At 73.1% G+C, this 104,732-nt stretch carries 83 protein-coding genes, 2 tRNA genes and 1 rRNA gene; 36 read left to right on the top strand and 50 right to left on the bottom strand.

The window, feature by feature from the left end; genetic code table 11:
* Window positions 1–85: ribosomal RNA gene (rrf, locus tag AB0J08_RS20835) — 5S ribosomal RNA — on the top strand; the annotation flags it as partial.
* An 86-nt stretch (window positions 86–171) separates the two neighbouring features.
* Here rrf and AB0J08_RS20830 read toward each other — a convergent pair.
* Both AB0J08_RS20830 and AB0J08_RS20825 read right to left on the bottom strand, forming a co-directional pair.
* A complete protein-coding gene (locus tag AB0J08_RS20830) occupies window positions 172–624 on the bottom strand; it encodes a GNAT family N-acetyltransferase (protein ID WP_360635995.1) in 453 nt (150 codons plus the stop codon).
* Window positions 625–781: 157 nt separating this feature from the next.
* Window positions 782–1,573, bottom strand: a complete 792-nt coding sequence (locus tag AB0J08_RS20825; RefSeq protein WP_360635992.1) for a VOC family protein — start codon at window positions 1,571–1,573, stop codon at window positions 782–784.
* A 153-nt stretch (window positions 1,574–1,726) separates the two neighbouring features.
* On the opposite strand from AB0J08_RS20825, the gene AB0J08_RS20820 reads away from it, so the two are divergent.
* From AB0J08_RS20820 to AB0J08_RS20810, 3 genes are all read left to right on the top strand, one after another.
* Complete coding sequence (locus AB0J08_RS20820) at window positions 1,727–3,964, top strand: ATP-dependent RecD-like DNA helicase (RefSeq protein WP_360635989.1); 2,238 nt, start codon at window positions 1,727–1,729, stop codon at window positions 3,962–3,964.
* A 224-nt stretch (window positions 3,965–4,188) separates the two neighbouring features.
* Complete coding sequence (locus AB0J08_RS20815; RefSeq protein WP_360635986.1) at window positions 4,189–5,478, top strand: citrate synthase; 1,290 nt, start codon at window positions 4,189–4,191, stop codon at window positions 5,476–5,478.
* A gap of 508 nt (window positions 5,479–5,986) precedes the next feature.
* Window positions 5,987–6,706: an SDR family oxidoreductase gene (locus AB0J08_RS20810; RefSeq protein WP_360635983.1), complete on the top strand. Its 720-nt coding sequence runs from the start codon at window positions 5,987–5,989 to the stop codon at window positions 6,704–6,706.
* 75 nt (window positions 6,707–6,781) lie between these two features.
* Here the strand turns inward: AB0J08_RS20810 and AB0J08_RS20805 are convergent, their stop codons facing one another.
* The 3 genes from AB0J08_RS20805 to AB0J08_RS20795 all read right to left on the bottom strand — a co-directional run bounded on the left by AB0J08_RS20805 (window position 6,782) and on the right by AB0J08_RS20795 (window position 10,649).
* Window positions 6,782–9,115, bottom strand: a complete 2,334-nt coding sequence (locus tag AB0J08_RS20805) for a heavy metal translocating P-type ATPase (RefSeq protein WP_360636001.1) — start codon at window positions 9,113–9,115, stop codon at window positions 6,782–6,784.
* Between the two features lie 61 nt (window positions 9,116–9,176).
* The gene (locus tag AB0J08_RS20800; RefSeq protein ID WP_329489908.1) at window positions 9,177–9,395 is read right to left on the bottom strand and encodes a cation transporter; all 219 of its coding nucleotides are present in this window, start codon (window positions 9,393–9,395) and stop codon (window positions 9,177–9,179) included.
* Window positions 9,396–9,707: 312 nt separating this feature from the next.
* On the bottom strand, window positions 9,708–10,649 hold the full coding sequence (locus AB0J08_RS20795) for a PrsW family glutamic-type intramembrane protease (protein WP_360635980.1): 942 nt from the start codon (window positions 10,647–10,649) through the stop codon (window positions 9,708–9,710).
* Between the two features lie 150 nt (window positions 10,650–10,799).
* On the opposite strand from AB0J08_RS20795, the gene AB0J08_RS20790 reads away from it, so the two are divergent.
* The gene (locus AB0J08_RS20790; RefSeq protein WP_360635977.1) at window positions 10,800–11,972 is read left to right on the top strand and encodes a PP2C family protein-serine/threonine phosphatase; all 1,173 of its coding nucleotides are present in this window, start codon (window positions 10,800–10,802) and stop codon (window positions 11,970–11,972) included.
* A gap of 34 nt (window positions 11,973–12,006) precedes the next feature.
* Here AB0J08_RS20790 and dhaL read toward each other — a convergent pair whose 3' ends face one another.
* Together dhaL and dhaK are read right to left on the bottom strand one after the other, a co-directional pair.
* Window positions 12,007–12,633 (bottom strand): dihydroxyacetone kinase subunit DhaL, encoded by a 627-nt coding sequence (dhaL, locus tag AB0J08_RS20785; RefSeq protein ID WP_360635974.1) that lies wholly within the window; start codon window positions 12,631–12,633, stop codon window positions 12,007–12,009.
* Window positions 12,634–12,649: 16 nt separating this feature from the next.
* A complete protein-coding gene (gene dhaK / locus AB0J08_RS20780) occupies window positions 12,650–13,645 on the bottom strand; it encodes a dihydroxyacetone kinase subunit DhaK (RefSeq protein WP_360635971.1) in 996 nt (331 codons plus the stop codon).
* A gap of 160 nt (window positions 13,646–13,805) precedes the next feature.
* Here dhaK and dhaM point away from each other — a divergent pair, with 160 nt between their 5' ends.
* Window positions 13,806–14,198: a dihydroxyacetone kinase phosphoryl donor subunit DhaM gene (gene dhaM, locus AB0J08_RS20775; protein ID WP_360635968.1), complete on the top strand. Its 393-nt coding sequence runs from the start codon at window positions 13,806–13,808 to the stop codon at window positions 14,196–14,198.
* 22 nt (window positions 14,199–14,220) lie between these two features.
* Here dhaM and AB0J08_RS20770 read toward each other — a convergent pair whose 3' ends face one another.
* Window positions 14,221–15,936, bottom strand: coding sequence for a bifunctional 3'-5' exonuclease/DNA polymerase (locus AB0J08_RS20770; protein WP_360635965.1), 1,716 nt, complete (start codon window positions 15,934–15,936; stop codon window positions 14,221–14,223).
* Window positions 15,937–16,106: 170 nt separating this feature from the next.
* On the opposite strand from AB0J08_RS20770, the gene AB0J08_RS20765 reads away from it, so the two are divergent.
* Window positions 16,107–18,131 (top strand): M3 family metallopeptidase, encoded by a 2,025-nt coding sequence (locus AB0J08_RS20765; protein WP_360635962.1) that lies wholly within the window; start codon window positions 16,107–16,109, stop codon window positions 18,129–18,131.
* Window positions 18,132–18,175: 44 nt separating this feature from the next.
* Here AB0J08_RS20765 and AB0J08_RS20760 read toward each other — a convergent pair whose 3' ends face one another.
* Together AB0J08_RS20760 and AB0J08_RS20755 are read right to left on the bottom strand one after the other, a co-directional pair.
* A complete protein-coding gene (locus AB0J08_RS20760) occupies window positions 18,176–19,714 on the bottom strand; it encodes a cellulase family glycosylhydrolase (protein ID WP_360635959.1) in 1,539 nt (512 codons plus the stop codon).
* A gap of 11 nt (window positions 19,715–19,725) precedes the next feature.
* The gene (locus AB0J08_RS20755) at window positions 19,726–20,358 is read right to left on the bottom strand and encodes a TetR family transcriptional regulator (RefSeq protein WP_360635956.1); all 633 of its coding nucleotides are present in this window, start codon (window positions 20,356–20,358) and stop codon (window positions 19,726–19,728) included.
* A gap of 261 nt (window positions 20,359–20,619) precedes the next feature.
* Between AB0J08_RS20755 and AB0J08_RS20750 the strand changes: the two genes are divergently transcribed.
* Window positions 20,620–21,843, top strand: a complete 1,224-nt coding sequence (locus AB0J08_RS20750) for an acyl-CoA dehydrogenase family protein (RefSeq protein WP_360635952.1) — start codon at window positions 20,620–20,622, stop codon at window positions 21,841–21,843.
* Between the two features lie 10 nt (window positions 21,844–21,853).
* Here AB0J08_RS20750 and AB0J08_RS20745 read toward each other — a convergent pair whose 3' ends face one another.
* Together AB0J08_RS20745 and AB0J08_RS20740 are read right to left on the bottom strand one after the other, a co-directional pair.
* Window positions 21,854–22,663 carry an enoyl-CoA hydratase/isomerase family protein gene (locus AB0J08_RS20745; protein ID WP_360635949.1) on the bottom strand — a complete coding sequence of 270 codons (810 nt, stop codon included), beginning with the start codon at window positions 22,661–22,663 and terminating at the stop codon, window positions 21,854–21,856.
* A 125-nt stretch (window positions 22,664–22,788) separates the two neighbouring features.
* Window positions 22,789–23,484 carry a TetR family transcriptional regulator gene (locus AB0J08_RS20740; RefSeq protein ID WP_360635946.1) on the bottom strand — a complete coding sequence of 232 codons (696 nt, stop codon included), beginning with the start codon at window positions 23,482–23,484 and terminating at the stop codon, window positions 22,789–22,791.
* A 222-nt stretch (window positions 23,485–23,706) separates the two neighbouring features.
* Between AB0J08_RS20740 and AB0J08_RS20735 the strand changes: the two genes are divergently transcribed.
* Window positions 23,707–25,179, top strand: a complete 1,473-nt coding sequence (locus AB0J08_RS20735) for an MFS transporter (RefSeq protein ID WP_360635943.1) — start codon at window positions 23,707–23,709, stop codon at window positions 25,177–25,179.
* Window positions 25,180–25,259: 80 nt separating this feature from the next.
* Here the strand turns inward: AB0J08_RS20735 and AB0J08_RS20730 are convergent, their stop codons facing one another.
* A complete protein-coding gene (locus tag AB0J08_RS20730; RefSeq protein WP_360635940.1) occupies window positions 25,260–25,808 on the bottom strand; it encodes a GNAT family protein in 549 nt (182 codons plus the stop codon).
* A gap of 132 nt (window positions 25,809–25,940) precedes the next feature.
* Between AB0J08_RS20730 and AB0J08_RS20725 the strand changes: the two genes are divergently transcribed.
* Window positions 25,941–26,576, top strand: a complete 636-nt coding sequence (locus tag AB0J08_RS20725) for a TetR/AcrR family transcriptional regulator (protein ID WP_360635937.1) — start codon at window positions 25,941–25,943, stop codon at window positions 26,574–26,576.
* 214 nt (window positions 26,577–26,790) lie between these two features.
* Here the strand turns inward: AB0J08_RS20725 and AB0J08_RS20720 are convergent.
* Window positions 26,791–26,863 (bottom strand) — tRNA-Arg (locus AB0J08_RS20720).
* A gap of 636 nt (window positions 26,864–27,499) precedes the next feature.
* On the opposite strand from AB0J08_RS20720, the gene ssb reads away from it, so the two are divergent.
* From ssb to AB0J08_RS20695, 5 genes are all read left to right on the top strand, one after another.
* Window positions 27,500–28,051 carry a single-stranded DNA-binding protein gene (gene ssb, locus AB0J08_RS20715; RefSeq protein WP_360635934.1) on the top strand — a complete coding sequence of 184 codons (552 nt, stop codon included), beginning with the start codon at window positions 27,500–27,502 and terminating at the stop codon, window positions 28,049–28,051.
* Window positions 28,052–28,397: 346 nt separating this feature from the next.
* Window positions 28,398–29,867: a Cys-Gln thioester bond-forming surface protein gene (locus AB0J08_RS20710; RefSeq protein ID WP_360635931.1), complete on the top strand. Its 1,470-nt coding sequence runs from the start codon at window positions 28,398–28,400 to the stop codon at window positions 29,865–29,867.
* Window positions 29,868–30,195: 328 nt separating this feature from the next.
* Window positions 30,196–31,860, top strand: coding sequence for an energy-dependent translational throttle protein EttA (gene ettA, locus AB0J08_RS20705; RefSeq protein WP_360635928.1), 1,665 nt, complete (start codon window positions 30,196–30,198; stop codon window positions 31,858–31,860).
* Between the two features lie 109 nt (window positions 31,861–31,969).
* Window positions 31,970–32,470, top strand: coding sequence for a thioesterase family protein (locus tag AB0J08_RS20700; protein ID WP_360635925.1), 501 nt, complete (start codon window positions 31,970–31,972; stop codon window positions 32,468–32,470).
* Window positions 32,471–32,523: 53 nt separating this feature from the next.
* Entirely contained in the window at window positions 32,524–33,219 is a 696-nt protein-coding gene (locus AB0J08_RS20695; RefSeq protein WP_360635922.1) for a hypothetical protein, read from the top strand.
* A gap of 101 nt (window positions 33,220–33,320) precedes the next feature.
* Here AB0J08_RS20695 and AB0J08_RS20690 read toward each other — a convergent pair whose 3' ends face one another.
* The 10 genes from AB0J08_RS20690 to AB0J08_RS20645 form a co-directional block, all read right to left on the bottom strand.
* Window positions 33,321–33,725 carry a globin gene (locus tag AB0J08_RS20690; RefSeq protein ID WP_360635919.1) on the bottom strand — a complete coding sequence of 135 codons (405 nt, stop codon included), beginning with the start codon at window positions 33,723–33,725 and terminating at the stop codon, window positions 33,321–33,323.
* Between the two features lie 92 nt (window positions 33,726–33,817).
* Entirely contained in the window at window positions 33,818–34,978 is a 1,161-nt protein-coding gene (locus AB0J08_RS20685) for an ABC transporter permease (RefSeq protein WP_360635916.1), read from the bottom strand.
* On the bottom strand, window positions 34,975–35,892 hold the full coding sequence (locus tag AB0J08_RS20680; RefSeq protein WP_360635913.1) for an ABC transporter ATP-binding protein: 918 nt from the start codon (window positions 35,890–35,892) through the stop codon (window positions 34,975–34,977). Before AB0J08_RS20680 ends, AB0J08_RS20685 begins: the two co-directional genes overlap by 4 nt.
* A 187-nt stretch (window positions 35,893–36,079) precedes the next feature.
* Entirely contained in the window at window positions 36,080–37,309 is a 1,230-nt protein-coding gene (locus tag AB0J08_RS20675) for an FHA domain-containing protein (RefSeq protein ID WP_360635910.1), read from the bottom strand.
* A gap of 73 nt (window positions 37,310–37,382) precedes the next feature.
* Window positions 37,383–38,738 carry a VWA domain-containing protein gene (locus AB0J08_RS20670; RefSeq protein ID WP_360635907.1) on the bottom strand — a complete coding sequence of 452 codons (1,356 nt, stop codon included), beginning with the start codon at window positions 38,736–38,738 and terminating at the stop codon, window positions 37,383–37,385.
* Window positions 38,739–38,798: 60 nt separating this feature from the next.
* Entirely contained in the window at window positions 38,799–40,154 is a 1,356-nt protein-coding gene (locus AB0J08_RS20665) for a PP2C family serine/threonine-protein phosphatase (protein ID WP_360635904.1), read from the bottom strand.
* 3 nt (window positions 40,155–40,157) lie between these two features.
* Window positions 40,158–42,800, bottom strand: coding sequence for a tetratricopeptide repeat protein (locus tag AB0J08_RS20660; protein WP_360635901.1), 2,643 nt, complete (start codon window positions 42,798–42,800; stop codon window positions 40,158–40,160).
* A gap of 4 nt (window positions 42,801–42,804) precedes the next feature.
* Window positions 42,805–44,160: a hypothetical protein gene (locus tag AB0J08_RS20655; protein WP_360635898.1), complete on the bottom strand. Its 1,356-nt coding sequence runs from the start codon at window positions 44,158–44,160 to the stop codon at window positions 42,805–42,807.
* A gap of 141 nt (window positions 44,161–44,301) precedes the next feature.
* Window positions 44,302–45,249 carry a glutamate ABC transporter substrate-binding protein gene (locus AB0J08_RS20650; protein WP_360635895.1) on the bottom strand — a complete coding sequence of 316 codons (948 nt, stop codon included), beginning with the start codon at window positions 45,247–45,249 and terminating at the stop codon, window positions 44,302–44,304.
* A gap of 16 nt (window positions 45,250–45,265) precedes the next feature.
* On the bottom strand, window positions 45,266–46,624 hold the full coding sequence (locus AB0J08_RS20645) for a hypothetical protein (RefSeq protein ID WP_360635892.1): 1,359 nt from the start codon (window positions 46,622–46,624) through the stop codon (window positions 45,266–45,268).
* Window positions 46,625–46,986: 362 nt separating this feature from the next.
* On the opposite strand from AB0J08_RS20645, the gene AB0J08_RS20640 reads away from it, so the two are divergent.
* The 3 genes from AB0J08_RS20640 (at window position 46,987) to AB0J08_RS20630 (ending at window position 49,668) form a co-directional block, all read left to right on the top strand.
* The gene (locus AB0J08_RS20640) at window positions 46,987–47,562 is read left to right on the top strand and encodes a nucleosidase (RefSeq protein ID WP_360635889.1); all 576 of its coding nucleotides are present in this window, start codon (window positions 46,987–46,989) and stop codon (window positions 47,560–47,562) included.
* A gap of 31 nt (window positions 47,563–47,593) precedes the next feature.
* Entirely contained in the window at window positions 47,594–48,112 is a 519-nt protein-coding gene (locus tag AB0J08_RS20635; protein ID WP_360635886.1) for a DinB family protein, read from the top strand.
* A gap of 107 nt (window positions 48,113–48,219) precedes the next feature.
* Window positions 48,220–49,668: a hypothetical protein gene (locus AB0J08_RS20630; RefSeq protein ID WP_360635883.1), complete on the top strand. Its 1,449-nt coding sequence runs from the start codon at window positions 48,220–48,222 to the stop codon at window positions 49,666–49,668.
* Window positions 49,669–49,815: 147 nt separating this feature from the next.
* Here AB0J08_RS20630 and sigJ read toward each other — a convergent pair whose 3' ends face one another.
* Window positions 49,816–50,703 carry an RNA polymerase sigma factor SigJ gene (gene sigJ / locus AB0J08_RS20625; protein WP_360635880.1) on the bottom strand — a complete coding sequence of 296 codons (888 nt, stop codon included), beginning with the start codon at window positions 50,701–50,703 and terminating at the stop codon, window positions 49,816–49,818.
* 104 nt (window positions 50,704–50,807) lie between these two features.
* Between sigJ and AB0J08_RS20620 the strand changes: the two genes are divergently transcribed.
* A complete protein-coding gene (locus tag AB0J08_RS20620; RefSeq protein ID WP_360635877.1) occupies window positions 50,808–51,572 on the top strand; it encodes an NAD(P)H-binding protein in 765 nt (254 codons plus the stop codon).
* An 87-nt stretch (window positions 51,573–51,659) separates the two neighbouring features.
* A complete protein-coding gene (locus AB0J08_RS20615; RefSeq protein ID WP_360635874.1) occupies window positions 51,660–52,184 on the top strand; it encodes a hypothetical protein in 525 nt (174 codons plus the stop codon).
* A gap of 50 nt (window positions 52,185–52,234) precedes the next feature.
* Here the strand turns inward: AB0J08_RS20615 and AB0J08_RS20610 are convergent, their stop codons facing one another.
* Both AB0J08_RS20610 and AB0J08_RS20605 read right to left on the bottom strand, forming a co-directional pair.
* Window positions 52,235–52,855 (bottom strand): cysteine hydrolase family protein, encoded by a 621-nt coding sequence (locus AB0J08_RS20610; RefSeq protein WP_360635871.1) that lies wholly within the window; start codon window positions 52,853–52,855, stop codon window positions 52,235–52,237.
* Between the two features lie 112 nt (window positions 52,856–52,967).
* Window positions 52,968–53,186, bottom strand: a complete 219-nt coding sequence (locus AB0J08_RS20605) for a hypothetical protein (RefSeq protein ID WP_360635868.1) — start codon at window positions 53,184–53,186, stop codon at window positions 52,968–52,970.
* Window positions 53,187–53,274: 88 nt separating this feature from the next.
* Here AB0J08_RS20605 and AB0J08_RS20600 point away from each other — a divergent pair, with 88 nt between their 5' ends.
* On the top strand, window positions 53,275–54,270 hold the full coding sequence (locus AB0J08_RS20600; RefSeq protein WP_360635865.1) for a helix-turn-helix domain-containing protein: 996 nt from the start codon (window positions 53,275–53,277) through the stop codon (window positions 54,268–54,270).
* Window positions 54,271–54,483: 213 nt separating this feature from the next.
* On the opposite strand, the gene AB0J08_RS20595 is transcribed toward AB0J08_RS20600, so the two are convergent.
* Window positions 54,484–55,170 (bottom strand): response regulator transcription factor, encoded by a 687-nt coding sequence (locus AB0J08_RS20595; RefSeq protein WP_360635862.1) that lies wholly within the window; start codon window positions 55,168–55,170, stop codon window positions 54,484–54,486.
* Window positions 55,167–56,420 carry a sensor histidine kinase gene (locus AB0J08_RS20590; RefSeq protein WP_360635859.1) on the bottom strand — a complete coding sequence of 418 codons (1,254 nt, stop codon included), beginning with the start codon at window positions 56,418–56,420 and terminating at the stop codon, window positions 55,167–55,169. The genes AB0J08_RS20595 and AB0J08_RS20590 overlap by 4 nt, the downstream gene beginning before the upstream one ends.
* A gap of 131 nt (window positions 56,421–56,551) precedes the next feature.
* Between AB0J08_RS20590 and AB0J08_RS20585 the strand changes: the two genes are divergently transcribed.
* The 3 genes from AB0J08_RS20585 (at window position 56,552) to AB0J08_RS20575 (ending at window position 58,975) form a co-directional block, all read left to right on the top strand.
* The gene (locus AB0J08_RS20585) at window positions 56,552–57,469 is read left to right on the top strand and encodes an ATP-binding cassette domain-containing protein (protein WP_360635856.1); all 918 of its coding nucleotides are present in this window, start codon (window positions 56,552–56,554) and stop codon (window positions 57,467–57,469) included.
* Entirely contained in the window at window positions 57,469–58,293 is an 825-nt protein-coding gene (locus AB0J08_RS20580) for an ABC transporter permease (RefSeq protein ID WP_360635853.1), read from the top strand. Before AB0J08_RS20585 ends, AB0J08_RS20580 begins: the two co-directional genes overlap by 1 nt.
* A gap of 187 nt (window positions 58,294–58,480) precedes the next feature.
* On the top strand, window positions 58,481–58,975 hold the full coding sequence (locus AB0J08_RS20575) for a cupin domain-containing protein (protein WP_360635850.1): 495 nt from the start codon (window positions 58,481–58,483) through the stop codon (window positions 58,973–58,975).
* Between the two features lie 183 nt (window positions 58,976–59,158).
* On the opposite strand, the gene AB0J08_RS20570 is transcribed toward AB0J08_RS20575, so the two are convergent.
* Entirely contained in the window at window positions 59,159–59,650 is a 492-nt protein-coding gene (locus tag AB0J08_RS20570; protein WP_360635847.1) for an ATP-binding protein, read from the bottom strand.
* A 221-nt stretch (window positions 59,651–59,871) separates the two neighbouring features.
* Between AB0J08_RS20570 and AB0J08_RS20565 the strand changes: the two genes are divergently transcribed.
* From AB0J08_RS20565 to AB0J08_RS20545, 5 genes are all read left to right on the top strand, one after another.
* A complete protein-coding gene (locus tag AB0J08_RS20565) occupies window positions 59,872–60,771 on the top strand; it encodes a helix-turn-helix transcriptional regulator (protein ID WP_360635844.1) in 900 nt (299 codons plus the stop codon).
* Entirely contained in the window at window positions 60,734–60,865 is a 132-nt protein-coding gene (locus AB0J08_RS20560; protein WP_360635841.1) for a DUF397 domain-containing protein, read from the top strand. The genes AB0J08_RS20565 and AB0J08_RS20560 overlap by 38 nt, the downstream gene beginning before the upstream one ends.
* Before the next feature lie 147 nt (window positions 60,866–61,012).
* Complete coding sequence (locus AB0J08_RS20555; RefSeq protein WP_360635838.1) at window positions 61,013–62,341, top strand: hypothetical protein; 1,329 nt, start codon at window positions 61,013–61,015, stop codon at window positions 62,339–62,341.
* Window positions 62,342–62,413: 72 nt separating this feature from the next.
* A tRNA-Leu gene (locus AB0J08_RS20550) sits at window positions 62,414–62,497 on the top strand.
* A gap of 263 nt (window positions 62,498–62,760) precedes the next feature.
* Window positions 62,761–63,168, top strand: a complete 408-nt coding sequence (locus tag AB0J08_RS20545; RefSeq protein WP_360635835.1) for a hypothetical protein — start codon at window positions 62,761–62,763, stop codon at window positions 63,166–63,168.
* A 110-nt stretch (window positions 63,169–63,278) separates the two neighbouring features.
* Here AB0J08_RS20545 and AB0J08_RS20540 read toward each other — a convergent pair whose 3' ends face one another.
* Together AB0J08_RS20540 and AB0J08_RS20535 are read right to left on the bottom strand one after the other, a co-directional pair.
* Window positions 63,279–63,605 (bottom strand): nuclear transport factor 2 family protein, encoded by a 327-nt coding sequence (locus AB0J08_RS20540; RefSeq protein WP_360635832.1) that lies wholly within the window; start codon window positions 63,603–63,605, stop codon window positions 63,279–63,281.
* Between the two features lie 32 nt (window positions 63,606–63,637).
* Complete coding sequence (locus tag AB0J08_RS20535; RefSeq protein WP_360635829.1) at window positions 63,638–64,822, bottom strand: M20 family metallopeptidase; 1,185 nt, start codon at window positions 64,820–64,822, stop codon at window positions 63,638–63,640.
* Between the two features lie 150 nt (window positions 64,823–64,972).
* Between AB0J08_RS20535 and AB0J08_RS20530 the strand changes: the two genes are divergently transcribed.
* Complete coding sequence (locus AB0J08_RS20530) at window positions 64,973–66,019, top strand: Lrp/AsnC family transcriptional regulator (protein ID WP_360635826.1); 1,047 nt, start codon at window positions 64,973–64,975, stop codon at window positions 66,017–66,019.
* A gap of 52 nt (window positions 66,020–66,071) precedes the next feature.
* On the opposite strand, the gene AB0J08_RS20525 is transcribed toward AB0J08_RS20530, so the two are convergent.
* From AB0J08_RS20525 to AB0J08_RS20505, 5 genes are all read right to left on the bottom strand, one after another.
* On the bottom strand, window positions 66,072–67,427 hold the full coding sequence (locus AB0J08_RS20525) for a bifunctional folylpolyglutamate synthase/dihydrofolate synthase (protein ID WP_360635823.1): 1,356 nt from the start codon (window positions 67,425–67,427) through the stop codon (window positions 66,072–66,074).
* Between the two features lie 64 nt (window positions 67,428–67,491).
* On the bottom strand, window positions 67,492–68,415 hold the full coding sequence (locus tag AB0J08_RS20520; RefSeq protein ID WP_360635820.1) for an RNA polymerase sigma-70 factor: 924 nt from the start codon (window positions 68,413–68,415) through the stop codon (window positions 67,492–67,494).
* Window positions 68,416–68,583: 168 nt separating this feature from the next.
* Window positions 68,584–69,057, bottom strand: coding sequence for a carboxymuconolactone decarboxylase family protein (locus AB0J08_RS20515; protein ID WP_360635817.1), 474 nt, complete (start codon window positions 69,055–69,057; stop codon window positions 68,584–68,586).
* Window positions 69,058–69,281: 224 nt separating this feature from the next.
* Window positions 69,282–69,689, bottom strand: coding sequence for a DUF3052 domain-containing protein (locus AB0J08_RS20510; protein WP_360635814.1), 408 nt, complete (start codon window positions 69,687–69,689; stop codon window positions 69,282–69,284).
* A gap of 149 nt (window positions 69,690–69,838) precedes the next feature.
* Window positions 69,839–72,253, bottom strand: coding sequence for a SpoIIE family protein phosphatase (locus AB0J08_RS20505; RefSeq protein WP_360635811.1), 2,415 nt, complete (start codon window positions 72,251–72,253; stop codon window positions 69,839–69,841).
* A gap of 456 nt (window positions 72,254–72,709) precedes the next feature.
* On the opposite strand from AB0J08_RS20505, the gene AB0J08_RS20500 reads away from it, so the two are divergent.
* Both AB0J08_RS20500 and AB0J08_RS20495 read left to right on the top strand, forming a co-directional pair.
* Window positions 72,710–73,627 carry a diiron oxygenase gene (locus AB0J08_RS20500; RefSeq protein ID WP_360635808.1) on the top strand — a complete coding sequence of 306 codons (918 nt, stop codon included), beginning with the start codon at window positions 72,710–72,712 and terminating at the stop codon, window positions 73,625–73,627.
* Window positions 73,628–73,751: 124 nt separating this feature from the next.
* Window positions 73,752–75,413, top strand: a complete 1,662-nt coding sequence (locus tag AB0J08_RS20495; protein WP_360635805.1) for an FAD-dependent oxidoreductase — start codon at window positions 73,752–73,754, stop codon at window positions 75,411–75,413.
* A 103-nt stretch (window positions 75,414–75,516) separates the two neighbouring features.
* On the opposite strand, the gene AB0J08_RS20490 is transcribed toward AB0J08_RS20495, so the two are convergent.
* The 4 genes from AB0J08_RS20490 to AB0J08_RS20475 form a co-directional block, all read right to left on the bottom strand.
* Window positions 75,517–76,119 carry a hypothetical protein gene (locus tag AB0J08_RS20490; RefSeq protein ID WP_360635803.1) on the bottom strand — a complete coding sequence of 201 codons (603 nt, stop codon included), beginning with the start codon at window positions 76,117–76,119 and terminating at the stop codon, window positions 75,517–75,519.
* 14 nt (window positions 76,120–76,133) lie between these two features.
* On the bottom strand, window positions 76,134–76,775 hold the full coding sequence (locus AB0J08_RS20485; protein WP_360635800.1) for a hypothetical protein: 642 nt from the start codon (window positions 76,773–76,775) through the stop codon (window positions 76,134–76,136).
* Between the two features lie 226 nt (window positions 76,776–77,001).
* Window positions 77,002–77,754 (bottom strand): SDR family oxidoreductase, encoded by a 753-nt coding sequence (locus AB0J08_RS20480; protein ID WP_360635797.1) that lies wholly within the window; start codon window positions 77,752–77,754, stop codon window positions 77,002–77,004.
* A gap of 111 nt (window positions 77,755–77,865) precedes the next feature.
* The gene (locus AB0J08_RS20475; RefSeq protein ID WP_360635794.1) at window positions 77,866–78,822 is read right to left on the bottom strand and encodes a GNAT family N-acetyltransferase; all 957 of its coding nucleotides are present in this window, start codon (window positions 78,820–78,822) and stop codon (window positions 77,866–77,868) included.
* Window positions 78,823–79,146: 324 nt separating this feature from the next.
* Here AB0J08_RS20475 and AB0J08_RS20470 point away from each other — a divergent pair, with 324 nt between their 5' ends.
* Both AB0J08_RS20470 and AB0J08_RS20465 read left to right on the top strand, forming a co-directional pair.
* A complete protein-coding gene (locus AB0J08_RS20470; RefSeq protein WP_360635791.1) occupies window positions 79,147–79,740 on the top strand; it encodes a hypothetical protein in 594 nt (197 codons plus the stop codon).
* Window positions 79,741–80,070: 330 nt separating this feature from the next.
* Window positions 80,071–82,146: an NB-ARC domain-containing protein gene (locus AB0J08_RS20465; protein ID WP_360635788.1), complete on the top strand. Its 2,076-nt coding sequence runs from the start codon at window positions 80,071–80,073 to the stop codon at window positions 82,144–82,146.
* 107 nt (window positions 82,147–82,253) lie between these two features.
* Here AB0J08_RS20465 and AB0J08_RS20460 read toward each other — a convergent pair whose 3' ends face one another.
* From AB0J08_RS20460 to AB0J08_RS20430, 7 genes are all read right to left on the bottom strand, one after another.
* Window positions 82,254–83,276, bottom strand: coding sequence for a BadF/BadG/BcrA/BcrD ATPase family protein (locus AB0J08_RS20460; protein WP_360635785.1), 1,023 nt, complete (start codon window positions 83,274–83,276; stop codon window positions 82,254–82,256).
* A gap of 135 nt (window positions 83,277–83,411) precedes the next feature.
* Window positions 83,412–84,701 carry a 6-phospho-beta-glucosidase gene (locus tag AB0J08_RS20455; protein WP_360635781.1) on the bottom strand — a complete coding sequence of 430 codons (1,290 nt, stop codon included), beginning with the start codon at window positions 84,699–84,701 and terminating at the stop codon, window positions 83,412–83,414.
* Complete coding sequence (locus AB0J08_RS20450) at window positions 84,701–85,621, bottom strand: carbohydrate ABC transporter permease (protein WP_360635778.1); 921 nt, start codon at window positions 85,619–85,621, stop codon at window positions 84,701–84,703. The genes AB0J08_RS20455 and AB0J08_RS20450 overlap by 1 nt, the downstream gene beginning before the upstream one ends.
* Window positions 85,622–85,642: 21 nt before the next feature.
* Window positions 85,643–86,641: a sugar ABC transporter permease gene (locus AB0J08_RS20445; RefSeq protein ID WP_360635775.1), complete on the bottom strand. Its 999-nt coding sequence runs from the start codon at window positions 86,639–86,641 to the stop codon at window positions 85,643–85,645.
* 22 nt (window positions 86,642–86,663) lie between these two features.
* Window positions 86,664–88,019: an ABC transporter substrate-binding protein gene (locus AB0J08_RS20440; protein WP_360635772.1), complete on the bottom strand. Its 1,356-nt coding sequence runs from the start codon at window positions 88,017–88,019 to the stop codon at window positions 86,664–86,666.
* A gap of 128 nt (window positions 88,020–88,147) precedes the next feature.
* A complete protein-coding gene (locus tag AB0J08_RS20435; RefSeq protein ID WP_360635998.1) occupies window positions 88,148–89,329 on the bottom strand; it encodes an ROK family transcriptional regulator in 1,182 nt (393 codons plus the stop codon).
* A 341-nt stretch (window positions 89,330–89,670) separates the two neighbouring features.
* A complete protein-coding gene (locus tag AB0J08_RS20430; protein WP_360635769.1) occupies window positions 89,671–90,891 on the bottom strand; it encodes a mechanosensitive ion channel family protein in 1,221 nt (406 codons plus the stop codon).
* A 525-nt stretch (window positions 90,892–91,416) separates the two neighbouring features.
* On the opposite strand from AB0J08_RS20430, the gene AB0J08_RS20425 reads away from it, so the two are divergent.
* Window positions 91,417–92,061, top strand: coding sequence for an HNH endonuclease (locus tag AB0J08_RS20425; RefSeq protein WP_360635766.1), 645 nt, complete (start codon window positions 91,417–91,419; stop codon window positions 92,059–92,061).
* A 376-nt stretch (window positions 92,062–92,437) separates the two neighbouring features.
* On the opposite strand, the gene AB0J08_RS20420 is transcribed toward AB0J08_RS20425, so the two are convergent.
* Window positions 92,438–96,379 carry a beta-N-acetylglucosaminidase domain-containing protein gene (locus AB0J08_RS20420; protein WP_360635762.1) on the bottom strand — a complete coding sequence of 1,314 codons (3,942 nt, stop codon included), beginning with the start codon at window positions 96,377–96,379 and terminating at the stop codon, window positions 92,438–92,440.
* 234 nt (window positions 96,380–96,613) lie between these two features.
* On the bottom strand, window positions 96,614–100,990 hold the full coding sequence (locus AB0J08_RS20415) for a ricin-type beta-trefoil lectin domain protein (RefSeq protein WP_360635759.1): 4,377 nt from the start codon (window positions 100,988–100,990) through the stop codon (window positions 96,614–96,616).
* A gap of 304 nt (window positions 100,991–101,294) precedes the next feature.
* Here AB0J08_RS20415 and AB0J08_RS20410 point away from each other — a divergent pair, with 304 nt between their 5' ends.
* On the top strand, window positions 101,295–104,717 hold the full coding sequence (locus AB0J08_RS20410) for a hypothetical protein (protein WP_360635756.1): 3,423 nt from the start codon (window positions 101,295–101,297) through the stop codon (window positions 104,715–104,717).
* Window positions 104,718–104,732 lie beyond the last annotated feature (15 nt).

Genomic DNA, 104,732 nt, shown 5'->3' with positions numbered 1-104,732 from the left:
TTACATTCCGAACCCGGAAGCTAAGCCTCACAGCGCCGATGGTACTGCAGGGGGGACCCTGTGGGAGAGTAGGACGCCGCCGAACAATCATTCACGAAGAACCCCCCGATCCATCCGGATCGGGGGGTTCTTTGCGTTCCGGGCTCGGTGCGGAACGCAAAGTCCTCGGAATTACAGCGCGAGCTTGAATCCCAGGTGCGAGGGGACGAAGCCGAGGCGCTCGTAGAAGCGGTGGGCGTCCGTCCGGGTCGCGTCGGAGGTGAGCTGGACGAGATCGGAGCCGAGTTCGCGGGAACGGTCGACGGCCCACCGGATCAGGTCGGTGCCGAGGCCGGTGCCGCGCTCGTCCGCGTGGATCCGGACCGCCTCGATGATGGTGCGGGTGGAGCCCTTGCGGGAGAGCCCGGGGACGACGGTCAGCTGGAGCGTTCCGATGGTCCGGCCGGCCCGTTCGGCGACGACCAGGTGCTGGTGCGGGTCGGCGTCGATCCGGGCGAAGGCGGTGCGGTACGGGGTGAGGTCGTCGGGGCTCTCGCGCGCGGCACCCAGGGGGTCGTCGGCGAGCATGGCCACTATCGCCGGCAGGTCGTCGGCGGTGGCACGGCGGATCGTCAGGTCGGTCATGATCACAGCCTAGGTGGCCCTGTGAGGCACCGAGGGGACCACCGGTCGCCTCTCAGCGCCGCCCCCGGGCTTCGGCAGGCCGTAGAGGGCCCGCGACGGCCTCCGCGACGGCCCTGGGCGTGGCCCCTGCGAGTCGGTCCGGCGAGGTGATCCGGCGTCACTCGCCGGGCAGCGCGCTGGTGATGACGGCGAAGACGGCGCCGTGCGGGTCGAGGAGCTGGGCGAGGCGGCCGACGCCGTACACGTCCGTCGCGGGGATCCGGACGGTCGCGCCCAGCTGCCCGGCCAGGGCGAGCGCGGCGTCCACGTTCGCGACCTCGAAGTAGGGGAGCCAGTGCGAGGTGGTGCCGGCGGCCGTCTGCTCGGGTCCGAGCTGCACGATGCCGCCGTGCGCGTCGTCGGTGCCGCCGCCGGCCGGGGTGAGGACGGTGTAGGTCGCGTCGCCGAGCGGGACGTCCTGTTCCTGCCAGTCGAAGACGGTGCGGTAGAAGGCCTTGGCCGCTTCGGCGTCGACGCTGTAGCACTCGGCCCAGCAGAACGTCCCCTGTTCGGTGACGGCCTCCAGGCCGCGGGTGTCGTGCGGCTGCCAGACGGCGAATTCGGCACCGGTGGGGTCGCGGTAGCCGGCCATTCGACCGCTGCTGAAGACGTCGAACGGGGTGAAGCGGACCGTGCCGCCGGCGGCCTCGACGAGCGCGGTGGTCCGGTCCGCGTCGTGGGTGCGGAAGTAGATCGTCCAGGCGGGGTGGGCGGTGTGGTCGGTGAGCGGTCCGAGAGCGGCGACCGTGCGGCCGTCCTGCTGGAAGAAGCCGTAGCCGCCGGCCCCGGGCCCGGCCGTGGCGAAGGTCCAGCCCAGGACGGTGCCGAAGAAGGCCGCGGATGCGGCGGTGTCCGGGCTGGCGAGGTCGAGCCAGTTGGGGGAGCCGGGGGTGAAGGCGGTGCTGAGCATGGTGGCGGTGCTCCTCGGGCGGGCCCGTCGCGGCGGGGCACGGGCAGGGACGGCGCCCCCGTTCGCGTCAAGCCTGGCACCAGGACGCCCGCTGTCGCACCCGGGCGGTACGGTGCGTAGCGAAACTGCACCCGCACTGGTAAAGGGGGCCCGGTGGCCAGGCAGACGCAGGCGGACCAGACGCCGCTGCCGCGCCAGCTCGCTCAGGTCGAGGGCGTGCTGGAACGGATCACGTATGCCAACGAGGAGACGGGCTACACGGTCGCCCGGGTGGACACCGGGCGCGGCGCGAACGACCTGCTGACGGTGGTGGGCGCCCTCCTGGGCGCCCAGCCGGGGGAGTCGCTGCGACTGCACGGGCGGTGGGGGTCGCACCCGCAGTACGGCAAGCAGTTCGTGGTCGAGAACTACACGACGGTGCTGCCCGCGACCGTCCAGGGCATCCAGCGCTACCTCGGTTCGGGCCTGATCAAGGGGATCGGGCCGCGGTTCGCGGAGCGGATCGTCGAGAGGTTCGGGGTGGACACCCTGGAGGTGATCGAGAACGAGCCGGGCCGGTTGATCGAGGTGCCGGGGCTGGGGCCGAAGCGGACCAAGAAGATCGCGGCGGCCTGGGAGGAGCAGAAGTCCATCAAGGAGGTCATGGTCTTCCTCCAGGGGGTCGGCGTGTCGACGTCGCTCGCGGTGCGGATCTACAAGCAGTACGGGGACGGCTCGATCGGGGTGGTGAAGAACGAGCCGTACCGGCTGGCGTCGGATGTCTGGGGCATCGGCTTCCTGACGGCGGACCGGATCGCGCAGGCGGTGGGCATTCCGCACGACAGCCCGGAGCGGGTGAAGGCGGGCCTGCAGTACGCGCTGTCGCAGAGCAGCGACCAGGGGCACTGCTACCTGCCGGAGGAGCGGTTGATCGCGGACGGCGTGAAGCTGCTCCAGGTGGACGTGGGGCTGGTGATCGACTGTCTGGCGGAGCTGGTCGCCACGGAGGGGGTGGTGCGCGAGTCGGTGCCGGGGGAGGGCGGCGAGCCGATCTCCGCGGTGTACCTGGTGCCCTTCCACCGGGCGGAGATCTCGCTGGCCAACCAACTGCTGCGACTGCTGCGTTCGGAGTCGGACCGGATGCCGTGGTTCGCGGACGTGGACTGGCCGGCGGCGCTGGCGTGGCTGGCGAAGCGGACGGGGGCGGAGCTGGCGCCGGAGCAGGAGCAGTCGGTGCGGTTGGCGTTGACGGAGAAGGTGGCGGTGCTGACGGGCGGTCCGGGCTGCGGCAAGTCGTTCACGGTGAAGTCGATCGTGACGCTGGCGCTGGCGAAGCGGGCGAAGGTCGTCCTGGCGGCCCCGACCGGCCGGGCGGCGAAGCGGCTGGCGGAGCTGACCGGGGTGGAGGCCTCGACGGTGCACCGGCTGCTGGAGCTGAGGCCGGGCGGGGACGCGGCCTATGACCGGGACCGCCCGCTGGACGCCGATCTGGTCGTGGTGGACGAGGCGTCGATGCTGGATCTGATCCTGGCGAACAAGCTGGTCAAGGCGGTGGCGCCGGGGGCGCACCTGCTGTTCGTGGGGGATGTGGACCAGCTGCCGTCGGTGGGCGCCGGCGAGGTGCTGCGGGATCTGCTGGCCGACGGGGGGCCGATCCCGTCGGTGCGGCTGACCAGGATCTTCCGGCAGGCGCAGCAGTCGGGCGTGGTGACCAACGCGCACCGGATCAACGAGGGGCAGCCGCCGTTGACGGAGGGCCTGCCGGACTTCTTCCTGTTCGTGGAGGACGACGCCGAGCAAGCGGCCGGGCTGACGGTGGACGTGGTGGCGCGGCGGATCCCGCAGCGGTTCGGGTTCGACGCCCGCCGGGACGTCCAGGTGCTGGCGCCGATGCACCGGGGGCCGGCGGGCGCGGGGAATCTGAACACGCTGTTGCAGGCGGCGGTGACGCCGGCCCGGGAGGGGGTGGCAGAGCGGCGGTTCGGCGGGCGGACGTTCCGGGTGGGGGACAAGGTCACGCAGATCCGCAACAACTACGACAAGGGGCGCAACGGGGTCTTCAACGGCACAGTGGGAGTGGTGGCCTCGCTGAGCGTGGACGACCAGCGGTTGACGGTGGTCACCGACGAGGACGAGGAGGTGCCGTACGACTTCGACGAGTTGGACGAGTTGGCGCATGCGTACGCGGTGACGATCCACCGGTCGCAAGGGAGTGAGTACCCCGTGGTGGTGATTCCGGTCACCACGTCGGCTTGGACGATGCTCCAGCGGAACCTGCTTTACACCGCTGTGACCAGGGCACGGAAACTGGTAGTGCTGGTGGGGTCACGGAAGGCGATCGGGCAGGCCGTTCGCACCGTCAGCGCAGGTAGGAGGCACGCCGCGCTGGATCACCGGCTGGCGACTGGATGATTCTCCAACGGATGGTTGCCTCTATTGTTCTCTTGACGTGAAGAGATTTACGGCAGAGCCTGGGGTGGTGCCGATCTTGTCCGGTTCGTACCGGCTGCGGCGGCAGGTTTTGTAGGGGCGGTCCCTTTCGGGCCACCCCGGGTGCGCGGCTGTCCGCCAGATGGGGGATGGTAGAGGCAGTCAGGGCACCTTGGAAGAGGATTCATTTCGTCGGTGAGGAAGACGTGAGCGACAACTCGGTAGTACTGCGGTACCAGGACGGCGAGTACGAGTACCCCGTCGTCGAGAGCACTGCGGGCAACGCCGGCTTCGACATCTCGAAGCTGCTGCCGCAGACCGGCCTGGTCACCCTGGACAACGGCTTCGGTAACACCGCCGCGTACAAGTCCGCGATCACCTTCGTGGACGGTGACAACGGCATCCTGCGGTACCGCGGCTACCCGATCGAGCAGCTCGCCGAGCAGGGCGGCTTCATCGAGACCGCGTACCTCCTGATCAACGGCGAGCTGCCGACGGCGGACCAGCTGGCGGAGTTCAACCGCGAGATCACCCAGCACACCCTGCTGCACGAGGACGTCAAGCGCTTCTACCAGGGCTTCCCGCGCGACGCCCACCCGATGGCGATGCTGTCCTCGGTGGTCGGTGCGCTGTCCACTTTCTACCAGGACAGCCACAACCCGTTCGACGCCGCCCAGCGCCACCTGTCGACGGTCCGCCTGCTGGCGAAGCTGCCGACCATCGCGGCCTACGCGTACAAGAAGTCGGTCGGCCAGCCGTTCGTCTACCCGCGCAACGACCTGAGCTACGTCGAGAACTTCCTGCGGATGACGTTCGCCGTCCCCGCCGAGGACTACGAGCTCAACCCGGTCGTCGTCAACGCGCTGGACAAGCTGCTGATCCTGCACGCGGACCACGAGCAGAACTGCTCGACCTCCACCGTCCGCCTGGTGGGCTCCAGCCACGCCAACCAGTTCGCCTCGATCTCGGCCGGCATCTCGGCGCTCTGGGGCCCGCTGCACGGTGGCGCCAACCAGGCCGTGCTGGAGATGCTGGAGAGCATCCAGAAGGACGGCGGCGACGTCGACGCGTTCATTCGCAAGGTGAAGAACCGCGAGGACGGCGTCAAGCTGATGGGCTTCGGCCACCGCGTGTACAAGGCGTTCGACCCGCGCGCCGCGCAGGTCAAGCTGCTGGCGCACGAGGTGCTCGGCCAGCTCGGCAAGTCCGACGAGCTGCTCGACATCGCGCTGAAGCTGGAGGAGCACGCGCTCCAGGACGACTTCTTCGTCTCGCGCAAGCTCTACCCGAACGTGGACTTCTACACCGGCCTGATCTACCGCGCGATGGGCTTCCCGACCAGCATGTTCACCGTGCTGTTCGCCCTCGGCCGGCTGCCGGGCTGGATCGCCCACTGGCACGAGATGATCAACGACCCGACCAGCCGGATCGGCCGTCCGCGCCAGATCTACACCGGCACCGCGATCCGCGACTACGTGGGCCTCGAGGCCCGCTGACGCAGGACCTCGCAAGGGCCCGGCCGCACTGCGCGGCCGGGCCTTTCGCCGTCCCGCGCGAGGGTGGCGGAAGTACAGCGCACGACTCCGGGGCGGCCGCAGCCGGGGACGGCCGCTCAAAGCGTCCCAGACCCGCCACACCCCGGCGCCGTGCGCGAAGGCCGCCAACAGTCGGCGACCGACCCGGGGCCCGCCGGAGCCCCGTCGGCGGCAGTGGTGGCCGTGCGGCGCCGTGATGCCGTTCGCCACGTCGCCGCCCACCGAAAAACTGCCGCACTACCAACCTAAGACGTATCAGGGTGCGAGAAGTTACGCCCGGCGGGTGTGACCTGCCTCTCGCCACGCTCCGTGTGCGGGCCGTGGCCCGCCTCTATCACACCTTCCGGCGGGCGCGACGTCACCCTCCCCGCAGTCACGGCAACCGAGCGTGATAGTAATCGTGGCATTCCGGTACGGACCGTCCCGCACTCTCGCAGCGTGGCGGCGGAACTGGGGAGGGAGTGCGCAGATGGCCAGGAACGTCGTTGTCACCGGTGGTGGCACGGGTATCGGGTACGAAGTGGCGCGGCGGTTCGCCGAGGCGGGCGAACGGGTCGTGATCGTCGGCCGCCGGCGGGCGGTGCTCGAACAGGCCGCGGCCGACCTCGGACCGAACGTCACCCCGCTGGTCCGCGACCTCGCCGATCCCGACGACGTCGAGGCGGCGCTCGGCGAACTGCCGGACCGGATCGACGTACTGGTGAACAACGCCGGCAGCCGGGAGACCGTGATCGGCGGCGGGCCGCACGCCCTGCTGGCCCGCTGGCGCGGCGACTTCGAGCGCAACGTGCTGACCGTGGTGCTGCTCACCGAGTCCATCCGCGACCGGCTCACCCCCGGCGCGGGCCGGGTGGTCACGGTCAGCTCGATCGCGGCGCTGAGCGGCGCGGGCTCGTACGGGGCCGCCAAGGCCTCGCTGCACGCCTGGAACCACTTCCTGGCCGCCCAGCTCGGCACCTCGGGCATCACGGCCAACATCGTCGCCCCGGGCACCGTGGCGGGCACCGAGTTCTTCGGCCCGCGGCTGGACGAGGCCGAGGTGTCCCGCCGGGCGGCCCGGACGTTGCTCGGCCGGATCGGTGAGGCGGGCGAGGTCGCCGCGGCGGTCTACTTCCTGGCCTCGCCCGACGCCGGGTTCATCACCGGCGAGATCCTGCACTGCAACGGCGGGGAGCTGCTCGGGCGCTGACCGCCCGGAAACAACGGCCGAGGGGCCGCCACCGCGAGCGCGGTGGCGGCCCCTCGGCCGTTCGGGGGCGGCGTCTCAGGGCCGGTCAGGGGTGGGCTGGAAGCGGCGCAGCCGGAGGCTGTTGGTGACCACGAAGACGGAGGAGAAGGCCATCGCCGCGCTGGCGATCACGGGGTTGAGGAGCCCTGCGGCGGCCAGTGGCAGGGCGGCGATGTTGTAGCCGAAGGCCCAGCACAGGTTGCCCTTGATGGTGGCGAGGGTCCGGCGGGAGAGGCGGATGGCGTCGGCGGCGGCGCGCAGGTCGCCGCGGACCAGGGTGAGGTCGGCGGCCTCGATGGCGGCGTCGGTGCCGGTGCCCATGGCCAGGCCGAGGTCGGCCCGGGCGAGGGCGGCGGCGTCGTTGACCCCGTCGCCGACCATCGCGACCACCCGGCCCTCGGCCTGGAGCCGCCGCACGGCGTCGACCTTGTCCTGCGGGAGGACCTCGGCGATCACGTCGTCGGTGGCGATGCCGACCTCGGCCGCCACCGCCTCGGCGACCAGCCGGTTGTCGCCGGTCAGCAGGACGGGGCGCACGCCCAGTGCGCGCAGTCGGGCGACGGCCTCGGCGCTGGTGGGCTTGACGGCGTCGGCGACCTCCAGCACCGCCCGCGCCTCGCCGTCCCAGCCGACCGCGATCACGGTCCGCCCGGCGGCCTCGGCCGCCGTCTTGACCCCGGCCAGTACCGGCGCGAGCTCCCACCCGGCCAGCAGCGCCTCACGGCCGGCGACGACCCGGTGGCCCTCGACGACGCCCCGCACCCCGAGGCCGGGGACGTTCTCGAAGCCCTCCACCGGCGGCAGCGCACCCACCCGCTGGGCGGCGGCCGCGGCGACGGCCGTACCGATGGGGTGCTCGGAGGCGTGTTCCAGGGCGCCGGCCAGGCGCAGCGCCTCGGTCTCGGTGACGCCTTCGGCGGTGTGGACGGCGAGCAGGGTCATCCGACCGGTGGTGACGGTGCCGGTCTTGTCCAGGACGACGGTGTCCACCCGCCGGGTCGACTCCAGCACCTCCGGCCCCTTGATCAGGATCCCCAGCTGCGCACCGCGACCGGTACCGACCATCAACGCGGTCGGGGTGGCCAGGCCCAGGGCACACGGGCAGGCGATGATCAGCACCGCGACAGCGGCGGTGAACGCCTCGGTGGGGCTGTCGGAGACCAGCAGCCAGCCGATCAGGGTGGCGAGCGCGATCAGGATGACGGCCGGGACGAAGACGGCGGAGATCCGGTCGGCCAGCCGCTGGACGGCGGCCTTGCCGTTCTGGGCCTCCTCGACCAGGCGGGCCATCCGGGCGAGCTGGGTGTCGGCACCGACCCGGGTGGCCTCGACGACCAGCCGACCGCCGGCGTTGACGGTGGCGCCGGTGACGGTGTCGCCGACCGCGACCTCGACCGGGACGGACTCGCCGGTGAGCATCGAGGCGTCCACCGCGGAGGACCCCTCGACGACGGTGCCGTCGGTGGCGATCTTCTCGCCCGGGCGGACCACGAACCGCGTGCCGGGGGTGAGCCGGTCCACCGGCAGCCGGACCTCGGAGCCGTTCCGCAGCACCGACACGTCCTTGGCCCCGAGCCCGAGCAGGGCGTGCAGGGCGGCGCCGGCACGGCGCTTGGAGCGCGCCTCCAGGTAGCGGCCGAGCAGGATCAGCACGGTGACGGCGGCGGCCGTCTCCAGGTACAGGGTGGAGGAGGCGTCGGCGTCGCCGATCGACAGCGAGAACGTGTGCCGCATCCCGGGCATCCCGGCGTGGCCCCAGAACAGCGCCCAGAACGACCAGCCGAAGGCGGCCAGCGTGCCGAGCGAGACCAGGGTGTCCATGGTCGCGGCGCCGTGCTTCAGATTGGTCCAGGCGGCGCGGTGGAACGGCAGCCCACCGTGGACGACGACCGGGCCGGTGAGGGCGAAGGCCAGCCACTGCCAGTTGGTGAACTGCAGGGACGGGATCATCGACAGCATGACCACCGGCACGCTGAGGACGGCGCTGATCAGCAGCCGGTCCAGCAGGGGGTCGGCCGCGGGCTGCTCCGGGGCGGGAGCGGGCCCGGTGGGGTCGGCCGGTTCGGCGACCGGCGGCGCGGGGACCTCGGCGGTGTAGCCGGTGTTCTCGACGGTGGTGATGAGGTCGGCCACGCTCACGCCCGGACCGAAGTCGATCCGGGCCTTCTCGGTGGCGTAGTTGACCGTGGCCTCGACGCCCTCCATCCGGTTGAGCTTCTTCTCGATCCGGGCCGCGCAGGAGGCGCAGGTCATCCCGCCGATCGACAGCTCGACGCGGTCGCGTACCGCGGCCCCGGCGTCCTGGTCACGCGGGCCGCCGTTCAGGTCCGCGGCGGTGGTGGCCGGGGTGGAGGTGCTCATGCTGATCAGCTCCTTGAGGAGGGCGCGCGGCGGGGGCCGGGGTGAGCGGCCCCCGCCGCACCACGGGGGCTCAGACGGACCGGCCGACCAGTTCGTAGCCGGCCTCGTCGACGGCGGCGCGGACCTGGTCGTCGTCGAGCGGGGCCGCCGAGGAGACCGTCACGGTGCCGGCCTTGGCGTCGGCCGCCACCTGGGTGACGCCGGCCAGGGCGGTGAGCTCCTTGCTGACCGAGCTCTCGCAGTGGCCGCAGCTCATGCCGGTCACGGTGTAGGTGATGGTGCTGGACATCGGGGCCTCCGGGAGGTCTGTACGGCCGCGGGCCTGCGCCCGGGCTCCCACTCTGATGAACACCATACCCCTGCGGGGTATTCCCCGAAGAGGGGGTGGTGGTGCGGATCGCATCGGGACGCGGTCCGACAGCAGAGCGTATGCGCCCGGACACGCCGCGCCCGAATCCGCGCCGGGCGGCGGGTGGATTCGGGTGCGGCGGGTGGCGCGGGACGGCCGGGGTCGGCACGGTCGACCCGGAACGGCCCGGGTGCGGCCGGGCCCGGCGGGGGCGGAGGCGGAGGCGAGGGCGGGGGTGGGGGTGGGGGGCGGTCAGGCGGGCGCCGACGGGTACTGGGCCGGGATCGGGGCGGCCCGCTCGCGGCGGACCAGCACTCGCAGCCAGAGCAGGCCGCCGAGTGAGACCACGATCAGCCCCAGTGTGTCGTAGAGCGTGTAGAGGTGGACCTGTTCGCCGGTCGGGTCCGGCATGTAGCCGAGGTCGAACAGGGCGCGCTGCCAGTCGCTGGTGGTGGTCCGGGCGACCAGCCAGACGGCGATGCCGCTCGTGCTGTCCCACAGCGCGTGCAGCAGTGCGACGCCCAGATAGGTGAGGACGACCGGGAGCGTGCAGTGGAAGTGGCCGCCGCGCCGCTCGCGGAAGAGCACCCCGCCGAGGATCGCCGTCCACAGGATGTGGCCGACCGGCGCCAGTACCCCGCGCAGGATCTCCGTCTCCACCAGGTTCCTGAGTGAGAGCCCCTGGATGCTGAGCACCGCGTTGAACGCGTACCCGGCGCTCTCGAAGGCGGCGAAGCCGGCGCCGACGGTGGCACCCAGGACCAGTCCGTACCGCAGCCCGCCGACCCGCAGCCGCCGGCTGACCGTGATCAGGGCGGCGAGCTTGACCGCCTCCTCGATCAGGCCGACGCCGACGTACATCCAGACCGAGGGCGAGAGCAGGTACGTCTCCAGGACCGAGGCGCCGAGGACGCCGATGATGCCGCCGATGCCGAAGCAGGCGAAGATCCGGTCCGCGCCCAGGTCGGCGGCGTAGCGCTCGTAGGCCCAGACCACCATCGTGGCCGGGACGAGGAAGCTGCCGAGCAGCACGATCGTCGGCACCAGGTTGCTGTTCCCGGTGAGGAGGGTGACGGCGACGGTGGCGATCCAGAGCAGTAGGCCGATCAGGAAGACCCTGAGCCATTGGTCGGGTCGTGCCGCCGTGCGCGCCGGCGGGTCGGAGATGCGGGGGGTGTTGCGGTATCCGGACACCGGTGATGGCCTCCCTTGTGTAGCCGCTTTGGTCGCACTGTATGACAAATCGGGTATTTCTGTACCGATTGGCCCAGTGCGGGAGGTGCCGGTCGGGCCGCCGCCCGGAGTGCGGGGGTGGGGGCGCTGATCATCCGTTATGTTCGATATGTGTTCCCGAACCGCCGAGCCCAGTCGCCCGCGGTCCCCACCGCCACGGGAGTGCCGCCGGAGCGGCGGCGCAGCGCGCTGCTGGCGGCCGACCTCCAGGACGTGCCGTTCTGGCGCCGGGCCAGTCCCGCGCTGGCCGCGACGCTGCTGGTCGGGCTGGCCGACCTGCTCTCCGGCAAGGACCGCTACCTCGCACCGCTGATGACGGTGGTGCCCACCATCGCCGCGCTCACCCTGCGGCCGCTCGAACTGCTGCTGGTCTGCCTGCTCGGCCTGTTCGCGGTGCTCGGCCTCAGCCACTACGACGAGGTCGACAACGTCAACGACGCGCGCTTCCTCTACGGGGCGATGATCAGCTACCTGCTGCTCACCGTGTTCTCCGCCTGGGTCGCCATGATCCGCATGCGCCGGGCCGCCGCCTTCGCGGCCGTCAGCTCCGTCGCCGAGGCCGCCCAGCGGGCGCTGCTGCGACTGCCCGGACCGGTGGTCGGACCGCTGCGCCTGGCGGTCCGGTACGTGTCCGCCGCCGATGCCTCCCGGATCGGCGGGGACCTCTACTCGGTGCTGGAGACCCCGCACGGCACCCGGGTGGCGGTCGGGGACGTCCGCGGCAAGGGGCTCGGCGCGGTGCAGACCGCCGCCGTCGTGCTCGGCTCCTTCCGCGAGGCCGCCTACGACGAGGCCGGGCTGCGCGGGGTCGCGGCCCGGATCGAGGCCAGCGTCGAGCGGCACGCGCCGGACGGGGAGTTCACCACCGCGCTGTTCGCGGAGTTCCGGACGCCGGGGGTGATGCAGCTGCTGCAGTACGGGCACGTCCCGCCGATCCGGGTGGACCACGACGGCGGGGCGCACGTGCTGCACGCGCCCGACCCGTGGGTGCCGCTCGGCCTGGGCCGGCTGGCCGTCGGCGAGCCGACCACCTGGGACCAGCCGTTCGGCCACGAGGACGTGCTGGTGCTCTGCACCGACGGCGTGATCGAGGCCCGGCACCGCGAGAGCGGCGACTTCTACCCGTTGGCGGAGCGGGTCGGCCCGTTGGTCCGGGACGCGGCCCGCTCCGCGACGGAGCTGGAAGCGGCGGTCGGCCGGGTCTACGCCGACCTGCTGGAGCACACCGGCGGGGAGCTGCGGGACGACGCACTGCTGCTCCTGATCACCCGGACGGACCAGTAGCGCGCCGGTGCGACAGGGCCACGGCGCCGGGGTGTCAGCCCGCGACGACCTCCGCGAGGGCACGGAAGAGCAGGGCCGTGGAGGTGGCGCCCGGGTCCTGGTGGCCGACGCTGCGCGGGCCGAGGTAGGAGGCGCGGCCCTTGCGGGCCTGGAGCGGCACGGTGGCCAGCGCGCCCTGCTCGGCCGCGTCCGCCGCGGCCCCGGCGGCCTGCGGCAGGTCGGCGCCCGCCGCCACCGCCTCGCGGTACGCGGCCAGGGCCGGGGTGTAGGCATCCACGATGGTCTTGTCGCCCGGCTCGGCCTTGCCGAGGGCCTGGACCGCCCGTAGTCCCTCGGCCAGCGCTGCGCCGAACGCGGCCGGGTCGGCCGGCCCGGGCAGCGCGGCGCCGAGCGCGCGGAACGCCTTGCCGTACAGCGGGCCGGAGGCCCCGCCGACCTTGGAGATCAGGGTGGTGCCGGCCTTGGTCAGCACCGCCCCCGGGCTGTCGGGGGCGAGACCGTCCAGCGCGGTGAGCACGGCGGCGAAGCCGCGCCGCAGGTTGCTGCCGTGGTCGCCGTCGCCGATCGCGGAGTCCAGGTCGGTGAGCCGACCCTGCTCCTTCTCGACCGCGACCGCGATCGCGCGGACCCAGGCCTCGGCCAGTGCGGTGTCGAAGTCCATGAGCGTTCCTCCCGCGTCAGGCCCGCTTGAGGGCGGGGGTGTCCACCGGGGCGTCCCAGAGGTCCAGCAGCCGGGCGTCGGCCTTGGTCAGGGTGAGCGAGAAGCCCGCCATGTCCAGGCTGGTCACGTAGTTCCCGACCAGGTTGCGGGCCACCGTGATGCCGCGCTCGGCCAGCCGGGCGGCGACCTCGCCGAAGACGATGTACAGCTCCAGCAACGGGGTGCCGCCCAGACCGTTCAGCAGGGCGATCACCTCGTCGCCGGAGGTCAGCCGGTGGTCGGCGAGGACGGTCTCCACCACCTCGGCGGCGAGGTCGCGGGCCGGGCGGAGCTTCTCGCGGCGGCGGCCGGGCTCGCCGTGGATGCCGACGCCGACCTCGATCTCGTCCTCCGGCAGGTCGAAGCCGGGCTTGCCGGCGGCCGGGGTGGTCGCGGCGGTCAGCGCGATCGCGAACGACCGGGAGGCGGCGTTGACCTGCTCGCCCACGGCGGCCACCTCGTCCAGCGTGGCGCCGCGCTCGGCCAGCGCACCGGCGATCTTCTCCACCAGTACGGTCGCGCCGGTGCCCCGGCGGCCGGCCGTGAAGGTCGAGTCCTCGACCGCGACGTCATCGTCGACCAGTACCGTGCGGACCACCAGGCCCTCCTCGGCGGCCAGTTCGGCGGCCAGCTCGAAGTTCATCACGTCGCCGGTGTAGTTCTTCACGACGAAGACCACTCCGGCGCCCGAGTTCACGGCCCTGGCGGCGGCCAGCATCTGGTCCGGCACGGGCGAGGTGAACACCTCGCCGGGGCAGGCGGCGTCCAGCATGCCCGGGCCGACGAAGCCGCCGTGCAGCGGTTCGTGGCCGGAGCCGCCACCGGAGACCAGCGCGACCTTCGGGGCCACCGGGCGGACCGCGCGGGTGATCACCCGGTTCGCGATGTCCACCGTCAACTCCCGGTGGGCGGCGGCGACTCCGGCGAGTGCGTCCTCCAGGACGCTCTCCGGGGTGTTGATCAGCTTCTTCACAACGCTTCGCTCCCTCGGCAGACGGTGCTGACCCGACGCTACGCCGGACGGGGGTGGCCGGCACCGGGTACGACACGCGGGCGGGCGGGACGCGGCCACGACACGCGGGGGCGGACGGACCACTCCCGTGGAGCAGCGGGACGGTCGTAGGGTCGGCGCCATGAGCGACTACGTGGGCATCGTCCTGGTCTCGCACAGCGCACAGCTCGCCGCCGGGCTGCGGGAGCTGCTGGGCGAACTCACCCCGGACACGGTGCGGGTGGTGCTGGCGGCCGGAACGGAGGACGGCGGGCTCGGGACCAGCTACGACCTGATCGCCGGGGCCGTCGCGGAGGCGGACGGCGGGGCCGGCGTGGTGGTCCTGGCGGACCTCGGCAGCTCGGTGCTGACCGCCGTCACACTGCTGGAGGACGAGCCGCGCCCCGGGGTGGTGCTGGTGGACGCGCCGTTCGTGGAGGGCGCGGTCGCGGCCGCGGTGACGGCCTCCACCGGAGCGGCCGTCGCCGAGGTGGCCGCCGCCGCCGAGGACGCGCGGGCGTTCCGCAAGCTGTAGCGGTCGCGCCGTGCCCGGCCGGCTACTTGGCGTCGGCGTAGCAGTCCACCACGGCGGTGGTGAGCGGGAACCGGACCGGCGTCTCCCCGAAGACCAGCCGGCGGGCCTCGTCGGCCGACTCGGCGACGGTGGCGGCCACCTGGTCGGCGAGGTTCGCCGGGGTGTGCACCACCACTTCGTCGTGCTGGAAGAACACCAGGTGCGGACGCTCGCCCGGGCTCGCGGCGGGCAGCGCGTTCAGCCGCCGGCGCAGCGCCGCGAGCAGGGCGAGAGCCCAGTCGGCCGCACTGGCCTGGATCACGAAGTTGCGGGTGAAGCGGCCCCGGGCGCGGGCCGATCGGCCACCGGCCTCCCCCGCCGTCTCCGGCGCCTCGGTGAGGTCGAGCCAGTCGGCGGAGGGCGGCGGGCAGGGCCGGCCCAGCCGGGAGGCGACCACGCCGCCGTCCTCGCCCGTCCGGGCGGCCGCCTCGACGTAGCCCATGGCGGCCGGGTAGCGGCGGCGCAGGGTGGCGAGGAGCGGGCCGATGTCCCCGCTGGTCTGGCCGTACATGGCGCCGAGCAGGCCGAGCTTGGCCTTGGCGCGGTCCCCCTGGAACGCGGAGGCGGCCAGCGCCTCGTAGAGGTCGCCGTCGGCCGCGGCGCGGGCCAGGCCGGCGTCCTGGGAGAGCGCGGCCAGCACGCGCGGCTCCAGCTGGGCGGCGTCGGCGACGACGAACAGCCAGCCCGGGTCGGCGACCACGGCGCGGCGCAGGATGCGCGGGATCTGCAGCGCGCCGCCGCCCCGGCTGGCCCAGCGGCCGGAGACCACGCCGCCGACCACGTACTCGGGGCGGAACCGGCCGCCGCGGGCCCAGGCGTCCTGCCAGGCCCAGCCGTGCGCGGCGTGGATCCGGGCGAGCTCCTTGTAGCGGACCATCAGCGCGGCGGCCGGGTGGTCCACCGCCTTCAACTCCCAGGACCGGGTGGAGCCGAGCTGGATGCCCCGGTCGGCGAAGGCACGCAGCACCTGGCTGTGCGAGTCGGGGTTGAACGGGCGGCCGCCGAGGGACTCCTGGAGTTCGACGGCCAGCTCGGAGAGCAGCCTGGGCTGGGCACCGGGGACGGTCGGACGGGGGCCGAGCAGCTCGGTGAGCAGCCGGTCGTGGATGTCGGTGCGCCAGGGCAGGCCGTCGTGGGCCATCTCGGCGGCCACCAGCGCGCCGGCCGACTCGGCGGCGACCAGCAGCCGGAACCGGGAGCGGGCGCCCGGGTCGGCGATCGCGGCGAGCCGGCGCTGCTGCTCGGCGTGGACGGCCGCCACGGCGGTCAGCGCGTCGGCCCCGGGCGGGAGTTGGAGCCGGTCGGGGGCGAACAGGGTGTCCTGGCCGTCCCCGGACTCGGCGGAGCCGGGCTCGGGCAGGTCGGCGGGGACGGGCAGCCCGCGCAGCCGGGCCCAGGCGGCGCCGAGCGAGCGGGGCGCGCCGAACCGGCCCTCGTACGCCAGCAGCAGGGCCTCGACCAGCCTGAGGTCGTGGCAGCGGGCGAGCCGGTCGGGCAGCCGGGGGAGCAGGGGGGCGTAGGCGCTGTCGGTGGCCGCCCAGACCCAGCGGGGGTGCTCCGCGGCCTCCCGCTCGGCGACGGCGGCCGCGAGGTCCGGTACCGCGGCGGGCGGGCCGAGCGGGGCACCGGCGTCGTCGAGCGGCTGCAGCCGCCCGCCCGGGCCGTGCGGGTCGGGGACGAGGGCGATCCGGGGTGCCACGGGGGCTCCTCCTCTCGGGCGTACGGGCTGCGGACCTTGACGGTAACCGGTGGGTACGACAACCGGCGCAGGCGCGCGTGCCGGCCGGTGCGCCGGCGTACCCGGCAGTGCGCCGCCCACCGGGTCCGGTGGCGGTCACCGGGCCGCTACCACCGCGTAGGGTCGGCGAAATGACCGAGAACCCGTTCTTCAAGCCCAGCACGCTGGTCTACGAACTGCCACCCTTCGCCGAGATCCGGGAAGAGCACTACCTGCCCGCGTTCGAGCGCGGGATGGCCGAGCAGCTCGCCGAGATCGCCGAGATCACCGCCAATCCGGAGCCGCCGACCTTCGACAACACCCTGATCGCGCTGGAGCGCTCGGGTGCGCTGCTGAAGCGGGTTCGCGCGGTCTTCGACAACCAGGTCTCCTCGGACACCACACCGGCCGTGGACCGGGTGGACGCCGAGATCAGCCCGCGGCTGGCGGAGCACCGGGACGCGATCCACCTGGACGCCGCGCTGTTCGCCCGGATCGAGGAGCTGCACGGGCGGCGGGCCCGGCTCGGCCTGGACGAGGAGTCGCTGCGGCTGCTGGAGCGGCGGCACACCGCCTTCGTCCGGGCCGGCGCCCGGCTCGGCGCCGCCGAGCAGCAGCGGCTGCGCGGGCTGAACGCCGAACTGGCCGCCGGCGCCTCGGCGTTCCGCCGCAACGTGTCGGCGGACTCGAAGGCGCGGTCGCTGGTGCTGGACTCCGCGGCCGAGCTGGCCGGGCTCTCGCCCGACGCGATCGCCGGCGCGGCCGAGAACGCCCGGGCGCTCGGGTACGACGGCAAGTACGTGCTGAGCCTGAAGAACTTCTCCAACCAGCCGGAGCTGGCCTTCCTCACCGACCGCTCGGTGCGCGAGCGCCTGCTGGCGGCCTCGCTGGGCCGTGCGGCCGAGGCCAACGGCCCGCTGGCGATCCGGATGTCCGCGCTGCGCGCCGAGCGGGCCCGGCTGCTCGGGTACGACACGCACGCCGCCTACGTGGTGGCGGACGAGACGGCCGGCACCGTCGAGGCGGTCGACGCGCTGCTGACCCGGCTGGTGCCGCCGGCGGTGGCCAACGCGCGGCGGGAGGCGGTGGAACTGGCCGCGGCGGCCGCCGCCGACGGGATCGACGAGATCGCCGCGCACGACTGGGCGTACTACTCGGAGCTCGTCCGGCAGTCCTCCTACCAGGTGGACGCGGCGGCGCTGCGTCCCTGGTTCGAGCTGGAGCGGGTGCTGCGCGACGGCGTCTTCTTCGCCGCCAACCTGGCCTACGGGGTGACCTTCACCGAGCGGCCGGACCTCACGGCGTACCACCGGGACGTGCGGGTCTTCGAGGTGTTCGAGGAGGACGGCGGCTCGCTGGGCCTGTTCCTCGGGGACTTCCACGCCCGGGCGTCCAAGCGCGGCGGCGCCTGGATGGACGAACTGGTCACCCAGTCGCGGCTGCTGGGCCGGCGGCCGGTGGTGATGAACAACCTGAACGTGGCCCGCCCGGCGCCGGGCGAGCCGGTGCTGCTCTCCTGGGACGAGGTGCGCACGCTGTTCCACGAGTTCGGCCACGCGCTGCACGGGTTGTTCTCGGACGTGCGCTACCCGTACTTCGCCGGGACGGACGTGCCGCGGGACTTCGTGGAGTTCCCCTCGCAGGTCAACGAGATGTGGATGGTCCGGCCCGAGGTGCTGGCCAACTACGCCAAGCACCACGTGACCGGCGAGCCGCTGCCGGCCGAGCTGGTCGAGCGGATGGCGGCGGCCGAGGGCTTCGGGCAGGGGTTCCGGACCGTCGAGTACCTGGCGGCGGCGCTGCTGGACCTCGCCTGGCACACCGTGCCGCAGGGCCAGGAGATCGCGGACGCCGAGGAGTTCGAGGCGCGGGCGCTGGCGAAGGCCGGGCTCGCGGTGGCGGCGATCCCGCCGCGCTACCGGACGGCCTACTTCTCGCACATCTTCGCCGGCGGGTACAGCGCGGGCTACTACGCGTACATCTGGTCCGAGGTGCTGGACGCCGAGACGGTGGACTGGTTCCGGGGCAACGGCCGGAGCGTGCGGGAGAGCGGCGAGGTGTTCCGCCGCGAGCTGCTGTCGCGCGGGGACAGCCGGGGCGCGCTGGACTCCTTCCGTGCGGTGGTCGGGCGCGACCCGGGGACGGCTCCGCTGCTGGCCCGCCGCGGTCTGGCGTAGCGGGGGCCGGCCGGTGGCCCGCCGGCGAGGCGGGCCACCGGGCCTCAGCGGGGTGTGAGGGTCACCGTGACCGGGGTGCCCGGGCGGGTGTGCGGCAGGCGGATCCGGGCGCTGCCGGCCCGGCCGTCGGCCGGCTGGTCGAGCTCGACCCGGGCCGCCGGGGTGACGGTGATCCGCACGCCGGTGGGGAACGTCGCGGCCGGCAGGACCAGTTCGGTGGTCCGGCCGGTGCCGTCGGCGGTCCAGCGCACGAGGTGGCCGTCCGCCGCCGTACCGGTGCGCACGGCCGTCCCGGCGACCGCCACCGGGTACGGGCCGAAGGCCGGCTCGTCGCCGGGTGCGGGGCGGCCGGCCGGATCGAGCGCGCAGTAGCCGCCGTCGCCCCGGCACCAGTACCACATCGCCCAGCCGGCGGCGAAACCGTCCATGGCCGCGACCTGGCGGCGGACCAGCTGGGTGTTGCCCGGTGTCCGCGAGTTCGGCGGGCCCCACTCGCCGACCAGCACGGGCAGGTGGTGTGCGGCCGGGTAGGCGGTGATCGCGGCGGTGTAGTTCTCGACGAAGCCGCCGGCCGGGTCCCAGTCGGCGCCGGACTCGACGGCGGTGTCGTAGAAGTGCGGCGCGTAGCCGAGCCGGGGCGCGCCGGGGCGCGGGTCGGTGAAGCCGGGCAGCCGGGTGGGCACGCCCTGGCCGACCAGGACGGTCGGCTCGACGAACAGCCAGGCGCGGGAGTCCACTCGGCGTACGGCCCCGATCAGCCGACGGTACATGTCGGCGAGGCGGCCCTGTTCGAGGGCGGCGGAGGCGGCGGCGAGCACCGCCGGATCGGTCGGGTCGCCGTCCACCGGGCCGAACGGCTCGTTGAACAGGTCGTAGCCCAGCAGTGAGCGGTGGCCGCGCAGTTCGCGGGCCAGCCGGGTGTAGAAGTCCGCCTGCCAGGCGCGCAGGTCCGGGTCGTCGTAGAGGTGGCGGAAGGCCGCCTGGACGGCGGGCTGGAAGTAGCCGGCGAACCAGTCGTCCGGGTCCGGGGTGAACGGCAGGCCGTCGTCGCGGGTGGCCCAGAGCGGGATGCCGCGGTCGCCGCCGCCGTACTTCGGGCCGTAGACGTCCTGGTGGAAGTCGACCAGGGCCAGCACGCCGTAGTGGTCGGCCCAGTCGAGCACCCGGTGCAGGCGGCGCAGTTCGGCCGGGTCGAGGCGCCCGCGGGTGGGTTCCAGCCTGGTCCAGGAGACGGCCACCCGGATCAGCGTGAAGCCCTGGGCGGCCAGGGACTCGACGTCCCGCTCGGTGGCCTCGGCGTACTTGTCGAGGTTGAAGCCGCGCAGTCGTAGGCGGCGGCCGGTGGCGTCGGTGAGGTCGGTGGTGCCGTCCGGCGCGGTGGCGGTGGCGGTGGGGAACCCGGCCCGGGCCGGTCGGCCGTGGGCGTCGTCCCGGGCCTGGGCCGGGGTGGCGGACAGCGGGACAGCCAGGGCGGCGGTGGCGGCGAGCAGGAGGGCAACGGCGGTGCGGCACGGGCGCATCGGGACCTCGCGGGATCTCGCGGAGCGGGGGTGGGGCCCGATGATGCCCGGATCATCGTGCACCGCACAAGGGTTCAGACCGGTGGTGCCTCCGCCGCCGGGGCGGGCAGGACGGCGGTCGGCAGGTCGGCGGCGGCCGCGAGGCGCCCCCAGAGCAGGTCGGCGAGGGCCTGCACCATCCGGGTGCGCGAGCAGGGTCTGGACTCCAGCCACCAGTCGCCCGCGGCCAGCACCATGCCGGTGATGCCCCGGCCCCAGGCCTCGGCGAGGAGTTCCCGGTCGGCTCCGAGGTCGACCTGGCTCTCGACGGCCCGGGTGATCTCCCCGGCGATCTGACGCAGCGCCGGGGCGAGCGCGTTGCCGACACCGGACGGGTCGCCGGGCTCGGGGTGGGTGAGCAGCCGGTAGACCTGCGGGCGGGCCTCGATCCCGGCGAGGTAGGTGTCCAGCACGTGCTCGACCCGGTCGCGGCGTTCCAGCGGCTCGCTCAGCGCGGCCCGTACGGCGGCCAGCAGGCCGCTGGTGTGGCGCTCGGTCAGCGCCCTGATCAGGCCGTTCCGGTCACCGAAGTGGCGGTACAGGATCGGCTTGGTGATCCCGGCCTCGGCGGCGATGGCGTTCATGCTGGCGCCGGGGCCCTCCCGCTGGACCACCCGGTCGGCGGCGTTGAGCAGCTGCTCCCGGCGGGGTTCGTCGGCGGGCGGCATGAGGGCTCCTGGCGGGTCTGGCCGACGGGGTTCCGGCTGCGGGCGGGGTGCGGGTGGGGCGGGTCTGCGGCTGTGCGGTGGGGCGGTCTGCGGGGCGGGTGGGGTGCGGAGCCGCCCCGGGCGGGGCGTTGACATTCCTACCTATGAGTAGCAGACTCCCCGCGATGTTACCCCCGGTAACACCTGTCCGACACCGCTTCTGCCCCGCCTTTGAACCCGCTGCCGGCCCGGCGGCGAGGGGCCCCTTCGAACGGAGGCATCATGAGCACGTTCTCGCTGGACCCGGGCGCGGACCAGCTCGCCGTACGCGACTGGCTGCACGGCTTCGCCGCCGACGTGATGCGCCCCGCCGCGGCCGAGTGGGACGAGCGCGAGGAGACGCCCTGGCCGGTCATCCAGGAGGCCGCCAAGCTCGGGATCTACTCGCCCGACTTCTACGCCCAGCAGTACTTCGACCCCTCCGGCGTGGGCATCCCGATCGCCATGGAGGAGCTGTTCTGGGGCGACGCGGGCATCGGCCTGTCCATCGTCGGCACCACGCTGGCCGCCGTCGCGGTGCTCGCCAACGGCACCGACGAGCAGATCGGCACCTGGGCGCCGCAGATGTTCGGCACCCCGGACGACGTCAAGGTGGCCGCGTTCTGCTCCTCCGAGCCGGACGCCGGCTCCGACGTCTCCGCGCTGCGCACCAGGGCCGTCTACGACGAGGCCAAGGACGAGTGGGTGCTGAACGGCACCAAGACCTGGGCGACCAACGGCGGGATCGCCGCCGTCCACGTGGTGGTGGCCACCGTCGACCCGGCGCTCGGCGCGCGCGGCCAGGCCTCCTTCGTGGTGCCCCCGGGCACGCCCGGGCTGAGCCAGGGCCAGAAGTTCAAGAAGCACGGCATCCGTGCCTCGCACACCGCCGAGGTGGTCCTGGACGGCGTCCGGCTGCCCGGTCACTGCCTGCTCGGCGGCAAGGAGAAGCTGGACGAGCGGCTGGCCCGGGCCCGCGAGGGGGCCAAGCGCACCGGCGGCCGGGGCAACGCGGCGATGGCCACCTTCGAGGCCTCCCGGCCGGCCGTCGGGGCGCAGGCGATCGGCATCGCCCGGGCCGCGTACGAGGTGGCGCTGGACTACGCGAAGACCCGGGTGCAGTTCGGCCGCCCGATCATCGACAACCAGGGCGTGGCCTTCCAGCTGGCGGACATGAAGACCCGGATCGACGCCTCCCGGCTGCTGGTCTGGCGGGCCTCCTGGATGGCGGCCAACAACCAGCCGTTCACCGCGGCCGAGGGCTCGATGTCCAAGCTCTACGCGGGCGAGACGGCCAAGTGGGTCACCGCGCAGGCGATGCAGATCTTCGGCGGCAACGGCTTCACCCGCGAGTACCCGGTCGAGCGGATGCACCGGGACAGCGCGATCTACTCGATCTTCGAGGGCACCAGCGAGATCCAGCGTCTGGTGATCGCCCGTGCGATCTCCGGGATGCCGATCCGCTGAGCGCGCGGGGTCAGAAACGGGGCGGGCGGCCCTCCAGGAAGGCGGCGAGGCCCTCACGGACGTCCGGGGCCTCGCGGGAGCGGCGCTCCCAGGGTCGCAGCGCCTCGGCGGCCTGCTCCGGCGGGACGGCCAGCGCGGCCTTGACCGCGCCGATGGTCTGCGGCGACCGCGTGGTCAGCAGCCGGGCGAACTCCAGTGCCACGGAGTCCAGTTCGGCGCCCGGCAGGACCCGGTCGGCGAGGCCGGTCGCGACACTCTCCCGACCGCTCACCAACTCGCCGGAGAAGAGCAGGTACTTGGCGCGGGACGGGCCCACCAGCCGGGCCAGCCGTAGGGTCGGCACCGCGGGGTAGACTACGCCCAGCTTGGCCGGGGTGATGCCCAGTCGGGCGTCCTCGGCGACGAACCGCAGGTCGCAGGCGACGGCCAGCTGGCAGCCGCCGCCGACGCAGGCGCCGTGCACCACGGCGACGGTCGGGTGCGGGAAGGCCGCCAGCGCCTCCTCGGCGGCGACGTTGACGGCGTGGTAGTCGTCGGCGCGGTCCGGGTCGGCGTAGATCCCGGACAGCTCGGCGATGTCCGCGCCGGCACTGAAGGTGCCGCCGGCGCCGGTGACCAGCAGGGCCCGCAGGCCGGGCTGCTCGGCGAGTCGGAGCAGGACCTTCGGCAGCACCTGCCAGATCGCCAGGGTGACGGCGTTGCGCCGGTGCGGCCGGGCGAACTCCAGTACCGCGACGCCGTCCTCGCCGGTGTAGGCGTTGAGGCCGTCGACGTGGGTGGGCAGCGGGGAGCGGTCCCGCGTGAGCAGCGGCTGGTCCATGCGCACCTCCGGAGATCGTGGTGCGCACACTCTCTCAGGCGCGGGCGCGCCGCCGCCGGGCGGACCGGCTGCCGGGGCTTGCCGGGACGCGTGCCGGGTCGGCCGCCGGTCCGGCGCGCGTGTGTTCAGACGGGCCGGGTGCCGTAGTCGCCGAGGCCGTGCTCGACCAGGGCGAAGGCGTGGTGGGCGTGCTCGACGGCCTCCGGGAGCACGTCGACGGCCCGTTCGCCGGCCAGCATCCGGCGGTGGTTCTCCTCGGTCAGCGCCAGTCGGACGCTCATCAGCTGGGCGGCGGCGACCCGCGCGGCGAGCCGGTCGCCGGCCGGGTCCTGGGCGAGCAGCTCGGCGGCGAGCAGCTCATTGGCCGCATGGCCCCACGCGGTGGTGGCGCGCAGCGCCAGCGCGGGTGTCCGGTGGATCAGCCGGACCACGTCGAGCACGAACCGTTCGTCGCTCAGGCCGGTGGCCGGGTCGAACCGCTCCAGAGCCGCCAGGAAGTGGGTGCGCACCGCGGCCACCGCCGAGACGCCGGGGGCGCGATCGCGGATCACCTCGGCGGCTTCGCCGGTGTGCTGCTCCATCGGGCCCATGACCAGGTCTTCCTTGGACGGGAAGTAGTTGAAGACGGTCATCTTCGAGACCTCGGCCGCGGCGGCGATCTCGGCGACCGAGACCTCGTCGAAGCTCCGCTCGGCGAACAGGGTGATCGCGCTGCGCCAGATCCGCAGGGCGGTCTGGCGCTTCTTGCGCTCGCGCAGGCCCAGGGCCGCGTCGGCCGGTTCTGTCGCTGCGGGATCGGTGGTCGCGGTGCGCTTCGCCATGGCAGGACTGTACCAGGATCAAAGATTGACCGGGGCGAATGATGGGTCGGGATGAATAGTTGACTCCAGCGAAGAATTGACCGAGTACAACATCTCTGCGATGGTGAGGGCGGGCCGCCGAGCCGCACCCGTCCGGTGCGGCCCGGCGCCCGTCCGAACGCCCGAACTCCGCTATCCCCGGGGGGATTCACGATGGCCGCCACTGCGCCGGCAGCAGCTCTGATGACGGAGCCCCAGCGCAAGCTGGGCATGCTGCTCTGCCTGATCACGATCATCCTGGCCGTGCTCGACATGAACATCGTGTCGGCCGCCACCGTGCCGATCGTCCAGGACCTCGACCCGGTCCACGGCGTCGACCGGCTGCCCTGGCTGGTCAGCGCCTTCGCGCTGGCGGCGACGGCGCTGCTGCCGCTCTACGGCAAGCTCTGCGACGTCTACGGCGCCAAGCGGGCGCTGCTCGGGGCGGTCGGCGTCTTCCTGCTCGGCTCGGCGCTCTGCGGGGCGGCGCAGTCGATGACCCAGCTGATCGCCTTCCGGGCCGTCCAGGGCATCGGCGGTGGCGGGCTGATGAGCGTGACGATGGTGGTGATGGCGCAGCTCAAGGACCCGGACGAGGCGAAGGGCGGCGGTGGTGGCATGGGCGGCGTGGTCGGCGGGGCCGGTATGGCCCTCGGCCCGCTGATCGGCGCCCTCCTGGCGGACCACCTCGACTGGCGCTGGATCTTCTACGTCAACCTGCCGCTCGGCCTGCTCGTCCTGGTCGGCTCCGCGCTCGTGCTCAAGCTCCCCCGCGCGGCCGGCCGGCGCGGCCTGGACTTCCCCGGCGCCGCCCTCGCGGCCGCGTTCGCCACCGGGCTGCTGCTGGTCACCGAGTGGGGCGGCAAGACCTACGCCTGGACCTCGCCGGAGATCATCGGACTGGCCGTCGCCACCCTCGCCGCCCTCGGCCTCTTCCTGTGGCGCCAGGCCACCGCCGCCGAGCCGGTGCTGACGCTCTCGCTCTTCCGCATTCCGGAGATCCGGATCGGGTTCGCGGTGCAGGGGCTGGTCGGGATGGGCCTGATGGGCGCGATCATGTACGTGATGCTGTACCTGCAGGTGGCCCGGGGCGTCGCCGCGACCTCCGCCAGCCTCTACCTGATCCCGATGGCGCTCGGCATGACGGTGGTCGGCCTCGCGGTCAACCGGCTCACCGCGTGGGGCTGGTCCGTCCGGGCGATCCTGGTCTCCGGCGCGGCCTGTGCCGCGACCGCCCTGCTGCTGCTCGGGCTGAGCGGCCCGGACACCTCGCTCTGGCTGGTGCGGGCCGACCTCGCGCTGCTCGGAGTCGGCCTCGGCCAGCTGATCGGCCACCTCATCGGTGTCGTCCAGGAGGCCGCTCCGGTCCACCAGTTGGGCGTCGCCACCACCGGCATCCGGTTCTTCCAGACGCTCGGCAGTGCGCTGGGTGCCGCGTTCTTCGGCACCGTGCTGGCCCGGGTCTTCGACAGCGGCGAGCCGGGTACTCCGCTCGGTGCGGTGAGCGGCCTGACCGGCGCCGCCCGGGACCACGCGGTGCACAGCTTCATCGACGCGGTGGACGTGGTGTTCCTCTCGGCGGCCGGAGTGCTGGCGCTGGTCCTGGTGCTCGCGCTGCGACTGCGACCGCGCCGGGCGGCCGAGTCGCGGCCGGAGCAGCGGGTGCTGGCCGCCTGAGCGGGGGCGGACGGCACCGGGTCCGGCGGACGCCTGTCCGCCGGACCCGGTGCCGTCCTGTCGGTCAGGGGTGGGCCGTGTCAGGGGGTGGGCTTCCACTCGTGGGCCAGCAGCGACCAGATCTCCGAGTCCAGGTAGGCGCCGTTGACCAGGTGCGTCTCCCGCATCGTGCCGTCGAGCCGCATGCCCAGCCGCTGGGCGAGCGCCCGGCTGCGGATGTTCGCCGGGCTGGTGTGCCACTCGATCCGGTGCAGGCCGCGGGTGGTGAACGCGTAGTCGATCAGGTGGCGGACGGCGGCCGCGACCAGGCCCAGGCCCTCGCCGGCGGGCTCGGTCCAGACACCGACCTCCGCGATGCCGGTGGTGGCGCTGAAGTCCACGAACATCGTGCCGCCGACCAGCGTGCCGTCCAGCCAGATCCCGTAGAGCCGGCCGGTGTCGGCGGCCTGCCGGTCGGCGTAGCGCTGGAGGGTGAGGCGGGCCGACTCCAGGTCGGTGGAGCGGCCGGCCCAGCTGATCCACGGGTTCGTGTGATCGCGGGCGCGGTCCATGTGGGCCAGGAACTCGGCTGCCTGCCACGGCTCCAGGGGGCGCAGTTCGGCATGGTCGGTGAGCGGGACGGCGAACATCGGCGGGCCTTTCGAGGGTGGAGGCGCTGGGCGGGCGGTGGGGGCGAGGCGGTGGCCGGCCGAGCGGTGGATCCCTGGCGGTCCGGCTGTTCCCACGTACATAACAAACGTTTGGTATGTACGATAGCGCCTATGACACCAGCCCGGGGAGACCACGAAGCCCGACGCCGGGACGTATCCGAGGCGGTCTGGCGGGTGCTGTCCTCGCGCGGCTTCGAGGGGCTGACGCTGCGTGCGGTGGCCACCGAAATGGGTGCCTCCACCGGGCTGTTGACGCACTACTTCCCCAACAAGCGGACGCTGGTCGCGCACGCCCTCGACGTGCTCGACCGGCGCTCCCAGGAGCGCCCGCGCCGGATCGCCCCGGGGGACGGCAGCCCACCGCCGGCCGCCGGACTGCCCCGGCTGCGGGCGGCACTGCTCGACATCCTCCCGCTGGACGAAGCCGCCGCTGCCGGCAACCGGATCTGGGTCGGCTCCTGGGACGTGGCACTGGCCGACCCGGAGCTGGCCACCGCGCACGCGGCCCGGTACGGGCGGGCGCGGGCGCTGCTGACCGAGTCGGTGGCCTCCGCGCAGCGGCTCGGTGAGCTGCCGGACGACGTGGCCGCCGAACAGCTCGCGGCGGGAGCGCAGGCCTTCGCGCTGGGGCTGGTGGTGCAGGCACTGTTCGCGCCGGCGGAGTTCCCGGCCGAGCGGCAGACGGCGCTGTTGGACGCCTACCTGGCGGGACTGGCCGGGCCGGCGCGGGAGGTGGAGCGGCTCTGACCGCGGCTCCGGCTGGGGCCGGGGTGGAGAGCGGGGTCGTTGTTTGCGTCCGGACCGCGCGGCCGGTTCGTGCCGGGGTTTCCCGTGGGCCGTTTTCGGCGCTGCCATGACACGCATTGTCACGGGTTATGTGCGTTCGGTGTCCGGAATTCCCCGGCGGGCCGGCCGGGCACGGCCCTCACCGGCGTGGTGGCCTGCGGGAATTCGGGCGCGGTGCCCCCAGCAGGATTCGAACCTGCGACCTACCGCTTAGAAGGCGGGTGCTCTATCCGCTGAGCTATGGGGGCGGGACGGACGGCGCCCTGATGGGCGTGACCGTTGCCGGGATCGGGCGACGAGCGCGCGGGGCGCCCGCTGTCCGGCCCCGTGCCTGAGGGTGGGGTGGGGGTTGGCGGGGCCTTGCCCTGTCGGGGACAGGATAAGGGTGTCCAGATCCTCAGCCGGGTGTAACAACACCGTCGCGGGTGTGTCGGCTTCGGTGGAGCGGTCCGATAATCGCAGGTGAAGGCCGTGCGTGCAGCGGTCTGACGCTCTTCGGCGCCGGACGTTGTGCAGTCGTTACGGGGCTGCCGCCCCACCCGTTATGGATTCGGCACGGAGAAACTACCCCGCTCGGCACGGGTGGGGGGCCGTATTCGGGTTCGTTCGGTCGGATGACGTGGGCGGACGGTCGGGCAGGCCACCCCTGGGGGTGCGGCGGCGCGGCGGGAAGCCGGGCGTTTGTTGTCATGGCCGCGCAGAGGTGAGGCTGAAAGTAGGACCGGAAGGGCCGAAATTCACCCCTGTGAGTGACCCCGGTTTTCCACAGGGCCGAGTTGTCCACAGGATTTCCGATCTCTTCGACATGGATTTCCCGGGAAGTGCACTCTCAACTCGCGCCGGTTGATTCCGTACGGTGCATCGGAGAGAACGGAGCGTGTTCTGTGAACGAGACCCTGGTGACGGTGATCGGCAATGTCGCGACCGAGGTGAGCTGCACGCGGACGGCGGACGGGGTGGCGGTGGCCAACTTCCGGCTGGCGTCGACCGAGCGCCGCTACGACCGGCTGCGGGAGGGCTGGGTGGACGGCGAGACGCAGTGGGTGACGGTGACGGCCTGGCGGGCGCTGGCGGGTCACCTGATCGGCTCGCTGTCGAAGGGGGATCCGGTGGTGGTGAGCGGGCGACTGCGGGTGCGGGAGTGGATGGAGGGGGAGGCGAGGCGCAGCAGGGTCGAGATCGACGCCCGATCGGTCGGACACGATCTCAGTCGCGGCACCGCCGTCTTCACGTGGGGCGGGGGGTCGCCGGGGGAGTCGCCGGGCGGCCGCGAGGTGCCCGTGGGGGAGGCGGTGCCGGGCTGGATCGCGGACGCACTGCAGGCGCGGAAGGCGTCGGTGGGCCCCCTGGTGGCACCCCCGTTGGCGGTCGTCGGGTCGGGCGCGCGGGTGGCTGACGGGGGAGCGGAGAGTGACGTCCAGGCTTCCTCGGCCTGACCGTCGGCGGATCCAAACTGTCGACAAATATGTTGATCGAGACGGTTGTTGTGCCCGCACGCGCAATCGCCGGACGGTTAAGCGAAGGATCCGGAGTTTCTGGCTGATCGTCAGCTTGTGTGGATGATGGGAGCATTGATAACGATACAGATACGGAATCGTCCTGATTTCGCATGGGGGTTTGCGGGCCTCCGTGGCTCAATAGGATTCGTCTGGTTCACACACATGCGGCTGCGTCACAGGGCGCGCGGCAATGCAAGGCGGGCCGCCCATCGGCTGGCCCGGCCCGGAGGGATCCCAGATGTTCCAGAGGCAGGGGCGGAGTCTTCCGCGCATAACGACTGTCATGCTCACGACCAGCGTAGCGCTGGGTGGGAGCCTGCTCGCGGCCGGTGCGGCGGCTGCGGCCGACGCACCGGGTGCGGGCGTGACGGCGGTGATCCAGCCGACCATGCAGAGCGAGGAGATCGCCATCGAGGGCGGTCACTCCGTCCAGGGCGGTCTGTTCACCCTCAAGACGGCCAACGGCGAGCTCCGTACGTACTGCATCGACATCGACCACCCGGTCAACATCAAGAGCGGGGTCGAGTACCAGGAGTCGGACTGGAAGTCGAGCTCGCTCGGCCGCAAGGAGAAGGCTCAGGACGCCGCCAAGATCCGCTGGATCCTGGAGAACTCCTACCCGCAGGTCACCGACCTCAAGAAGCTGGCCGACGCGGCCGGCATCAAGGAGGGCGAGCTCACCGCCGACGACGCCGCCGCGGGCACCCAGGCCGCGATCTGGAAGTTCTCCGACGGCAAGAACGCCACCCCGGTGGACGCGCAGGCCAAGAAGCTGCGCGACTACCTGGTCAGCGACAGCAACAAGGGCATCGCCGCCGAGCCCAAGCCCTCGCTGAGCCTCACCCCGGACTCGGTGTCGGGCAAGCCGGGCGGCAAGCTCGGCCCCTTCACCATCAACTCCAGCGCCTCCGAGGTGAAGCTCGCGGTCTCCGGTGACGCCGCGGACAAGGTGAAGCTGGTCGACAAGGACGGCAAGCCGGTCGCCGGCCTGACCGGCCCGGTCGCCAAGGACACCTCGCTGTTCCTGGACGTGCCGGCCGGCACCCCGGACGGCGCGGCCACCGTGACGGCCTCGGCCGAGACCGTCGTGCCCAACGGCCGGGTCTTCCTGAGCAAGGGCTACACCCCCGAGAAGCACAGCCAGACCATGATCCTGGCCGGCTCCACCAAGCTCAGCGTGGTGGACGCGGCCAAGGCCGCGTGGAAGGCGGGCAAGGGCCCGCTGGTGGACAGCAACGCCCAGGTCGAGTGCGACGCCAACGGCGTCCGGGTCAACCTCGCCAACGGCGGCGACGAGGCGGCCACCGTCACCGTCCAGCCGGGCAAGACGGTCACCGTCCAGCCGGGCAAGATGGAGAGCGTGGTCGTCCCGGTCGCCGAGGACGCCGCCTACACCATCACGGTCACCGGCCCGAACGGCTACACCAAGGAGTTCAAGGGCATCCTGGACTGCAAGGTGACCAGCGTGACCCCGCCGACCGCCAGCCCGTCGGCCAGCAAGAGCGCCTCGGCCACCCCGACCCCGAGCGCCACCCCGACGGGTACGCCGTCCGCGGCCCCGTCCAGCTCGACGGCGCACCCGGCTCCGGTCGCCTCCAGCCCGGCCCCGGGCACCACGGGCGGCCTGGCCGCCACCGGTGGTAACGACGCCACCCCGGTGCTCGCCGCCGTCGCCGGCGGTCTGGTCGTGGCCGGTGCTGCCGCGGTCTTCGTCCTGCGCCGCCGCGGTCGCCACGGTCGCAGCGCCGCCTGACGCACCGCGCTCCACGGAGGACCGAAGCACCGAAGTGAAGTAGCGACACGGTGCAGTAGTACCGAAGTGAAGTAGGACCGACGTACCGAAGGGAAAGGCGCCTGACGTGCCCCGGCACGGCAGGCGCCTTTCCCGCCCGGCCCGGCTCCCCGCACCCGCTGTGGGGAGCCGGGCCGCGGTGCGTCCGGTGGCGGTGGACCGCAGGCCCCGCGGGCTCTCCGGGCGGATACCCCAGTGGGGCAAGCAGGCGGTTCGGGCGCTCGGCCGGGTGCGGCACAATGGAAAGCTGCAACCCGACTTACTCCCGACGACGCCGGAGCGATCTCACGTGGCGGAATACATCTACACGATGCGCAAGGTGCGCAAGGCGCACGGCGACAAGGTCATCCTTGACGACGTGACGCTCAGCTTCCTTCCCGGAGCGAAGATCGGCGTCCTCGGTCCCAACGGCGCCGGCAAGTCCACCGTGCTCAAGATGATGGCCGGTCTGGAGCAGCCCTCCAACGGCGACGCCTTCCTCTCGCCCGGCTACACCGTCGGCATGCTGCTCCAGGAGCCGCCGCTCGACGAGGCGAAGACGGTCCTGGAGAACGTCGAGGACGGCGTCCGGGAGGTCAAGGGGAAGCTCGACCGCTTCAACGAGATCGCCGAGCTGATGGCCACCGACTACTCGGACGCCCTGCTGGACGAGATGGGCAAGCTCCAGGAGGAGCTGGACCACGCCAACGCGTGGGACCTGGAGGCGCAGCTGGAGCAGGCCATGGACGCGCTGGGTTGCCCGCCCGGCGACTGGGCCGTCACCAAGCTCTCCGGTGGCGAGAAGCGCCGTGTCGCGCTCTGCAAGCTGCTGCTGGAGGCGCCCGACCTGCTGCTCCTCGACGAGCCCACCAACCACCTGGACGCCGAGTCGGTGAACTGGTTGGAGCAGCACCTGGCCAAGTACGCCGGCACCGTCGTCGCCGTCACCCACGACCGGTACTTCCTGGACAACGTGGCCGGCTGGATCCTGGAGCTCGACCGCGGCCGCGCCATCGGTTACGAGGGCAACTACTCCACCTACCTGGAGAGCAAGCAGTCGCGCCTCAAGGTCGAGGGCCAGAAGGACGCGAAGCGTGCCAAGCGGCTCAAGGAGGAGCTGGAGTGGGTCCGCTCCAACGCCAAGGGCCGGCAGGTGAAGTCCAAGGCACGTCTCGCCCGCTACGAGGAGATGGCTGCCGAGGCCGACAAGATGCGGAAGCTGGACTTCGAGGAGATCCAGATCCCGCCGGGCCCGCGCCTGGGCAGCATCGTGGTCGAGGTGGAGAACCTCAACAAGGCCTTCGGTGAGAAGGTCCTGATCGACGACCTGAGCTTCACGCTGCCGCGCAACGGCATCGTCGGCGTGATCGGCCCCAACGGTGCCGGCAAGACCACGCTCTTCAAGATGCTCCAGGACATGGAGACGCCGGACTCGGGCAAGGTCAAGATCGGCGAGACGGTCAAGATCAGCTACGTCGACCAGAGCCGGGCGAACATCGACCCGAAGAAGACGCTCTGGGAGGTCGTTTCCGACGGCCTGGACTGGATCAACGTCGGCCAGGTCGAGATGCCGTCCCGTGCCTACGTGTCGGCGTTCGGCTTCAAGGGCCCGGACCAGCAGAAGCCGGCCGGTGTGCTCTCCGGTGGCGAGCGCAACCGCCTGAACCTGGCGCTCACCCTCAAGCAGGGCGGCAACCTGCTGCTCCTCGACGAGCCGACCAACGACCTCGACGTCGAGACCCTCTCCTCGCTGGAGAACGCGCTGCTGGAGTTCCCCGGCTGCGCCGTGGTCATCTCCCACGACCGCTGGTTCCTGGACCGAGTGGCCACCCACATCCTCGCCTACGAGGGCGAGAGCAAGTGGTTCTGGTTCGAGGGCAACTTCGAGTCGTACGAGAAGAACAAGATCGAGCGGCTGGGCGCCGACGCCGCCCGCCCGCACCGGGCCACCTACAAGAAGCTGACCCGAGGCTGACACCCAGCTGTCACAACGGCCCGGCAGACTGCCCTCCGGGGCGGTCTGCTGGGCCGCGGCCCGCCGCCGATGCCTTCCGGCGGGTCACCGGACGTCGAGGAGAACACCCGTGGCACGCCATATCTACGCCTGTCCGCTGCGTTGGTCCGACATGGACGCCTTCGGGCACGTCAACAACGTGGTCTTCCTGCGCTACCTGGAGGAGGCCCGGATCGACTTCATGTTCACCCAGGCCGCCGCGGCCGGCGCCGGGGAGTTCGCGGGGGGCTCGGTGGTGGCCCGCCACGAGATCGACTACAAGCGTCCGCTGGTGCACCGGCCCGAGCCGGTCACCGTCGAGACCTGGGTGACCAAGATCGGCGGCGCCTCGCTGACCGTCTCGTACGAGATCAAGGACACCGCCGAGGACGGCACCGAGACGGTGTACGTCCGGGCGTCCACCGTGGTCGTCCCCTACGACCTGGCCGAGGGCCGCCCGCGCCGGATCAGCCCGGTGGAGCGGGAGTTCCTGGGCCGGTTCGTGGACGACGGCAGCAGGGACGACCGCGGCATGGACGACCGCAGCAGGGACGACCGCAGCGTCGGGGAGCCGGCTGTCGCGGCGGCCTGAGCCCCGGCCCGCACCACCACCCGCCACCGATACCCGATTCGAGCTGAACCGCGTTGACCGCTACCGCCTCCCTCGCCCTCGCCGACGCCGGGGAGGGCGCCGACCTGGCCGCCTTCCTGGTCCGTCTGCTGCGCTTCGACCGGGCGGCGGCGGTACGCCTGCAGGCGGTGGCCAGGCAGGCCGGCGGCGACGGTGTGCTGGCGGTCTTCGGCCGGTTGCCGCTCGGCAGTTCCGGCGCGCTGGCGATCCGTACCGCGCGGCTGGCCGAGCTGGTCGGGCCGGCGGACCGCACGGTCTCGGCGGGGCAGCTGCTGGACGGCCTGGACAGTGCGCGGAACACCGTGGCGCTGCCCGCGCCCGTCACCGGCCCGGCCTGGGCCGGCCTGCTGCCGCCGCGCTCCGGCTGGCGGCCGGTCGGCGAGCCGCCGGTGGCCGAGGTGTACCCCGAACTGATGGCGGGGGTGCGGGAGTTCCGTGAGCGCAGCGAGGCGGTGCCGGTCCACCACCGGACCCGTGCGGTGCTGGACGGGCTGGCCGACGAGATCTGGTCCCGGCCGGTGACCGCGCTGCCCGAGCTGCCGTTGCGCGCCGCGCACGCGGCCTATGTGATCGGTTTCCTCAAGCCGGGTGCGCCGCTGACCGTGCACCGCGCCGGCGGCTGGTTGCGGCTGAGTGCCCCGGCGGGATCGGTGGCGGTGCGTACGGCGGCCGCGCCCGGTGCGGGGCTGGGACTCAGCCCGATGCGCTAGGCGCTGTCCGGCCGAGGCGCCGACGGCCCCGGAAGATCGCCGTCCCGGCGCCTGCCCTCGGGGCGACCGGCACCGGGTGCCGCCTGGCCCCCGGGCGGTGGTCAGCCCTCGGTGTTGACCATCGAGGCGGCGGCGTAGGTGAGGTAGTCCCAGAGCTGCCGCTCGGCGTCGGCCGGCAGGGCCAACTCGTCCACCGCCGCCCGCATGTGCTTCAGCCAGGCGTCGTGCGCCGCGCGGTCCACCGTGAACGGCACGTGCCGCATCCGCAGTCGCGGGTGCCCGCGCTGCTCGCTGTAGGTACGCGGACCGCCCCAGTACTGCATCAGGAAGAGCGTGAGGCGCTCCTCGGCCGGGCCGAGGTCCTCCTCGGGGTACATCGGCCGCAGCAACTCGTCCTGCGCGACGCCCTGGTAGAACCGGTGCACCAGCCGCCGGAAGGTCGGCTCGCCACCGACCTGTTCGAAGAAGGTCTCCTCGCTGAGCGTGCCACGCCGGATCTCTTTCACCCGACCATGGTCGCAGACGGCGGCGGGGCCGTACACCGGGACCTGGGGACCAGGACCGCAGGCGTACGACCCCGCCGCCGTCAGGAGTCGGCTCAGACGTCTTCCCAGCGGAAGAACCGCCAGGCGATCGCGGTGAGCACGGCGGCGAACACCAGCAGCCCGCCCATCGTCGGCAGCGCGTCCATCACGCCGCCGCCCCGGGAGAGCACCGACTGGGCCGCGGTGACCAGGTGCCTCAGCGGCAGTGCCTCGGAGACGGTCTTCAGCCAGGTGGGCATGTCGTCCGCGGGGAAGAACGAGCCGGACAGGAACGACATCGGCAGGACGATGATCTGCGAGATGCCGTTGGCCGCCTCCTCGGTCTTGGCCAGCGACCCGGCCAGCAGGCCGATCGACATGAAGGCGATCGTCGCGCAGACCACCAGCGGGATGATCAGCCACCAGTCGCCGGTGAGTTTCAGCCCGAAGAACGGCATGGTGGCGACGACCAGGAAGACGGCCGTCTGGACCAGGGCCGTCAGCACCGAGACGGCGATCCGGGACGCCACGATCGACCCGGCGCTCACCGGGGCCAGCCGCAGGCGGCGCAGCACCTTCTTCTGCCGCCAGGACACCAGGGTCAGCGAGGCGCCGAACACCGCGCCGGTGGCCACCGCCCAGCCCAGCAGGCCGGGAGTGAGGTACTGGATCGGCTTCAGCGAGTTGTCCTCGACCTGGTGCGCGTCCAGGACGAAGGCCGCCGGCTTGCCGCTGGCGGCCTGGTTGGCCTGCTGGACGACCGAGTTGACGATGCCCTGGACGGAGCCGGCGCGGACCTGGTCGGCGGCGCTGAAGCGCAGCACGACCCTGCCGTCCGGGCCCTCCTTGATCATCGCGTCCAGGTCGCCCTTGCGGACCTGCTCCAGTGCGGCGGCCTCGTCGTCGCTGCGGCTGATGGTGAGGACCTTCTCCAGGTCGGCCCGGCCGTCGCCCTGCACCGAGTCCAGCAGCTGGACCGCGCCGACCTGCACCACCTTGGCGTGCGGGCTGGACGCGCCCTTGAGCAGGGTGCCGAACAGCAGCAGGAACATCAGCGGGAAGAGGATCACGAAGAAGACGGCCGTGCGGTCCCGGAGGAAGGCGACCACCATCACCCGGGAGAGGCTGGCGAAGGCGCTCACCCGTTCGCGCTCCGGCTGCCCGTCGGGCGCGCTGGGACCTCCGGACGTGCGCTGGGCCGGAACGGTCGCGCCCCGAGTGCGTTCGGCGCTCATGCGCGGTACTCCCGTCCGGTGAGCTGGAGGAAGACGTCTTCCAGGGTGGCGCCGCGGACTTCGAGTCCGCGCAGCGCGTTCTGCTCGGCCAGCACGGAGAGCACCGGGCCGGGCAGGCGGGTCGAGACGGCGAGCGAGACGCCGTCGTCCTCGACCGAGGCGATCTCGGCGCCGGTCGCCGCGAGCAGCTCGCGCGCCCGCTCGGCGGAGAGCAGCCCGGACTCCACGCTGATCCGCACGGTGTCGTCGATCTCCCGGACCAGCGCGGCCGGTGCGCCGGTGCGCAGGACCTTGCCGTGGTCCATCACCGAGACGCGGTCGCAGAGCACCTCGGCCTCGTCCAGGTAGTGGGTGGTCAGGACGACCGTGCGGCCCTCGGCGTTGATGTCCCGCAGGAGGTCCCAGAGGTTGCGGCGGGCCTGCGGGTCGAGACCGGTGGTGGGCTCGTCCAGGAAGACCAGCTCCGGGTCGTGAGCCAGCGCGCAGGCGATCGAGAGGCGCTGGGCCTGGCCGCCGGACATCTTGTCGGTCATCACCCCGGCCGACTCGGTGAGGCCCACCCGCTCCAGCATCGCGTCGGCGCGCTTGGGGCCGACGCCGTAGAAGGAGCCGAAGGTGCGGATCGTCTCCCGCGCCGTCAGTTTGTTGAAGAAGGCCGAAGCCTGGAACTGCACGCCGATCCTCGGCAGCAGTTTCGGATTGCGCGGCCAGGGCGCCAGCCCCAGCAGCTCGATCCGGCCCTCGTCGGGCTTGCGGATTCCCTCCAGAATCTCCAGTGTGGTGGTCTTCCCGGCGCCGTTCGGGCCCAGGATTCCGTAAAACTCGCCGACCTCGACGGTGAGGGAAACACCGTCGACGGCCTGCACGTCCCCGTACCGCTGACGGATTCCGTCGGCGGATATCGCTGCAGTCATGGGGCCTGAGCGTAGGGGTATCCGGGGGCGCTGGGGAGGCCGGGCCGAGGTGATTTGAAGATCATTTTGCCGGGTGCCCGGGCCGCCCCGAGGCGGCCTCCTGGCTGGTCAGGGCCGTGCGTGTACGGCGCAGGACGCCGGCGGGCCGGGCGGGAGCGGACTCCCGCCCGGCCCCGGGCGCCGAGGGTCAGGCGCGGTGCAGGGTGATGGTGGTCCACGCCCCGATGTGGATCCGGTCGCCGTCGTTCAGCGGGACCGCGGTGTGCGGGGCGAGTGACTCGGCGCCGCCGTTCATCGTGGTGCCGTTGGTGGAGTCCTGGTCGACCAGCACCCAGCTGCCGTCCGCCTGTTCGGCGAGCAGCGCGTGCTGGTGCGAGGCGCCCGGGTCCTCCGGCGGGACGGAGAGGTCGATCTCCGGCACGGTGCCGCGGTGCTGGCTGCGCCGGCCGATCCGCAGCTGGCCGCGGCCGGTCAGCGGGATGCGCCGCTCGGGGCAGTACGGGGGGAAGAAGAGCCCCGCCGCCTCCGGGCCGCTGCGGGCCATCATGTCGGTGAAGTAGTCGCGGTCGGCCGAGACCACCGCGATCCAGTTGGTCCGGACCGGCTCGGGCGGGGCCGGCTGGTACGGCTGCTGCTGGGCCTGCTGGGCCTGCGGGACGTGCTGGCCCTGCTGGCCGGGCTGGCCCTGCTGGGTCTGCGGGGGAACCGGCGGCGCCAGGTTGAACGAGGTGCCGAACTCACCGCCGCGCCCGGTCGGACCGGGCTGGGCGTAGACCGGGCCGGAGTCCTCGCGCGGCTGCTCCTGGTACGGCTGCTCCTGGTACGGCTGCTCCTGGTAGGACGCCTCCTGGTAGGACGCCTCCTGGTACGGAGCCTCCTGGAACGCCCCGCCGGTCTGCGGGTAGCCGTAGGCGGGCCGTGCCTGCTGCTGGGCGTGCGGCGGCTGCGGCTGCTGGGCCGGCGGCTGCGGGCCGCCGTACGCCGCCGGGATGTTGAGCGGGGCGGGTCCGGTCGCGGGCGCCGCGCCGGCGGGCGGGGGCTGGCGGTGGGAGGGAGCGGAGAGGTCGTAGTCGTACCCGCACTCCTCGCAGAACCGTCCGGTCTGCGGGCTGCGGCAGATCGGGCAGATCACCAGGCCCTCGGTGAGGTCGGGGAAGCCCTGAGCGCCCGGCGGTACGGCGCCCGGTTGCTCCGCGGGGCGCACCGGTCCGCCGAACGGCGCGCCGCCGTGGCCGGGGTGCCCGGGCCCGCCGTGCGCGCCCGGGCCGCCGAGGCCGTCATGGCCGACGGGCGCCCCCGGTGCCCCCGGGAGCGTGCCGGGCGGCGGCGGGATCGGCGGCGGCGGTGTCATCGGGAAGCCGCAGAAGTCGCACCAGTCCTCGGCCTGCGACTCGTGCCCCCTCGGGCAGATCGGCATCAGGTCCCCCCTCGATTCCCAGCCAGCTGGGGCAGCGTCCGGCCGGGCCGGGGCCCGACCGGTACTTCAGCGGTCACTTCTTCACACGGACGGTTTTGGTCGACCGGGTCTCAAGGGTCATCGAGTCGGCCTCACTCACATTCTTACGGAACCGAACGGTACCCTCCTTCGGGTCGACCACGTCCACCACCTTCTGCAGCAGCTTGAACGTGCCCTCGTTCCCGGTGGCGTGGGCGATCCGGACGGCGGCGCCGAGCTTGGCGGTGGCGCGGTCTACGTCCCCGGCGCGGTGCGCCTCCAGGCCCTCCTGGATCGACGAGGCCAGCTCGGCCTGCCCGGTGTAGTGGGCGACCTGCGGGCTGATCCGGGTGGACGAGGCCAGGTCGTCCGTCCAGACCGCCTTGACCAGGCCCTGCGACAGCACCTCGGGGGTGTTCCCGGTCTGCGGCGGCAGGACGAGGCTGATCCGGGCGGCGAGCATTTCGTTGCCGACGGCGGCGGCCGGGACCTCCACGCAGACGTGGTAGTCGCGGCTCTCGTCGCCCCAGGAGCCGGTCGGGTAGTCGCCGGCCCGCGGGCCCGCCTCGGTGCGGCGGCCGGTGAGGTCCTCCACGGTGGGGGCGACCTGCTTGACGAAGGTGACCACGGCGTTGGCCGGGGTCCAGATCCGCAGCGCGACGTCGGCGACCTGCTTGCCCATGGCGCCTTCCATCATGGAACGGAAGTCCTCGGCGAGGCCGGACGGTTCGGCGACGATGTCGACGGTGCCCAGCAGTGCGGAGGAGATCTTGCGCAGCTCGTCCACCCGCCAGTCGGTGCCCACCCCGCGGCAGTCGGCGGTGAAGTGGCCGGAGACCCGCTCGATGACGCGCTCCAGGTCGGCCGCCGACTCGTGCTCGTTCTTGCCGTCGGTGAGCAGGATGGCGTGCCGGATGGCGATGTCCCGGCGGGTGAGGAAGAGCGAGTCCGCCTTGGCGAGCCAGGTGCCCATCGCGGTGCCGCCGGCCGCGCTGAGCCGGCGCAGCGCCTCCTTGGCCTGGGCCCGGGTGGCCGCCGAGGCGACCGCGAGGGTGCCGTCGCCGGGGTAGATGTCCCGGGCCTCGTGGGTGCCGGCCACCACGGCGAAGGCGACGCCGTCGCGGACGGTGTCGATGGCGGCGGCGGTGGCCTCCCGGGCGCCGCGCATCTTGCTGGCCGGGTAGTCCATCGAGCCGGAGCAGTCCACCATGATCACCACGGCGGCGGAGTGCGCTCCCGCGTCCAGCGGCCCGCTGTCGGTCACGCCGAGCGGGCGGCCGCCGGAGGTGCCGCCGCCGGTCGCGGTGACGGTGACGATGGCGTTCACCTCGCGGGCGCCGTCGGCGAGGAACGCGTTCTGGAAGATGTCCACGTCGAACCTGGGCAGGTTCGGCTTAGCCAGTGTTGCCATGGGCCGGTGGCTCCCGTCGGGTGGTCGGTTGGTGCGAACGGTCGGTGGGGTGGGCGGGCGTCAGCCCAGCGGCGGGCGCGGCGGCCGGGGCGGGACGCCGGGCGGGCCGGGGGGAGCCGGCGGGACGGGCGGCAGCGGCGCGGCGGGCGAGCCGATCACCGGCAGGTCCGGCAGTGTCGGGTCGTGGTCCTCCTCGTCCGCGGGGCGGCCGGCGGGGCCGCCGGCCGGCCGGACCACGGGCAGGTCGACCGCGGTGGCGGTGCGCTCGTCCGCCGCGTCCGGCCGCCCCGCGCCGGCCGGGCCGGTCGGCGGGTCGATCGGCAGCACGGCGACGGTGATGTTGTCGTGCCCGCCGGCCGCGACCGCGAACTTCACCAGGGTCCGGGCGGCGGCGAGCGGCTCGGTCCGGGCGTCCTGGCGGACGTAGTGGGCGAGTTCGGTGGCGGCCTCGGCGTAGTTCCAGAGGCCGTCGGTGCAGATCAGCAGGACGCCGGGGACGTGCGGGGTGAAGGCCAGGGTGTGCGGGACGACCTCCTCGGCGTCCGCGCCGAGCCAGCCGGTGATGGCGTGGGCGCGCGGGTCCGCATAGGCCTCGGCCTCGCCCATCAGCCCGGCCTCGACCATCCGGGCGGCCCAGGAGTCGTCCTGGGTGAGCCGGAACGGCTCGGCGGCGACCCGGTCGTCCGGGATCCAGTACGCCCGGGTGTCGCCGACCCAGCCGATGGTGACCCGGCCGCCGGAGGCTATCGCGCTGACGTAGGTGCAGGCCGGGGCGTTGAGGTCGGGCCGGGAGGGCGAGGCGCCGTCCTCGGCGAGGGCGGCGACGGCGGCGGCCGCGTCGGCGATCGCCCCGCGCATCGCGGCATCGGGGTCGCGGCCGGCCTCCAGCGCGGTCAGCAGCGACTCGGACGCGGCGTCGACGGCGGTCTCGGAGGCCTGGTCGGGCCGGTCCGAGGAGGAGACCCCGTCGCAGACCACGGCCACCACGACCGGCTCGCCGCCAGGCAGCGAGGTGGCGGCGACGGTGAAGGAGTCCTCGTTGCGGTGGTGGCGCAGGCCCCGGTCACTGACCCCGGCGACGCCCCCGAGGGCCTTCTCCATGTGGTCGCGGGGACGCGGCTGGGCGCCGCCGCAGGCCTCGCAGTAGCCGTCGGAGGTGACGTGCGGCAGACCGCAGTGGACGCATCCGGGCCCGCCCTGCGCGGGCACCACGGATCCGGGCGCGGGGGCGGGCACCACCGGTACCGGGACGGTCGGCGCGTGGTCCGCTCCGCCGCCGCCCTGCGTGGCGGACCAGCTCGGGGGCATCGCCCCCGGAGCCGGCCGGCCGTTCCGGCTCGCCCCGCAGGAGCCGCAATAGGCGTCCTCCTGGTCCAGCGGCTCGGAACAGCTCTGGCACACGGTCTGCTGCGGCATTGGCTACACCCACGTCCTGGGGCGGGCACGGTTGGCCCGCTCCACCATCTCGATCCTGATCTCGGCCCGGTCGGCCAACCGGGCGAGTACCCGGTAGGACTGCTCCAGCGCGAGCCGCAGTTCCCGTTCGGCGGGCGGCCGTCCGAGGACGGTGAGCTCGCCGGTCGTCGTCGGGGTCTCGCCGGTCCCGCCCGCGGTATCGGTCCCGTCCGCGGAACCGGTCCCGCCCGTGCCGGCCGCCGGGCCGGTCCCGCCGGGCGAGCCGGCCGTCACCCAGCCGAGTGCGGCGTCGAGCACCTCGACGGAGAGCTCCTCGCGGGTCCGGTCGTCCAGGCGCAGGGCGGTCAGCTGCTCGGAGCACGCGCCGAGGTCGGCGCCGAGCGGGTCGGTGGCGGGCCGTTCGCGCAGCCGGGCCCGGACGGCGGCGATCCGGGCGGCGGTGAACTGGCTGGAGGTGGCGGGCACCGACTCCAGCACCCGGACGGCGCCGGACCGGTCCCCGTCGGCGAGGAGGACCCGGGCCAGGCCGAAGGCGGCGCTGAGGTAGGCCTGGTCGGTGGTCCAGACGAGGCGGTAGAGCTCGGCCGCGTCGCCGCCGTTGCCGAGCAGTTCGGCGCAGATGGCGAGGGCGAGCTTCGGGGCGCTCTCGCCGGGGAAGGCGTCGTAGACGGCGTCGAAGGCCTCGGCCGCGGCGCGCAGCTTCGTCCCGTCGGGACCGTCGGAGCCGTCCGGGGCGCCGCTGAGGGAGTCGACCAGCGCGGCGAGGCCGCGGTACCAGACCACCCGCCAGTCGTCCGGGTGGTCCTTCTCCAGGGCGGTCAGCGTCCGGTCGGCGTCGGCACGGCCGCGCAGTTCGAGGTGGGCGCGCAGTTCGCGCAGCCGGCGCTCGGCGGAGTCGGCGGGGGCGCCGGCCAGCGCGGCGAGTGCCTCCGCCGGGTCGGCGGCCAGCAGGGTGGCCAGGAAGCCCGCGTTCGGGTCCCCCGGGTCGACCCGGGGGACGGGCAGGGCCAGGGCGGCGGCGGCCGGGTCCAGCCCGGCCACCAGCAGCTCGCCGCGCCGGACCGTCGGGAGCACCAACTCGTTGTCGACCACCCGCAGTTCCGGGCCGAACAGGGTGGAGAGGGCGGGGCGGGGGCGCTGGTCCTGGAGCGCCAGCACCTCGCGCAGCACGCCGGTGAGCTGGTCGGCCATTTCCTCGGCGGAGCCGAAGCGGCGGGCCGGGTCCGGGTCGGTGGCGCGGACCAGGAAGCGGTAGTACGACTCGTACTCGGCGAAGGCCGGTACCGCCTCCGGCCCGGGCAGGCTGTCGCGGTAGGTGGTGCTGTAGCCCTGGAAGTCGAAGGTGAGCACGGCCAGGGTGCGGGCCACCGTGTAGAGGTCGGAGGCGGGGGAGGGGCCGTCGGTGGCGATCTCCGGTGCCTGGTAGCCGATGGTGCCGTAGATCGGGCCGTCGTCGTCGAGCCGCCGGACGGCGCCCATGTCGATGATCTTGAGCGTGTCGCCGCTCTGGATCACGTTGTCGATCTTGAAGTCGCAGTAGACCAGGCTCCGGCCGTGCAGGTACCCGAGCGCCGGCAGCGCCTCCAGGGCGTACGCGATGCCCTGCTCCACCGGCAGCGGCAGCCGCCGGCCGTCCGGCGTCCGGCGCTCGTTGGCGATGTCCTTGAGCGACTTGCCGCCGACGTACTCCATCACGATGTAGCCGTCGGTGGAGCCGGTGCGCAGGTCCGGGTGCTCGGCGAAGTTGATGATGCGGACGATGTTGGGGTGGTCCACCTCGGCGAGGAAGCGCCGCTCGGCGACGGCCACCGCGAGCGCGTCCTCGTCGCCGGTGTCCAGCAGGCCCTTGAGGACCACCCACTTGTCGTTGACCCGCCGGTCCACCGCCAGGTAGATCCAGCCGAGCCCGCCGTGCGCCAGGCAGCCGACCACCTCGTACTGCCCGCCGACCAGGTCCCCCCGGCGGAGCTTGGGCGTGAACGAGTACGGCGTGCCGCACTTGGTGCAGAAGCCGTCGGGCCGCCCCGGCCGGCCGTTCTTCTCCCGGCCCACCGGGGTCTCGCACTTGGAGCAGAACCGCTTGCGCTCCGGCACCTCCGGGTTGGCCAGCACCGCCTGCGCCGGGTCGGCCGCCGGTACGGTCGGCACCGTCACCAGGCCGGCGCCGAGCCGGTGGCGGGTGCCCGCGCTGACGCTGCCCCGGCTGCTGCGCACCGAGACCGAGCGGCCGCTGCCGGTCCGCGTGGAGCGGTGCGAGCGGGAGCGGCCGGACATCGAGCGGGACGAGCCGGTGCGGCTGGAGCGCGCCGAGTCGGGGTCGACCCGGGCGGACGGCACGTACGGCTGGGTCAGCCCGGTGTCGCCGCCGGGGGCGGTCAGGCCGCACTCGTCGCAGTAGCCGTCGTCGTCGATGGTGCCGGAGCACTCCCGGGGGCAGGGCGAACCGGGGCCCGCCGCGCCGGTCTCCGCCGCGGAGCCGCCCGCCGAGGAGCCGCCCGTGGAGGACGCGCCCGTGGCGGACGCGCCCGTGGACGAGCCGCCCGCCGAGGAAGCGCCCGCCGGGGCGAGCCCGCACTCGTCGCAGTAGCCGTCCGGGTCGATCGTCCCGTTGCCGGTGCACTCCGGCCGTACGCACGCCTGCGCCATGAAACTAGCCCCCCAGTCCCTGTTCCTGTGTCCGTCCGTCGACCGGCCCGCCGCCGGGCGGTTCGGCCTGCGCCGGCCGCAGCGACTGCTGGAAGCGGGCCACGGCACCCGCCGCCGCCCGCAGGTCGCAGGGCGCGCTCCAGAGCAGCCAGCGCGCCTTCTCGTACCGCTCGATCACGACCGGGTCCTCGGCCACCCGCAGCCGGGCCGCCATCGCCTTGTACGCGTCCAGGCGCCCCCGCAGCTCGGCCCGGACGGCCAGCGGCTGGGTCACCTCGGTCAGCGACTGCCGGGCCCGGCCCAGCTCCTTGGCGGCCGCGTCCTCCAACGCGTCCAGCAGCGGCGCCAGCCGGTGCCACTGCCCGCTCTGGCGCAACTCCAGGGCCAGCACGATCCGTTCGCGCAGTGCCGAGGCCGGCCCCGGCACGGCCGGCACCTCGGTGGCGGCTATCTTCGCCAGCACCTCGCCGCGCGCCCGGCGGGCCTCCGCCAGCGTGGCGTCGGCCCGTTGCAGGAGGTCGCCGACCCCCTGGAGCCGCTCCTCCGCGTCGTCGCGCAGCCGCAGCAGGTCCTCCAGCTCCACCCGGACGCCGTCCAGCGCCCGTCCGGCCCGGTCGAAGCGTTCGGTGTCCACCACGCCGGCCGACGTGGCGAGCGCGGTGCCGTCGGGTCGGGTGCCGCGCTGGGCCGGTACCCGGGCGGGTCGCCAGAGCGCCAGCGGGTCGCTGCGCACCTCGGTCCGCAGCTCCGTCAGATCGGCTTCCAGCCCGGCCAGGTCGTCGCCGAGCGGGTGGCTGCCGGGGTGCACGCCGAGCGAGCCCGCCAGCGTCTGCACCCGGCGCAGTTCGGCCAGCAGCAGGTCGATCCGGGCCGGCAGCGCCGACCAGACGGCGTCGGCGGCGCTCACCACCTCCAGCACGGTGGCGTACCAGGAGTTCATCCTGGCCATCAGGTCGTCCAGGGTGACCCGCTCGACCAGCTTGGCGGGTGTGCCGAGCAGGTGCGGGCCGTCCGGCACCGCGCCGCCGGGCACGGTGACCGCCTCGCCGGTCAGCAGCTCGCTCAGCTCGGCGAGTTCGGCCGCGCCCGGCCTGCTCCGCCGGGCGCGTACCGCGCGGGCCGAGGCCAGCGCCTCCGAGTAGCGGTCGAACAGGGCCCAGAGCAGCGGCAGGCCCTGCCCGGCGACGGACCAGCGCTCCAGGGTGCGCCCGGTCGGTTCGGCGCCGTCGAGCAGCCGCAGGCCCGGGTGGTCCTGGAGCGAGAGCAGCGCCGCCTCGACCGCGTCGCGGTCCGCGCCGAGGCGCGCCAGCGCACGGTCCACCTCCTCCCGGCTCAGCACCGGGCCAGCGGAAGCTGCCAACGCCCTCTCTCCGTTCTCTGTCTCTCTGTCCTGGATCGATCCGCCCCGACCCTAGCCTGTGGCCGCCGGCCCGGAGCCGGCCCGGGCGTCGAGCGGCCGTCGGGCGGGATGCCCGGTGCGGCGACGGTCAGGCCGTGGTGGTCAGCGCTGTGTCGGCCAGTAGTGCTCGGCGTCGCTCAGCATGTACGGCTTGAGCCAGCGGTCGTACGCCGCCCGCCAGGCGCCGCTCGCGTGGTAGTCCGCGAGGACCTGGTTCACCCGGGCCGTGAGGTCCGGACTGTTCTTGAGCATCGCGATGCCCATCACCGCGGGCCGGACCTCGCCGTCCACCAGCCGGACGGTCTGGTCCTGGGCGGCCTGGCTGGCCGCGAGGCCGTCGTCGGTCATGGTCGCGTCGACCTTGCCGAGCTGCATCAGGACCAGGCAGTCCAGGTGGTTCTCCACCGAGACGATCTTCCCGACCTTCGGACGGGCCTTCAGCTCGTCCTCGGCCGAGGAACTCGTCGCCGCGCAGACGGTCTTGCCGTCCACCGCCTCGTCGATGGTCCTCGCCGGGGACGCCTTGGGCACCACGACGCGCTGGCTGGTGTTGAAGTACGGCTTGGAGAAGGCGACCTGCTGGAGCCGGTCGCAGGTGATCGTCATGGTCCGGACGATCAGGTCGACCCGGCCCTCCTGGACGAACTTGACCCGTTCGGCGGTCGGGACCGCCTTGAGGGTCACCTTGTCCGGGTCGCCCATGAGGGCGGTGCCGATCGCCCGGGCGAGGTCGATGTCGAAGCCCTCGATCTGGCCCGTGTTGGGGTTGCGGGAGCCCCAGCGGAAGCTGTTCTGGTCGACGCCGATCACCAGGCTGCGCTTGGCCTTGACGGCCTTCACCGCCGGGCCGTCCTCGCTGCTCGGCGGCACGCTCTGGTAGACGTCGCAGTCGTTGCCGGCCTGCTCCTGCTGCGGTGCCTGCGCCGGCCGCACCGTCGCGGCGGCCGGCAGGACGGCGCCCTGCGGGCCGCCCGCGCCGAGCACCGCCGCGCAGCACGCCGCCAGCGCCACCGCCGTCACCGACCGGGCCCGTACCGTGGTCCTGCTCATCGTGTCCGTCCCCCCTCTACCGGTACTCGGCCAGTCGCCGGCCGAGGCCGCGGACCGCCGCGGCGGCTGCCACCAGGGTGAGCACCGCGACCGCCGCGGCGGCGGTGCGAAGGTCCCCGTCGGTGCCCTCGGCGGCCCGCTTGAACTGCTGCAGCTCGGTCTCGGCGGCCTGGCCCAGCCGCTGGTCGGCGGCGTTGAACGAGGCGTCGGCGCTCTGCGCCACGTCCGCCTCCCGGACGGTCACCGTGGCGTCCAGCGCGGCCTGGTAGTCCGCGTCGACGTTCTCCAGCCGGCTCGCCGCGAGGTGCCGTTCGCGCCACTGCTGGTACTGCTGTTGGGCGTCGGCGATGGCGGCGCGGGCGTCCGCCGGGGCCAGCCGCAGGGCGTCCGGCAGGGTGCCGGCGTACCGGTCGGCCGGGGCGTCGGAGCCGGACAGGTGCTCGGTGGTCTTCGACCAGAGGTCCGCGTACTGGGTGCTGGAACCGCGGGCCACGAAGTGCAGGTTCTCCGCCAGCCGGGCGGTCAGGACGTCGACCCGGGCGGCGTTGAGCGCCCGCAGCGGGGCGGCGCCCCTGGACTCGCTGGCGTGCAGCGCGGAGTTCGCGCCCGTCCCCGCCACCGTCAGCCAGAGCACGGCGGACAGCACGGCGGCGGTCGCGCCGACCAGCCCGATGTTGAACACCCGGTTGGTCCGCCGGCACAGCGTCACCTGCACCTGGAGCAGCGCCGCGAGGGCCAGCACGCCCAGGCCGTACGCGGCCCACGGGACGGCCTCGGCCTCGGCGTAGTCGTCCGCCAGCGCCTGGTTCTCGGCGGCGCTGAGCTGGGCGGCGGCCGGCAGCAGCACGGTGCGCATCTGGTCCGAGGCGTACCGCAGGTAGGCGCCGCCGAGCGGGAAGCCCTGACGGTTGTCGGCCCGCGCGTTCTCCACCAGCCCGGCGTACACGGCCACCTGCTGGTTGAGCGTGGCGAGCCAGCCCTGGGCGGGGGAGGAGGTGGTGGTCCGCGCCGCCGCCTCGGCGATCAGCCGGGACGCCGTCGCGAGGTCCCGCTCGTAGCGGTCCCGGACGGCCTTCGGCTCGGCGCCCGCCAGCAGGAAACCGGTGGCCGCCGTGGTGTCGGCGTCGGCCAGCGAGCGGTGGATGTCGGCGGCCGCCTGGCTGAGCGGCTGGCTGTACGAGACGACCCGCTCCGCGGCCTGCGCACGGGAGTTGACCTGCCAGGCGGTGAGCGCGCCGAACGCCACGGTGAGCACCGCCAGCAGTGCCCCGGCCAGCCGCAGCCGGCCCGGTGCCGTCCGGGTGGCCCGGCTCAGCCGGCCGAGCGGGCCGGCACGCCTGACCTCGGCCGTGCCGCCGGGCCGCGCCGGAGCCACCGTGCGGGGCCTCTCCGTACGTACTGGTGTCGCCACCGGGCCTCACCCTCCCCTGTGGCCGGCTCCGTCGTCCGGGGCACGGCCGTTGCCAGCAGTATGGCCGTCGCTCCCCGCGGCCACACCCGACTTGCGCCGATCTTGAGCATCGCCGGGCCCGGTCTCCGGGCCCGCTCCGCGGGCGTTGTTCCGATCCCTGGTGCCGGTGCCGCCGAGTCCCGTCCGGGCCCGCCCGCTCCGGTTGCGGGGCGGGTGGCGATCGGGTCGACGCGGGATGCACCCTATGCGGTTCCACGGACAGCCGGAGGGGAGGGGTCCGGTTGTGCCGTTCCGGTCGCCGGGAGGGCCGTCCGTACCATGGCGGCATGCGACTCCTGGGAACGATCTCCGCCGACCGCCCGCTGCTCGTCGTCGCCGTCCGGGAGGAGGCGGCGTACCTGGGCGACCGGCTCCCGGTCCTGCTGACCGGCATCGGCAAGGTCAACGCGACCGCTGCGCTGGCGACCGTCCTCGCCCGCGGCGAGCACCCCTCCGAGGTGGTCAACCTCGGTACCGCCGGCGCCCTGCGCCCCGGCTGGGAGGGCACCCACACGGTCGTCCAGGTGATCCAGCACGACCTCGACAGCCCCGCCCTGCTGGAGCTCACCGGCCGTGTCTACGGCGCTCCGCTGATGGTCGGCAAGGGCGACGGCCCGGTACTGGCCACCGGCGACCTCTTCGTCTCCGGCGCGGCCGCCCGCGACCGCCTCGCCGAGCACGCGGACCTCGTCGACATGGAGGGCTACGCCGTCGCCACCGTCGCCCACCGGGCCGGTCTGCCCGTGCGCCTGGTGAAGCACGTCAGCGACGAGGCCGGCGAGGGCGCCGCGCACACCTGGCGCGAGTCCGTCGACGACTGCGCCCGTCACCTCGCGGACTGGGTGCACCACCAGGGGGGGTGACGGTGCGTCATGGCGATCTAGAGTGGCCGGTGTGACCGAGAACGCGCCCGCGCGCAAGCGCACCGACGCCCGCCCGCCCGGCATCGCCGCGGACGAACCGACCACTCTGCTGGCCTTCCTCGACTACCTGCGCGAGGGCGTGATCGGCAAGACCCGGGGCCTCGCGGACGAGGACGCCCGCCGCCCCGGCGTGGCCTCCGGCACCAGTCTGCTCTGGCTGGTCAGGCACCTCACCGCGGTGGAACTCAACTGGTTCCTCTGGGCGTACCGCGGCGAGGGCGGCGAGCCGTGGGACGACGACGCGCCCTCGCCCGGTGACGAGACGGTGGCCGGATCGGTCGCCGCCTACCGGGCCGCGATCGCCCGCGCCAACGAGGTGATCGCCTCCGCGTCCGGCCACCTCGACCGCCCCGGCGTCCGCTCGCTGCGCCCCAACGCCGAAGCGCCGTCGATGCGTTGGCTGCTGGTCCACATGATCGAGGAGACCGGCCGGCACGCCGGTCACGCCGACATCATCCGTGAGCAGTTGGACGGTGTGGTCGGCCGGTAGCGGGGGTCGGTTCGTCCGGACCTGACAGGCAGTGGAATACTCCCCCGCGCACCACGGCGCCGCCCCGGCGGCGCCGCGCGTTTTCACACAGGGGGATTCAGAAGTTCATGTCACCATCACGTAGAACCACGCGCTCCGCTCGGGCCGTCCTCGGGGCGTCGGTCCTCGCGCTCACCCTGCTCGGCACCTCGGCGTGCGGCCCGGACAACAGCTCGGCCGACGCCGCCGCGGCCGCGGGCGCACCCGATCTCGGCCTCCCGTCCAACCTCGACGACCTGAAGAAGTGGAAGTTCGAGGACTGGGAGAAGTGGGCGAAGGACTACGCCCTCCCGGCCGCCACCAAGGGTTTCTGGACGCTGGAGAAGCTGCTCCAGGCCAAGCCGAACGAGCCGATCGCGCCGCCGGCCCCGCAGCCCGCGGGCACCCAGCCGCCGGCCCAGCCGTCCGCTCCCGGGGCTCCCACCTCGGCGCCGGGCACCCAGCCGCCGGCCGGCCAGCCCACCCAGCCGGGTCACCCGACCACGCCGGCGGCGCCGAAGCCGTCCAGCACCCAGCAGCCGGCCTCGCAGGCCCCGGCGCCGCCCAAGCAGCCCTCCCAGCAGCCCGCGGCGACGCAGCCGCCCTCGCAGGCGCCGGCCCAGCCGCCGGCCCAGCCGTCGCCGCCGGCCCAGCCGCCGGCGCAGCCGCCCGCGCAGCCGTCGCAGCCGGGTCAGCCGCCGGCCCAGCCGGCCGACAACGGCAACGACCCGCTGCCGAAGACCGTCAACGCCCAGGCCGTGCAGCACCCGTACACCAAGGTCGCCGTGCACGGGAAGCTGTTCGCCGACGAGCCGGGCGCCGCGGCGGGTGCCGCCGGCGGCCTGAACCACTCGCAGTGCTCCGCGACCGTGGTGGCCGACCCGGCCCACCCCGGCAAGAGCAACCTGGTCTGGACGGCGGGCCACTGCGTCCACCAGGGCAAGGGCGGCGGCTTCTACAGCAACATCACCTTCATCCCGGCCTTCAACAGCAGCGCCGCGCTGAGCGGTGGCAAGCAGGCGGACGAGTCCCAGTACGCGCCGTTCGGCGTCTGGGGCGCGACGCAGGCTGTGACCTCCCCGCAGTGGAAGGCCGAGGGCGGCAAGACCGGTGACGCGGCCACGCACTACGACTTCGCGATCGTCCGGGTGAAGCCCGCGGACGGCGCGAAGTCGCTGGAGGAGACGGTCGGGGGCGCGCTCCCGGTCTGGTTCAACGCCCCGCGCGACCAGCTGAACATCACCGAGTTCGGCTACCCGGCCGCCCCGCCGTTCGACGGCATGGAGCTGAACCGCTGCGAGAGCGGCAAGCCGGCCCGCCTGTCGTACGAGCCCACGCGTCCGCCGATGCTGGCCATCGGCTGCTCCATGACCGCCGGCTCCAGCGGCGGCGGCTGGCTGGCCGTCAAGGACGGCAAGCCGGCGCTGGTCAGCAACGTCTCGGTCGGGAAGCACACCGGCGACCCGATGTTCCAGGCCGGCCCGTACCTGGACGACGTCGCCGCCGGGGCGTACGACTTCCTCGCCAAGAAGGGCTGAGCGCCCTCCGCCGGTACCGGCCGCCCCCCGCACGACGCCGTGCGGGGGGCGGCCGTTGCCGTCAGGCCCGGTCGTCAACAAGCCTCGCTCGTCAAGAAGCCCCGGTGGTCGCCAGGGTTCAGAAGGCGGGTCACGCCCCGAACGCGGTCACGCCCCGAACGCCGTCAGGTCGAGCCCGGCCAGCCGCTCCGGGTCGATCAGCACGTCGATCGCGACGATCGTGCCGTCCACCACGGTGAACGCCATGATCGAGACCGGTTTGCCGTTGGCGCCGAACGCCACCACGCCGGCGGCGCCGTTGATCAGCGCCGGGCGGACGAACGGTGCCAGCGAGCGGAACATGACCGCCTGGCCCGCCACCGTCGCGGCGCCCGTGAGCACCACGTTCTGGCGGGCCCGCAGGGCCCCGCCGTCCGAGCGCAGCACCACGTCGGGGTCGAGCACCGCGAGCAGCGCGTCCAGGTCGCCGGTCCGGGTGGCGGCGAAGAACGCGTCGACGGCCACCCGCTGGCGGGCGAGGTCCCGGTCGGGCGCCGGGGCCTGCCCCTGGACCTTGCGGCGGGCGCGACTGGCCAGCTGCCGGGTGGCGGCCGCGGTCTTCTCGACCAGCGGGGCGATCTCCTCGAACGGCACCGCGAACATGTCGTGCAACACGAACGCCACCCGCTCGGCCGGTGACAGCTCCGCCAGCACGACCATCAGCGCCAGCCCGACCGAGTCGGCCAGCAGCACCTCCTGTTCCGGGTCGATCACGCCCTCCCGGCCGAGGATCGGATCCGGGATCCGCGTCTCCAGCGGGTCCTCGCGCCGTTGCTCGCGCGAGCGCAGCAGGTTCAGGCAGACCCGCCCCACCACGGTGGTCAGCCACCCGCCGAGGTTCTCGACCTCGCTCGTGTCGGTGCGGTCGTACCGCAGCCAGGCCTCCTGGACGGCGTCCTCGGCCTCGCTGATCGAGCCGAGCATCCGGTACGCCACGGCGCGCAGGTGCGCCCGGTGTTCCTCGAACCGCTCGGTCGGCACAACTTTCTCGTTCACCGTGTCACATTCCTTCGTCGCCGCGGGTCATAGCTGCAGAACCACGAAACCTAACGGCTGTGGCCGGAAGATCAATGTCCGGCCAGGACGAATCGGAGGCGATCATGACGAACTCCCCCCTCCTCGTGACGGGCGGCACCGGCACCCTCGGCGGGCACGTCCTGCCGCTGCTGCGCGCGGCCGGCCACGACGTCCGGGTGCTCACCCGCGGCGCGCGCCCGGCTGCCGACGGCGTCCACTTCGTGACCGGTGACCTGCTCAAGGACGAGGGGATCGAGGCGGCGGTGGACGGCGTCGGGACGGTCCTGCACCTCGCGGGCGGCGCCAAGGGCGACGACCTGGCCACCCGCCACCTGGTGCGGGCCGCGCAGCGCGCCGGGGTGCGGCACCTGGTGTACATCTCGGTCGTCGGGGCGGACCGGCTCCCGCTCGGCTACTTCCGCTCCAAGCTGGGCGCCGAGCGGGCGGTCGCGGACTCCGGCCTGCCGTACAGCATGCTGCGCGCCGCGCAGTTCCACGACCTCGCCCTGAAGGTGGCGGCCGGCATGGGCAGGCTGCCGGTGGTGCCCGCGCCGGGCGGGATCCGGTGGCAGCCGGTCGACTCCCGGGACGTGGCGGCCCGGCTGGTGGAGCTGGCGCTGGACGAGCCGGCCGGTCTCGTCCCCGACCTGGTCGGGCCGGCCGTGTACCCGCTGTCCGAGCTGGTCCGGAGCTATCTGAAGGCGCGTGGCAGGAGGCGGCCGGCGCTGCCGGTCCGCGTTCCCGGCAAGGTCGGCCGTGCCTACCGGGCCGGCGACAACCTGACCCTCGTGGGTGCCGAGCAGGGCGGGCGGACCTGGGAGGCCTTCCTGGCCGAGCGGGTGGGGTGAGGGGCTGCCGCGGGTGGCAGGGCGTGGTCCGGGCGCGGTCCGGGCGCGGTCCGGATGGTGTCGGTGCGGGCCCCTAGATTGGCGGGCATGACGTACTCACTCCTCGCCGCCGTCCGGGACAGCGCCGTCGCCGCCGACTTCCTGCTCTGGCCGGGCGACTTCGACCTCGACCGCACCGAGCACGTGGAGGAGGTCGTGCTGGCGTCGGGAGAGCCCTTGGAGGCGATCGCCGGGGACGGCGCGGGCGGCACCTTCTTCTTCTGCGGCGCCGGCGGCGAGGAGCGGCCCGTCCTCTACGCCGACTCCGAGGGCGGCGCCGCGCTGGTGGCGATCGGTCTGCCGGAGCTGGTCCGGCTGCTGCTGACCGTCCCGTGGTGGCGGGACTGCCCGGGCTTCACCGCCGAGGAGAGTGCCGAGGCGGCCGAGCAGTACCTGGAGGACGAGCCCGGGCTGCTCGCCGACCGGGACGCGGCGGCGGCCGCCCTCGGGATCGAACTGCCCACCGAGGCCGAGGCGCTGGCCCGTCTCCGGGCGGTGGCCACCGGGCCGGGGCAGGGCGTCGTCCTGCTCAACGCGGTGGAGCGGACGGCCTATGGCGCGCTGATCCGCTGACCCGGTGCCCAGGACGCACCGACCCGGCCGCCGGCCGGTCAGCCGGCGGGTCAGCCGGCCACGGCCGCCGACCGGTCGGCCGTCGCCGCCGTCAGGACGGCGGCGGTGGTGGTGACCTTCGCGAACCGCATCGCGTGCAGCACCGTCGCGGTGGCCCGGGCGAGTTCGGCGGCCGGGACGGTCACGCCGTCCGGGCCGACCATGTCGAAGGTGTGCATGGCATCGGTCGGGAAGATCGCGTCGTACCCGAGGTTGCCCGCCATCCGCGCCGTCGTCTCGTTGCACACGTTGGTCATGATCCCGACGATCACCACCTGCCGGGCGCCCCGCTCCTGGAGCCAGGCGTGCAGGTCGGGGGTGCCGTAGAAGGCGCTGTTCACCGGCTTGGTGATGTGCAGGTCCGCCCGCACCCGCGCGACCACGTCCTTCAACTCGTACCCAGCCGTGCCAGGCACCAGCGGCCCCGCCTTCGAGGCGTGCTGCACCATCACGACCGGGCGCCCGGTGTCCTGCCAGGTGTCGATCAGCTCGCCGATCCGCTGCTCGGCCTCCGGGTTGTCCCGCGGGCCCCAGAACGCGTGGTCCTCGAAGCCCTTCTGGACGTCGATGACGACGAGTACGGCGTCGGGGTCGATGGTCAGCGGGGCGTCGAATGCTTCGGTGTTCGTCATGCGTCCATCGTGCTCGTGCCCGGGCACCCTTCGTGAGGGGCGCTGCCGCCACCCATCGATCGAATCCTGCCAGCGCGCCGGGGGTGCCGGGCGCGACCGCCGGCGAGTACCTTCAGGGCGCCAGCACCCGGTCGAGCCGGGCGGCCAGGTCGGCGACGGCCAGCGGCAGCGCCAGGTCGGGCGCGAAGCCCGCGACGGCCGCCCGGCACTCCTCGGTGAGGTGCACGGTGCCGTCCTCGTCGACGCGTTCGACCCCGTCGCGCCGGCCGACCCGCTCGTTGTACGCGACGGCCTCGGCCTGGTCGAGCCCCGGCGGCAGGTCCAGCGTCACCCGTCCGCCCGCGACCTGTGCTGCCCAGTGGCCGGTCCGGTCCAGGTCCGGAGAAGGGGGGCCAGGGGCGCGTCGCTAGATTTCTGCCATGCGGACTGTGGGTTGCCTGATCTTCGAGGGTGTGCGGGCGTTCGACTACGCGGTGATCGGTGAGGTGTGGTCGAACCGGGTCACCCGGCCCGGGCTGCCCCCCTTCGAGCTGCGGGTCTGCGGGCCGCAGGGCGCCCGGGTGCAGCTCGGCGGCGGGCTGGAGCGGGTGCCGGACTTCGGCCTGGAGGCGCTCCAGGAGTGCGACCTGGTGGTCGTCCCGGGGATGGAGCGGCTGCACGAGCCGCGCGACCCGGCCGTGCTCGCCGCGCTGCGCGCCGCCCACGAGCGGGGCGTCACCGTCGCCTCGCTCTGCGCGGGCGCCTTCGTCCTCGCCGAGGCCGGTCTGCTGGACGGCCGGACCGCCACCACCCACTGGGCGCTCGCCGCCGAACTGGCCCGGCGCTTCCCGGCGGTGGACGTCCGCCCGGAGGTGCTCTTCACCGGCGAGGGCGGTCTCTGGACCTCCGCCGGGGTGGCGGCCGGGATCGACCTCTGCCTGCACCTGGTCCGCGCCGCACACGGGCAGCAGGCCGCCGCCACCATCGCCCGCGCGATGGTCACCGCGCCCTTCCGGGCGGGCGGCCAGGCGCAGTTCATCCCCTCGCCGGTCCCCGAGGGCTCCGGGGGCGACGACGCCCTGGCCCGCGTCCGCGCCGAGGTGCTGGGCGCGCTCGACACCCCGTGGACGGTCCGCCGGATGGCGGGGCTGGCGCTGATGTCGGAGCGCTCGTTCGCCCGCCGCTTCGTCGGCGCGACCGGCACGACGCCGCTGCGCTGGCTGCTGGAGCAACGCGTGCTGCTGGCCCAGCGGTTGCTGGAGGAGACGGACCTGCCGGTGGACACCGTCGCGGTCCGTTGCGGCTTCGGCTCGGCGGTCTCGCTGCGGCCCGCCTTCGTCGCCCGGGTCGGCGTCGCCCCGCGTGAGTACCGCCGGACCTTCCGGGGGCGTGCGGAGGATCCGGTCCCGGAGGGGGAGCCGGTGCGCCGCTCCTAGAAGTCGGCGGCCCGGCGCAGGACGAGGTCGGCGGCGACCGCCCAGGGGGCGTCCGGGGCGGTCACGACCAGCTGCCCGCCGCCGCAGGGCAGCGAGGCACTGGTGCACCCGTGGGAGCCGAGGCCCTCGACCGTCGATCCCCCAAGTGTGCTCTGCGCGAGCGGACTTGAGTCAGTCCACCACGGGGAGGCGCACGCGGCGCCGGGAAGTGCCTCAGCGGGGCGGCGCGACGAGCCCCGCCTCGTACGCGGTGATCACCAGCTGGACCCGGTCCCGGGCGCCCAGCTTGGCGAACAGCCGGGACACGTGGGACTTGGCGGTGGCCACCGTGATGAAGAGGTCCTCCGCGATCTCGGCGTTCGACCGGCCCCGCCCGACCAGGGTCAGGACTTCCCGCTCCCGCTCGGTGATGCCCTCGATCGGCCGGGCCTGGTCCGCCTGGTCCGCCGGGGCGGCTGCGGGCCCGGCGGTTCCCGGGCGCCCGACGAAGTCCGCGATCAGCCGGCGCGTCACCCCCGGCGCGATGAGCGCGTCACCGGCGGCGACCACGCGGACCGCCGCGAGGATGTCGTCCAGCGCCATGTCCTTGACCACGAAGCCGCTGGCGCCGGCCCGGAGCGCGTCGTAGACGTGGTCGTCCTCGTCGAAGGTGGTCAGGACGAGGACGCGGGCCGTTGCCGGACCGGCTGTGATCAGGCGCGTGGCCTCGATCCCGTCCATGCCGGGCATCCGGATGTCCATCACCACGACGTCGGGGCTCAGGTCGGCGACCAGTCGGACCGCCTCGGCGCCGTCGGCGGCCTCGCCGACGACCATCAGGTCGGGGTGGTCGGCCATGATCACGCGCAGACCGGACCGCACCAGCGGCTGGTCGTCGACGAGCAGTACGCGGACGGTCATCGGGCCGCCGCCGGAACCGCGACGGGAGCGGGCAGCGGCACCAGCGCCGCCACCCGGAAGCCGCCCTCGGGGCGCGTCCCGGCGCTCAGCCGGCCGTGCAGCAGGCCGACCCGCTCCCGCATGCCCACCAGCCCGAAGCCGTGGGCCGAGCCGCTCGCGGTGGCACCCCGTCCGTCGTCGACGATCTCCACCGACAGTTCCCCGTCCCCGTAGTCGATGGACACCCGGCAGTGCCCGGTGCCCGCGTGGCGGACCACGTTGGTCAGCGCCTCCTGGACGATACGGTAGGCGGACAGGTCGATGTCGGCCGGCAGCGGACGCCGCTCCCCGCTGAGGTGCAGGTCGACCTGGACCCCGGCGTCCGCCGTCGCCGCCGCCAGCCGTTCGAGGTCCGCCAGGCCCGGCGAGGGCGCACGCGATGCCTGCGCCGTGCCCGCCGCGCCGGAATCGGCCTGACGCAGTGCCACCAGCGTGCGCCGAAGGCCCGACAGGGTCTCCCGGCTGGTGGCCTCGATCGCGCGCAGCGCCTCCCGGGCCTCCGCGGGCTGGGTCTCGATCACCCGGCTCCCCACCCCGGCCTGGATCGCGATGATGCCGATGCTGTGCGCGACCATGTCATGCAACTCCCGCGCGATCCGCAGCCGTTCGGCGGTCACCGCCTCGGCCACCTCCTGCGAGCGCAGCGCCACCGCGTGCTCGCGACGCTCGCGGCTCAGCAGGCCGACCGTGCAGGACGCGGCCATGGCCAGGACGGCGATCACGGCGTTGACGGTCATGTCGTTCCCGTGGGCGAAGCCGCCGACCACCAGGAGCTGGATGACGCAGGAGACGGCCACGGCGACGATCGAAGCCCGCCGGGTGCAGGTGGCGACGATGAAGCCCAGGACGGCGTCCACTGCCAGGAACGACAGGAACTGCCCCTGGTAGGAGGCCGACAGGGGCGAAGCGTCGGAGGTCGGCATGCCCGCCACCACGAGGGTGGAACCGAGGAGAGCCGTCGCCAGCGTCAGCAGCGGTCTCCGGCGCAGCAGGCCGACGAGCAGGCACACCGACAGCATGGCCCCGACGCCGTGGACGGTGCCCGAGGCCTGCGACGCACCCCCCACCAGCAGACCGACCGCCAGGAGGTACAGCACCGCCCCGGCCCAGGCCGCGACGGTCGTCCCCGGCAGGGGCGGGCCGGGCCTTCGCGAGGGCGGGGGTGAGGTGGAACCCGCAGGTGGTGGGGTGGTGGTCGCCGTGGTGTCCATGCCGCGAGGGTAGCCAGCCGGTCCCGGCGCGGCATCGGCCCGGGGATGTACGCCCCCGGGCTGAGCACGCCGCGTGATTGCCGCCCACGGCCCGATGCCCGGACGGGGGGCGTCCCGGCAGGGTTGCCGTTGTGATCGAAGTCAACGAACTCACCAAGCGCTACGGCGGCAAGACGGCCGTCGACCACCTGTCCTTCACCGTGCGGCCCGGCCAGGTCACCGGATTCCTCGGCCCCAACGGCGCCGGCAAGTCCACCACCCTGCGGATGATCCTCGGTCTGGACACTCCCACCGCCGGCACCGCCACCGTCGGCGGCGTCCCCTTCCACCGCCACCCGCGCGGACTGCGGCACGTCGGCGCCCTCCTCGACGCCGGACAGGTCCACGGCGGACGCAGCGCCGCCGCCCACCTGTCGGCCCTGGCGCGCAGCAACGGCATCCCGCTGGGGCGGGTGGCCGAGGTCCTCCAGGAGGTGGGGCTGGCCGAGGCGGCGAACCGCCGGATCGGCGGCTTCTCCCTTGGCATGAAGCAGCGGCTGGGCATCGCCACCGCCCTGCTCGGCGACCCGCCCGTGCTCATGTTCGACGAGCCGATCAACGGCATGGACCCGGAAGGTGTGCTCTGGGTGCGCCGGCTCTTCCGGCGCCTGGCCGCCGAGGGTCGCACCGTCTTCCTCTCCAGCCATCTGATGTCGGAGATGGAGAACACCGCCGACCAGTTGGTCGTCATCGGCCGGGGCCGCCTCATCGCCGCCGAGTCGGTACGGGACTTCGCGGCCCGTGGTACCCGTGGCAGCGTCGTGGTCGGGACTCCGCAGGCCGCCGAGCTGGCGGCCCTGCTGACCGCGGCGGGCGCCTCGGTCGAGCCGGAGGGCTCGGCGGGGGCCGAGAAGTTCACCGTGACCGGCCTCCCGGCGGACCGGATCGGAGCGCTCGCCTTCGAGAACGGCATCCGGCTGGACGAACTGACCACCCGTACCGCCTCGCTGGAGGCGGCCTTCATGGAACTCACCGCCGACAGCACCGAATACCTGGCAGGACAGCCCTGATGACGATGCTCGCCACCGCTCCCCGGACCACCCCCGCCGCCGCGCCGGCCGCCCGCTTCGGCGACCTGGTCGCCGCCGAGTGGATCAAGACACGGTCGCTGCGCTCGACGCCGTGGGTGATCGGACTCACCGTCCTGTTCGTCATCGGGTCCGCCGCCGCGGCCACGCTGGCGGACCGGGCCGCAGAATCCGGCCCCGCCGCGTTCCGGTCCTACGACTCCTTCCCGCCGGCCGGCTACTGGACGTTGATCCTCGTCGCCGCCACCATGGGCGCCCTCACCGTCGTGAGCGAGTACAGCAGTGGGTTGATCCGCACCACCACGGCGGCCGTCCCGGCCCGCGGCTCGGTCGTGCTGGCCAAGACGGCCGTCACCGCCGCGCTGTGGACGGCCGTCGGCACGGTCGCCTCACTCGGTTCCTTCCTGGTCTCCCAGGCCGTCCTGGACGGGCGCCACGTCGGCGTTCCGATCACCGAACCCGGGGTGTTCCGGGCGCTGGTGGCGTCCGCGGTGCTGGCTCCGGTCTGCGCCGTGGTCGGTCTGGGCCTCGGCGTGCTGCTCCGGCACGCCGCCGGGACGGTGGTCACCAGCGTCTTCGTCCTGCTGATGCTGCCCACCATGTTCTCGGAGAGCAACCGCTGGTCGGCGGACCTCAAGCACGCGCTGGTGTCGGCCGCCTGGCAGCGCCTGGTCTGCCCCTGGGCGCCGGATCCCGACTCGCTGGGCTACACCGCCACCGTCCCCGGCTGCTGGCTCGTGTACCTGCTCTGGCCGCTGGTCACCGTCGCCCTCGCGGTGATCGTGGTGCGGCGCCGGGACGTGTGAGCGGCTCGCCGGGGCGTGCACCGCGCGCCCCGGACGCGGCCGCGCGGGGGCCGGCGAACGGGTGTGATTGACCCATGGAAATGCCCCGGAAATGCACCATGGGGGCAGGTCTCTCGGCGCCCTAGAGTCGTAGACACAAGCCCACGGCGAGAGGCCGGGGCCGCCGCTCGAACAGGGAGTCACCACGATGAACGCCGCCACGCCGAAGCCGGTTCTGACCCGCGCCGCCGCTGCCGAGACCACCAGCGACCCGAGCAGCGTGATGACCCTGCTCGCCGACTGCGGCACCGACGGCAGCCCGATCACCAGCTACCGCTCGTCCTTCGCCAAGGGGGCCGTCGGCGCCCCGGCCCACTTCCACACCCGGGCCTCCGAGCTGTTCTTCGTGATCGGCGGCTCGTTGCAGGTACTGGTCGAGGACAAGGTCGAGATCCTCGGCGCGGGCGACTTCCTGCTCGTCCCGCCGCACACCCCGCACGCCTTCGCCGCCGCGCCCGGCTCCGAGGCCGACGTGCTCTTCGTCTTCACGCCCGGCATGCCCCGCTTCGACTACCTGCGCCTGCTCGGCCGGGTGATGCGCGGTGAGGCGAGCCCGCAGGAGATCAAGGACTCCTCCGAGCAGTACGACAACCACTACGTCGACAGCCCGCTGTGGCGCGCCACCCTCGAAGCCGCCAAGTGACCGGCGCGGCAGCCGAAGGCCGGATGACGGCGAACGGGGTGGCAGCCCTCAGCGCCGCCACCCCGCCCGGGATTGGTGCCGCATGGGACATCGGCACGCACGGGCCGATGAGTTGAGCCAAACCCCACGTTGGGGGGAAACCGTTGTGGAGCGACCGGCGAATGCGCCGGGTCGCCGCCGCCGTCAGACGGCCACGACGTCCCGCGCCCGCCCGAAGGCGAGCGCGGTGGGTCCGGGTGCGGGAGCGATCAGCACCCAGACGAACTTGCCGATCCCGCCCGCACGCGGGCAGCAACCCCAGCGTTCGGCAAGCTCGTTGACGAGGAAGAGGCCACGGCCGTGCTCGTCCTCGGTGGAGGAGACGCGGACGCTCGGGCGGCCGCTGCCCGCGTCGTGCACCTCGATCCGCAGCCGGTCGGAGATGAGCGCGAACCGGACCTCGACCAGCCGGTCCGGCGGCGCGTCACTGTGCCGGACGGCGTTGGCGAACAGCTCCCCGAGCAGCAACTCGCCGACGTCCGCGAACCGTTCGCCGTGCGACATGCCGGCGAGATACGCCCGCAGCATCTGCCGGGCCAGGGAGGTGCAATCGAGTCGGGATTCCAGCCGCGCGGCGAATTCACGCGGCCGGCGGGCAGCGAGGGCGAGGCGAGGGACAGCACAGTTCTCGGGCATGGCGTGGCTACCTCCGGGACGGGTGGGGGAGTGGAAGCGGCTCGCGGTCGGGGCGCATGGCCTCACGCTGCGCGAGCAAAGCATCGCGTTCCGCTCTCCATCATCGTGGCGTGGAGATACGGTGACGGCCGATTCCGAGTACCGGTCACGTCCGGCACGTGAGGGGAGACGGCATGTCACACCGGAGGGCGAAGCAGGGACCGACTGCGAGTTCGGCCGTCATGTTCGGGGAGGAGCTGCGCTTCTACCGGGAGATGCTCGACTACACGCAGGAGGAGCTGGGGAAGCTCCTGCACTGCAACCGCACGAACATCACCCGGTACGAGAGTGGCAAGCGGCGCATGCCGCTCGACTCGGTGGAGGACGCGGACCGGGTGCTGAATACCGGCGGCCTGCTCAAGCGGCTGTGGGATCGGGTGGACTGGGAGGCCGAAGTCGAGCACCCGGACTGGTTTCGGGACCACGCCGACATGGAGGCCGAGGCGGTCGCGGTCCGGGTCTTCCAGTACGGCTACATGCATGGGTTGCTGCAGTGTCGCGACTATGCGAAGGCGATGTTCGAAGCCGGGGATGCCGCCGGAAATCCCAGGCTCGTGGAGGAGCGGATTGCGGCTCGGTTGGCCAGGCAAGAGCGCTTCAAGGACCCGAACGGGCCGATGCTGCTTGCGATTCTCGACGAGAGCGCCATTCGGTCGGTCGTCGGTGGGCCGAGGGTGATGTGGCGCCAGATGGAACATCTGCTGTGTGTCGCCCAGCTCCCGACGGTCGTCGTCCAGGTGGCACCGTTCGCGTCTCGCCGCACGATCATCAACACGTCCATGGTGCTGCTGGATATGCCGGACGGACAGCACTGGGTCTACTCGGAGAGCCTCGATCGAGGCTGTCCGAGCGATGTTCCGGCGATCGTGAACGGACACCAGCGCACCTATGATCGGCTTCGCGGCGAGGTTCTCCCGGTGAGTGACTCGCTTGCACTGATCTCCGATGCGCTGGAAGGGTACAGGCATGACGAGGAGCGAGCTCGCCGCAGCCGCTTGGCGGAAGAGCAGCTACAGCGGCACGAACGGCGGCGACTGCATCGAGGTGGCCCCCGGATTCCCCGGCCTCGTGCCGGTGCGTGACTCGAAGGACCCCGAGGGTCCGGCCCTGGTCTTCCCCGCCTCCGCCTGGCAGTCCTTCGTCGCTGCCGTTCAGGCCGGCGACTTCCCCGCCTGACCGGCCCGCCACTTCCGGTCACCTGTCGACCCCGGCTGAACAGTTTCGATCACTCTGCGTGTTTCGCTGGTGTGGTGCGTAACCAAACGGTTACGGTCACCGACTGTGCGCACATGATCCCTGTTCGACTAGACCGAGGCGGTAGTCATGGCACAGGAACCCCGGATCGACGTAGCGCTGACCCTCAAGGAGGGCCAGGCGGAGCCCAGTTCGGCGGAGAAGGCGGAGCTCGCCGCCACGCTGTCGCCCGACGTGTGGTTCTCCGCCGCGCTGGAGCTCGCCGGCGAGGGCGGGCGGCAGGCCGACGTGACCTGGGAGCTGACCGGCGCCCCCTACAAGGGGCAGTCCGCGCAGGGCAAGGCGGCCGTCTACTACGCCAACCCGAAGTTCGGCCTGCGTCGGCCGTTCATCTTCGCGGACGGCTTCAACTACGGCCCGAGTGATCTCCCCGGGCTGTTCGCGTACTTCAACCAGCCCTACGGCGGCAAGCAGGGCCTCTTCGACCAGCTGCTCGGCCAGGGCTTCGACATCGTCCTGCTCGGCTTCGAGGAGCGGCACACCTACATCCAGGCGAACGCCGAGGTCGCGATCAGCGCCATCCAGCGAGTGATCGACGAGCGGGTGAGCGACGAGCGGCTGACCGTCGGCGGGGTGAGCATGGGCGGGATCATCACCCGTTTCGCGCTCGCCAAGCTGGAGACCATGAAGATGGACCACCAGACGGAGACGTACCTCTCCTACGACTCGCCCCACAACGGCGCGTGGATCCCGCTCGTCCTCCAGCAGATGGCCTACTTCTTCGAGGACTTCACCCCCGCCGGCCCGGACGGGGTCAAGCAGGCCGAGCTGATCCGCAGCCCTGCCGCGCAGCAGCTGCTCTGGGCCTGGGTGGAGAACTCCAAGTACTCGGGACCGGTCGCCACCTCCAGCCCCCTGCGCAAGGAGTTCCTGGAAGACCTCCGGCGTTTCGGCTACTTCCCGGCGATCCCGCGCAAGCTCGGCGTCTCCAACGGCCGGCGCGACGGTGTGGGCCGTCCGCTGCCGGCGGGCGAGGTCGCCTTCGACTGGCAGGCCCTGATCGCCAGTGCCACGGCCCGCTTCCAGCCGGAGAAGGGCGAGCAGCAGAAGATCGGCGGCATGCACCTCGGCCTTGAGGTGCGCCGTAGCTCCACCACCGAGGTCCCGGCGCTGGACGGGGCGCCCGGCGGCACCCTGGACTCCTTCGGCAAGGTGGCGGACGCGCTGAAGGCGAAGATCACCGAGGACCACCGCAGCGGCGCCTTCGTGCCGTCCGTCAGTGCGGCGGCGCTGGACTTCGACCCGGTGAAGTGGGACGTCGAGGTGAACCTCTCCATCACCGACGCCGACCTGGAGCGCGGCCACCTGGACGAGGTCGCCTTCGACGACGACAACACCGAGCACAGTCACGTCTCCGGCACGCTCATCGACTGGATCGTCGAGCGCGTCACCCGCTGACCTCGGCGGTCCCTGTCGAACTGGTTCGGAGCACCCGCGCGAATGGGCTACGATTTACCTCATCACCCAGATGCGCGGGTGGCGGAATAGGCAGACGCGCTGGATTCAGGTTCCAGTGCCCGAAAGGGCGTGGGGGTTCAACTCCCCCCTCGCGCACACTCGGTCTTCGGACCACTTGAGGCCGGTCGGCCCGACATTCAGTCGGGCCGACCGGCCTCTTCGTTGTCCGGGCGACCCTGCCCCGGGGAGGCGGTGGCGATCCGGCCCGGGGTCGACGGCGGCGACCGCCTGCCAGGCCGCCGGGCTATGGCCGTTGTACGCGCGCCGCGCCGGGCCGGTATCTTCGCGCCGGGCGCGGATCCGCGGGCGTGCGTCCCGTATGTCCGGACCCCCTGTGCCCGCATCCCGAACGGAGTTTCGTGAACGACCAGATGAGCGTTGCCGTTGTCGGTCTGATCTTCGCTGTGATCTCGATCGTCGTACCGCTGGCGGGGGCCGTCGTGGCCGCCGTGTTCATCCGTCGCAGGGGTCGCAACGCCCGCCTGGCGATGGCCGGTTGCTTGGTCGCGGCGCTGGGGCCGCTGATCCTGGGCCTCACTGTGGGACTGGGCTCGGACGCCATCTACCGTGACTTCGGGATCGCCGCGTCGGTCGGCGCGCAGATGGCGATCAGCGCGACGTTCTCCCTCACCGGGCTCGGCCTGGTGCTGGCCGGAGCACTCGCGGCGCCGGTGGCGTCGATGCCGCCGGTGCCGCCGCCGGTGGCAGGTGAGGGTGAGCAGCCCGTCTTCATGCCGCCGGTCGCGGATGCCGCCGGCCCGGCCTGACCGGGCCGCCGCGGCGGCCCGGGCTCGGACGAAGCCGACCGCCGGCAGGTTCCGCCGGTTGACCCCACTCGGTCTTCGGCCCACGTGAGGCCGGTACGGGTCCGGGCTGTTCAGCCGAGGAAGTCGACGCGGTCGATGAGGCCTTCGCGCACCCGGTAGGCCACCAGGACGCGGACCGGCTCCTCGGCCAGGCCGTGGGCGACCTCGTGGTCGACCACCCGGTCGCCTTCGCTGAGCCGCCCCACGATCTCCGCCCGGCAGCGGCCCTCGGCGAATTGGCCGGCGTACCTGTCACGCAGGGCTCGCCGGCCCTGGAGCCGGCTGCCGTCGGCCCGGTGGACCGTGACGTCCTCGGCATAGGTGGCGACGAAGGCGTCGATGTCGTGGCTGTTGTAGGCGGCGAGCTGCTGCTCGACCACGTCGCGCGGTTCGGTCATGTGCTTGATCGTTCCTTCTTCGGCGTGCGGGTTCAGGCGGCGAGGCGGCGGGTGGCGAGTTCGGCGTAGAGCGCGGCTCCGTCGGGGAGCACGGCGTCGTCGAACTCCGCGTAGGGCGAGTGGTTGAGCGGCAGGTCGTCGGGGTCGGTCCCCTTCGGGGCGGCACCGAGCCACGCGAACGATCCCGGAACGGCGTCGAGTACCCGGGAGAAGTCCTCGGCCCCGGTCATCGGGTTGGCCATCGTCAGGAAGCGCTCCTCGCCGAAGACCTCCCGGACGGTGTCCGCCAGGAAGTCGGTCTCGGCCCCGTCGGTCACGGTCACCGGGTACCCGGGAAGGTACTCGATCTCCGCTCGCAGGCCGTGGGCGGCCGCGAGGGCCCGGACCAGCTCCACCACGTTGTCGGCGACCGTGGCCCGCGCCTCGGCGGAGAAGGTGCGTATGGTCGCCTCGAAGTGGGCGGTCTCGGGGATGATGTTGCGCTGGGTGCCGGCCTGGAGGAGCCCGACGGTGATCACCACCGGATCGAACACGTCGAAGCGCCGGGTCACCATGGTCTGCAGGGCGGTGACCATCTCGCAGGCCGCCGGGATGGGGTCCTTGGCCCGGTGCGGTACCGAGCCGTGCCCACCCGCACCGTGGACGGTGACGTTCAGCGAGTCGGAGGCGGCGAGGATCGGCCCGCGCCGGGAGCTGAACTCCCCGTGCGGCATGGCCGATGCCACGTGCAGGGCGTACGCGGCGACCGGGCGCCTGCCTGCCGCGTCCAGCACGCCCTCGGCGAGCATGGCTCCGGCGCCGTCCCACCCTTCCTCGCCGGGCTGGAACATGAAGACCACGTCGCCGTGGAGCTGCTCCCGCCGTGCGGCCAGCAGGTGTGCGGCGCCCGCGAGCATCGTGGTGTGCAGATCGTGTCCGCAGGCGTGCATCGCGCCGTTGTCGGCGGCGAACGGCAGCGGGGCCTTCTCGGTGACCGGCAGACCGTCCATGTCGGCGCGCAACAGCACCGCCGGCCCCGGTCGCCCACCGCGCAGCACCGCGGTGACCGAACTCAGCGCGGAGCCCTGGCTCACCTCCAGCGGCAGGCCGTCGAGGGACTGCAGCACCCGCTCCTGGGTGCGCGGGAGGGCGAGGCCCAGCTCGGGGAACCGGTGAAGGTCGTGGCGGAGCCGGACCAGGTCCGGGGCCAGCCCGAGGGCATCGTCGTGCAGGGACACGGGTACCTCCGTCGAATCCGCGTGTGGCGGGAAGTTGTGCCGAGCGATCTCGTTCCGTGATTCTGGTTCTCGCGGCGGGACTTTCCCGCGATTTCGCAGGATCACGCCATGGGGAGGCCCTCCGATGAACGAATCCACCGGACGTTGCCGGTGACCGGCGCCGATGTGACGGTGGACGAGCTGGACCTCGCCCTGGTGAACGCGCTGCAGCTGCGGCCCCGGGCACCCTGGTCACTGCTCGGCCAGACCCTCGGGATCAGCCCGGTCACCGCGGCCCGCCGCTGGCGACGGCTCTCGGAGGCCGGGATCGCCTGGGTGACCGCCTACGGTCTGCCGCACCCCGAGGACCGCGGCTGCGTCGCCTACCTCGACCTCGACTGCGCCCCCGACCGGCTCCGGCAGATCGCCGACGACCTGGCCGAGGACCCGCACGTGATGAGCATCGAACACCTCTCCCAGGGCTGCGACCTCGTCGTCACCGCGGCCTTCACCGACCTGGCGACGGTCTCCCGGTACATCGCCGAACGGCTCGGCCGGCTCCCCGGGGTCAACGCCGTCCGCGTCCACCTGGTGACCGGCTTCTACGCCGAGGGGATCCGCTGGCGACTGGACTCACTGGACCCCGCCCAGCGCGTGGAGCTGCACGACGATCACCCGGCGGCCAACGGGGCACCGTCCGGAGTGCGCGCCGAAGTCCGCGAAGAAGAAAGGGAGTTGCTCATCAGGCTGGGCGTCGACGGCCGCCTCGACCAGGCCGGGCTGGCCGCCGCCACCGGGCTCAGCCCGTCGACGCTGCGCCGCCGCCTCGACCGGCTGGCCGCCTCCGACGCGATCCGCTTCCGCTGTGAGATCGCCGCCCGCGACGCCGGCCGGCCGGTCCTGGCGACCTTCCGGGCCGACCTCCCCCCGGACCGGCTCGACGAGGTCGGCCCCCAGCTCGCCAGGCTCCCCGAGGTCCGGTTGTGCGTGTCCGTCACCGGCTCGCACAACCTCGTCCTCTCGGTCTGGCAGCGCTCCCTCGCCGACGTCCAGCGCCTGGAGGCCGCGCTCGCCCGCAGGTTCCCCGACCTGCGGGTAGCCGAGCGCCGGGTGTCGCTGCGCACCGTGAAGCGGATGGGCCGGATCCTCGACGCGGACGGACGCGCGGTCCGCGCCGTTCCGATGGACATCTGGCGAGACCCGGTCCCGGTCTCCTGACGGCCGTTCGGGCCGGCCGCCGCGAGGGGGCGGGGCGGGCCGCCCGGTCGGGTCAGGCGGGTGGGAGGGCGAGCTCGGTGCGGGCCTCCCCGACGAGGCGGAGCGAGCCGATGACGACGATCAGGCCGCCCGGCCCGGCGAGTTCGCCGGCCCGCCGCAGCGCCGAGCGGGTGTCCTCGGCGGTCAGGCACGGCCCCCGGCCGGTCGGAGCGAGGCGGCCGCGCAGGGTGGCGGGGTCGGCGCACTCGTGGGAGCCGGTGCGGGTGAGGACCAGCGGCCAGTGGGACGGCAGCGGGGCCAGCATGCCGTGGACGTCCTTCTGCTCGAAGGCGGAGAAGACCAGGACGGGCGGCCGCCCCGGGCGAGCGTCGGCCCCGGCGTGGCGAAGGATCTCCGGGGCGACGGTGGCGACGCCCTGGGGGTTGGTGGCGCCGTCGAGAAGGACGCGACCGGCCCAATCGTCCAGCTGGGCGTCGGTGACGAGTTCGAGACGGCCGGGCCAGCGTGTCGCGGCCAGTCGGGTACGGAGCGGTTCGCTCTCCGGCGCGCGGACGTGGCCGCGTTCGACCATGGCGTCCACCGCGGCGACGGCGAGGGCGAGGTTGTGGTGCTGGTGCGCACCGGGCAGCGGGCAGGGCAGGTCGCGGTGCACCGCGCGGGGAGTGGCGACGTCGACCAGGGTCCTCGGACCGCGGCCGTCCGAGCCGGCGGCGGTACGGGCGGTGTAGCGGATCTCGCGATCCATGCGCCACACGGACACCCCGGTCCGCTCGTCGAGGACCCGGCCCGCGGCAGCGGCCGCCTCGGGGGCGAGCCGGCCCAGGACCACGTGGTCGCCGTCCCGCACGGCTTCGACCTTGGCCCGGGTGATCTCCGCCAGGGTGTCCCCGAGCAGCCCGACGTGGTCGAGTCCGATGCCGGTGACGACCTTCACGTCCATGCCGAGCTCCCCGGCCGCGGCCCTGCTCCCGCCGACGTTCGCCTCGGCCACCGCCAGGCGGACGCCCGCACGTCGGAAGTGCACGGCGGCGGTCGCCGCGTAGAGGCCGGCGGCCATGACGGGCAGGTCGTACCGGTCGGCGGCCCGGTACACCTCGGCGAACGCCGCGGCGTACTCGGCGCGGGTGACGGGGACCCCGTCGACCCGGATCCGCTCCCGGGGCTCCTGAAGGTGCGGGCTGGGCATGCTGCCCGCCCGTGCGCCGGTGGCGGCCACCGCCGACACCGCGAACGCGCAGGTCGACCCCTTGCCGTTCGTGCCTACCACCAGCATCCCGCGCAACCCGTGCTCGGGATGCCCCAGCGCCCCCAGCAGCCGGGGGAGATTCGCCTGCCGTGCCTCCCGGAGCGGCAGGTCGACCTTCCCGTGCAGCTCGGCGAGGAGGTCGACGCAGTCCTGGTAGTCCATCCCACGATGATGCCCCAACGGGCCGTCAGGTCCGGTGCGAAGGGGAAACGTTCGACTGTCCCGGCTACCGCGCGGGGCGGCGTGCCCGCCGGAGCTCGTGGTGGACGGCCCGGGCGTCCGCCACCTGGCCCATGTGCCCCAGCTTGTCGGGATTGAGCACCAGTCGGATCGCCTGGATCTGCCCGTCGAGCACGTCGAGCGCCATGGCCTGGAGCACCTTGCCGTCCCGGTCGCGGAAGATCGCGCCCGGCTGCCCGTTGACCTCGTGCGGCTCGAACGTCACGTCGATCAGGGCCAGTCCGGGGAATACGGCGGCGAGCAGTCGGGCCACGTTCCCGGCGCCCATGACCGCCCTGGCCAGCTGCGGGGTCTTGCCGCCGCCGTCGCCGACCATCGACACGTCGGCGGCGAGCAGTTCCTGCAGGCCGGCGACGTCGCCTTCGCGAAGGGCGTCGAAGAACCGTGCCGACAGCTCCTCCCGCTCCGTGCGGACCGCCGCGAACCGCGGCCGCCCGGCCTCCATGTGCCGTCGCGCCCGGACCAGCAGCTGCCGGCAGGCCGCCTCCGACCGCTCCACCGTCGCGGCGACCTCGTCGAACCCGTAGCCGAAGACCTCCCGCAGCACGAACACCGCCCGCTCCAGCGGGCTGAGCCGCTCCAGCAGCACCAGGGCCGCCATCGACACCGAGTCGGCCAGCTCCGCCGCCCGTGCCGGGTCCTGGTAGGGATCGTCCAGCAGCGGCTCGGGGAACCAGGGACCCACGTACGCCTCCCGGCGCACCCGGGCGGAGCGCAGCACGTCGATCGAGATCCGCGTCACCGTGGCCGACAGGAACGCCTTGGTCGACGTGGGCCGGGTCGCCGAGCGGTCGAAGCGCAGCCAGGTCTCCTGCACCGCGTCCTCGGCCTCGCTCACACTGCCCAGCACGCGGTACGCGATCGAGAACAGCAGCGGCCGCAGCTCCTCGAACTCCTCGACCTCGCTCACGACGGATCCCCTTCCCCTGACGTCCTCCCGCCCGGCCGTTCTCGCCGGTGCGGGCTGCTTCCCGTGATCATCCGTGACTGCCGGTGGGCCCCGGGGAGGTACCCCGGAGCCCGGGCCGGCGGCTGTCGCGCTCCTGGTGGCTTTGGCGGCCCTGGTGGCTTTGGCGGCTCAGTGGAACTGCCCGACCTCGTAACCGCCGGCCGGCTGCCGGGTGATGACGTTGAGCCGGTTGGCCAGGTTCATGAGTGAGATCAGGATCGTCAGGGCGCCGAGCTGCTCCTCGTCGTAGTGCCCGGCGGCACGCGCCCACACCTCGTCGCGGACCCCGCCGGCCGCGTCCGCGACCCGGGTGCCCTCCTCCGCCAGTTCCAGCGCGGCACGCTCGGCCTCGGTGAAGACGGTGGCCTCCCGCCACGCCGCCACCAGGTTGAGCCGTACCGAGGTCTCGCCGGCGGCGGCGGCCTCCTTGCCGTGCATGTCGATGCAGGCGGCGCAGCCGTTGATCTGGCTCACGCGCAGCGCCACCAGCTCCTGCGTCGCGGCCGGCAGCGGGGACTCCTTGATCACCCTGCCCACCGTCATGAGGTGCTTCATGGCCTTGCCGGCGGTCGGGTCGGTGAAGAGGTTCAGTCGCGCGTCCATGGGGTGCTCCTCCGTCGTCGTCGCTGCCTTCACCGCCTGAGACGGGATGGCCCGCCGCCCTGTGACACGGAGGAATGTGACCTGCGTCTCCCCGGCCTGCGTTCCCCGGCCCCGCTTCTCCCGGCCCGCTTCTCCCCGGCCCGCTTCTCCCGGTCGCCGGCTCGCGCGAGCCGGCGACCGGGAGGGGCGGACTCGGGGCGGGCCCGGGCCGTGCGCCCGTGCGACTACCGGGCGGGGGCGACCAGGCGGGCGCCGGACCAGTCCTTGGCGGCGCTGATGGACTTCGCCTGGGAGAGGCCGGCGGTCTGCGCGGCCTCGGCGACCTCGCCGGGTTCGATGTACCCGTCCCGTCCGGTCTTGGGGACGAGGAGCCAGATCACGCCGCCGTCCTCCAGCATCCCGACGGCATCGACCAGTGCGTCGGTCAGGTCGCCGTCGTCCTCGCGGAACCAGAGCAGGACGGCGTCGGCGACGTCGTCGTAGTCCTCGTTCACGAGGTCCTGGCCGGTGATCTCCTCGATCGCCTCGCGGAGTTCCAGGTCGGTGTCGTCGTCGTAGCCGATCTCCTGGACGACCTGGCCGGGCTGGAAGCCCAGCCGGGCCGCGGGGTTGGTCCGCTCTTCTGTGCTCATCGTTGCCTCCGGTGCCACGGGCCGCGCCTGTCGCGCCCTCAGGTAGCCAATCAGACACGGAGCGTGTCCGGGCGCAGGTGGCGCGCCGGGCCGACGTGGCGGTCGGCGGGCGGTGTCAGGGTGTCCGGCCGGGCCGACGGCGACGGCGTCTACGGCAGGTCCTGTTCGGCCCAGATGGTCTTGCCGTTGCGGGTGTAGCGGCTGCCCCAGCGGCCGGTGAGCTGGGCGACCAGGTACAGGCCGCGGCCGCCCTCGTCGGTGAGGCGGGCCCGGCGCATCCGCGGCTGGGTGGCACTGGGGTCGGAGACCTCGCAGGTCAGCCGCTCCGCGCGGATCAGCCGCACCTGGACCGGGCCGCCGGCGTAGCGGATGGCGTTGGTGACCAGCTCGCTCAGCACGAGTTCCGTGGTGAAGGCCAGCTCCTCCAGCTTCCAGGCGCGCAGGTGGGCCGTCGCCTTCTCCCGCACCCCTGCGACGGCGGCCGGGTCGGCCTCCAGCGAGAAGGTGGCGGTGGCGTCGGGCGGCACCGCGCGGGTGCGGGCGAGCAGCAGGGTGACGTCGTCGGCGAGACGGTGCGCCGGGTGGCCGACGACGATCTCCCGGCCGAGCTCCCGCAGCGGCGCGGTGGCGGTGCCGGGGCGGGCCAGCCGGCCGCGCAACTCGGCGAGACCCTCGTCGAGGTCGCCCCCGTACCCCCGGATCAGCCCGTCGGTGTAGAGCGCCAGCACGCTGCCGGGAGCCAGCTCGACCTCCGTCACCTCGAAGGGCAGGCCGCCGACGCCCAGCGGCGGGCCCGGGCGCACCGGGACGTACTCGACGGTGCCGTCCGGGGCGGCGACGGCGGGTGGCGGGTGACCGGCGGAGGCCATCGCGCACCGCCGCGAGACCGGGTCGTAGACGGCGTAGACGCAGGTGGCGCCCAGCGGGCCGGTCCGGTGGCCGGCGGGCCGGTCGCCGTCGTCCCCCGGCTTCCCGGCCTCGACGAGCAACTGGCAGACCAGGTCGTCGAGGTGGACCAGCAGCTCGTCGGGCGCCAGATCGAGGTCGGCGAGGGTGCGGACGGCGGTGCGCAGCCGGCCCATGGTGGCGCTGGCCTCCAGTCCGCGGCCGACCACGTCCCCGGCGACCAGCGCGACGCGGGCCGAGGAGAGCGGGATCACGTCGAACCAGTCGCCGCCGACGCCGCTGGCGGTGTCGGTCGGCAGGTAGACGCTGGCGGTGGTCACGGCGGCGGTCTCGGTCTGCGCGGGCGGCAGCAGGCTGCGCTGGAGGCTGACCGCGGCGCGGTGCTCGCGGGTGTAGCGGCGGGCGTTGTCCAGGGCGAGGGCGGCGCGGGCGGCGATCTCGTGCAGCAGGTCCAGATCGGCCGGCTCGTAGGCGAGCCGGTGGGCGGCGCGGTGGACGGTCACCCGGCCGAGCAGGCTGCCCCGGGCGCGCAGCGGCGCGGTCATCCTGGTGGCGGTCGGGGCGGCGCCGGGTTGCTCGGCCGCCCCGCCGGCGGTGGTCGGTGAGCCCTCGGTGTCGAACGCCACCGCCCTCGTGTCCGCGGCCGCCGCCTCCGTGTCCGCGTCCGCCTCCGGACCCGCGTCGCCCAGCAGGTCCGCGTCCCCGGTGACGGCGGTGCGGCGGAGCAGCAGGCGTCCGTCCCGGCCGGGTGCCGGTTCCTCGCCGGTGAACACCGCCTCGGCGACCTCGACCACGGCCAGGTCGGCCAGCCCGGGCGCGAGGACGGCGGCGAGATCCTCGGCGGTACCGGTGACGGAGAGCGATCCGCCGACGGCCGCGGTCGCGCGGTGGAGCACGGCCAGGCGCTCGCCGGAGCGGTGGAGTTCCGTGACATCGGTGAACAGCGCCGTCACGCCGATCACCTGCCCGTCGGTGGCCTGCAACCGGAAGGCCGAGATCGCCATCGCCGCACCGCCGCGCGGAGACTCGATCGTCCGCACCAGCTCGCTCGACAGCACCAGCGGCCGGCCCGTCCGCAGCACCTCGCGCAGGTGCCGCTCGACCGCCTCCGCGTCCTCGGCCTGGAGGAAGTCCCCGAGGCGCCGACCGGTCAGGTCCGGGGGGAGACCGGTGTAGGGGAGCAGATGGGTGTTGGTCCTGACCAGCCGCAGCCGGTCGTCGAACACGGCGAGGCCCACCCGGTCCTGCAGGAACAGCTCGCGGGTGAACGCCTGGTCCTGCCGCCACTGGGCGGCCAGCCCGGCGGGAGCGGCGAGGACGAAGTACCGGGCGGCTCCGGGTGGCTCCCCGGGGCCGGAGTCCTCCAGCGGGAGCACCTGGAAGACGATTCCCAGCTCCTCGCCCCGGCCGGAGCGCACCAGCGCCGTGCCCGACCAGGTCTCCGAGGACCGCTCCGCCGCACGCCCCGCCCGGTGCTCGGCCAGCAGGGAGGCCCAGGCGGCGGGGTCGGCCAGCAGCTCACGGGCCGGTCGGCCGCAGACCTCGTGCGCGGGCCGGGCCAGCAGCCGCTCGGCCTCCCGGGTCCAGCGGACGATCCTGCCGTCCGCGTCCAGCAGGGCACCGGCCGCGCTGTCGACGAAGGGGGGCCGGCTGTCCATGGGGCGCACCTCGGATGTGTCGTGCCGTCTCGTGCCGCCACCCGGGTGACGGGCGGTCCCGTCCGTTCCGGACGCCGCCGTGTCCGCCGGGCGCCGAGGGAGAGGTGGGCCGCCGTGCTCATCCGGTCCGCTCCTCTCCTCCCGGCCGCGAGCAGGCCGATCCGTGCCTCTGCTGTGCGGCCCGGGCGTCTCCATCATCCCCCCGGGGGGCGTGGCCGCCAGTCACGGTCGGCTGCCGGTCCGGGCCGACGCGTGGGCCCCCGCGTGGGCCGCCGCCTGGGCCGGGCCGCCGCATGGGCCGGGCCGCCGCCCCGGGGGCGGCATCGGGGCGGGCCGGCGGAGCCCGGTCGGGGGCCGGCGCGCGAGGGCTTCTCGCGCCGGGGCTCTTATTGTACGCTCCGTCTAATAAGCGGGGCGGGCGGGAACCCCGCGCGGGGCACGCACCTGGAGGCAGCCATGGCTCACTTCGGCACGGCGACCGGAATCCACGGCCACACCTCGGCCGACGACGACGTCTCGAAGCGGCTGCTCGACTCGGCCGCCACCCTCTCCTACGACCCGGCGACCGAGATCGACTGGGATGCACCGCTCCCGGCGGACGGCTACGGGCTCAACCCGGAGTGGAGCACGCTCTACGGCACCCGGCTGTGGGACGAGATGACCGAGGAGCAGCGGGTCACCCTCACCCGGCACGAGGTCTGCTCGATCATGACCACCGGCATCTGGTTCGAGATGATCCTGCAGCAGATGGTGCTGCGCGACCAGTACCTGAAGAACCCGGCCAGCGCCGAGTTCCGCTTCGCCCTCACCGAGATCGCCGACGAGTGCCGGCACTCGATCATGTTCGCGCGCGCCTGCGAGAAGATGGGCGTCCCGCAGTACCGGCCGGCCGCGGCGATCGCCCAGGCCGGCCGCCTCTTCAAGGCCACCGCCAAGGGCGAACTCGCCTACGGGGGAATCCTGGTGGCCGAGGAGGTGCTCGACGTCATGCAGCGCGACTGGATGCGCGGCGAGAACGTCCTGGACATCGTGCGCGGTACGTCCCGGATCCATGTCGTCGAGGAATCGCGGCACATGAAGTTCGCCCGCCAGGAGATCCGCGAGCGGCTGCGCGGCGCGGGGCGCGCCCGCCGCCGGGCCGCCGGGACCGGCGTCGCGGTGGCCGCCTTCGTCATCGTCAGCAGCATGGTCCACCGGGGCGTGTACGCGGCCGCCGGTCTCGACACCGAGCGGGCGCTGGCGGAGGTGCGCGCCAACCAGCACCGCAAGGCGATGATGCGCACCAGCTCCGGCCACCTGATGGCCTTCCTCGCCGAGAACGGTCTGCTCAACCGCTCCGCGACGGCGGTCTACCGCCGCGTCGACATGATCTGACCCGCCCCGCCCCGACCCGGCGCCTGTGACTGAGCCGGCCCGCGCCGGCCCGGCGTGCCCGCCCGGCCCCGCCCCGACCCGGCGCGACCCGACCGCCCCCACGCAGCGAGGACCTCACCCGGCCATGGCCTACGCGATCACCCAGACCTGCTGCAACGACGCCTCGTGCGTGTCCGTCTGCCCGGTCAACTGCATCCACCCCACCCCGGACGAGCCGGAGTTCGGCCACACCGACATGCTCTACATCGACCCGGTCGCCTGTATCGACTGCGGCGCCTGCGCGGACGCCTGCCCGGTCGACGCCGTCTTCCCCGTCGACCGGCTCGCCGGCCCCGACACCGTGTTCGGGCAGCTCAACCGCGACTACTACCGGGAACACCCCACCGACCACGGCTGGGGAGCGCCGACCTTCCCCCGGAGCCTGCCGGACGACCTCGGGACGCTGCGCATCGCCATCGTCGGCACCGGCCCGTCGGCGAGCTACACCGCCCAGTCGCTGCTGCGCACCACCGGCGCGGAGATCACCATGATCGACCGGCTGCCGGTCGCCGGCGGTCTGCTGCGGCACGGCGTCGCCCCCGACCACCAGTCGACCAAGCGGATCGCCGAGAGCTTCGCGAGCGTGTTCCACCACCCCCGCCTGCGGGTCCACCTCAACGTCGAGATCGGCAGGGACCTCACCCACGCCGAACTGGCCGCCCACCACCACGCCGTCGTCTACGCGGTCGGTGCCGCCACCGATCGCCGGCTCGGCCTGCCCGGCGAGGACCTCCCCGGCAGCCTGCCCGCCACCACCTTCGTCGGCTGGTACAATGCCGACCCGACCGTTCCCGCCGAGGCCGTCGACCTCTCCGCCGAGCGGGTCGTCGTGGTCGGCAACGGCAACGTCGCCGTGGACGTCGCCCGGATCCTGCTGCTGGACCCGGACCGGCTCGCCGCGACCGACATCGCCGACCACGCCCTCGCGGCCCTGCGGAACAGCCGGGTGCGCGAAGTGGTGCTGCTCGCCCGCCGGGGGCCCGAACAGGCGGCCTGGACGCGGCCCGAGTTCCTCGCCCTCCGGCACCTGCCCGGCGTCGAACTCGTCGTCGCGGACCACCCCGAGGTCCGCGCCGCCGTCGCCGACGCGCCGCCCGGCTCCAAGGCCGCGCTGCTCGCCGGGTTGCCGTTGGAGAGCATCGACGGCGGCGACCCGCCGCGCCCCGGCCGGCGGATCGTCCTGCGCTTCTTCGCCGCGCCCACCGAACTGCTCGGCGCGGGCCGCGTCGAGGGCGTCCGGATCGGCGGGACGGCCCTCGCGGACGGCCCCGACGGGCCGCGGGCCGAACCCACCGGTGAGCAGGGCGTCATCCGCGCCGGCCTGGTGGTGCGGTCCATCGGCTACCGGGGCGTGCCGGTGCCCGGTCTGCCGTTCGATGCGGCGGCCGCGGCCGTTCCGCACCGGGGCGGCCGGGTGATCGATCCGGAGTCCGGCCGGCCGCTGGCCGGTACGTACGTGGTGGGCTGGGCCAAGCGCGGCCCGTCCGGCGGGATCGGTGCCAACCGGGCCTGCGCCCAGGAGACCCTGGGCGCCCTGCTGGACGACGCCGCCGCCGGTGCGCTGTCCGATCCGGCCGGTACCCGCCGGGAGTTGGCCCGGCTGGTTCGCAGCCGGCGGCCGGACGCGGTCGGGCTGAGGCAGCTGCGGGCCATCGACCGCGCCGAGCGCGCCCTCGGCGCGGCCGCCGGCCGCCCCCGGGTCAAACTCGCCACCCTTCCCGCCCTGCTGGCCGCCGGCCGCCGCTGACCGCCCCGCGCGCGGCCGGCCGGCGAGCGGAAGCCCGGCGGGCCGCGCACGGGACACCCCCCCGCCGCGGTCGCCGGGCCCGGCGTCGGCCGGCCGCTCGCCGTCAGACGGCCTGGAGCGTGTACAGGTCCGGCTGGTCGCCCTGGGTGATCTGGTTGCCGTTCTGGCCGAAGGTGCCGGAGGCCGCCACCCACTTGCGGGAGTGCTGCCCCTGGAGGGCGAACAGATCGGTGCCCGGCACCTTCGTCTTCACGAACTGCTGCTCGGTGGGGACGTGGTCGCTGAAGCAGCCGGTGGTGAGGATCCAGGCCCCGGAGCTCATGGAGTCGCGGTCGACGGCGAGGCACCAGCGCCGCCAGCTGTCCTGGAGGACCACCGTCTCGGTGCCGTCGGACTCGGGCCGGTGGCAGTAGATCCACTTCTGGTTGGACTCGCCGGTCCAGACGTACTGGATGACCGAGCCGTGGTTCCCGGGCGACAGGGCGACGGTCAGCGCCAGGTCGCCGGGGGTCGGGGCCTTGATGCGGTAGAGACCCCCGTCGCAGGTGAAGTCGCCCCAGGTGGTGGTGAGGGCGGCCGGGGCCGGGGCGGGAGCCGCCACGGCGGTCGGGACGGCGGTGAACAGGAGGGCGACGGCGGCAGCGGCGGTGCCGAACACGGCCGGCCGGCGGCGTAGCCCGTGGCGGAATCGGTGCGGGGCGGACATCAGGGAACTCCTTCTCACGGCTGGGGACAGAAGAGGCGGAGCCGGGCGGCCGCCCGCAGGGTGCCGGCCGGCTCGGGCGAGCCGCAGGAGACGGTGCCCTGCTCGGGTACGTCGAAGGTGGTGAAGGTCCCGGGGGAGCCGGGGGTGGTGTTGATCCAGTAGCCGGTGCCCGGGCCGGAGCGCGCGCAGAGGTACCGGACCCACTCGCCGGTCACCTTCCGGGTGCCGCGGTAGAGGCCGTAGTAGCCGGGGCTGTTGAAGTTCACGGTGTCGGTGACGGTCGTGGTCCGGGTGCTCGACTTGGTGGTGGCCACCGAGAAGCCGACCTTGGCGCTGACCTTGACGAAGAGTGCCTTGAAGTCGGCGGTCACCTCCACGCTGTCGTTGACCGTAGTTCTCACGGAGTCGATCTCGGACAGCGTCTTGGTGTACTGGCCGGTGGTCCCGGGGGCGATGGCGACCGCGAGGAAGTCGGTGACGGTCGGCTCGACCCGGGCCGTGACGATGTCCTCCCAGAGGTAGTCCCGGTCCGGATTGCAGACGGGGTTCGGGGGCGGGTCGGCCTGTGCGGGCGCGGCGCCGAGCCCGAGGCCGGCCACTGCGAACAGTGCGGTGAAGCCTGAGGCGAGGGCGGCGCGTCGGTTGCGCGAAGCCATGAGGGTGCTCCTCCGGTCGGATGGGATGCGGCGGGAGCCGTGTCTCGTCCATGCCACGACTCCCGGTACGGGCATCCTCGCGTCCGGGGCGGGGCGGCCGGTATCCCAACCTTCTGGGGGAGGATCCGGCCCGATCCGTCTCCGACGTTTCCATCAACAAGCGTGATGGGAAAGGCAGGTGACGGCGAGTCTGGTGCCATGATCGCGAAACGGTACGCGGGTCGCCTCAGCGCCCGAGGACCGCACCGCCGTTGACGCCGATGACCTGCCCGGTCACGTAGCCGGCCTCCGGGGAGGCCAGATAGGCGACGGCGGCCGCCACGTCCCCCGGGGTGCCGGCCCGGCCGACCAGGGTGGCGGAGATCTTGTCGGCGTGGAACTCCGGAGTCCAGTCGCTGCCGAAGATCTCGGTGGACTCGACGTAGCCGGGGGCGACGATGTTGACGGTGATGCCTTCCGGGCCGAACCGTCGGGCGAGGCCGAAGCCCCAGCCGTGCAGGGCGGCCTTCGCGGCGGCGTAGGAGCCGGCCGAGTGCGGGCCGGCGCCGCCGCGCTGGGCGGCGGCGGAGCTGATCAGGATCAACCGGCCGCCCGGGCGGCGCAGATGGTCGGCGAGGGCGGTGGTGAGCAGCACGGCGGTCAGCAGATTGGTGTCCAGGTCGCGCCGCCAGGCCTCGGCCAAGGCCTCCAGGGAGGCGTCCGCGGGCGGGGTGATCACCGCTCCGGCGTTGTTGACGAGCACGTCCACCGGGCCGAGTGCCGCGATGGTCGCGGCCGCCTCCGTGACCTCGGCGGCCACCGTGAGGTCGGCCGCGATCGGCACCACCTCGGTCCCGATCTCCGCCGCCGCCTCGGCCAGCACCTCGGCGCGCCGTCCGAGGATCGCCACCCGGTAGCCGCGTCCGGCGAGTTCGGCCGCGACGGCCCGGCCGATCCCCGTCCCGCCGCCCGACACCACCGCGGTCCGCCGCTGCTCCATCGTCTGCGCCCCCTGGTCCTGCGACTCCGACAGCTCCGGGCCGGATCCTACCCGTCGGTAACCTCCTGTCGCGGCCGGACGGTGCTCCCCACTCGGTCAGATGACGACGCGTCAGGCCGGTGCGCTCCCGCCGTCGGGGTGGAGGGGCTTGCCGTAGACCGTCGAGCTGGACCGGATCGTCATCCCCACCCGCTCGTACAGCGCGAGGGCGCCGGTCTCCGAGTGCGTCCACAGCGTGCACGCCCGCCGCCCGTGCCGGTGGAAGGTGCGGAAGGCCTCCAGGAGCAGCGCGCGGGCGATCCCCCGGTTGCGGTGGTCCCGCCGGACCGCGACCCGCTCGACATAGCCCTCGCCGGTCTCCGGGGCGTCCAGCGACAGCACCGCGCCGACCAACTGTCCGTCGGCGAACGCCAGGGGCGAGAGCGCCGGGGCGAAGGCGGCCCGCTCGACGGTGTGCCGCGCCCACTCCTCGTAGGGCTTGCGCCGCACCTGCCACTCGTCGAACGCGTCCTCGGTGAGCAGGTACGCCGCCCGCTCGTCGCCGGGCCGGAACGGACGGACGGTGATCCCCGCCGGCGGCGCGGGCACCACCGACTCGGCGGGCAGCGGGATCTCCAGCAGCCACTGGGTGACGAAAGCCCCGTACCCGCGGGTCCGCAGCAGCGCGACGGCCGCCCGGTCGCCGTCCAGGAGGGTCTGGGAGAGCCGCTCGCTGCCCAGCTGTCGCGCCCGGGCCTCGGCCCAGTCCAGCAGTGCGCCGCCCAACCCCACGCCCCGGTGGGCGGGGTGGACGTCGACCTTGCTCCGCCGCCCGCCGTGCACCCAGGCCCGGCCGACCAGCGCCCCCGCCGTGTCCTGCACCAGCAGCGTGTCGCGCGCGGGGTCCAGGTCGGGCAGGGTGAGGTCGGCGGCCACACCGTCGGCGGCGTTCTCGGCCCGGGCCCCGGCGTCGCCGAGCAGCTCGCGTTCGCAGGCGCTGACCAGCCGGTGGATCGCCGGTGCGTCGGCGGGCGTGGCGGCCCGGCTCCGGTAGTGGGTCGGGAGGGACGGCAGCGGAGGTCGGGGCATGATGCGACTCTGCGCCATCGACGGCCGATCTGTCGACCGCCCCAGGCGAGTTCGCGCCGAGACGCCGGGGATCGCGGCCGGCCGTCACCGTGCGGGCGGGGGCGGGGGCGGGGGCGGGGGCGGGGGCGGGGACGGAGGACGGGCCGGGGTCGAGGCCGACCCCGGCCGTGGACGGCCGTCCTCCGTGCGGTGCACCACCGCCTCCCCCGCGTGGGTGAGCCGGTCCCGTCCCCCGGAGGACGCGGCCGCGGTGGCGGTGCTGCGACCTTGGAAACAGAAGCAGTCGCGCGGCCCGTCGACCGGGCCTTCTGTCGGGGAGGACACATGAACGTCGGTGCGAGGAAAAGGAGTTCGCACGTCCGGACGGCGGCGGGAGTGCCGCGCTGGGCGCTGCTCGCCGCCTACGCCACCACCCTGACCGCGCTGCCCTCCGGTATCTGGCGGATCGCGGCCATGATCTTCGGCGTACCGCTGCTGGAGCACGACGCGGCCGTCCCGGCCTCGCCGGCGTTCTCCCTCGGGTGGTGGTACATCATCGCGCTGAGCGTGGTCAGCGAGGCGCTGGCGTTCCTCGCGGTCGGGCTGGTCGCCCAGTGGGGGCAGGTGTGGCCGAGGTGGATCCCGGGCCTGGCCGGCCGCCGGGTGCCGCCCCTCGCCGCCGTCGTCCCGGCCGGGCTCGGTGCGACGGTGCTGATGGTCTTCCCGTACGCGATGGTCATGTTCGCCTTCGGGCGCAAGCTCGACGGGGAGCCGGCCGAGATCATCACGCACGGCTGGCAGACGGTGTTGTTCTGGGTCTGCTACCTGCCGTTGGCCGCCTGGGGGCCGCTGCTCGCGGTGCTGACGGTGCACTACCACCGCCGTCGTCGCGGCGCGGCCGCCGACCCCCGGGCGGTGCGGGGCGCGGCCGCCGGCTGAGGAGAGCGGCCGGGGAGGGCGTCGGGGTGCGCCGGGCACCTACGGGCCGCGCTCAGCCGGGGGCCCGGCCGGCTCCGGCCGCGCACGGAAAGTTCGGTTCGGCCGACTTCCCCTGCGGTCGCGGTACCAGTGCCGCCGCCAGGGGCGGGATCGGTACGGCAGCCCGAACTGGAACGCGCACCCGGAGGTCATCGCGAACATCCCGACGGCGAGGACCACCACCGCTGCCGGCCGTCCTGTTCGTCTTCCGTACCGAGCGGCTCAGCAGAGCGCGGAGGAATCCGACAGAAGCGTCCACCTGGTGGACGGCGAGCTGTGACACTGGCTGCCATGCCCGATGCGGTCCGCAACCAGATGGCCGGTGGCACGGTCAACGGCATGCTCATCCAGGCCCACCAGGTGAACGTGACCACCGAGGAGCCGCGCTGGCCCCACCAGGTCGGCGTCGTCCCGGCCGTGGCGGACGCCTTCCAGTCGCGCGGCCTGGTCACGACGATCACCGGGAGCCGAGCCGTCGTCCTGTCCGGCATGGGTGGTATCGGCAAGACCCAGCTCGCCGCGCACCACGCCCACACCCAGCTACGCGCCGGGCAGGTCGACCTGCTGGTCTGGGCCACGGCCACCAGCCGTCACGCCGTCCGACAGGCGTACGCGCAGGCCGCGGTTCAGCTCGGCCTGTCGGACACCGGCGACGCCGATCGCTTCCTCGCCTGGCTCAACACGACGGAGCGCCGCTGGCTGGTCGTCCTCGACGACCTCCAGGATCCGGCCGACCTGCGCGGCCTCTGGCCCCCGATCACCGGCCGGGGCCGAACCGTCGCGACCACCCGCCGCCGCGACCCGGCCCTGCGCACGGCGGACCGGGGCGTGATCCACGTCGAACTCTTCTCGCCCCAGGAGTCCTCGGCCTACCTCGCCGCCCGGCTCGGCCTGCACGGCCTCACCGGGCCGGACGTCGAACTCGCCGGCCTCGCCGCGGACCTCGGCCACCTCCCGCTCGCCCTCGCCCAGGCCGCCGCCTACCTGGTCGACCTCGCGGACACCGGGCTCACCGTCGCCGCGTACCGGGCCCGGCTCCGCGAACGCCGCCCCCTCGCCGAGCTGGTGCCCGATCGGGGAGCGCTACCCGATGACCAACAGGCCACCCTGGCGGCGGTGCTGGCGCTCTCGCTGGAACGCGCGGACGCCGCGACGGCGGGGTTGGCGACGCCGGTGCTGCGGTTGGCGTCGGTGTTCGCCCCCGACGGCGTGCCCGTGAGCGTGCTGACCTCCGAGGGGGCGTGCGACCACCTGGACCGCACCAGCGGGAAGGCGACGGCGGCGACCGTGGCCGGTGTGCTGCGGACGGTCCACCGCCTCGGTCTCGGCGAGCGCGTGCCACCCGGTCCCGAGCAGAGCCCCGACGTGTTCCGGGTGCACGTGCTGACCCAGCGGGCCGCCTACGACTCCGTGGAGGGCGAGGAGGCCAGGTCCGAGCTGTTCTCCAGTGCTGTGGAGGCGCTGCTCGACTCCTGGCCGACCGCCGGGATCCACCAGGCGGCCACCCTGTCGTTCGTGGTCAACGCCGCCGCCCTGCGCTCCCACGGACACGAGGCCCTCTGGCAGGAAGACGGCCGACTCGTGCTGCTGGCGGAAGCCTTCGGCCTCGGCTACGTCGCGCAGCCCGGGGCCGCCGCCGCCCGATTCGAGAGCCTCGGGGTGGAGGCCGCCGCCCGGTGCGGTCCCGATCACGCGTTCACCCTCGACGTGCGCCAGCAGCACGCCCTCTTCAGGAGTGCGGCGGGGGACGTCGACGTCGCCGTTCGGGTGCTGGAGGAGCTGCTGGCCGATCGGGTCCGCCTGCTCGGCCCGGACCACGTCGACACCATGACCACCCGCTGGCGGCTCGCCCAGCTCCGCGCGGACCGGGCCGAGGAGTTCGAGATCGCGCACGACCTGTTGGCGGAGCAGGTCCGGGTGTACGGCGTCGATCATCCGAACGTCGCCGACACCCGTCTGGAGATCGCGATGCGGAAGGGGTTGACCGGGGATCCCGCCGGCGCACTGGCAGCGTTCGCGGAACTCACGTCCGGTGGCCCGGAGGACGACGCCCGGGTCCTGCTCCGCGCCTTCACGGCGTGCATGGCGGCCGGGTCGGAGTACCCGGAGGTCATCCACGACACCCTCGTCGCGCTGGTGGACGACGTGGCGCGAGCGGTGGGGCCGGGCAGCAGATACGAGTTCCTGGTCCGCGGCCTCCTCGCGGACAACCTGCGCAGGGTCGGTCGGCCGGAGGACGCCCAGGAGGTCGGCGGGCGGCTCCTGTCCGACCTCGACCGTACGCTCGGGCCGGACGACCGGGTCACCCGTCTTCTGCACGGTCTCCTCGGCCCCTTCCGGGGTGAAGCCGTGCCGCGATCCGACTGATCCGGCCCGTCGGTCCGGCGACACCGCCCCCGGCGGGTGTGCGGACCCGTCGGGGGCGGAACTCGGGGAGCGGCCGGGCGGGCCCGGCAGCCGGTGACGGCAGGGCCCTACGCGGCCACCGGCCGGGCCGGGTCGCCGTACGCCTCGCGGACCCGCGCCTGGGCCGCCGGCCCGGCGGCGAGGTGGTCGAGGCCGAGCAGCGCGGCGCCCAGCACCGGCGGTGCCACGACGACCCGCGGCTCGGCCAGCGGCGCCGCCGCGGCCAGGCGCGTCGTCAGGTTGTCGAGCAGCAGCGGCTGCCGGGAGGCGAGCACCCCGCCGCCCAGGACCAGCGGGGTGGGCTCGTCCATCAGGTCCAGCCGTCGCAGTGCGACGACGGCGAGCCGGGTGATCTCGTCGGCCTGCCGGTCTATCAGCTCCAGGGCGACCGGGTCGCCGGTCCCCGCCACCGCGAACAGCACCCGGACGATCTCGTGCAGCCGGCCGAAGGGCAGGTGGCCGAGGTGGATCGCCTCGGCGACGGCGCCGGTGTTCGGCAGGCCGAAGTGCTCGGCGATGGCGCGGGCGAGGCCGGTCGGGCCGCCGCGGCCGTCCTCGGCCCGCACGGCGTGCCACATGCTGCTGACGGCCAGGCCGCTGCCGCCGCCCCAGTCGCCGGTCAGTTCGCCGAGGGCGGGGAACCGGGCGGTGCGGCCGTCGGGCAGCAGGCCGACGCAGTTGATGCCGGCGCCGCAGACGACGGCGACGCCGCGCGGGCCGTCGGTGCCCGCCCGCAGCAGGCCGAAGGTGTCGTTGACGACGGTGCTCGTGACGCCCCAGGGGTGGGACTCCAGGGCGGTGCGCAGCGCGGCCTCCTCCACCGGGAGGTCGGCGTTGGCGAGGCAGGCGCTGACGTGGGTGGTCAGGACACCGCTGCGGAACGACAGCCCGGCAGCGGTGGCCGCCTCCTCGACCAGCGGCGCGAGGCCGGCGACGGCCGCCGCGCCGCCGATCTTCTGCGGTGCGAAGCCGCCGCCCCGGGCGGAGCCCCGCACGGTGCCGTCGGCGCCGATCAGGGCGACGTCGGTCTTGGAGTTGCCCGCGTCGATGGCGAGAACGCCGGGCAGGAGTGGGTCGGGCTGGTGGGTCATGAGGTCCCCGCGGCTCGTACGTGGCCCGGCCGTTGTCCCCGGCCGGGGGTGGTCGGTCTCCTCGCGGCCCGGCCCGCCGGCGCCGCCGTCGGGGGAGCCGACGGGCGGCCGCGCGGGCCGGACGGAAGGGGCTCGTCAGGCCCAGGCGAGGTGCTCGCGGTTGTGCGCGAGCAGCCGGTCCGTCAGCTGGTCGGCGAGTTCGATCTGGCCGACCAGCGGGTGGGCGAGCAGGGCGTCGAAGACCCGGTCGCGGCCGCCGCGCAGGGCGGCGTCGAGGGCGAGCTGCTCGTACGAGGTCACGGCGGCGATCAGGCCGGCGTACAGCGGCTCGACGGGGCGCTGCGGCAGTGGGCGCACGCCGGCCGCGTCCACCTCGGCCGGCACCTCGATCACGGCGTCGTCGGGCAGGAACGGCAGCACGCCGTTGTTGCGGGCGTTCACCACCTGCACGGACGTCCCGCCGCCGGTGCCCAGCAGGGCGGCGATCAGCTGGACGGCCGCCTCGGAGTAGAACGCGCCGCCGCGCTTGCCGAGCAGCTCCGGCTTGGTGTCCAGGGCCGGGTCGGCGTACATCTCCAGCAGCTGCCGCTCGATCTCGGCGACCTCGGCGGCACGGGAGCCCTTGGCCTTCAGCTCCTCGACGACGGCGTCGTGCTGGTAGAAGTACCGCAGGTAGTAGGAGGGCACCACGCCGAGACGCTCGACGACCCGCTGCGGCAGCCGGAGGTCCTCGGAGATCTCCTTGCCGAAGCCGGCGAGAAGCTCCGGCAGCACCTCGCGCCCGGTGGCCGCGCCCGGGGCGTCGAGCAGGGTGACGCCGCGTTCCCAGGTGAGGTGGTTCAGGCCGACGTGGTCGAGGCGGATCAGCTCGGGGTCGACGCCGAGGCGTCCGGCGAACCGCCGCTGGAAGCCGATCGCGACGTTGCACAGGCCGACGGCCTTGTGCCCGGCGTTCTGCAGCGCCCGGGTCACGATGCCGACCGGGTTGGTGAAGTCGACGATCCACGCGTCGGGGTTGGCCCGGCGGACCTTCTCGGCGATGTCCAGCACCACCGGTACGGTGCGCAGGGCCTTGGCCAGACCGCCCGCCCCGGTGGTCTCCTGGCCGACGCAGCCGCACTCCAGGGGCCAGGTCTCGTCCCGGTCGCGGGCCGCCTGCCCGCCGACCCGCAGCTGCAGCAGCACCGCGTCGGCGTCGGCGACGCCCGCCGTGACGTCGGTCGTCGTGGTGACGACGGCGCCGTGTCCCTGCTTGGCGAAGATCCGTCGGGCCAGCCCGCCGATCAGCTCCAGCCGGTCGGTGGCCGGGTCGATCAGGACGAGCTCGGCGATCGGCAGGGTGTCGCGCAGCCGGGCGAAACCGTCGATGAGTTCGGGAGTGTACGTCGAACCGCCACCCACGATGGCCAACTTCAGTGCGGACATCAGCCCTTGACCCCTGTCAGTGTCACGCCTTCGATGAAGGCCTTCTGTGCGAAGAAGAAGAGGATGATCACCGGCGCCATCACCAGCAGGGTGGCGGCCATGGTGAGGTTCCAGTTGGTGTGGTGGGCGCCCTTGAAGGACTCCAGACCGTAGGAGAGCGTCCAGGCGCCGGGATTGTTGCTGGCGTAGATCTGCGGGCCGAAGTAGTCGTTCCAGGCGTAGAAGAACTGGAACAGGGCGACGGCGGCGATGGCCGGCTTGGCCATCGGCAGCACCACCTTGAGGAGGGTGCGCAGGTCGCCGCAGCCGTCGATCCGGGCCGCCTCGATGTACTCCTTGGGGATGGTTAGCAGGAACTGGCGCAGCAGGAAGATCGAGAAGGCGTCGCCGAAGGCCATCGGGATGATCAGCGGCCAGAGCGAGCCGGAGAGGCCCATCTGCTTCGACCAGAACAGGTACATCGGGATGACGGTGACCTGCGGCGGCAGCATCATCATCGCGATGACCGCCATCAGCGCGAGGTTGCGGCCGCGGAAGCGGAACTTGGCGAGTGCGTACGCCACCGGCAGGCTGGAGACGACGGTCAGCACGGTGCCGAGGCCGGCGTACAGCAGGGTGTTGCGCCACCAGGTGAGGAACCCGGGGGTGTTCCAGACCTTGGCGTAGTTGCCCCACTCCCAGGAGGTGGGCCAGTAGTCGGTGGTGAGCGCCTGGTTGTCCGTCATCACCGAGGTGAGGAAGGTGAAGACGAACGGCAGCAGGAAGAACAGCGTGGCGGCGATGGCCAGCGAGTGGACGGCCACCCAGTTGAGCGCGGCGCGGCGGCGGGCGGCCCGGGCGGCGGCGGTGCCGGGCCGGCCGGCGCCGGCGGTGCCGGACGCGCCCGCGGGGGCCTTGGTGAGCGTGGTGCTGAGAGTCATGATCGTGTCCTCACTGGTCCGCTAGTCGTCGCTCGCCATGAAGCCGGACTTGCGGCGCAGCAGGAGCGAGGTGACGGCCATCGAGATGGCGAACAGCACCAGGGCCACGACGCACGCCGCGCCGTAGTTGAAGTGCTGGAAGCCGAGGTTGTAGACCATCTGCGGCAGGGTCCAGGTGGAGCCCTGCGGGTAGCCGGGCTCGAACTGCTGCCCGGAGTTGCCGGCGATGCCGCCGGCGACCTTCCCGGCGACGATCGCCTGGGTGTAGTACTGCATGGTCTGGATGACCCCGGTGACCACCGCGAACATGATGATCGGCGAGATGTTCGGCAGGGTGACGTAGCGGAAGCGCTGGAGCGGGCCGGCGCCGTCCAGCTCGGCCGCCTCGTACTGCTCCTTCGGGACGTCCAGCAGGGACGCCATGAAGATGACCATCAGGTCGCCGATGCCCCACATGGCGAGCATGGTGAGCGCGGGCTTCGACCAGGTCGGGTCGGCGAACCAGCCGGGCTGGGGCAGGCCGAGCTCGCCGAGGAAGTGGTTGACCGGTCCGGTGCCGGGGTTGAGCAGGAAGGCGAAGGACACGGTGGCGGCCACCGGCGGTGCCAGGTAGGGCAGGTAGAACGCGGTGCGGAAGAAGCCGGCGCCGGTCTTGACCTTGGTGATGAGCATCCCGATGCCGAGGCCGAACGCGACCCGCAGCGACACCATGATGACGACGAGCCAGAGCGTGTTGCGCAGGCCCTGCCAGAAGGACGGGTAGTCGTTGAAGACGTAGTCCCAGTTCTTCAGGCCGTTGAAGGTGGGGACGCTGAAGCCGTTGTACTTCATGAAGCTGAAGTAGACGGTGGAGATCAGCGGGTACAGGAAGAAGACGCTGAAGCCGATCAGCCAGGGGGAGAGGAAGGCGAGGGTGCGGGCCGCCTCCCGGCGGCGCTTCCGGCGCAGCAGGTGCTGCGTGGAGGGCGCCGCCGGGTCGGTCGATCCGGTGCCCCTGCGGGTGCCGAACGCGAGTGACATGGGAGCTCCGTGGGGCCGCTGGCTACTTGGCCTGGGCGATGGCGGCGTCGATCTCCTTGGCGGTGGCCGTGAGGCCCGCCGCGAGATCCTTCTGCTCGCCGGACTCGTACGCGTAGCCGAGGTTCTGCAGCGACACGATGTAGGCACCGCCGTTGACGCTCGGCGGAGTGGTGCCGGAGTGCTGGTTCTTGGCGATGTCCAGGAAGGTCTTGAAGTTGTCGTCGCTGATCAGCTTCGGCGAGTTGAGCGCGTCGAAGGTGCTCGGCAGGTTGTGGATCGCGTTGGCGAAGCTGACCACCGCGTCGGTGTCGGTGGTCAGGTACTTCACCAGCTCCCAGGCGGCGGCCTGCTTCTTGCTGCTGCTGGCGATGCCGACGATGGTGCCGGTCTGGTAGCCGCGGCCGTAGGTGGCGAGCTGGTCGTCCGGCACCGGGAACGGCGCGGTGGCCCACTCGAAGTCGGGCTTGTTCTCGGCGAGCGAGGCGGTGCGCCACTCACCGTCGATGGCCATCGCGACCTGGCCGGTGTGGAACGGGTTCTTGGCGCTGAACTCCTCGCCGAAGGTGGAGCGGTACTTGTCCAGCTTGTCGTAGCCGCCGAGGCTGTCGACCAGGCCCTTCTGCCAGTTCAGCATCGCGGCGACCTTGGGGTCGGAGGCGAGGTTCGACTTGCCGGAGCCGTCGAAGTAGCTCGGGCCCCACTGGCCGAGGAAGTGCTCGGTGCTCGACTCGTAGCCGTGGTAGAGCGGCATGAAGCCGAGCTGCTTGAAGCCGTTGCCGTCGGGGACGGTCAGCGCGGTGGCGGCGGCGGCGAACTCGCTGAAGGTCTTCGGCGCGGAGGTGATGCCGGCCTTGGCGAAGGCGGCCTTGTTGTAGTACAGGCCGAACGCGTCGCCGAGCAGCGGCAGAGAGCACTGGTCACCCTCGAACTGCGTGTAGTTGAGCATCGCGGCCGGGAAGGTCTTCGCGGCGTCGATCCCGTCCTTCGCCAGGAAGGGCTTGAGGTCGGCGAAGGCCTTGGTCGAGCAGAACATGCCGACGTTGTTGGTGGTGAAGGAGGAGACCACGTCCGGTGCGTCGGCTCCGCCGGCCCGCAGCGACTGGTTGACCTTGTCGTCGGCGATGTTGCCGACGGCCTTGACGTGGATGTTCGGGTGGGCCTTCTCGAAGGCGGCGATGTTGGCGTCGATCGCCTTCACCTCGGAGTCCTGGCTCCAACCGTGCCAGAAGGTGATGGTGACGTCCTTGCCGCTGGCCGAGTCGTCGTTGCCGCCGGCGTCGTTGGTGCCGGTGCAGGCCGTGGCGAGCAGGGCCAGCACGGCGCTGCCGGTCACGGCGGCGATCGTCCGGCGGCTTCTGCGGGAGCTGGTGGAGTGCACTTCGAGATCCTCCTGGGGGTGCGCGGGCAGGCGTCATTGCCTCTGGTCCCGCGTTGGGGGCTGGGGAGAGGTGTGCAGGGGCTTCGGTGCGGGCGGGAGCGTCTGTGGGTGGTGCGGCGGGCGGGGCTTCAGTGCGTGGAGAAGACCGCCTCGCGAGCGGCTGCCAGGGCGCGTTGCAGCGCGCCGATCAGGACGGGTGAGCCGGGCAGGGCACTGCTGCGGACCTCCGGCCGGGCGATCGAGATCCGGGCCAGTTCCTCCTCGACGAGTGCGCGCAGCCGTTCGCCGCCCGCGCTCGGCACACCGCCGGAGACCACCACGAGCTGGGGGTCCACGACGGCGACGATCACGGCCAGCCCGACGGCGAGCCGGCCGGCCAGGGCGGCGAGGAACTCGTCACCGGCGCCCGGGGTCGCCAGGGCCTTCGCGAGCGACTCCTCCGCGGTGGGCGCGCCGAGCCCGTACTCCCGGGCCAGGGCCCGGACGGCGGGGGCGCCGGCCAGCTCCTGGAACCCGCCGGAGTTGCGGCGGCGCACGTCCCGCACGACCGGCGAGCCGGGGACGGGCATGTAGCCGACCTCCCCGGCGCCCCCGGTGAAGCCGCGGTGCAGCCGGCCGGCGATCACGATCGCGGCGCCGATGCCCTCGCCGGCCCAGAGCAGGACGAAGTCCTCGAACCCGAGTGCGGCGCCGGAGGCCTGCTCGGCGACGGCGGCGAGGTTCACGTCGTTCTCGATCGACACCGGTGCGCCGATCGCCTCGGAGAGCTCCCGCACCAGCCGCGGCGAGTGCCAGCCCGGCAGGTGGGAGGCGTAGCGGAGCTTGCCGGTGACGGGGTCGGGCGCGCCACCGACGCCGATCGCCACCGTGCGCAGGCTGCCCTCGGGGAGCCCGGCGGCCCGGACGGCCTCGGCGACGGCCGCGGCGACCCGGGTGACGGTCTCGGCGGCGGGCCAGCCCTTGGTCGGCACCACGTGCTCGGCCAGCGTGACGCCGGTGATGTCGGCGACCGCGATCCGGGCGTGACTGTTGGTGACGTCCAGGCCGGCGACGTAGCCGGCGGCCGGATTCACCTGGTACAGCTGCGCGTTGGGGCCCGGCCCGCCGGCGGTTGTGCCGACCGGCAGGACGAGCCCGGCCGCCTCCAGCCGGGCCAGCAGCTGGGAGGCGGTGGGCTTGGAGAGACCGGTCAGGGTGCCGATCTGGGTACGGGAGAGCGGGCCGTTCTCCAGCAGCAGTTCGAGGGCCGCGCGGTCGTTGATGGCGCGCAGCAGGCTCGGGGTGCCTGCGAGGGGGGCCTTGGCGGGCATTCTGGTCACGGCTCGGATCCTCCTCTCCCCGGTACGTCGTGGCGCTCACCGGGTGGCCCGGATGAACTGTTAGGAAACTTTCCAGTCGCTTGAGACAGGACCGTACGGTCCTCCTCAGGAGGGTGTCAATGGCCCTTCCGGCGGTGGATGCCGAAGCGTTACCGGGCAGTGCGAAGCCCCGCCCCCGGAGGTGTCCGGGAGGCGGGGCTTCGGGGCCTCATCGCCGGCATCGGCGCGGAGGCCTGCGGGCTCGTGGTCTCATCAGCCGAACACGGGGGGCAACGGTGCCCGGGGTTCGAGGAGAGCGGAGCCTACGGGCGGCGCGCCGTGCGGCCGGGCCGTCAGGGCGCCTTGGAGATGTCGTCGGGCGACTTGACCGGAGCCGGTATCGGCGCCGTCGCGAGGTAGCGCGGCGAGGCCGGGTCGGCCAGCGCGGACGGCGGGGCCGGGTCGGTGGGCGCCGTCGCCGGGGCGGTCGTCAGTACCACCCCGGACGCTGCCGTCCCGGTGGCCGGGACGGCACCGGCGGCGGGCGGGGCCTCCTCCTTGACCTTGATGCCGGCCTGGTCGAAGGCGGTCTTCAGCCGGTGCCGCAGCGCCCGGGCGACCGACAGCGCCTTGCCCGGGGCGGTACGGGCCTCGACCCGCAGGACCACCGAGTCCACCGCGACCGACTCCACGCCCAGGATCGAGACCGGAGCCCAGACCAGCTCGTCGAACGGCGCCTCCTTGGCCAGCTCCTCGGACGTCTCCCGGATCAGCGCCTCGACCCGGGCCAGGTCCTCCTTGTACCCGACCTGGACGTCCACCGAGGCGGTCGACCAGCCCTGGCTCATGTTGGCGATCCGCTTCACCTCGCCGTTGCGGATGTACCAGATCTCGCCGCCCGCGCCACGCAGCTTGGTCACCCGCAGGCCGACCTCCAGCACCGTGCCGGTGGCCACCCCGGTGTCGATCTCGTCGCCGACGCCGTACTGGTCCTCCATGATCATGAAGACTCCGGAGAGGAAGTCCGTGACCAGGTTGCGGGCGCCGAAACCGATCGCCACGCCGGCCACACCGGCGCTCGCCAGCAGCGGCGCCAGGTTCACCCCGAGCGCCGAGAGGACCATCAGCGCGGCCGTCCCGAGGATGCTGAACGACGCGACGCTGCGCAGCACCGAGCCGATCGCCTCGGAGCGCTGCTGGCGCCGCTCGGGGTTGACCACCCCGGTGTTGGCCAGCAGCCCGCCGAGCCGGCCGGGCTCCTCGTCGGCCTCGTTCGGCTTGATCATCCGCGCTATCAACTGGGTGATCAGTTTGCGCACCACGGCCCGCAGTACCAGCGCCAGCACGATGATGAAGACGATCCGCACCCCGCCGGCCAGCCAGTCCTGCCAGTGCGAGTCGAACCAGCCGGCCGCCTGCCTCGTGGTGTCGCCGACCTCCTGCGCGCTGGTCGGGATCCTGAGGTCGAACTGCGGCAGCGGTGGGGCCGTGGGGCTCGGGGACGGGCTCGGCGGCGTGGACGTGAGCGTCGTGGACGCGTCGGCGAGGAGGCCGGCGGCACCGGACCTGAACACGTGCGGGGACCTTCCTGCAGGGGTCGTGGCACAGCCCGCCGACGCGGAAGCACACCCGTGGCCTGCGGACCGTCCGCCTTAGCCTATCCGCCGCCGGACCGCGCCCCGGACACGCCGAGCGGGCGCCGAGCGGCCCCGGAGGAGCCGCCCCGGGGCGCGTGGCGGGCGCCCGGACGCCCCGTCAACGCCCCGGCACGCCCCCGATCGGCCTGCGGGCCGGTCCCCGCACGGCCCCTGATCGGGCCTCCGGCGGGCCGGGCACCGCCCGGACGGTACCCTCCGCCGCACTGCTCCGACCGGGTGGGCGGGTGCCCCGGGAGGGCGCCCGGGTGCAACCCGTCCTTCGCCCGGGCATATCGGGTATGACAGAACCCACACCCGGAGTTCACATCAGCTCCGTTACACAGGAGTGGTGGCGCCGTACAAAGGCGTAAGGCGACACTGGGGGAGATCACGCACCCGTTGCGTGGTCGAACCGCTCGTCCCGGCGCGAGCCACGCGCCGCAGGCGTCCAAGGAGGCATCCGTGCCGCATGTCCTGGTCCTCAACGCGTCCTACGAGCCGCTCGGCGTCGTATCGATGCGCCGCGCACTCATCCTGGTCCTCAACCACAAGGCGATCAGCCTGGAGGACTCGGGAGTCACTCTGCACAGCGCCACCAGCGCCCTTCCGGCGCCGTCCGTCGTCCGTCTGACCCGCTTCGTCCGGGTCCCGTTCTGCGGGCCCGTCCCGCTCACCCGCCGGGCACTGTTCGCCCGCGACCACGGCCGCTGCGTCTACTGCGGGGCCGCCGCCACCAGCGTCGACCACGTCATCCCGCGCAGCCGGGGCGGCCAGCACCGGTGGGACAACGTGGTGGCAGCCTGCCGCCGCTGCAACCACACCAAGGCCGACCGTCACCTCACCGAACTCGGCTGGCGGATGAAGCGACCACCGGCCCCGCCCAGCGGCCTGGCCTGGCGCATCATCGGCACCGGGATCAAGGACCCGCGCTGGCGCCCCTACCTGGAGCCCTACGGCGGCGGCGACCAGCTGCACGCCGCGCAGTGGGCCGAGTACGAACACCACGACCATACCGAGGCCGCGCACCCGCTGCCGCTCGGCCGGGCGCACTCCGGCCACTCCGCCCCCGCCCGCCGCGGTGAGCAGCCCGAACCGCTCTCCGCCTGACCCCGTTCCACAAGGGCTTGCCCTCATATCTTCGGTACGCCTCATGGGCCGCCGCGCACCCCGTATCGGGGAGCACGGCGGCCCGCCGCATTTTCGCCCGCTCGCCTCCGGGCCGCTTTGATCCGGTGCCGACGGTCGGCGCTCCGTCGCTCCTTCGTCGCTCCGTCCCTTCTCCCTTTCGGCACCGGCGCGGCCCTTCGGCTCGGGGCGGGTCGGGCGCGGGGCGGAACTCAGTACGGGTGGCCTGCTCGGGGCGGGTTGGGCTCGGGACTCAGTACGGGGTCGCGCGCCGGCGTTCCGGTTGTTCGCTCGCCCTCCGTGCCGCCGGTGGGCAGGAGGGCTTTGCGCTTCGGGGCTGCTCCGGTTCCCCGGGCCCCTACGGCTTCTGCGACGGGGTGCCCGAGGGTGTCCCCGACGGGGTGGCGGCGGGCTGGGTGGCCGGTGCCGTGGGTGTGGCCGGGGTCGCCGGGGTGCCCGGGGGCGGGGCCGGCTGCCCGGTCACCGGGGCGGCCGGGTCGGTGACGGCGTACAGCTCGACGCCCCAGAGCGAGTAGCCGTACTTGGTGGCCCGGGCGACGCCCTGGACCCGCAGGAACTTCGCGTCCGGTGCGTCGAACCGCACCGTCTCGGTGCCGCCCTTACCGTCGTCCACCGTGGCCACCGTCGTCCAGGCGACGCCGTCCGCCGAGGTCTGGATCTTGTACGAGGAGGCGTAGGCGGCCTGCCAGTGCAGCACCGCCGAGCCCAGGTGGGTGGCCTTCGGCAGCTCCAGCCGCACCCAGGCGTCGTCCTTGGCGGGGGAGGACCAGCGGCTCTTCGGGTCGCCGTCGGCCACCGCCGAGGCGGGGAAGGACGGCGTCTCGTCGGCCGAGGAGGCGGCCTGCGCGGTGCCGGCGAGGTCCGGTCCACCGGTCGGCGGCACCACGTGCACCTGGAGCACCTGGCGCACGGTGGTCGTGCCGGTCACGAACAGCACCGGCACCTGGTAGGTGCCGGACGGCGTCCCCGGCGCGGCGCTGACCAGCAGCGGTACGCCCACCCGGCCGCCGCGGGGCACGCTCACCCCGGAGGCCGGCGCCACGGTCAGGCCCTTGGCCACGGCCGGTACCTCGGTGCGCAGCTCGCCGACCGTGCCCTCCGGCCGGCCGGCCTCGATCATGGCGCGGGCCTGCACCGGCGCGGCCGCGCCGGTCACCACGTCCAGCGCGGCGTCGGCCAGGCTCAGCCGGGCGGCCGGGGCGTCCGCGTACCAGGGGATCACCTGGTTGACGACCGGCGGCTCCCCGCCGGGCTTCCAGGCCAGCCGGAACGCGTCCGCGCTCTGGCCGCCGGCCGGCAGCTCGTTGTAGCCGGGCTGGATGGTGCCGATCTCCGCCCAGGTGCCGTCCGCGTGCCGCACCGCGACGGTGGCGGAGGCCCGGACGGTCGGGTCGGTGAGGACGGTCAGCCGGTCGAGCGGCCGGGCCGCGCCGAGTTCGACGGTGAGCGGCTCGTCGGTGGCGGTCGGCGCGGTGGCCGCCCGGTAGGCGGTGTCCGGGTTTCCGTCCAGCACGGCGCCCGCCGAGGCGCCGGGCAGCGCGGCCGGGCCGCCGGTGACGCTGGCCGGGGCCTCGTCCGGCGCGGTCACGGTGAACTCGCGGACTGCCACGGCGGTCTTCTGGGCGGCGGTGGCGCGCAGCCGCACCGCCCGGACGACCGCCCCGGCTGGCAGCTGGGCGGTGACGCTCTTCTGGTTCTTCACCTGGGCGAGCTGCTTCCAGCCGCCCTCGCCGGTGGAGTACTCCAGGACGCCGTCGCGGATGTAGTCGTCCAGCGCGCTCGACCCGTCCGGGCCGTTGCCCCAGGAGCCCATCAGGACGGTGACGCTGCCGACCGGGCGGCCGCCGCCGAGGTCCAGGCCGACCGAGTCACCGGGCTGCGGCGGCGCCGAGCTCCAGTAGAAGGTGTCGGCCACGCCGTCGGTCATCAGGGCCGGCAGGTGGTCGTGCGCGGTACCCAGGGTGGTGGTCGGGGCGGCCCCGCCGCCGACCACGCCGGCCCAGTTGTCGGCGGCCCGGACGGCGCGCTCCAGGAACGGGCCGAGCACGCCCGTGCCCACCGTCGCCGGGCTCTGGCCGAGCTGTTCGCGCAGCTTGTTGAGCTCGACCCGGGCCCGCCAGGCCGCCGCGCCGTCGCCGCCGCGCTGGGCCAGCAGCATGTCCAGCGCGGCCTGGCCGGCCAGGCCGTAGTCGCGCAGCGGGGCCAGCCAGGGGCCGGCCTCGGCGGCCAGCGACGCGGTGGCCGGGGTGGCGGTCAGGGTCTGCTGGGCCCCCGCCATCGCGGCGAAGGACTCCCGCAGCGGGGCGGCCGCCTCTATCAGCCGGGCGAGGTCGGGCGCCGCCCCGGCGTTCGGCTCGGCGGTCGCCCAGAACCGCTCCAGCAGCGGGGCGAGATAGCCGGACTCCTGTGCGGACAGCGGCGAGGAGGAGCTGTTGCCGGCCAGCGCGGTGACCGACGCCAGGACCGCCCCGGCCGGGGCGGCGGTGGCGCCGGCAGGGCCCGCCAGCGAGCGCAGCGCGGCCTGCCAGGAGTCCTCCGGCTTGTACCCCGCGGGGTTCCAGGCGAAGTCCCCGGCGGTGGCGAGCGCGATCCGCGAGGCCACCGGCTGCTGCATCGCACCGGTGAGCATGACGGCCGACCGGGTGGCGACGTCCGCGTCGCGCCCGCTGTAGGCGCCGAGGAAGAGCCGGTCGGGGTTGGCGTCGTTCACCGGGTAGTTGTCCATGGTGACCAGCGGGTGCCCGTACAGGGCGGCGGTCTCGGCGGCCTGAGCGCCCGTGATCTTCTCCGGGATCACCCCGACGCCGCTCCAGGCCACCTGCACGCCCGCCGGCAGCGCCGCCGCCAGCGCCTTGCGGTACGGGGTGGAGCCCTGCTGGTGGTACTCGGTCGGCACCACGGAGAGGGGGGCCAGCCCGGGGGTCTTCGCAATCAGCCGGTCCTGCACCTTGGCCACCAGCTCGGCCTGCGCCTTGGCGGCGGCGGCCGGCCCGGTGCCGTACCTGGACCGGTCCTCGCCGCAGTGCCACTCGTCGTAGGAGACGTCCAGGAACTGCAGCTGGAACGCGGTGAAGCCGAGTGCCCGCAGCCCGTCCAGCTTGGCGACCAGCGCGTCCGCGTCCTTGGCCGAGCTGTAGCAGAACGACTGTCCTGGGTCGATCGCGTAGCCCGGCGTCACGTGGTTCGCCCCGGCCCGGGCGGCCAGCGCCTTCAGCTCCACCGCCTTGGCGGCGGGGTAGGCGTCGCGCCAGCGGGAGAGCCGGTACGGGTCGTCGCCCGGGGCGTAGAGGTAGAAGTTCTGCTTGGAGCGGCCCAGGAAGTCGAGCTGGTCCAGGCGCTGCTGCTGGCTCCAGGGGGTGCCGTAGAACGCCTCCGCGGTGCCGCGCACCGGTGCGCCGGACGGCCAGTCGCGCAGCGTGATCCCCGGCAGTCCGAGGCCGGCCGCGCCCGGCGCCTGTCCCTGCCCGGCCGGTACGACCGCCAGCAGCTGGCGCATGCTCTGGGCCGCGTAGAAGGTGCCGGCCTGGTCGGCGCCGGCCAGCACCACCACCCCGTACGTCCCGCCGCCCGGGGCCGGCAGCTGGCCGGCCGAGAGCACGTACCCGCCGGCCGGCATCCCCGTGGTGGAGGGGGCGGCGCTGTCCTTGTCGCCGGCCGCCACGGTCAGTTCCCGCAGCGCGCGGTCGACGTCGCCGCCCGCGCCCTCGGAGGGGCCGCCGATGTACACCACCAGCGATCCGGCGACCGGCGGACCGGTCTCCGTCTGCGGCGTCACCGTGGTGGCCCCGGCCACGCCCAGCACCTCGCGCACGGTGTCCACGGCGCCGTGGTCCGCCTTCGGCGCGGTCACCAGGGTCACCGCGGCCGGTACCGCGACCGGTCGGCCGGCCACGCTCTGCTCCTGCGGGCGCGGGAAGACCCGGGGGTTGCTCACGCTGCCCAGCGGCGTCTGCTCCGCGGTGCTCACCACGTCCGGCCCAGGACTGTAGGCGTACGCGACGGGTCCGCTCACCAGCAGCCCGCCGACCACGGCCGCGGCCGACAGCGTCGCCGCCACCTGCAGCGTCCGCCGGCTGGGAGTGGCCCGCCCGGCCCCGGACCGCTCGGCCCGGACCGACGCCAGCAGCGGCTCCGTGCCCTTGAGATCCGCGATCAGCCGGTCCGCCGCCCTGGGCGCCAGCTGACGGCACGTCCGGGCGGTCGCCCGCCGCGCCGCGATCGCCGCCGGATGCTGCAACACGTCACGCAGCGCCGGACTCTGCTCCAGCTGCTGCCTCAACCGCCGCCCTGCAGCGACGGATACTCGGGCTTGCACAGGAGCCTCCTCGCCAAGCAACGACCACATCGGGCCAAAGCCCACCAGCTGGCCCTGCCGGTGTCAACGTCGCCGACGGGTATGCCAACTTTGTCCCCTTTGTCGTTTCATCACTCCCCGAACCGCCCGGGGCCCGTTCCGTCGACCGAGTCGACGGAACGGGCCCCGGTGGCGTGGGCTCCCGGCCGGAGCCCGCCGTCATGACAGCGGCGGAGCCGGAAGGACGGCCGTCCGCAGCGCGGGAATGATCCACTGCTCGGACGCGCCGGGGTGGCAGTCCCAGAGCTGCAGCCGGTTGCCGTTGGTGGCATTCGAGCCCGGCAGGTCAAGGCAGCGGCCGGAGGCCGGGTGGAACAGTGCGTTGTCGGCGAGCGGGATCCACTTCTGGGAATCGGTGCCGTTGCAGGCGCGGTACTCCAGCTTCACACCGCTGTCCCGTCCGGAACCGATCGGCGTCACGCAGCCGCCCAGTACCCGGACCGTCCCGTCGTTGCCGAGCGAGAACTGCTGCGAGGTGTCACCGTGGCAGTCCCAGAGCTGGATCGGGGTGCCGTCGGCGGTGCCGAAAGCGGCGTCGTCGATGCACATCGACTGGTTGACGGCGGACTGGATCGTGCCGCTGGTGCCGGTTCCCGCCGGACCGACCGCGAACGGGTAGACGGCGGTGCCGCTGATGCTCCCGTCGAAGCTGGCGCTCGCGGTGGACTGGTGCTTGTACCGGCCCAACACGAACGGTCCCGAGGACGGCGGGCTTTCACTGGCCCTGTGATAGCCCGTCCCGGCGAGCACGCCGTCGACGTAGAGGGACATCATGCCGGTGCCGGCGTTGTACGAGGCGGTGAGCCGGGTCCAGACGCCCGGCCGGACCGCCGCGTTGGCGTTGGTTCCGTTCGTCCAGTGGTACGGCCAGTTGTCGTCGTCGCCGTAGGCGAGCGCGAAGGCCCAGTTCTTCCCCGTGCCCTCGTTGTACAGCATGAAGTTGCTGCCGTGGCCGGTGTCCTGGCTTGCGACGATACCGCCGCCGGAGCCCGACTTGGCCCAGGTGGAGATGGTGAAGCTCTTACGGGTGTCCACCACGGGGCCGGACATGGTGATGACCGAGCCGTCCGCGGGGCCGAACCTCGCGACCGTCGTGCTGCGGCCGCCCACGGTGTCCTGGACCCAGCCGACGCGGTCCGCCCAGGCATTGGTCCTGCCCTGGCCGTCGGTGACGGAGTCGGCACCGTTCGGGGCGGCGAGCCAGTTGCCGGTCGGCCGGTTGAGGTTGCCGAGCACGACCGGGGCCGAGGCCAGCCCGGTGACGGTCGGGCCGGTACCGGTGGTCTTCGGTGCGGGAGTGCCGACTCCGGACCAGCTCACCAACTGCTGGTTGGTGTCGATCGCCCAGAGGTCGGGGATGCCGTCCCCGGTGAGGTCGCCGTCGGAGCCGACCTTCGGGTAGAGCCCGGGGTCGATGCCGTTGGCGATCGTTCCCTTGGTGAGGTCGACGAGTGCCGTGACGTCGAGACCCGCCGCCTTCTTGACGAGCGGATAGGCATGGATGGTGCCGTCCACCCGGTAGCGGGCCCACACGGTGGGCATATCCGTTGTCTGGGTCGGGCCCGGGGTGATCAGGTCGTAGGCGTTCCAGTCGTGACTTCCCGGCGGTGAGAGCAGAACGGCAGGGCCGTCGAGGAGTTGGACGCTCTGGGACTTGGCGAGCCAGAGCCTGCCGTCCTCGACGAAGAGCAGAGCGGAGCGCGGCAGAGCCGGTAGGCCCGTACCGTTGGGCCTCGGGCTGTCACCGGACGGTGACCCGAACGCGGCGATCTGTGTGACGGCGGACCAGTCGTCCCTGTTGCCGTAGTCCAGGCAGGTGATCTGGGTGCCATCCGGAAGGTAGCAACCCCTTGACTTCGCCTGCGGCACCGAAGCCTGACCGTCCAGATGCGCCGCGATGTTGTCGTTCGCGTACAGGTAGAGTTCGGCTCCGCCTGGAGCGTGCGCGATCATGTCGTCGACATTGAAGGTGCTGAACGAGCCCCGGTGGGTGACCTGGACATTGCTCCAGTCCGTGGTACCTGGTGCGGATTGCGGCTTGGCGTTCGGTGCCGTGAACGGGTCGACGCCGGCACCGATCATCCGAAGCGCGCCGGACCCGTCGGCCAGCAGGACGTCCGCCTTTCGGTCACCGTCGATGTCGCCGAGAACGGGAGCCGGTGCGTCCGGATTGTTCGGGACGTAGAACGTGTACGCCACAGGTTGGGACATGTTCCCGGCGTTGTCCTGAGTTTGCAGATAAAGGAAGTTGGTGCCCCAGTGCCACGGTGTGAGCGGTAGCTCGTAGGAGCCGTTCCCTTCCATCCTGACGACGTTCCCGCCGTCGTTGCAGTTCCACCCGGTGGCCGCGGCCTGGACCGGGTCGGTGGTCCAGCGGGCACAGGCCAGACCGGACGAGCGGCCGCCGTCGGCCAGCGCCGGGTCGGAACCGGTGAGGGTGAAGGTGCCCTGCTGGCCGACGAGCTTCGGATGGCCGCCGAGTGTGCCCGACTCCGGGAAGTCCGTCGAGGTGATCCGGGCGGTCGGCGGGGTCCGGTCGATGCGCAGGAAGCACATGTCGGTGTTGCCGCTTTGCAGCGTTCCGTCGTCGGTCACGGCGAACCAGCCGTACTGGTGCCCGTCGATCAGCGAACCGACGTTGAAGTTGACCCGGCCGGAGCCGGCGCTCCAGCCGGTCTCGTAGATCTTGGAAGAGCCGCCGTCGTCGTCGTCCCAGATCTTGAACGTGGTCCAGAGCTGCTGGTCGGTGGGCGACCAGGTGTCGGCGCTGATGTTGATGTCGGTGTTGGCCCCGAGCCAACCGGGGTTGTCCCACGGGTTGACGGTGTCGGGGGTCCTGCAAGCGTTGAAAGACGCCTCGCGGGCGAATCCCGGCGTGGGGCTGGTAGCCGGTGAGCCGACGCGCGGCGCGATGTCGTAGGTCACGACGACATGCGGGTTGTTGGCGAACCGCTGCCGGTAGTACTTGTTCGCCTCGTCGTCGGGCGCGAACGCGAAGGTCCAGCCTCCCCACTGCTCGGCGGCGGCCTGGGCCATCAAGGAGGTCACCTCGAACTCGACACCTCCGGTGCCCTTGAGCCAGGTAGTGGTGACCTTGGAGCACGCAGCCCCGATCGAGCCCTTCCCGCAGGGCTGGGCGTTCCAACGGGTCCACTGGTTGATCGGGTTGTCGTTGCCCCGGCCCGTCGAGTAGAGGTTCATCGGCGTCGGGGTAGCGGGGCTGGACGAGCGCACCACGTTGGCATAGAGCTTGGCACTCAGCACCGTGGAGCCCCAGAACTGCGAGTTGAGGCCGAGCTGGAAGTAGGCGCGTTCACGCCCCTTCCGCTCGCACGGGTTGGCACTGTCGACGTAGTCGCAGTATCCGGCGGCCGGCTTGTCCTGGTCGTAGACGGTGCCGTTGTACTCCGGATTGTCGGGCCAGCCCTCCTGGACCTGCGCCCAGGCCTGCGTGCCGTTGTCGACGCTCGGATTCCAGCCCGGGTCGATGTACCACGGGCCGGTGCCCTGCCCGAGGGCCGTCGTGTCGGGAACCAGGTCGATACCGGTGCCACTCACGGTCGTGGCGACCGGCGCGACCCTGGCATGGTCGCCGGGTGCCTCGGCACTGGACGATGCCGGGCCCGGAGCGCTGTCTGCCGGCGGCGCCTCGGCGGACTTGCCGAGCGCCTCGGGCTGGGCGGCGGCGGTCTCGGCCGGGGCGGGCGTGGAGTCCCACATCACCGGGACGGGGGCGGTGAACCGGACCTTTCCGGCGGTGTCCTCGGCCGTCAGATTGCCGTGCGCGTCGGCCTTCACCGTCAGTCCGTCGCCGGAGACGTCCAGGTGCAACTGCTTGATCCGTGGGTCGGCCGCGGCCGCCGCCGTACGGACGGTCAGGACCTGTCGCCAGCCGCCGGCCGGAGTGGCACTCAACTTCAGGTCGATGTCCGGCAGGACGGACCGGTAGAGGGCGCTGTCGCCGTCGAGCTCGGGCTTGGGAAGGTCGAAGGGCGCCTTGAACGCGAGTTTCTTCCCGTCTGACGTCGCCATGGTCGCCATCGCGCCCTTGCCGCCACCGGAGAACGTCAGCGCGGAGGGGACGGCGACGGGAGTCAACGTTCCGTCGGAGGCGGCGCGCAGGGTCTCATCGATGGCGCGCCAAGTGCCGTCCGGGCTCTTGACGCGCTCCGCCACCGGGCTGGAGTCGATGGTGAGCGTTCCGTCGGGGTTGGCCGAGGTCAGGCTTCCGGCGGTGGTGAGCCCGTCGACGGCGACAGGCTTGCCGCTGCTCTTCGCCTGAGCCGTTGCCTTCCTGATGGCCGACGCCTGCCCGCCCTGGTTGGACTTGAGCGGGTGGGTGGGCCAGGACGGGTCGGCCGGCCCGTGATTGCGATCGGTGGCCGGAGCGGCCGTCGCTGCCCCGGGGGCGACCAGCAGGCCGGCGCCGAGGGCGAGGGCCGCGGTGCAGGCGAGGGGGAGAAATGCTGTCCCGAGTGTCCTGCTTGCCGTGCTTCGCCTGCGAGTTATGGGTACGGACGGTTGTGGACTCGACATGAAGTACCTGTCATCGGATGTGAAGTGAACAGGGATCAGCCGCACGTTGCCTTCACGTTCGTTTCGCTGTCAAAGCGTTATGTCGACAGGGTGTCCGGGTTGTCTCGGCTGGTGATGCATTGGCCACGAAGTGACTCTGGTCACATCGGAGGATTCCAAGAATTCACTACCTGTGATCGAACGTGTGCGCATATGGTGCCCCGTGGCCTGGGTCGATGCACAGGCCGTTTCGAGGCCTCGGCACTCTGTGGGGGATCAGTTGTCTCGTCGTGCCCGTTTTTTCACGCGCCCGCACCGCTCACGGATGGCGGCGACGGCAGCGCTGGCGGTCCTCATGTCGATCGTGACCATCCCCTCGGCCGAAGCGGTTGCCAAGGCGGTCAAGCACGAGAAGATCTGGGTGCCGCCGAACACCCCGGTGCCGGAGACCAAGCCCGTGAAGGGCTCCGATGCCAAGGTGGCGGGCCACCAGATGGATCCTGGCACCAAGTGGACTCCACCGGCCGACTCGAGCCCGCCCTCCGGTAGAGCCACCGCAGTGCTCGATGGCACGGCCGGGCCGGTATCCCCCGCCCAGTCCGTGACGGACGGCGTCTCGGTGTCCGCCGCCTCGTCGCCGGTGCAGGTCGGATCGTTGCCGGTCTGGATCGCCCGGACGCAGGCCTCGGAGCCCGCGGCAAGGAGCGTGCCGCTCGCTCCGGCCAAGGGCGGCGGCCCCGCCCAGCTCCGGGTCGAGGTGGCCGACCGGGGACGGACCGATGCCGCAGGTGTCAACGGCGCGCTGCTCGCCCTCACCGACTCGGGCGAGGGTGGTGCAGCCGGTCACGTTCAGGTCGGGATCGACACCACGTCCTGGGCGAAGAACGCCGGTGCCGACTGGGGCTCCCGCGCGCGCGTCGTGCAACTTCCCGGCTGCGCCCTGACCACGCCCGCAGCGCCCGGGTGCACCAAGCGCACGCCTGTCCCATCCCACCGCGACGGAGCGTCCGGCCGCCTGGTGGTCGAGGTCGAGGTACCGCAGGCAACAGCTGCAGCGGCCAAGTCCCTCTCCTCCAGCGTTTTCGCTGCTTCGCAGTCGGTCGCCGGTGGGGCGGTCACCCTCGCAGTCGAGGCAGCCCCGGCCGGCAGCAGCGGGGACTTCACCGCTTCCCCGATCATACCGTCGGCTTCCTGGCAGGCCGGTGTCAACGCCGGCAACTTCACTTACGGCTACACCGTCGAGCTGCCCTCCGCGCTCGCGGGCGCCGCGCCCAGTGTCTCGCTCGGCTACGACTCCTCCGCCTTGGACGGCAGGACCGCCTCCACCAACGCCCAGCCGTCCTGGATCGGCGAGGGTTGGGACTGGCACCCCGGTTCCATCACCCGTGGCTACAAGGGCTGCAAGGACGCCGGCATCGACAAGTCGGGCGACCAGTGCTGGGGCGGTGACCTGCTCCAGCTCTCACTCGCGGGTCACGCCGGCCTGCTCGTCCGGGACGACGCCTCCTGCGCGTGGCATCTCAAGGGTGAGGACGGCACCAAGGTCGAGCGGCTGACCAACCAGAACAACGGTGCCTGGAACGGCGAGGCCTGGCGGGTCACCACCGTCGACGGTACCCAGTTCTACTTCGGTGCCAATCACCTTCCCGGCGGCGACGGCACGGACCAGGCCGGCAACTCGGTCTCCACCGTGCCGGTCTACTGGCCGGGTGGCCAGGACCCGTGCCTGAAGTCGAGCTCGCCGGCCACCAACTCGTGGTCGCAGATGGGCTGGCAGTGGTCCCTGGACTACGTCGTCGACCCGCACCAGAACCTGATCACCTACCGCTACGAGCAGGAGCAGAACCACTACGTCCGGGGCGGTGGCCAGAACGACGGCAATGGCCCCCGGGTCCAGTACCAGCGTGGCAGCTACCCGGTCTGGGTGGGCTACGGCCAGCGTCTGCCCGACCAGATCGCAGCGAAGGGGAAGGCGAATCCGGCGGCCCAGGTATGGTTCCGCACGGCCGAGCGCTGCCTGCCGGGCGCCGAGACCACCTGTGACTCGTCTCAGCGGACCAAGGCCAACGCGAAGTTCTGGCCCGATACCCCGGTCGACCAGACCTGTGACGCCGGCGGCGAATGCACCGTCTACTCGCCCACCTTCTGGACCACCAAGCGCCTGACGAAGATCGACACCGAGGTCTGGGACGGTTCCACCCTCCGGCCGGTCGACTCCTTCGCCCTCAATCAGTCCTTCCAGGACCCGGGCGACGGCACCTCGCCGTCGCTCTGGTTGGACTCCGTCCAGCGCACCGGCAGCAACGGCAAGACCCCGATCACGCTTCCCGAGGTCCTCTTCCAGCCGCTGCAGATCGCCAACCGGGTGGACGGTCGGATCGTCCGTCCGGACGGCACCTCGGCCTCGGTCGAGTCCTTCAAACGTCCGCGCATCCAGACGATCACCACCGAGACCGGCGGCCTGATCAACGTCGTCTACAAGCCCGCCGAATGCTCGCGCGCCAACGGCCGGATGCCGTCCTCCGAGGACGGCAACACGATGGCCTGCATGCCGGTCAAGTGGTACCTGCCAGGACAGTCGGAGCCGGACCCGGTGAACGACTGGTTCAACAAGAGCATCATCCAGTCCGTCACCTCGCAAGACTCGGTGGCCGGCGCCACCACCGCCGTCACCGACTATGTGTACGGCGGTGGCGCCGCCTGGCACCGAAACGACTCCGAATTCGCCGATCCGAAGAGCCGTACCTGGGACCAGTTCCGGGGCTATGCCACGGTGACCACTCTCTCCGGCAACGGCAGCGAACTCGAGGCACCCAGGACCAAGACCGCCTCCACCTTCCTACGCGGCATGGACGGCGACGTCCTGGCCAACGGAACCAAGCGCACCGTGAACGTCCCCGACGTGCACGGCGGCACGATCAAGGACCAGGACGTCCTCGCCGGGTATATCCGTGACACCGCCAACTACGACGCGGAGAACGGCAACGTCGTCTCCACCGTGGTCTCGGACCCGTGGCTCGGCACCGTCACGGCCACTCGCAACCAGTCGGGCGGCATGCCGGCCATCACCGCACAGGCGGTCAACACCGCCAAGGTGACCAGCCGCGAGAAGCTGGTCAACGGCTGGCGCACCAGCGAGAAGTCCACCGAATACGACTCGACGCTGCTCTCCCGGCCTACCCTCGTCCGAGACAACGGCGATCTGGCCCATCCCGAGCAGTTGCTCTGCACCTCCTTCGCCTACGCCGCCGGTCCGGGCGGTGCGGTGACCCAACTCGCCTCGCGGACCGTCGTGCTCAAGGGCACCTGCGGTCCGTCCGCCACCAAGGACAACACGGTCGCCGACACCCGGGCCTACTTCGACGGCCTGCCGCTCGGCCAGGCCGGGGCCAAGGCCGAGCAGACCGCGACCGAGGTGCTGGAGCGTTACGACGCCTCCGGCAGGCCGGTCTACAAGCCCACGGCCCGGGCGAGCTTCGACGTCTACGGCCGGGTCGTCAGCACCGTCGACCCGAGCAGCACCGACGCCACCCATGCCACCGGCGCCGAGACCCGGACCGCCTACTCGCCGGCCTCCGGCCAACTGCCCACGCAGATCACCCACACCAACCCGCTGGGCTGGCAGACCGTCGCCACCCTGGATGTCGGCCGCGGCTCGCAGCTCAAGATGAACCGCCCCGTGTTCAGTGGAGACTCGATTTCGTGTAAGGATTCGAGTCATGGCACGTCCCTCCTCCTACCCGCCTGAGCTGCGCCGTCGTGC

The sequence above is a fragment of the Kitasatospora sp. NPDC050463 genome, assembly GCF_040655255.1.
Taxonomy (GTDB): domain Bacteria; phylum Actinomycetota; class Actinomycetes; order Streptomycetales; family Streptomycetaceae; genus Kitasatospora.
This window is presented reverse-complemented; position numbering and strand designations above follow the sequence as displayed.

Excerpts from the sequence above, each read along its gene's own strand:
- AB0J08_RS20830 (WP_360635995.1), bottom strand. The coding sequence starts at position 624 with ATGACCGACCTGACGATCCGCCGTGCCACCGCCGACGACCTGCCGGCG.
- AB0J08_RS20825 (WP_360635992.1), bottom strand. The coding sequence starts at position 1,573 with ATGCTCAGCACCGCCTTCACCCCCGGCTCCCCCAACTGGCTCGACCTC.
- AB0J08_RS20810 (WP_360635983.1), top strand. The coding sequence starts at position 5,987 with ATGGCCAGGAACGTCGTTGTCACCGGTGGTGGCACGGGTATCGGGTAC.
- AB0J08_RS20800 (WP_329489908.1), bottom strand. The coding sequence starts at position 9,395 with ATGTCCAGCACCATCACCTACACCGTGACCGGCATGAGCTGCGGCCAC.
- dhaL (WP_360635974.1), bottom strand. The coding sequence starts at position 12,633 with ATGGACTTCGACACCGCACTGGCCGAGGCCTGGGTCCGCGCGATCGCG.
- dhaM (WP_360635968.1), top strand. The coding sequence starts at position 13,806 with ATGAGCGACTACGTGGGCATCGTCCTGGTCTCGCACAGCGCACAGCTC.
- AB0J08_RS20765 (WP_360635962.1), top strand. The coding sequence starts at position 16,107 with ATGACCGAGAACCCGTTCTTCAAGCCCAGCACGCTGGTCTACGAACTG.
- AB0J08_RS20755 (WP_360635956.1), bottom strand. The coding sequence starts at position 20,358 with ATGCCGCCCGCCGACGAACCCCGCCGGGAGCAGCTGCTCAACGCCGCC.
- AB0J08_RS20750 (WP_360635952.1), top strand. The coding sequence starts at position 20,620 with ATGAGCACGTTCTCGCTGGACCCGGGCGCGGACCAGCTCGCCGTACGC.
- AB0J08_RS20745 (WP_360635949.1), bottom strand. The coding sequence starts at position 22,663 with ATGGACCAGCCGCTGCTCACGCGGGACCGCTCCCCGCTGCCCACCCAC.
- AB0J08_RS20740 (WP_360635946.1), bottom strand. The coding sequence starts at position 23,484 with ATGGCGAAGCGCACCGCGACCACCGATCCCGCAGCGACAGAACCGGCC.
- AB0J08_RS20735 (WP_360635943.1), top strand. The coding sequence starts at position 23,707 with ATGACGGAGCCCCAGCGCAAGCTGGGCATGCTGCTCTGCCTGATCACG.
- AB0J08_RS20730 (WP_360635940.1), bottom strand. The coding sequence starts at position 25,808 with ATGTTCGCCGTCCCGCTCACCGACCATGCCGAACTGCGCCCCCTGGAG.
- AB0J08_RS20725 (WP_360635937.1), top strand. The coding sequence starts at position 25,941 with ATGACACCAGCCCGGGGAGACCACGAAGCCCGACGCCGGGACGTATCC.
- AB0J08_RS20710 (WP_360635931.1), top strand. The coding sequence starts at position 28,398 with ATGCTCACGACCAGCGTAGCGCTGGGTGGGAGCCTGCTCGCGGCCGGT.
- AB0J08_RS20685 (WP_360635916.1), bottom strand. The coding sequence starts at position 34,978 with ATGAGCGCCGAACGCACTCGGGGCGCGACCGTTCCGGCCCAGCGCACG.
- AB0J08_RS20680 (WP_360635913.1), bottom strand. The coding sequence starts at position 35,892 with ATGACTGCAGCGATATCCGCCGACGGAATCCGTCAGCGGTACGGGGAC.
- AB0J08_RS20675 (WP_360635910.1), bottom strand. The coding sequence starts at position 37,309 with ATGCCGATCTGCCCGAGGGGGCACGAGTCGCAGGCCGAGGACTGGTGC.
- AB0J08_RS20670 (WP_360635907.1), bottom strand. The coding sequence starts at position 38,738 with ATGGCAACACTGGCTAAGCCGAACCTGCCCAGGTTCGACGTGGACATC.
- AB0J08_RS20665 (WP_360635904.1), bottom strand. The coding sequence starts at position 40,154 with ATGCCGCAGCAGACCGTGTGCCAGAGCTGTTCCGAGCCGCTGGACCAG.
- AB0J08_RS20660 (WP_360635901.1), bottom strand. The coding sequence starts at position 42,800 with ATGGCGCAGGCGTGCGTACGGCCGGAGTGCACCGGCAACGGGACGATC.
- AB0J08_RS20650 (WP_360635895.1), bottom strand. The coding sequence starts at position 45,249 with ATGAGCAGGACCACGGTACGGGCCCGGTCGGTGACGGCGGTGGCGCTG.
- AB0J08_RS20640 (WP_360635889.1), top strand. The coding sequence starts at position 46,987 with ATGCGACTCCTGGGAACGATCTCCGCCGACCGCCCGCTGCTCGTCGTC.
- AB0J08_RS20630 (WP_360635883.1), top strand. The coding sequence starts at position 48,220 with ATGTCACCATCACGTAGAACCACGCGCTCCGCTCGGGCCGTCCTCGGG.
- AB0J08_RS20620 (WP_360635877.1), top strand. The coding sequence starts at position 50,808 with ATGACGAACTCCCCCCTCCTCGTGACGGGCGGCACCGGCACCCTCGGC.
- AB0J08_RS20615 (WP_360635874.1), top strand. The coding sequence starts at position 51,660 with ATGACGTACTCACTCCTCGCCGCCGTCCGGGACAGCGCCGTCGCCGCC.
- AB0J08_RS20610 (WP_360635871.1), bottom strand. The coding sequence starts at position 52,855 with ATGACGAACACCGAAGCATTCGACGCCCCGCTGACCATCGACCCCGAC.
- AB0J08_RS20600 (WP_360635865.1), top strand. The coding sequence starts at position 53,275 with ATGCGGACTGTGGGTTGCCTGATCTTCGAGGGTGTGCGGGCGTTCGAC.
- AB0J08_RS20595 (WP_360635862.1), bottom strand. The coding sequence starts at position 55,170 with ATGACCGTCCGCGTACTGCTCGTCGACGACCAGCCGCTGGTGCGGTCC.
- AB0J08_RS20590 (WP_360635859.1), bottom strand. The coding sequence starts at position 56,420 with ATGGACACCACGGCGACCACCACCCCACCACCTGCGGGTTCCACCTCA.
- AB0J08_RS20580 (WP_360635853.1), top strand. The coding sequence starts at position 57,469 with ATGACGATGCTCGCCACCGCTCCCCGGACCACCCCCGCCGCCGCGCCG.
- AB0J08_RS20575 (WP_360635850.1), top strand. The coding sequence starts at position 58,481 with ATGAACGCCGCCACGCCGAAGCCGGTTCTGACCCGCGCCGCCGCTGCC.
- AB0J08_RS20570 (WP_360635847.1), bottom strand. The coding sequence starts at position 59,650 with ATGCCCGAGAACTGTGCTGTCCCTCGCCTCGCCCTCGCTGCCCGCCGG.
- AB0J08_RS20565 (WP_360635844.1), top strand. The coding sequence starts at position 59,872 with ATGTTCGGGGAGGAGCTGCGCTTCTACCGGGAGATGCTCGACTACACG.
- AB0J08_RS20555 (WP_360635838.1), top strand. The coding sequence starts at position 61,013 with ATGGCACAGGAACCCCGGATCGACGTAGCGCTGACCCTCAAGGAGGGC.
- AB0J08_RS20540 (WP_360635832.1), bottom strand. The coding sequence starts at position 63,605 with ATGACCGAACCGCGCGACGTGGTCGAGCAGCAGCTCGCCGCCTACAAC.
- AB0J08_RS20525 (WP_360635823.1), bottom strand. The coding sequence starts at position 67,427 with ATGGACTACCAGGACTGCGTCGACCTCCTCGCCGAGCTGCACGGGAAG.
- AB0J08_RS20515 (WP_360635817.1), bottom strand. The coding sequence starts at position 69,057 with ATGGACGCGCGACTGAACCTCTTCACCGACCCGACCGCCGGCAAGGCC.
- AB0J08_RS20510 (WP_360635814.1), bottom strand. The coding sequence starts at position 69,689 with ATGAGCACAGAAGAGCGGACCAACCCCGCGGCCCGGCTGGGCTTCCAG.
- AB0J08_RS20505 (WP_360635811.1), bottom strand. The coding sequence starts at position 72,253 with ATGGACAGCCGGCCCCCCTTCGTCGACAGCGCGGCCGGTGCCCTGCTG.
- AB0J08_RS20500 (WP_360635808.1), top strand. The coding sequence starts at position 72,710 with ATGGCTCACTTCGGCACGGCGACCGGAATCCACGGCCACACCTCGGCC.
- AB0J08_RS20495 (WP_360635805.1), top strand. The coding sequence starts at position 73,752 with ATGGCCTACGCGATCACCCAGACCTGCTGCAACGACGCCTCGTGCGTG.
- AB0J08_RS20490 (WP_360635803.1), bottom strand. The coding sequence starts at position 76,119 with ATGTCCGCCCCGCACCGATTCCGCCACGGGCTACGCCGCCGGCCGGCC.
- AB0J08_RS20485 (WP_360635800.1), bottom strand. The coding sequence starts at position 76,775 with ATGGCTTCGCGCAACCGACGCGCCGCCCTCGCCTCAGGCTTCACCGCA.
- AB0J08_RS20480 (WP_360635797.1), bottom strand. The coding sequence starts at position 77,754 with ATGGAGCAGCGGCGGACCGCGGTGGTGTCGGGCGGCGGGACGGGGATC.
- AB0J08_RS20475 (WP_360635794.1), bottom strand. The coding sequence starts at position 78,822 with ATGCCCCGACCTCCGCTGCCGTCCCTCCCGACCCACTACCGGAGCCGG.
- AB0J08_RS20470 (WP_360635791.1), top strand. The coding sequence starts at position 79,147 with ATGAACGTCGGTGCGAGGAAAAGGAGTTCGCACGTCCGGACGGCGGCG.
- AB0J08_RS20465 (WP_360635788.1), top strand. The coding sequence starts at position 80,071 with ATGCCCGATGCGGTCCGCAACCAGATGGCCGGTGGCACGGTCAACGGC.
- AB0J08_RS20460 (WP_360635785.1), bottom strand. The coding sequence starts at position 83,276 with ATGACCCACCAGCCCGACCCACTCCTGCCCGGCGTTCTCGCCATCGAC.
- AB0J08_RS20455 (WP_360635781.1), bottom strand. The coding sequence starts at position 84,701 with ATGTCCGCACTGAAGTTGGCCATCGTGGGTGGCGGTTCGACGTACACT.
- AB0J08_RS20450 (WP_360635778.1), bottom strand. The coding sequence starts at position 85,621 with ATGACTCTCAGCACCACGCTCACCAAGGCCCCCGCGGGCGCGTCCGGC.
- AB0J08_RS20445 (WP_360635775.1), bottom strand. The coding sequence starts at position 86,641 with ATGTCACTCGCGTTCGGCACCCGCAGGGGCACCGGATCGACCGACCCG.
- AB0J08_RS20435 (WP_360635998.1), bottom strand. The coding sequence starts at position 89,329 with ATGCCCGCCAAGGCCCCCCTCGCAGGCACCCCGAGCCTGCTGCGCGCC.
- AB0J08_RS20415 (WP_360635759.1), bottom strand. The coding sequence starts at position 100,990 with ATGTCGAGTCCACAACCGTCCGTACCCATAACTCGCAGGCGAAGCACG.
- AB0J08_RS20410 (WP_360635756.1), top strand. The coding sequence starts at position 101,295 with ATGGCGGCGACGGCAGCGCTGGCGGTCCTCATGTCGATCGTGACCATC.